A 115,343-nucleotide genomic window follows, 5' to 3' on the forward strand; every position below is an offset into this window, starting at 1 on the left:
GCCTGGCCGCGTGCCTCTTCCAGCCGATAGCCCATCAGATCGAGCATATTGTCGTTGGCATCCAGGATAATGCCGGTTGGCGAGAAGGTGATCATCGCCATTGAGCGATTCAGCGCCGTTAACAGGCTCTGATGCTCCTGGGCCTGAGTGATACGGCTGGTCACCTCGCTGGCGATCTTGATAATCTCCACCACCTGACCGTGCTTATTTAACACCGGGGTATAAGTTCCCTGCAGCCAGACCACTTCACCGCCCTTGCGAATACGCCTGATATTATCGGTAATGGCTTCGCCTCTATTTAACCTTTGCCAATGCCGCTGATAGGCCGGGCTGACGGCATAGTTTTGATCGCAGAAAATACGATGATGCTGACCAATGACTTCCTGGCGCTCAAACCCCATAGTTTGCAAGAACAGATCGTTGGCACGTAATACGGTGCCGTCGGGTTTAAATACGATCATCGCTACCGCATCTTCAATGGCGTCCAATTCGGCACGCCACGGGCTGCTGGACTGACGGAGGTTTAAAAACATCGGGTACATCCTTCTGGCAGATGGAGTTAACGGCAAGCACTCTCTATTTTTCTGCATTTCTTGCTCGCCAGTAAGCGCGCTATCGCCCTGAATATTGCGCACGACAATACTCCAGATTAACTGGATAAAAACGGTTATTAAGCTAGGTAATTATTGTTTTTTTTACTAATGAGCAGCGTGGGAATTTATTAACAATATTGAGGATAACGCAAGCCAGACAGAATGAAAGGAACGACAGAATAAATAATCGTTGCCGGCAAGATCGCCGGCAACGGTCTGGTAATTACTGCCAGCGTTCTGCCGCCCAGGCGGCTTGCTGCTCGGCATCAAGGAAGGTCCAGGCCACAAAGCGGCTAATCTTCTGCCCCTGTGCCATTTCGATGGTGCGCACCTCTGCGGCCCCGGCCTGCTTGAGCGCATAATAAATCGCAGGCAGCGTGGTGTTTTTAGAGATCAGCGAGGTGAACCACAGGCAGTTCTTGGCTTTGCCGACGCTCTCTTCCACCATCTTGCGAACAAAGGCCTCTTCGCCTCCTTCGCACCACAGTTCGTTGTTCTTGCCACCGAAGTTCTGCACCGGCTTTTCCGCCACTGCTCCTTTACCCAACTTATGCAACTTGAGGCGGGTGCTGGCGCGCGCTTCCTGCTCGGAACCGTGGAACGGCGGGTTACACAAGGTAGCATCGAAGCGCTCGGCAACGCCGATAATGCCGTTAAAGATACACTCCTGCTGCTTCTGCTGGCGCAGGCGCACGGTATTTTTTAACGTCGGATTCATTGCCACGATCATCTTGGCGGCCCCCAGCGAGACCGGATCAGTTTCCGAGCCGGTAAAGCGCCAGCCATATTCGCGCTGGCCGATGATAGGGTAAATACAGTTGGCCCCCACGCCGATATCCAGGATCGCCACGCCTTTACCCCGCGGGATCTCGCCGCCGTTGCTGGTCGCCAGCAGATCGGCCAGGTGATGCAGATAGTCAGCACGCCCTGGGATCGGTGGGCAGAGATAGTCGGCCGGGATATCCCAATGTTCGATGCCATAAAAGTGCATCAGCAAGGCACGGTTGAGCATTTTCACCGCGGCAGGATCGGCGAAATCCACCGAGATATCGCCCCAGGCGTTGGGCTTCACAAAGGGTTCCAATCCCGGACAGGTGGCGATCAAGGTAGGGAAATCATAGCGTGAGCGATGGCGATTGCGCGGATGCAGGCCGCTTTTCTGCTGCGGGAAACTTTTCTTTTTTTCCACCGTGACGGGCTCTCTGAAAGGGTTTTCTGGCGCGTAAGATAGCATAAAGCCCGGCGAGGCGCTTGCCGCTGAGGTGAAATGCGCCAAAATGGTAGGATTACGGGACCGGTGCAACGCCCCTCACCCCAAACCTCTCCCCAAGGAGAAGGGACCGATCGGGTTAACTTGAAGTTAGAGTGACTCACCTTAGATGAGGGGGGTGATCGATGAGACTACTTCTTTACTTCCAAACGAGCAGGGGCGATCAGCTCCCTCTCCCTGTGGGAGAGGAGACCGATCGGGTTGACTTGAAGTTAGAGTGACTCATCTTAGATGAGGGGGGTGATCGATGAGACTACTTCTTTACTTCCAAACGAGCAGGGGCGATCAGCTCCCTCTCCCTGTGGGAAAGGAGACCGATCGGGTTGACTTGAAGTTAGAGTGACTCATCTTAGATGAGGGGGGTGATCGATGAGACTACTTCTTTACTTCCAAACGAGCAGGGGCGATCAGCTCCCTCTCCCTGTGGGAGAGGGTTGGGGTGAGGGGACGAGCTGGCTGCGCTGTGCCCAGTACGCCAGCAGGTGCAGGCTGGCAGAATAGTAATCCTCATCCGGTGCCAAGCGATCTTTCAGCGGCCCCCGATCTCCCACCGTCAGATCCCTGACCGCCCTCATTCCCGGGCTTTGATTATACTCGGCGCGCTGGCCGCCAAGCACATCCAGCCAGGCTGGTGTCGCCCGGCGATCAAAGCCGCGCCAAAAGCTGGCAAAGGGGCTTAGTGACAGGCTGTCGGCCTTGTCCCAATAGAGATAGAGCGGAACCCGCACCGCATCAAAACCAAATCGCGGCGCCCAGTCGCTGGCCGGAGTCATTTGCCCATTGGCCTGTAGCGTGACCCAGTCGCTGGGTAGATGCTGTTTGCCAAAGCGCATTCTGCTGACCATGGTCATGCTATCGTCGATAAGCTTTTTCCACGCCGGCAAATGGCTTTCTTGGTAAAATGCGTGCCAGGCGGGAAAGACAAAATAGGAAGGATTAACGATCACCGAACCGTTCTGCCTGAAACCGCTAGCGCCAGGCAACATCACCCGATAACCGGCATAGTCGATGACGGTATGTTTGAGCAGAGCTTGCTGTATCTGCGCCGAGGAAGCCAGATAGGCAGGCACATTCCAGCGTTTCCCCGCCTTCAACAAGGCCCAGGCAATTAGGATATCGCCATCGGTGGCATTGTTTTTATCGGCTATCGGCACCGCCTTCCCCGGTTCATAGCGCCAGGAAAACAGGCCGATATCCTGGCGATACAAAGTGTTGTGGGTCCATCGCCAAAGATTGTCAAACGCAGGACGGTCGTCATTGTAGACCGCCAACAGCATGGCAAACCCTTGCCCTTCGGTATGGCTGACGTTGTTATTGCCGGTATCGGCAATCCGTCCGTCAGCTAACAGAAAACGCTGTTTGTATTGCGCCCAACCGCTGTCGGCAGCCTGAGCACCAAGGGACAACACCAACCCCAGCCAAAGCAGGAGTACGCGAAGCCTACCAAACCTGCTTTTCGCCATCATGTTTACCTGCGTTGCTCGTTTCTATAGCAAAAGACCAGGGTGTTATCCTTGGCCGGGCTGCGCCAGCGTAGGGAAACATGCGCCTCACCGCCCTGAGCCAGCAGCCAGGCGTCATAGGCCCCCTCGAGCACCGTGGCAAAAGAGAGTGCCCAGACGTCTTCGTTGGCCGGATCGGCACTGTGCGGGTAGGCATAATGGGTCAGGATCATCTGTTCGCCATTGGCCTCAATCTGCACCCTGCCCCAGTCAAACTGACGTAGTAAGGCATTGAGAGCATCCTCCAACTCTCCCACCGTTTCCGCCTCCGGCAATGGCAGCTTCTTCGCCAGGTTACTCCCCATCAAACGCAGAAAGTCGCGGCTGTCCGCATCATCAGCAGAAGCCAGAATGCCGGAGAACACCACTTCGATCAGATCCTGCCAACCCGCCTTAAACTGACGCTGGCGATAATAATCAAGCTCATACCCGGTAGTGTTAATATCTTGCATGGTTATTTTCCATCTAACAGATATTTAAAATAGAGCAAAGCCGTGCTCTCGGAATAGCTGCCGAAAGTGTCATAACCCAACTGCCCCCCAACCAACACGCTTGGCGTGACCTTATAAGTCCCCCCCGCCTTCAGGCTGTAGCCAATGCCACTCTTGTCCTCGCTGGCATATCTGGCCTCTTTGCCGTAACCCTGGCTGACCAGGCTTTCCAACTGAGACTGAAGAGCCGGATCGTTCGGGTAATACAGGCTTTCCTGATTGTTATAGGTCTGATAACCCACGTTGCCGCTCAGAATATAGGTGAAGTTATCCTGTTTTTTGGTGTACTCCACCGGCAGCGAGATGCTGAGATAATCCTGCGGGCTGAAGTAGCCCCCTTGACCGTAGCTGAAGTAACTGAGGTTTTTGTCAAAATCCATATAGTTGACGTTAACGCCCACCTTCAGCTCGCTATCATCATCCTTATAAGGGCGAATGTAGGCTCCCAGAATGCCGGTCACGCTATGGTTATCCGCCACGTTATCACCCACGTAGCTGTAATAACCCGCGCCACCGTAAGCTCCGAGCACGCCATCATCGTATCCAAGATTTACTCCGCCGCCGTTCTTGGTCACCGCCCCCCATTTCTTGCCGGTGATGGTATCTTCGGTCCCGACATAGGAGAGCAGGCTATCTTTTACCGCGCGACGTTCAAGCGTCATATCCAGCGTTGAGTGTTCGGTCAGCTTGGGTGACCATTTCACGCCACCCACTATCGAACTGATGCCGCTGCCCATTGGCGTACTGCCCACGTCCAGCTTATAGCTGTCACCGCTTAGTGCCAACGCCAGTTCTACCCCGGTATCTTGCTGCTGCCCCGGTGAGTCGGCATAGATATCGTTAGGGCCAAAGGTCTTCGGCTGTGTCACCAGGCCAGCCAGCGTCTGCCTTTCGTTATAGGCCTGATCCTGCGCCACCGTGGCAGCGGCACACTCTGGCGAAGTGGCGTCAATAGAACACAGGCTATCGCGGGTGGCATGCAGTTGCTGATAACGCAGATCGGCGGCCTGTGCGGCAGCAATCGAGGTCTGAGAGGCAACGACGGAGGCCTGAGTCGCAGCCTCGATAGCCCTGGCCTGTTGCAGCGCACCGGTACCAAAGCGGCTGTTGGCGCTGTCGGATGGTGTACCGGATTTCAGCATCACCGGTGTCACATCAACACTGAGTCTGCCATTATCGAACGGCATGCCTGACAGGGTGATTGGGCTTCTCACTTCCGTGATATTACTCAGGCCGTTTTCACCACTGCTGTTATCACGCAATGAAATATTCCCCTGAACCCAGGTGGCGGTCTTGTCCTGCACCTCGTCCATCAGCTTATCAATCTGCTGCAAGGTCGGGTTTTTCACTACCTCCGCAGGAGCGCGCGCGTAACCTGGGGCTGCAACTTGCCAAGGCAGCACCTCACCGTAAGCCGAGGAAGAGGTATTCACGCTCGACGATGCCGTGCTCTGCGCGGCAAACGGATTATCCGCCAGCCGCAAACCGCCAATCACTGCAGGCCCCCCGCCTGGCGCACCGCTTACGCCATTGACTCGGTTTTTCGCCTCACGCAGAAACACCATCGCCTGTGGATAGTTACCGTCCGCTTGAGCCACGCGCGCCGCCAGCAGCAACTGATCCGGCGTTTTAAGCGCAGGCAAGCCGCGCAGCAACTGTTTGGCTCGATCGACATCGCCATCGGACAATGCGACCCCGACGGCACCTTCGCGCGCCCCTTGGTTCAGGCTGTCACGGCTGAGCAGGTAGTTGTAAACCTGCCCGGCCTCTTTGTTCATATTGCCAGACTGATAGAGACGCCCCATCGCCAGCATGATATCGGTATTTTGCGGATCGTTTTGCAACGCGCCGATCAGCTTGTCATACGCGGCGCTATACTGCCCCTGCAAACGCAGTTTATCCGCCTCATTGATCACGCTGCCGTTGCGCAGTTGGCCAATCTCGCGGGTTGAACTGCGCGCCCGCAACGCCGGGTTATTCAGCCAGGCATCGGCTTCCTGGCTTAACCCGGCCTGATTGAGCACCGCTATCTGGGCCGCGTAATCCCCCGCATTGCCTTTGACTCCCAAACGCATGTTGTCACGCACCAGTTGGACCGCCGTTGAGGTATCCCCCACCGTCATCAAATCTTTTGCCAGCTCCCCAAGGGCCGCGGGTTCAGTCGGAGGCTTCTGCGCCAACTGCCGCAAGATGACCGCCGCGCTGGCCGTGTTACCCTGGCGAAGATAACTTTCTGCACTGGCCCGCTGCTGGTTGGCCGACGCAGTGGCCACCAGAGCCCGCATGCTGCTGTTCTGCCTCCCTTGCGGGATACGCGCCATCAGGGTGGAAACGTTCAGCCAGTCGTTACGTTCTGAAGCAAACAGCGCTGCCGCGTACAGGCTATCTGGCGAAGCACCAACCTGCATCAGCGGAGAGATCAAGGTTTGCGCCTGCAACTCTTGCCCCTGTTTGTTCAGGATGCGTGCCATATCCAGCCGTACCCAAACGTTCGAAGGCTGCTTTTCCAGCGCCTGTTGCAAGATCATCATCGCACGCTGCGGATCGCCATTCTGCATGGCGGCCTCGGCCTGCCTGCGCTGAGGATCAACATTCACCCCCGCCACCGCCTGCTGGACTTTAGGCCGTTGATCGGCTGGGATAGTTTGCAGTATCTGCGCAGCTTGCGGGCCTTTGTCACGCTGTTGCTGCAACAAATAATACAGCCCCAGCCTGGCATCATTATTCTGCGGATTTTGCGCCAGCAAGCCGCGATACATCTGCTCGGAGGCAGTGAAATCCCCTTTCTTACGAGCCAGATCGGCCCGGAACAGCGTCGCCGCGTTGCCTTTATCCCCTGTAGCACGGCTCAGGGGCGCACTGATCGCCAAGGCTTCATCCAATTGGCCTGCGTTGGCAGCCTGCTTGGCTTTGTCCAATGTCGCGTAAAACGCCGCTTCCTGAGCCAACGCCCCCCACTGCGCACTCTGTGGGCCGCCCTGTTTTGCCGCCTGGGTGAGGTAGTTTTCTGCCTGCGCGAAGTTTCCGCTGCGCATCGCCGTAAATCCCATCCCGGCCAGGGCATCCGCATCATTCGGGTTGCTGGCCAAGATAGCGGCAAACTGATCCTTGGCGCTGCCCAGATCCCCTTTATTCAGTTCGGAGAACCCAACGCCTTTGGCCGAGCCGGCAATATTCTGCTGATAATAGGCCGCCACGGCCTTGTCCGCCGGATGCCGTTGCTGATAGGCATCATACAGCGGCTTGTCAGCCGGTTGCGGTGCCAACCACAGCAGCGCCTGTTTCAACGCCTGATCGGCCTCATTATTGTTCGGAGCCATCGCCGCCAACATATCGATCCCCTCACGACGGGTCGATTCCTGATAGGTCAGCACCTTGCCCAGCACCACACGGGTTTGCGTGTCATTGGGTTGCATAGCCAGCCGCTGCTTGAGGCCATCAATCGCCTCCTGCCTGCCCGCAGGTGAACCTGCCAAAGTGAGGTAATACTCATTGGCAAGGTTATCGATCGGTGTCTTGCCGTTGAACACCGTCTGATAAGCCGCAGCCGCCTGGGCAAACTCCCCTTTCGCCGCCAACTGCCGGGCCTGCGCCAACAGACTTTTGGAGACCGACGGAGCCGCTTCGGTGCTGCTCAACGCCTGGAGGCGAGGATCATTGGGCGCGATAGCGCTCAGTTTTTTACGCCAGATTTCGGCCTTGGCCTTATCCCCGCTCTGCATGGCATACAGAGATAGCAGATACATCGCCTCGGCGTTGTTCTCGTCGATCAGCAGGACTTTCTGCAACGCCCCCTGGGCCAGTTCATCATGCGATTTGTCATGCCAGTAAGCCGCCTGTTGAAACAGGGCTTTCAGCGCGGGGTTATTGTCATCCGCCAACGCCGACACCGAAAAAATCGTCAGCCCAGCCAGAGAGACCCAATACAATTTCTTTTTCAGCAATAGGTTCATTGGCGGCTCCTGTCTAGCTTCTGGTCGAGACGTGTTTTAACTTTCATCTTCTGCATCTCTCCCCAGGCGTTTGGTGGCGTGCTTGCGTAGCAAAATATACAGCCCCAGCCCCAACACCACGGAAATCCCCAACACGGTCAGGGATAAAAGCACCACATGTTTACTGGCATACCAGATAAAGATCAGATACCAGGGCAGATCCCCACTCGGGAACTGTTCGCCAACCTGGAAACTGCGTACGCCGTTCTGATCGGTGATCACCGCCAGATCGCCACGCACTCCGGCGTTGATCTGGGCCAATTTCAGATCGCCATAGATCTTGTTCAGGTCATCGTCGGAAGAGGCGCTGGCCACCACCACCACCCGTTGCGGATCCCAACCGGAACGGAAACTGAAAAATCCACGCCAGTCCGTCAATGAGGAGAGATAACGATCGGCGTCGATGCCTTGGGTCCGCCAGTTACCTTTCAGGTAGGACTGCAGTTTTTCCAACGTAGACTGCGCCTTGACCGCCAACCCACCGCTATCGTTTAGCGTAAAAGGCACCTGTTGCAACAGCCGCTGATAGAAAGTGCTCTGAGCCAGTGAGGCGACCACCAGCACATCCTTGCCCTTGAAGTCGTCCAACTCGCTCTCATTGCCTCGTAGGCCAAAGCGGATATCCACATTGCCAATCGAGCTGCCGGTAGCCGCGCCTGAGCGAGCGGTCAGATTCAACAGCGCGCGGACTTCGTTGTCCGTGGGTTTTTCCGCCATTAACAGCACGGTTTGCGAGAAGTCCGCCAGCTTGGAGAATGGGAAGGAGGCCCCAACGAAATAAGAGAGGTTAGGCAACTCGGTGAAATGGTAGGTATCGCTCAGATCAATATACGAGTTGGGCCCGATATGGCTCTTGAGAGTGTTGCTATCCGTCGGATCGCAGGAGGCGCCGTTTTTCGGCACGATAGAGAAATAAAGCTCCAGCATGTTGTCGCCGTAAATCAGATACGGTGGCAGGGCCAAGGTATATTGTTCCTGGCGAATATCGCCGCCAAACTGGTGCCACAGCAACTCCAGCTGTCCGCGTTTGTTCACCGAAAGGTTACTCAGGAAAGTGCCATTCAGCGTGGCACTGAGCTGGGATTTATTCTCATCGATCCAGTTGTCGGTGGGGAAACGGTAGTTGATTTGCAGCGGGACGTTTCTGCCATCCCACATAAACAGGTCCGGGGCGGCACGGAAAGCAACGCGCACCGCGTCATGGTAAACGCCGGTGACGGTCAGTTCCTCATTACTGGCCACCAGCTTGTCAAAGCTGACCGGCTTGCTGGTATCGATCCAGCGCGGGGCGTCGTAGGGCTGGCGCAGCGGAATAGTCACCGGCTTCACCGCCAGCAACGCGGTTTTCTCCGGCAACGGCTGGCTGACCAGACGATAGGCTGCCTGGCGCATCTCGGTGGCGTTACGCCCCATCACCAGCAACAGCTTGTAAACCGGGTTCAGCGGATTATCAATCATCTGAATGGTCGGGCCATCGGCCTGTGGCAGAGTCAACTGGCCAATCTGCTCGCCGGGGCGCGCAAAGATAATGCCGTTCTGTTCGGGCAAGCTATCCTGCAATACCTGAAAGTTCAAGTTATTATGGCGCGTTACCTTCCCCAGATAAGAGCTGACGATAGCGGAGGCTACCACGTCTTCCGGCCGTTTTTCCTGGCCGAAGATCACGTCCACCAAGGTGGGTTGCATGGTCTGAGGATCAAAGAACGGATTGGGGAAACGGCCGAGGTTCGGGCTGATATTCAGCACCTGGTTTTCCAGATGTAACTGGCTGGTTGGCAGCACCTTGAGCCAATATTTATTGGCCGCCCCCTTTTCGCACAGCATGGCCGCATTGCTGCCATTGCCAATGCTGAAACTCAGGTTGTTGCGCGCTACGATCATGGCGGCCGGGATCGGTACCTGCAAACTGACCTTGCCTTCATGCAATTGGTTCAGCTTCTGGGTGCTCAAGGGTTGCCCATTGAGCATCAGTTGCAGCTCGGTATCGGTTCCTATCAGGGCCGGGGAAATGTCGAGATCCAGCACCAGATTGCCGTCCGTTACCACCCAGTCCGAGGGTAAGGTAAAGGTGAAGCCGGACTGCTGTTGCCAGTTGCTCAACGTCAATCCTGTGGTTTGCCCCATATCGCCCACGCTGAGCGTGGAAGCGAGCGACTGATTGAAGACGGTAACCGGTGGCGTAGCGATATCAAGCGGAGCAGTTTGCTCAACACTGCCCGGCACTGCACCCGCTGGTGGAGCATCTGTTGGACGCGGCAAGGTAGGAAAACCTGGCATCTCGACACCATCGCTGGCATGTGACGGCGCAGGCTGCGGATCGGCTGCAAGGGCAAGACCAGAAAGCCCCATCCCCAACATCAGGCCGCTGACCAGAGCAATGAGCGTAGATCTGCCTGTTGGCAACTTGGTTTTCACCCGGCTCATAGGGCTTGTTCCTTATCCCGCTTTAGTTCAGGCCGCTTCTGCTGCTTTTTGGCCCGACGATCGCGCCAGGAAAAATAGAAAAACTCGAAAATACAGCGCAGGACGCCCAACAACGAACGCAGTGGCCGATCCTGTGGGAAAGGTTTGGTCTGGATCCAGGCATCTGCCCGCGCCAATACTACCCGCACCAGCTCCCGTCGTTTCTCAATCGGCATCTCTTTGAACATTAACCGGGTCACCGACTTGTCGACATCGATCAACTCTACCGGGAAACAGACGGCCCCAGACTTGAGCGATATTTCCACCTCTTCGATCGGATCGTTGAGGAAGCGCTCGTCCGGCGTTTTCAATTTGACCCCACCCATCGAAAGATCCAGGGTTTCGGTACGCATCGCCGCGCCACTGGCAAAGTACAGCACTGCAGGCAAGGAGGCATCGATACGGATGGTTTTTCGCACCTGGCGAGTTTCCCGCGCTACGGCAATGGCGGCCAGCAGGATAATCATGCTGAAACTGGCCCAGGCAATATTAAGCCAAATAACCTGCGGGTTAGCACCATAGTGATCCGGCATCACCAGGCGGATCCCGCCCCAGGCAGTACCGATTAACAGCAAGGACACGGCGATAATATGCGGCCGGACAATATGGGAGTCGAAATAGTTAACATCCAGCAACGCGCCTTTATCCGTCACGTTAAACTTGCCGTGTTTTGGCGAGATCATCGTCAACAGGGTCGGTATCACCAGGTGGAAACACATCACCGTCTCATAGATTTCCCCCCAGAACGAATAGCGATAGCGTCCGTTGGCTCTGGAGTTGATATAGATCGACATCACCAGATGCGGTAACACATAAGCGAAAATCAGCCCGGCGGAGGAGGCGATGATATTGAGGTTGAACAGCAGATAAACCAGCGGTGCCACGCAGAATATCACCCTGGGTAAGCCGTACTGGAAATGCAGCATGGCGTTCAGATAGCATAAACGCTGCTGCCAGGTCAGGCCGCGCCCCAACAAGGGATTATCCACCCGGAAGATCTGCGTCATACCGCGCGCCCAGCGGGTACGTTGGATCACGTGCAGCCCCAAGCGTTCGGTGGCCAGCCCGGCTGCCAATGGCAACGCCAGGAATGCCGTGTTCCAGCCTCGACGCTGCATCTTCAAGGCGGTGTGGGCATCTTCGGTCACGGTTTCTACCGCAAAACCGCCCACCTCCTCCAGCGCCGAACGGCGGATCACGGCACAGGAGCCGCAGAAGAAGGTGGCGTTCCAGTTATCATTACCCTGTTGCACCGGCCCATAGAACAGTGCGCCTTCGTTAGGGACTTTGCTCGCCTCTGACAGGTTGCGTTCAAACGGATCCGGCGAATAGAAATAGTGCGGGGTCTGAATCAACGCCAGACGCTCATCCACCAGGAAGCTGCCGACCGTCGCCTGCAAGAAGGCGCGGGTTGCTACGTGATCGCAGTCAAACACGGTGATCAATTCACCCTGAGTCACTTTCATCGCGTTATTCAGATTGCCCGCTTTGGCATGGTGGTTATTGTTGCGGGTAATATAGCCTACACCCGCATCGGCACAGAATACGGCAAACTCATTACGTTTGCCGTCATCCAGCACGTAGATTTTCATCTTGTCTTTCGGGTAGTCAATGCACTGCGCCGCCAGTATGGTGTCGCGCACCACGTCCATACTTTCGTTGTAAGTAGGAATATAGACATCTACCGTTGGCCATAGCGACGTGTCGTCGGGCAGCGGTTCAATAGTGCGTTTTAATGACCAGGTAGTCTGAATATAACCAAACAGCAATATCACCAGGGCATACAGCTCGGTGATAAACAGGGCAATACCCAACACCGCCTCCAGGGTACTGTTGAAATGCAGGGTTTCTGTCGCGCGCCAGTAGATGTAACGTAATGACATCAGGGTCGACATCACAATCATTACCAGGGTAACTTTTTTGCTTTTACTCACCCCTAAAATAAACACGATCGCTATGCAGATCAGGCCAAAGATATACTGATTATCACTGCTCATGGGGGCAATGATAATCAACAGCATAAAAGGTAAGGCCAACAGCAGTAAGAAATAAAAGAGTATTTTATTCATAACTAACCAGACAATCCTTACGAAGAGCCATAAATAGACGTAGTATGATGATACGTACCATCTCCAACACTAAGCCCTAAAATTACTGCGACCTTTTTACTGATCTGCTCAATATCAAATGCAGCAGCCGACACCGGGCTAATATCCATGATCGCCCGTTGCGATGCGTTGGCCTCTGGGACACACTCATCGCGGTGAATGGTTCCTAGCAGTTTGTCTTGCAAACGCTGCTCAAAGAATTGCGTCACGTCCCTGCTCAACGTACGCCGCATGTCACTCTGGTTTACCACATAATACTCGCCAACTTCATTGCTGGCAGGCGCACTCATAAACTTATGCTGCTCAATAGTGGGTAATAAACTGAGCGATGCGGTATCGGCCAGCAATACCATAATGCGCATGTCCGCAGCGGCCTGCATGGCCTGCACTGCCGCATTGCGCCCCGGTGGCATATCGGCGATCACCACCATGCCTGGGATCTTCAGCACCGAACTCAGGCCACGTTGAATGAACATTGGCTCATTGAGCAGATTGTCATCGAACTGAAGGCGCTGCTCATCAGTGACGTCGCCGTAAGGTAAAACGAACAGGTTCGGCCCAACTTTAAGAATAAACTGACTCCAATCGGATAAAATTGCCGACTGGGCAACAAAACCTCGGTTATCGGCAATAGGCACGCCAAAATGCAGCCTTAACGCATTCTGCGTGTCGAAGTCGACAACCAACACCTTACTGCCGCTACGGGCCAATGCATAAGCCAGATTAGCAGTAACCGTGGTTTTCCCTACCCCTCCTTTCGGAGAACAAACACAGACTAACGGCATGAGGCAATAGACTCTAAAAGTGGTTTGAGTAATGTATTACGACCAGCGTCCATCACTTCACCGGCAGAGGACGTTTTCTTGCTGAACATCTGCTTAAAACGTTGGTTCTCTGGTTGCGGAGCGGACGGCGGAGCGCTTGCAGGGGAATGAAAAGGGTTACCCTGAGCAAGAACGTCACGCGGGCTTTCCGGCTGGGCGGTTTTAGTGAGTTTAGGCTCCACCGGCGGAGCAAAACGATCAAAATTATGAGGAATGTGGCCGGGCAAGGCGGTATTTTCTGTTATCACCGCCTTGGGTTGTGCAGGCGGTTCGAACCCTAAAGGTGCACTGGAAGAGAGATCCGTACTATTGATCGGCGTTGGCTGCGAGCTGCTGGCAGTAATACCACCATTGCCTGCTACCTGTTCAACAATAGACCAGCGTTGTGAGGCCGATGCCACATCTGCACGAGGAAATTCTTTATAATCAAGCCCTTTGAGATTGGTCTTATCTTTGAATCCTTGGACATCATCATATTTACTCATAATCCAGACCTATAAGCTTACACTTGGCACTGTATGAATACATACAAATCACGAATGTAAAATAACGTGATCTATAACCCAAATACACAATGGAAAACCGTCTATGTATTTTAAGCGCTTCTCTTCTTATGGTTTAGATAGAGTAGCTTACAAGTCCTTTTTTACAACCAAGACGGAGCAAACCTCCGCAATCGATGGAAAATCATGCAAGACCCCAAAGCTGATGGGCTGAGTGTAATCTACTTCTTTAAAGTTATACACTGAGTTTTAAACGCTTTTACCCCGTCTTATCACATAACCCACCAACTTATGCCATAATTTAAGTGGTTAGTAATATATAGTCTGGTAATTGAGATTTTTTTTACTAAAAATAACCAACACAACAGTGATAAATACTTGGGGCAAAGGTATTCGCCCCTGATAATAGAAGGTAATAAGGCAGACTATCGCAGCCTGATCAGCCCCTGCTCCAATGTCTCCACTTGGCCGGTAGCGACCAGGCAGCAGGCAACCTGCCGAGCGATCGGCTCGGGAATGGCGACCTCACCAGCCAGACAGCGTTCCGTCCATCGCGCCGTTGTTGCGGCGTCCTTGGCGGCAGGCACCTCAGCTAACGCATCCTGTTCTGGCCGTTCCAACAAAATCTGCTGCTGACCCCCGACGATATAGTGGATTTTTGGACAGCGTTGCGGATTGGCGTAAGCCTCCCCTTCGGTGCCATGCATCAATAATCCCCGCGCACCGATCTGGCAGAAAAATGAGGCAACACGCTCGACGTATTCCGGATGAGAAACGCTGGCGATGCGCAGCACGTCCTGCTCACCAAACGGCGTCGCCAATTTTGCCAGCGTGTGGGCGCTGTTACGCACGCCCATTCTCCAGCGCAAACCAAGCTGATTTTCCAACGCTGGCGCAAGCGCCGACACCGGGATAAACACCGCATTTCCGCCGTCCAAACGCCGTTGAGCGGCCTGAGGATCTTCAGACCACTGCACCCCAAGTTCACGGAAAATCTCTGCGCTGGTGACGCGCGTGCTGTCGTTCACTACGCCGTGAACTACTACCGGTAGCCCAACTTTGGCCAACAACAATGCCAGTAACGGCGTCAGGTTGGCCTGTTTACGAGCGCCGTTGTAACTGGGTAGCACCACCGGCATCGGGCGCCCCTTCGGGGGTTGCAGCCGCATGACCTGCTGTTGCATCGCCTGATAGAAGCCAAGCATCTCCTCCTCGGCTTCCCCCTTGATTCTCATGGCGATCAGGATGGCTCCCAACTCCAGAGGTGGCACGGCATCGGACAGCATCGCCTGATAGAGCTCAAAAGCCGTTTGCCGATCCAGATCGCGCGCATGGTTCTTGCCACGGCCTATTTCTTTGATAATTTTGCTGTAATCCATCGCTCGCTCCGCTGATTCGGTTTGCAATAAGCATACCTTATCCGCGACGGCGCTCAACCTCATCGGCAAGTTGCTGTTGGCAATCGTCACCGGCTCGCAGGCCGTCAATCACCCCGTCGATGTCGGCAGCGCTGCGGTTCTGGCTCATTTTCCATTTCCCTTCACGCCGGGTGACGGCGATTTCGATGCCGACAATGCCTTTGATATTGGCGGCAATATACTCCGCTGGCGCATCGTCAACACGCCAAGGTTGCGGCTGATTGCCTTCATGCACCGCCGTCAGTTCCGTTAGCAGTTGGCGCAGCCAGACGCTATCTTGCGTGACCGTTGGCGTCCCCCACAGGTGGACGGCAGCATAGTTCCAGGTCGGCACGGCTTTGCCGGTGCGCCGCTTGGTTTCATACCATCCCGGCGAGATATAGCCCTCAGCCCCCTGAAACACCACCAGGCATTCTTGCCCGGCTTGCAGCAACGACCAATGTGGGTTGCCTCGCGACAGATGCGCCCTGAGCGTCACCTGCCCTTGATCATCGGTATCAATAAGAAAGGGGATCGGATCTGCTACCAAACCCTGTGGCCCCTGGCTAACGATCAGCCCCAGAGGATTGGCGCGCACCAAGGCTATCTGGGCGTCTAAATCGTCTTCACGGAATGACTCTAGTTGATACATGGCTTAGGTTTTCCTTGTGGATTGGGGCTTGCTGGACATAGCGAGATTTACCCACCCTAGCGGAATAAGATAGTATCCATAAACATACAATGGAATGATGTATTCCCCATCAAACATGGAATGAAAAATGGAAATCTATCTCACTCTGGCCGCGATCGCCGTGGTGCTGATCTGGTCCGTGATGACTTATAACCGCTTTATCTCCCTGCGCCGTTTCAAAGACGAAGCCTGGAGCGGTATAGCGGTGCAGCTCAAACGCCGCCACGATCTGGCCCCCAACCTGTTGACCCTGGTGAAGCGCTACACTCTGCATGAGAAAGAGCTGTTTGAAACCCTCTCGCGCCAGCGCGGCGACCTGGTTGGCAACACCCCTCAGGTTGCCGAGAGTGAAAAAGAGTTTTCTGGTGCTTTGAGCCGCATTTTTGCGCTGGCAGAAGCCTACCCGGAACTGAAAGCCAACCAAAACTTCCTCTCCCTGCAACAATCTCTGGCAGAGATCGAAGAACAGTTGCAAATGGCACGCCGCTATTTCAACGGTACGGTGCGCGATTTCAATATTCTGGTGGAGTCGTTCCCCAGTTTAATCCTGGCCCGGCTGTTTAATTTTAAAGCGGATGCGTTCTTCGAACTCGAAGATCCTGAAGAAGCTAAAGTTCCACGGATGGACTAGCACGATGGCTGCAATATCAGGTTTGTTAGTGCGCGTATTATGGGTGTTATCGCTATTGATGACAGCAGCCGCGCCGGCTACGGCTGATGATATCGCCGTTGGGGCAGCCCCCGTTGCCGAGGCTCCCGACAGAGAGGCTGTGCCAGCAAGTGCTCCCCGTTGGGTACGTGCCTATGAGCATATTCTCTCATTTGATACCCATGCGCACTTTAACCCAGACGGCAGCATGGAAATGCGGGAAAACATCAAGGTGCTGTCTTTAGGGCAAGAGATACGCCGTGGGATTTTCCGCACCCTACCGCTCACCTGGAACCGCCAGGACGGCAAGATTTTCAGCGTCGATTATCAGATCAAAGAAGTATTGCGCGACGGCGTTGCCGAACCCTATAGCCTGGATAAAACATCAAAGACGCTGACAGTGCGTATTGGTAGTGCCGAGCACATCTTGCAACCGGCGATTTATAACTACCAGATCCGCTATCAGGTCAGTAACCACTTCAGCCGTTTCCCCGAGTGGGACGAACTCTACTGGAACGTCACGGGGAACGATTGGGCCTATCCAATCACCAAGGCCAGCTTCCAACTGGAGCTGCCGGACGCCAGTAATTATCTGGATAACGAAGGTAGAGACTCCCGGCTGCGTTCCATCGATGTCTATACCGGAACGCTGGGCGCAAAAGAGCACAACGCCAGCATACTTCCCGACGGAGGAGTGCAAACCACGCAACCGCTGGACCAAGGCGAAGGACTGACCGTTGTCTACACCTGGCCACGCGATATTCTGGCCGGTGCCGCTGCCCCGCAAGCATCTTCACCGTTGGTGCACCTGCTGTTACCCACGCTGGCAACCAGTGCGATCTGGATACCAGTGCTGCTGCTCGCGGTCTATTGTTTGTGGTGGTGGCGTAACAACGTGACCGCAATTGGCTTGAAGATGCCGCCGGTTGTGCCGCTATATACGATGCCTACCACCCTGTCGCCAGGCTATTTGCGGTTTATTACCCAGCGTAAGTACGACGACGTGGCTTTCAGCAGCGATTTGCTGGAGCTGGTCGCCAAACGTGGCGCAGCGATCACGCTTAAAGCGAGCAAATCCACAGGCCCGTGGTTTTCCAGGTTTCAATCGGCGGATGAACAATGGTTATCGTACCAACCAGATGACAATAACAAGCGCTTGACCACCAGCGATAAGCAGTTACTTGGCCTGCTGTTTAGCGGCAGTCGCAAAAATATCAACCTCGGCCTGGCCTATCAGCGACCAATGCAAAATGCTCGTAAATGGTTGGAAAAACGCAGTGAAGACCAGCGTGAGAAATTATTCAACAAATGGGGTAAACCGGTGCGCCGCGCAGTCTATATCATGCTGCTGATCCCGGTGATCTGCGGGGCGTTGTTTAATCTCGGCGCGGCAGTAATCACCATTCCTGCCCTGATTTTCCTGCTGTTCGGGATCTTGCTGCTCTCTTTACCGTTGAGATTTTTATTGAGCCCGAGAAAAACCTGGAATACTTTTGGGTTCATCCCCTTGGTTATTGCTCTTCTATTTGGCCCGTTAACCACCTTTGGCGGTGGCGCTTTCTTATTTGGCATGTTGCCCCTGACGCAGTTTCCAGCCGGGTATATTGGCGCGCTGCTGGCCGCCATTCTGCTATGCATGACTTTTGGCTGGATGATCCCGCGATACACCCAACGGGGGCTGAATGATTTGGCCACTGCGCAAGGGCTGAAACTGTATCTGGGTACGGCCGAGAGAAATCGCTATCAGGCACTTTACCCACCCGATCAATTGGTTGCCCATTTTGAAAGCCTGTTACCGGCGGCGCTAGCGCTCGGCGTGGGCAAGACCTGGGCCAATACCTTTGCCGAATACCTCAGTAAATCCGGGGCTATGTCGGAAGCCTTTGTCGACGCAGACTGGCAGCGCGTGAATCGCTTTAGTCGTTCCTGTACCGCATCGTCTATGGCGACACCCAGCAGCAGTTCAAGCTCCGGTTCAAGTTCATCAGGCTCCAGCTCCAGCGGTTCTGGATCGTCCGGCGGTGGCTCATCGGGTGGGGGTTCCGGCGGCGGCGGCGGTGGAGGCTGGTAAATAGTAACGCAGCGCCGGGCAAACCGGCGCAATAATGCGTTAACCGCCCCTGCCTAACTGCCGGTGGGTAAGGAGCAGCAGGACCAAAGCAACCAGCATCGCCAACAGGTTGTAGCCCATAGCACCAGCAAAGGCTCTGGCATAGTGCTGTGGCTCTGCTCCCCCGGCCAGCAGCGGAACAAAGAACATGCCGCTGGCCGCTATCCCCAGAGCACCGCCTACCTGCTGCACTGTAGACACCAAACCTGCTGCCATACCTGCCTGATGCTCCTTCGCCAGGCCAAGCACCCAATTAAGCAATGGCGTCATACTCAATGCCTGACCAAAACCCAAAATCATCAGGCCGGGTAACAGTTGTAACGGATGGCTGAACGCACGTCCCCATAGCACCTGCACCACCAGCAATATCATGCCACTGGCGTAGACCACCACCCCACCAGCCAACACAATATTCCCCCAGCGTTGCACCCAGCCCGGAGCCAAAAAGGAGGCCAGCATAAAGGCGGCGCTGGCCGGAGCGAACAGGCACCCCGCCTGGAACGGCGTCAGCCCTATTCCGGCCTGTAACAGTAGGGCAAAACAGAGGAAGAATGAGGATGCGGTGGAGTAAATCGCCAGCACAATTACCGTGCCGCGGGCAAAGTGACCTTGGCGAAATAGGGCCAGATCGAGCACCGCATCACCGGAGTGACGGGCAAGTTGCCGTTCCCAACGCACAAACCAAGCTGACAGCCCCACTGCCAGCACCATCATCGGCGCAATCCACCAAGGCCAGTGACGCGATGGGCCTTCCAGTAACGGGAACAGTAACAGCAGCAAACCGCCAGCGGCCAGCAGCAGACCTTTAGCATCGAGTCGCTGGGCCTGCGCCAGTCTGGACTCAGGAATGCGTCGCGCCGCCAACGCCGCCAGCACGCCAATCGGCAGGTTGATCAGAAAGATCATGCGCCAACTGCTGCCCAGAATATTGGCCTCGATAATCAAACCGCCCAACACCTGGCCACAAATCGCCGCCAACCCAAGCGTCATCCCCAAACGAGCAAAGGCTCGCCGCCGCTGCTCTTCGCCATATAGCACACGCAATAAGGCATAAATTTGCGGAAACAGCAGCGCTGCCGCTGCACCTTGCAAAAACCGGGCAACAATCAGGACCCACAGCGACCCCGCCAGACCGCAAAGCATCGAGGTCAACGCAAAAGCCAACATACCGTAGCTAAACATACGCCGCCGACCGAAACGATCCCCCAATCGCCCACCGGCAATCAGTAAAATACCAAAAGCCAGTTCATAACCGGCGATAATCAACCCAACCCCGGCAAAGCTGGCGTTGAACTGCTGCTGGATCACCGGCACCGCCACGTTAACCACAAACAAATCGAACATGGTGACGAACCCACCAAGTAGCAACACCGGCAGCCCTGGTAATCCAGCCTTACTGTCAGACAAACTCTGTTCCATAACGCCCCCTGATATCATGATGGCGGCAGTATGGAACATGCTTTAAAGTGTTACTATATAGCCAGTTATACTATTACTGAGAGTAACAGGACCCACGATGCCACCACGTACCCTTAACCGAACCCGCCAAGAGTTGGCAGACTTTCTGCGTATGAAGCGTGAAAAACTCTCCCCCCAGGCCGTTGGACTTCCGAGCGGTACGCGGCGGCGCACGCCAGGGCTAAGGCGTGAAGAAGTTGCCGCATTAGCTGGCGTAGGCCTGACTTGGTACACCTGGCTGGAACAGGGGCGGGAAATCAACGCTTCGGTAGAGTTTCTTGAGGATCTGGCGCGGGTTCTGAAGCTGGATGTGACCGAACGCTATCATCTGTTTTTACTGGCGCATCAGCGGCCACCGGTGGTAGCAGGCCATCAATGGTGCCAGGTTACTCCCTTGGTACGCCGCTTGCTGGACGATCTCACCCTACGCCCGGCCTATGTAATGAACCTGAGTTGGGATATTATCGCTTGGAACTCGGCGGCAGACCGCCTGTTTACTATCGCTGAGCGTCAGCCAGAACAGCGCAATATGCTGTGGATGTTGTTTGCCGATCCCGAACTCAATCAGCGGCTGATGGGATGGCTGGAGCAGGCCCCACAAATTCTGGCCAGCTTTCGCCGTGATTACGCCCGCGCCCCGCAAGATGCCACCATGTTGCAACGCATTCAGGCTCTGAGCGATGTGTCCCCCCAATTTCGCCAGCTGTGGCAACGGCACGATATTCATGGCCGCTGCCAGGGGCAACGCACTTTCCTGGTTGCAGGAGCAGGCGAAGTGACGTTTGAACACGCCTCGTTTATTGTCGATGAAGACAACCACCTGCGGTTGGTCATGTACAGTGCACAGCCTGATTGCCCAGCCAGTGCCGCCTTTGAGGCAATGCTCTGAAGCTTATTTCCGACTGTCGAAAATAAGCTTGCAAGCCAACCCGGCAAATACCCCTGCCAACAAATAATTCGGCCAACGAGCGCTGAATTGGCGGCCAGTAAAGCGGCTTTTTAAACGGTTTACCACCAGGATCACGGCACCGTTAATCACCAGACCAATAGCATTCAAGATAGTGGCCAGAATCAGCATCTGAGCCACCACGGAACCACTCTGCGGATTGATAAACTGCGGGAATAGCGCCAGCACAAACAGCGCCATTTTCGGATTGAGAATATTGGTCAACAAGCCCTGCTGAAAAATTCGCCTTACTGAAACGGCCTGTAACCCGGCGGAGGCCTGCAAACTACTGCCTGAACGCAGCGTTTTCCATGCCAGATACAGTAAATAGGCCGCCCCTAACAAACGTACTGCATCATAGGCCAGCGGCAGCGCGACAAACAGCTGTGAAAGGCCCAGCGCCGCCGCCAAGGCGTGGCAATAGGTTCCCAGCTGTATCCCGGCCAACGAAGCGAAGCCAGCACTTTTCCCCTGGCTTAGGCTTCGGGAAGCTATCAACAACATGTCCGGGCCAGGAGTCACCGTCAGTGCCAGACAGGCACCAGCGAATAACAACAACGTAGATATTTCCACCATAATTCACCTGAGCAACGGGGTTAAAGAGCAAGCCTCAATAGTAGTTAGAAAGTTGTTTTTTGCCAGAATACATTTGTTAGCGGGTACGGCGGCGAGCAAACGGATTCTTGCGCTTTTTCTCTTTCTTGGTGGCCTCTGCCGCAGATTTTAACGCCGCCTTATGGGCTTTGTCCGCTTCCGGCACCTCGCGCTGTTCGATCGGGAACACCGGTAGCGCTGCCAACAAACGTGAACCGTAGCTCTTGGTCAACAGGCGGCGGTCATAAATCACAATTTCACCGTGACACTCGTTGCTACGGATCAGACGACCTACCTGTTGGATCAGGTTAAACGACGCGCTTGGCAAACTCTGCACCTCAAACGGGTAACGATTGAGGGATTTAAGCCATTCGCCCTCGGTGAGGATCACCGGGCTGTCGATCGGCGGGAAGGCAATCTTGTGGATATGCACCTGGGTCAGCAGTTCACCTTTCAGATCCAAGCCTTCGGCAAATGACTGTAACCCAACCAACACGCTGGCAGTGCCCTTCTCTACCCGCTTACGGTGCTCTTCCACCAGCCGGTAACGCGGCTGATCGCCTTGCACCAGCAACATCAGACGCAGATCGGTGACATAGCTGAGGAAGGTCTGCATCGCACGGTGGCTGCTGAACAGGATCAGCATCCCTTTATGCTGACCGCTAGCCTGCTCGCCACGGAAAAAGCGCGCCATCTCTTCCAGATGCTCGGCCTCGTTGGCCATCGCCGGTTCAAAACGCATCTTGGGAATGACGATTTTACCCTGTTCGACGTGATTAAACGGCGAAGACAGCGTTTCGAAGCGATCGCCCGCCTTTTCGCTCAGCCCGCTCATCTCTTGCAGCCGTGAAAAGCTATTCAATGAACGTAACGTTGCCGAGGTGATCACCACGTGCGGCACCTTGCGCCACAGCAGTTTTTCCAACTGATCGCTGACGCGGATGCCCACGCAATGCAGGTAAAGATGGGTAACGTTATCGCGTAGCTCACGCGCAATCCATTTGGAGATCGGCGCATTGGAGGATTTGTCCATCGCCGCCAGCCGCCACAGCTTGCTCATCGCCTCCAGATAGCCCAGCGTGCGGCTCATCTGGATGATGGAACGATGAAGCCGTACAATATCGTGCTTGCCGGTCTGCTCTGTGAGATCGTTAAGAATAAATTCGGCCAGGCCGCGCAGGCCGTCGGTCAGTTTGAACAGACGCGCGCAGATCTCGACCATCTCCGCAGGCAGTTCGCCCATTTCGAAGCGATATTCGGCGTTGCCGCTGTCTGGCGGCAGATAGGCGTTAGCCTGGTGCTCAAAAATCTGGATCAGCTCACGCAATTCTTCACAGTGGTTTTTTAGCCGTTCGCTATTGGCCAACCCCGGCGGGTTCTTTGGCCGGTACTGCGTCATGCACTGTTCTACCTGGCGCACGATCATATCGAGCTGGAGGTTGGTTGACAGCGCGGTGATCTCACCGTCAATCTCCAGCGCATCTCGTGCCACTTCAGGTAGATGATGGCCTTCGTCCAGCACCAGCAGCAGCTCTTTCGGGTTCGGCAATACCGACTCGGTTTCCAGCGCCGCCATCACCAACGCATGGTTGGCTACCACCACATCGGCGGTTTCAATTTCTTTGCGGGCGATATAGAACGGGCATTCACGAATATAGTGGCAGTTGCGCCCCAGGCAGTTGGCCTTGTCGGTACTCAGCTTGCCCCATAAGGGGTCATCAATCGATAGCTGGTAGTGATCGCGCAGGCCATCCCATTCATGGCGCGCCAGGGCTTTCGCCAGCTTTTGGCACAGCGCCTGCTCTTCACCGCTGGACGGCGCTAGCTCGTCTTCGTCCAGGTACAGCATCAGATCGCCCTGCTCGACCACGTCGGTGCTCATCGCCGCCAGATTGCGCGGACAAACATAGCGCCCACGGCCAAACGCACCGGTGAATTTCAGATCGGGAATGATCTTTTTCAACAGCGGTAAATCTTTGCTGTAGATCTGATCCTGCAGCGCCACGTTGGCGGTACTGACCACCAGCGGTTTGCTTTCGGCACGGCCAACGGCAATACCCGGTATCAGGTACGAGAGCGTTTTACCCACGCCGGTGGGCGCTTCGATCGCCAGATGGCGAGGGTAATCTCCGGCCAGGGTCTTCGCCACTTCGGCAATCATCTGCCGCTGAGGGGCACGCGAAATAAAATCCGGTATTTGCTGCTGCAGGGCTTTGTACCACTGGCCGATCTGATCTTTAACTGCGGGGGAAAGCGCCATTCAACTCTTATCTAAACGAAATGATGGCGCTATTGTCCCACAGACCGCCCGCGGCGTCAGCCCGAGTTACGGTTGGCTTGCCAACATTGCGAAACACACCGCAATGCAAGCCCGCTCTTGCTTGCTACGGTGTCATCATAGCGATCGGCATCGCATCCTTCAGGCTGGTTAACCCATTTTGGCTTGTGCATTACCGTTGCCCCATAACACCAAAATAAACACGATTAATGTGTGTCTCTATTTTTCATAGAAAAAGACCGGAGCCAGAATGATACTCCCCTGCTCTTCCTCTATTTTCATGCCTAAAGTTATTATCGTGATCGACTATTCATACGTCTCATTGCACTTGTGCTATTGTCCTATCATCGCATGAGGAGTGAATAATGGATCTGGCTAATCTTTTTCGTGACGTGCAGTTAAGCAAAACAGAAGTTACCGTACTCCAATACATTCAAACCAATCCAGAGTTATGTCTTAGTCAGGGCATCCGCAACGTGGCTGAACAATGTTACAGCAATCCGTCATCACTGGTACGGCTGGCGAAAAAATTGAAATTCAGCGGTTGGCTAGAGTTGGTTTACTTTATTAAATTTAATATTACCCTGCCTAAGCTGGATGTTACCAATGACATCGACTTTATGAATATTCAACCACCAGAACGACTTGAGCCTTTATTACACCGCTTGCAAAATGAGCGAATACTGATCCATGGCAGTGGTTTTTCACAGCTGATTGCGCAATATATTTATAATAAATTCCTGGTGATTGGCATCAATGCCAGCCTGGCTTTGTGGCCAGACTATGAAATTCTTGAACAAAAAAATGCTGCCAAGTTTGATTCGATCTGGATCATCTCCAAATCTGGCCGTAGCTCCTCTGCACTGAGTTGGTTAAATGCGCTGAAAGACAAGGATACCGAACTTATCTGCTTCACCGGAGATTACCAAAGTCCATTGGCCCAAGCAGCCAATACTGCTTTCATCATTCATGATCCACAAAAATATGACGATGATATTTACTGGTCTAATCCTTTTTTCGGTTACTGTATTCTTGGCTTTGAGCACCTGCTTAAACTCTGGTTCCACCAAAAACAAATCCCGTAATAAGATTGATGACGACACTGCTGAATGGGTACCCTCTACACTACGGGCCGGTTGTGATGTCTCGGCGATCTGAATAGTCAAGGCGGGCAGTTTTCACCCGCCATAACCAGAGTTATTGCCAAGAAGTAAACTGCGGTCCGCTGAGATAAGCGGTGACCAGCTTATCGGCCAGTGACCATGAACCGACCAATGGATGCGCCATTAATGCCCGTACGGCAAGGGATCTGTCCTGCTTCAGAATGGCCTCAACGGCAAGGCGCTCATACTCTTTCACACAGGAAATCATATTCTTTTGCGCGGTGGGAACATGGATTGGTGTCACCGGCTTCAGCCCCTCTTTGCTCAAGTCACAGCTGATTTCAATCACGTCGTCGTCACGTAAAAAATCAAGCGTGCCATTATTGGTCAGCGATACGACGATCCGCTTGGTGGCATCGCTATTAACTGCCTCAAGAATATCCAGCGCCACACCGGCATAGCCACCACTGTCTGGTTGTTCAATAAACTGCTGGAGGGTTAATGGTTCCCTGGTGTTGAATTTTTCCTGCTGTGACTCATTTTGCATATAGCTGTTTTCACGGCGCAAATAGTGCTTCATCCAGATATCAAACGCCTGAACCGGCCTGGCTTTAACATCAATAGACTGGAGTTCCTCGCGCATTTCCCAGTTGATATGGGCAATTTGCTCACCACGTGTCTCGCCCGACGCCTGAATAGCTTGCAGAGCCTCTTCTTTATAGTAGTAATAATAGAGATATTCGTTCAGCAATTGCTTATCGCACAGGCGCACCAACTCCGGTGAGAAATACTGCATTGCCGTTTTGCTGTACAGTTCCGGCTTGTTGATCAGGATATCGGTGACGTCTTTGCCCTGCACGGTAAAGTGAGTGAACCATGAAAAATGGTTTAACCCATAACATTCCACCTGCAAATCGCTCTCTGCGCACCCCAGAATTGCCGGTAGCTCGCGGATCAACTCCGAGGGTGCATCGCAAATACCATACACGCGGCGTTTAAACCCAGATTTGATTATCGCTTCGGTCACCAGCCCTGACGGATTGGTAAAGTTGAAGAGGATCGCGTCGCTGGCAGCGTGCTCTTCAATTAACCGACAATAGTCAAGAATGGCGGGTATGGAACGCATCGCCATGGCAAACCCGCCTGCACCGGTGGTTTCCTGGCCCAGCGTATTATGGTCTAGCGCAATACGCTCATCACGAATACGGCTCCCATCACCGCCAACGCGTAGCGTGGTGATCACATAGTTAGCCCCCTGCAAAGCGGTTTTTGGTTCGGTCGATAGGCTAAAATCGATATCCGGACGGATGGTTTTAAAAATATAGCTGGCGATCTGGCCAAATAACGCCAAGTTTTCTTCTGAATTATCTAAAAAAACCACCTCTTTTAGTCCGATACGATGCGCATTATACGCCAATGATTTAGCAAGAAATGCCGAACGAACGCCACCACCACCCAAAACTGTCAATTTCATATAAACTCCCAATTAATTATCAGCCAGCCAGGTATCTACTTTTGATCGTACCTGCCCAACCTTGACACCATAAATAACCTGTATTTCATTTCGATTTCGTACCACCGCATTGGCTCCGGTGGATTTCAAGACATTATCATCAACCAGAGTGATGTCATGAATAACCACCCGAAGCCGGGTAAAACAGTTATCTACTGAAACAATATTATCCTTGCCACCCAACCCGTTAATAATATCGCCAGTTTGCTGTTCAGACGACGGTTTGTTTTTCTGTATTTTTTCCTGATAGTCTTTTTTGCTGTATAGCTTTACGTCATCATCATCTTCACGCCCTGGGGTTTTAAGATTCAATTTCACCACGATGGTACGGAAAACTACGTAATAAACAAAGAACTGACCAATGCCAATCAAGATATATATTGGCCAACGGGTTAACGATGCCGGTAAAGGCAGGTTATAAATAACGAATTCGATTAAACCAGAAGCCCCCCAGGGGCGTACGCTAAACATATCGCACAGTGCCTGTGAGGCGGCCGTCAACGTTGCATGGACCACCCATAATAATGGGGAGATAAACAGAAAGGTGAACTCAATGGGTTCAGTGATCCCGGTGAGAATAGAGGTGATAATCGCTGGCAACAGGATGGCTTTCGCCATTAATTTTTTCTCCGGCTTGGCGGTATGATAAAAGGCCAGCGCCGCACCGGACAAACCGAAGATCGTTGTCATACCTTGCTGCGAGAAGCGCAACCCCTCGTTCATCATCGGGGTTAGATCAGGGTGACGCATGTAAGCTAAAAAGATGGCTTGGGTACCGGATACCGTTTGCCCATCGACGGTTATCGTGCCGCCAATTTGCGTGAGCTGGAATGGCGACCAGACGAAATGGTGCAGACCGGTAGGGATCAGGAATTTTTCAAAGAATCCGTAAACAAATACCCCGGCAACCCCGGCATTTTTCATAAAACCGGTCAGGGTAGTAATGCCATGCGTCATAAATGGCCAGATCCAGGTAAAAGCGATGGCATAGACGATAACGACCGGAGTCATAACGATCAACGTCAGTTTTGCACCACCGTACATCGATAATGCACCGGGTAATTCGATTTGCGTAACCTTGTTATGAACCCATGCAATGGTACAACCCAAAATAATACCGAGGAATACCCCCATATCGACCACAACAAAGCCCAGCAGCTGCGTTTGCCCGGTGCCGTAATACTCACCATTGATTTTTTCTGCTACGCCGTGGGTGAACTCCAGCCAAGAGTGGTTAGCACCGAGAAACATGATAAAACACATGACGGAAACCAATGCGACTTCGGTTTTTTTATCTTTTGCCAAGCCATAGCTTATACCGACACAGAATAGTAACCCTAAATTACCAAATAGTGGCCAGAAGGTATCCCCCAGTAACACACCAAGGTGATGAAGAAAGCTGGTATCAGAAAAAATATTGGGATTGGTAAGCACTGAGCTTAATGCCAGAATTAAACCTATTACTGGCAAAAATAATACAGCGCCAATCATGGCTCTAGAGAACTTTTGCATATTCTCTAGAGTACGTTGCCGTAGTCCAGACATAGTCGTTCCTTTAGTGATAGGGTGTTTTATAATTATATCGAACTGACTTCCAGTACATTCGTTATAACAAGTGCGTCTGACAATTGGAACCTGTTGCAGCAAATAGGTACAGATAGCCACAAAATGAACACCTGTTTCATCGGGGCCGGGAGTCCGACGGGGTATATCAGGGAGAGGTGCGTGCCGTTAGAGAACCCATGCCAGTGGCCTGTACTACAGATGAAGACCATGCGACATGCCGCATACCCGGCTATGGTAGCGAGGAGACAGAAAACAGAAAAACGCCTATCTTGCGTTAATTTTCGTCATTCGATACAGATTTGAATGTTCTGTCATAAATACATCACACAACTGCGGTAAAAAATCTGCGCTGCGCTAACTCTGGCAGCAAAGTAAAACAGTGATACAACTGATGATAAGCGTCTTTCAATCGAATCGTATACCCGTCATCTTTCAAACTGCCGCGTTGTTACCGGCACTATCTCACCCCGGTTACTTACTATAAGTAAGCTCCTGGAGATGAAGATAGTTTGGCGCCTAGCCGCAGCTTGAAATCTATAGGGTATATTTAATAAGGGAACACCATGAAACCTAATCTTCTTGCCGTTATTGCGGCACTTTTCATTGCCCAGACCGCACAGGCAGCAGAGATCTACAATAAAGACGGCAACAAGCTTGATTTCTATGGTCGGGTAAAAGCACTGCACTATTTCTCTGACGATACTAGCAATGATGGCGATAAAACCTACGTGCGTATCGGCTTTAAAGGGGCTACCCAGATTAACGATATGCTGACCGGCTACGGCCAGTGGGAATATCAGATCGCCGCCAACCACAGCGAAGCGGATGGCACTAAAGACACCAAAACGCGTCTGGGTTTTGCTGGCCTGAAAGTGAAAAACTTTGGTTCATTCGACTATGGCCGTAACTACGGCGTTATCTACGACGTTGGCGCCTGGACGGATATGCTGCCGGAATTCGGCGATGATACCTATATCAAAACCGACAACTTTATGACCGGGCGTGCCAACGGCGTGGCTACCTACCGTAACAACGACTTCTTTGGCCTGGTCGACGGCCTGAAGTTTGCGTTGCAGTACCAGGGCAAGAACGAAAACGATGGCCGTGCTGGCAGCAAAGCTAACGGCGACGGCTTCGGTCTGTCTTCCAGCTACGAAATCATCGATGGCGTCAGCGTTACGGCCGCCTATGCCTCTTCTAACCGGACTACCGGCCAAAAACAGAGCAGCTATGGCAAGGGCGATAAAGCCGACGTGTGGGCAACCGGCCTGAAATACGACGCCAACAGCGTGTATCTGGCAGCCACCTATGCCGAAACCCATAACCTGACACCAATTTCCGGCACCGCGACCATTAATAATGCCTCTACCTCCGTAAGCGGGTTTGCCAATAAAACTCAGAACGTGGAAGTGGTTGCGCAATATCAGTTCGACTTTGGCCTACGCCCGTCACTGGCTTATGTCCAGTCTAAGGCTAAAGACATTGAAAATATTGGTGACACCGACCTGGTGAAATATATTGACGTGGGCACCTACTATTACTTCAACAAAAACATGTCCACCTATGTGGATTATAAAATCAACCAGCTCGACGACAACAACAAACTGGGTCTGAAAACCGACAACGTGGTTGCCGTAGCCCTGACCTACCAATTCTGATTTACGCTGTGACACATAACCACTACTGCAATTTATAGCTACGGCTATTTCTGAAGTGACTTCACCGGGCGAATTCGCCCGGTTTTTTCATCACGATCCTTGCGCTCGAACAACTCAAAAAACCCGGTAAAAACAGCTTAATACTTGCCTGATTGACCGATCGCAGCTAAATATAAAGGCCCCATCGCTGCCTTTGGAACCGTCATGCTTATCGATAGCCAGTTCGAGTTTCACACCGCCTTGCCCTACAGCAGCATGCAGTTGGCGCAAATACTCAGCCACTGCTTTGAGAACTATATTGTTCCCTTTGTGATCGACGGTGAAACCTTTAGCAGCCGCTTTGCCGCCGAAGACCTCAGCCTGAATCACAGCATTATCGTCACTCACCAGCAGCACCCGGTGGCGCTGGCCCTGATCGCACGCCGGGGCCAACATAGCCGTGTAGCGGCCTTATCTATCCGCCCGGAAATGCGTGGCAGAGGGCTAGGCAGGACGTTAATGCAGCGCATTATTGCGGATGCCCATACGCGAGGCGATCGCCAGCTTTCGCTGGAGGTGATCGCCGGTAATCAAGCAGCCCTGGCGCTGTATCAACAGGCGGGCTTAGCCATCACCCGCACGCTATTGGGATTTCACGCCCCGTTGGCAACCCCGGAACCCTCGGCAGCCTTGCAACAGATCGACCCGTTGGCACTTGCCCAGCGGATGACCGCCGACGGCCAATATGGCTTGCCGTGGTTGATCGCTCCAGAATCGCTGTACAAGCTGCCCGGCACCCCGTGCGCCTTCACTCTGGACCAGCAGGCTTTTGCTTTGGTGATACCGGGCGCACAGCAGTGTCATCTGCGCATGATTTATGTGCCGCCAGCGCTTCGCGGCCAAGGCCAGGCGCGCCGTCTGTTGCAAGCGCTGCAAGCACAGTTTGCCCCACTGGCGCTGTCGGCCAACGTGTTTGTTCCAGACGATGTCGCGCCCTTCTTCCAGCACCTTGGTTGGCGTGAAGATCCATTGCGTCAGTTTGAAATGACAATGGCGATGTGACGCTCTCCCCCTGAATAATTCAGGGGGAATATTGTGGGTCGCGGGTTACAGCAGTGTGCGTAGCAGAATAAACATCAGCATACTCAACACCACGACCGCCAGCGTATTGCGCAGGAAAACGGCCAGAACAATAGCGAACACGGCTCCCCATAGATAAGGGTTTTCGGGCAGTGCGCGCCACTCATCCCCGTTAAAGGCGATGATTGGTCCGCAGATGGCGGTCAGTACTGCAGGTACCGAGAAGCTCAACAAGGTCCTCATCCGTTGCGATAAGCGCACCGGCAGGCCCGGTGCCAGGAAACAGTAGCGGTTGAAGAAGACGATCACGCCCATCAACACAATGGTCAGCCAGATCATTCTTTCCCCCTGCTGCACAGCAGTCCAACCAGCATCGCCACCACGGTGGTAATAATCAAAGCGCCCGGCACCTGATAATGGTGCAAACCAATCGACAGCACCAATGATGTCAACACGCATGCCAGCACCGGCAGGTTGCGTACCAACGGCACAATGATGGCGATAAAAGTCGCGGCGATCGAGAAATCAAGCCCGTAGCTATCCAGATCAATGCTGCTGGCCGCCACTACGCCGAGCAAGGTGGCAAAGAACCAGCTCAAATAAAACGCCAGCCCTGCTCCCAGTGCATACCAACGGTTAAAGCGCGCCGGACCATGATCCCCCGTCAGGGCAAACAGCTCATCGGTCAGCAAAAACGCCAGCGCGACACGCCACCTCAGCGGTAGCGGAGCAATACATTCCCGCAGGCGCAGGCCGTAGAGGAAGTGCTGGGCGGTGACAAAAAAGGTGGAGATCAGGATCGCCAGCATACCCGCACCGGTCTTGATCATCCCCATCGCCACCAGTTGGGAGGCCCCGGCAAAAACAATCGCCGACATCCCCAGCCCCTCTGCCGCCGTCAGGCCACTCTGGATCGCCATTGACCCTGCCAGGATCCCCCAGGGCAATACCGCCAGGCACAGCGGCAGGATCGCCACCGCACCTTGCAGGGCCGGGCGAAGGCGCAACGTTGGCGGCTCCGTGAGTGTTGATTGGTAAGTCATTATTTTCTCCTTCGAACGAAGGAGTAGAATAGCGCAGGAAAGAGGGCGAGTATTGTATCCGCTTGCGTATTTATCTCAACGATTTGACGTAGTCACCGGGCGTCACGCCGATGGACTTGCGGAAATGACGGTGGAAATGGCTCTGATCGTGAAAACCGCAGGCCAGTGCTGTCTCCAACACGCCATTGCCCGCCTTTAACAGCTGGCGCCCTTTACGTAAACGCGCCTGGATCTGATAGGCATGGGGCGGCAAACCGGTCGTCTGTTGAAACTGACGCAGCAAATAATAAGGACTTAACCCGGCTTTCTCTGCCAATTCCAGCAGGGAGATATTGGCCTCGGGGAAATCATCCAGGAAGGCTTTGATCCGCGCTATCTGGCTTTGTGCCTTACTTTGCGTGGCAGGCTCTATGCGGCTTTTGCCGTGGCGCAGCATTAACCAGGTCAGCGCCGAAAACACCAATGTCTCTTTCACCAGGCGATTTTCGTTACTGCGCATCATGCCGAAGGCTAACCGCAATTGCCCGGCTAGCCCGGCATCCTGTACCACTGGATTTGGGAAGTAGGGCGTGGCCCCGGCGACGGTTTTCAGGTCGCGCGATAAGAACGCCAACAGCTCCGGTTTGGGGTACATGGCCTGATAGGACCAACCGTCTTCGCTGGCAGAGCTGCCGGTATGGATATCATCGGCGTTGACCAGGATCACACTGCCCAACGGCGCGACATGCTCGCCGCCAGTGCGGTAAAAACGCTGGGCACCCTCGTCAATCACGCCAACGCAGAACCCCTCGTGACTGTGGCGGGAGAAGGTCTGGCGGCGATAGGTGGCCTGCAACACTTCCAGCCCGCCGAGATCGTCGACGTGCATGAAATTAGCCTGTTCCTGACGCCCTTTCCTGCTCACGCTCTCTGCCATACCTACCTTCCACGCGGATCGAAACTCATTCTAGCACTCGGTGTGATCGGGCGTTTGTACAAAATTGCCCATATCCCCTCAGCTAAATAGCTTTACGTAATAGTGTGACAGGTAGGAAGCATGTAGAACACCGACACGCCGTGGAACCGTTCATAAAGACTCGTATTGCGCACCATGCGCTCAACGGTCCTCTAACCTGCCCGCTCCCCACCTGTTGCACACTTGAATGAGTATTAAACGGCTAAATGATAAAATTAAAATATTTATTTTAGGCCATTCAGTTAAATTTACGATTAACATTAACAACCTTATCGGTAGCCTAATAGCCTCTGAGATTACCCACGGGAATTAAAAACATATTACATTTTAAATTTACGACAATCATTACAAATAAAAAATACCACGCTTATTTTAAAAAAAACCATTGATATACGATTACGAATGAGTTAATAATGAATTGCATTTAAAGCAACACACTTAAAAAAACCTCATAAAAGGAGTTTCCTATGGAACTTATTGACTTATCGTTATTAGGTTATGTGTCTGGTGGCCGTGGTAATAATGGGGGCGATCGCACAGATAACGGCGGCAGAAACAACAAAGGCAAAGGGAATAATAGTTCCGGGAATAACTCTGGCGGTTTCTATGACAAGTATGGCAATGCCGACTGTATCAATGGCATGTTGGCCAACACGGGGAAAGGCGTTATTGGCGGGCCTGCGGGTATGGCTGCTGGCCTGGCTTATGGCGCTGCGACCGGCGGCTGTTTCAAAGATAGTGGACGAGGAGGTGGGAATGTCGGCACGGGCCCTGGCGGAAATAAAAGCTCAGGCAGTTGCAGTGGTAAAAATGGCAGCGGCGGTTGTAGCTGGTAAGAAAAAAGCATGAATAAACTCTATTGGATCGTCTCTGTCGTCATCGGGCTGATTTTATCCTCAATTTTTTTGTCCGGCGCCGGAATTGAAGCTAATCATTTCTACTCGGCCCCAGAGAGAATATCCAAATTTGTCGTCTCAATGGTTTTTTCAATTTACTTTATCATGGTACTCCATAAAGTTATTTGTGCCATCTTTAAAAAAACCAAATCCTAAAACCCTCCATCCATCGGCAACCGTATGGATGGAGATTAAACCCAATAACGGCGATGCATACTGTACCACTTAAGCCAGAAGCCGTTGCCAAGGAAAACATGAAAAAACCCTATTGGACGCTTTCCGTCATCATCGGCTTGGTTTTGTCTTCATTTTTTACGGCCGGTGCCGGGATCGGCGCTAACTCTCTCTACTCTGCACCCGCGGGAATATCCAAGCTTATCGTCTCGGTATTTTTTTCAATTGCCGTGATCATCGTTATACATAAGTTTCTTTGCGCCATCTTGAAAAAACCGCCATCCATGGATGGCGGCTGATTTATTTAGTTCGCTCACCGCTTCGTTATCAGGAAGTCGATGTGCTCGGAGAATGGCCAGACTCCTCGGCTGGCTGGCTAATGGCCGCACTGCGCCAGGCACTGTAGATCGCCAATAGCGGGGCCAAGGCGAACAGCAGGAACAGCCAATGGGCAGCGGAGGCCGCGCCCTCGATGCCACCCGGCGTGGTAAATCCGGCCAGGTTGGTGACCATCCCCGCCAACGCTGCGCCAAACGCCGTAGCGAACAGTTGCACCGTGGTAATGGAAGCCCCGGCGATATCTTTATCGGCCTGAGGAGCCACCTGCAAAATGCGCGTCAGCAAGTGCGGCCAACCAAAACCGATCCCGAAACCGACCAGCGTCAAAGCCAGCACGATCGGCGCCAGTGCCTGCCAGTGGCCATTTGAGGGAATAGGCATCAGCACCGCCAACCCCAGCAAACCAAGCAGCACCAAAATCGGCCCGCTGATGATCGCCAAACGGATCCCTACCCCACGCCAACCGGAGCTGAGGATTTCCGACAGGGTCCAACCGGCCGCCATAGTGGCCGCAATATAGCCGGAAATCAGCGGTGACTGACCATGCAGAGTTTGCAGGAAGTAAGGCACAAAGATCTCGCTGGTCATGCCGATCACCAACAGGGTTACCGTAGCGTACAGCGAAGCCAGCGCCGAACCACGACGCAGTGCCTGATGTGGCAGCAGGCGGGCGCGTGAATGTCCCTCGCGCCGGATTAACCCAATCAACAACAGCAACGCCAGCACGATGCCGCCCACGTTTAGCCAACCGCTATCTGCCAGGCTGCCAGCCGACACCACCAATACTGCTCCAGCCAGCAGCAGCAACTGTATCAGCGGTAACGGTGTTGGCCGCTGCTGTGGTTTACCTTTGGGCAGGATACGGAACGTAAAGGCGGCGTACAGCACCATGATCGGCAACAGAATACCGAACGCCCAGCGCCAGGCGTTCAACTCGGCAAAAATCCCGCCGACGGCAGGCCCCACCAACGTAGCAATCCCCCACATTGCTGAGATCAACGCCATGGCGCGTGGCCAAAGTTTCTGTTCAAACACCAGGTTAATCATCGCGTACGACAGTGCAAAGATCAGGCCACCACCAAACCCCTGTACCGTACGACCAATCAGCATCACCGGCATGGAAGGGGCCAGCGCACACAGCATCGCGCCCACGATGAAGAACAGCGACGCCACCAGATAGGCGCTACGTGCCCCGTAGCCACTCAGCAAACGAGCCGACAACGCCGAGCCTAATATCGAGGCCACCACAAACAGGGTGGTGTTCCAGGCATAGAGATCCAACCCACCGATGTCCTGCACCACCGAAGGCAAAATGGTGGTCGCTACCAGAATATTGATCGCATGCAAAGCAACGCCGAGCGACAGTGCGATGGCACTGGCGGCATTTTTGCCGGAAAAGAGATCGCTCCAACGGCTGTTATCATCGGTTATCACGGTTATCGTCCTGTTTTCAGAGGAATGGCATTGAGTTGATCTTGCTATTAGGCTAAATTTAACAAGCAATATCTTGGAATAATTAAGGGCGAGGCGCTGTAATATGTCAAGAATTAACTTGGAAAATGGCGAATGCACCGCACATTCGGTCAGTGACCGCTTGCTGAAGCTGTTGAAAACCCACGGTCCGCAGCAAGCCTCAGAAGCAGGAAAAGTACTCGGCACCACCGGTGAAGCGGCTCGTCAGCAATTCGTCAAGCTGGCAAAAGAAGGTCTGGTAGAAGCCAAAGCTGAAACACGCGGCGTTGGCCGCCCGGTACAGCTCTGGCAGTTGACCGCCGCAGGTAACGCCCATTTCCCCGACGCCCATGCCGAATTAACTGCCCAACTGTTGCGCACGGTACGTGACAAACTGGGGGAGCAGGCGATGGACCTGCTGATCGACAGCCGAGAGCAGGAGACCCGAATTAATTACCAAAAGGCGATGATCGGTGCAACCGATCTGCGTGAACGCGTCGCTCGTCTGGCGGCCATCCGTTGCCGTGAAGGGTATATGGCCGAGTGGAGCGAAGGGAAAGACGGCAAGTTTCTGCTGGTGGAAAATCACTGTCCCATTTGCAGCGCAGCGACGGTTTGCCAAGGATTTTGCCGCGCCGAGCTGAACGTATTTACCGAGGTGCTGCAAGCCAAGGTTGAGCGCAGCGAACATATTCTTACCGGTGCCCGCCGCTGCGCCTACGAGATCTCCCAATCATAATCTCTTGATTTAGGCCAGGTACTGGCGGCCTCCCCCAGTACCACGACACCACTCAACGGGCAAAAAAGCATTGCTTATCGGCCATGCCTTAAGGTTTACTGAGTGTCCTAACGATTTTTCACCCTACCGAATAATAACCCATGCTGAGCCAACAAAATCGTCATCTCCTGCCGTTAATCGGGGCGCTGTTTACGTTATATATTGTCTGGGGATCGACCTACTTCGCCATCCGAGTGGGGGTGGCAAGCTGGCCTCCCTTGATGATGGCGGGCATTCGTTTTCTGATTGCCGGTATCATCCTGTTCGTTTTCCTGTTGCTGCGGGGCCATGCCCTGCCCACCTTGAAACAGTGGGTCGCCGCTGGCACCATTGGCATTCTGTTGCTGGCCGTGGGTAACGGTCTGGTCACGGTAGCCGAGCATCAGGATGTGCCTTCCGGCATTGCCGCGGTGATGGTCGCTACGGTTCCGCTGTTCACCCTATGCTTCAGCATGTTTTGGGGGATCCGCAATACCAAACTGGAATGGACAGGCATCGCCCTTGGCCTGGTGGGCATTGTGTTGCTTAATACCGGCAATAACCTGGTAGGTAACCCGACCGGCGCGCTATTGATCCTGTTGGCCTCCGCCAGTTGGGCCTTTGGTTCGGTACTCGGCTCACGTATTTCGCTCCCTGCCGGGCCGATGGCCGGTGCCGCAGAAATGCTGGTGGCCGGCGTGGTGCTGACCATCGCCAGCCAACTGAGCGGTGAGCATTTGGATAAAATGCCCACCTTCAGCGGCTTTATGGCGCTCGGTTATCTGATTGTTTTTGGTTCAATGCTGGCGATCAGCGCCTATATGTTCCTGCTGAAAAACGTACGCCCGGCGGTAGCGACCAGCTATGCCTACGTCAATCCGGTGGTGGCAGTGCTGCTCGGTGTCGGTTTTGCTGGTGAATCCCTGGGCCCGCGCGAGTGGCTGGCGTTGGTGATTATCGTCTCGGCGGTGGTGCTGGTGACGCTAGGTAAATATCTGTTTGCCCGCCCGGCCAAGGTGCAACCGGCCGTGAAGTAAGGCATTTGTACCACACAAGGAAAGGGAAGCAGGCATTCTTCCCTTAGCCTGTCTGCTGGGGAATAAAAAACTGGTGTCACTATGTCACCAGCCCGGCCGTCAATGTGAGTGGTGAATTTGTGCCAAATCGTTTTCCGAAAGACCGGTCAACTTCATCACCATGGCACGTTCAAAGCCTTCAGCCAGCATAGAACTCGCTATTTCCAACACGGTTTCCCGCCCTTTTTCCATGCCTTGCTTTATCCCTTTCTCGAAACCTTTTTGCTCAAGATATTCTGCAATAGTCATCAATTCCTCCTCATGCCGCGGCGCGCGTCTGGCCAACTCACGGAGCAACGTCTCCGGTTCGGTTGCCTTCCCCACCAACAGCATATAGTTCACCAATGATATGAGTTGCTCTTTGGTAGTGTATCCGGCCAACAACAATGTGACCAGTTGTTCTAACAGCTCAACCAGGTCACGCTGGCGTACATGCTTTTGCAACAACTCAAGAATGGCCATGCGGCGGTGCTGCATGATTTCATCGTCCGGAATGACGGTAACGTCAACCAACGGAAAATGCCCCGCATAGAGCTGCCTGGCTAGTTCAGGCTCACTGAATTCCTCTAACCAACTCATTGAGTAGGGATAAGGCGCCACCTGGCCGTGATAAAAGAGCACAGGAATAACCAGAGGAAGCTGGTCGTGTCCTGCCTCAAGGTGGCGTTGCATTGCCGCAATGGCATAGCGTATTAAACGAAATGCCATATGTTTGTCGGGCGAGCTTTGATGTTCGATCAAAACGTACACATAACCATCCCCTCTCTCGGTTCGCAACGAGTAAAGTACGTCAGAGTAATGGGCACGCAGGTCGCTCTCGATAAAACTACCGGGTTCCAGCTTTAGCGTGTTCAGATCGCAATACTGCAGTAAGGCAGGCGGCACATGTAATTCCAGGAAATCACGGGCCGTGTCTGGATGGGTGAGGAACTGCTTAAATACCGCATCATGCGGGGTGGAGGTGGCTTTTTTCATGTCGATCATCCTTGGACTTAACATAAAAAAACCTACCATAGGCTGTCATCGGCGCACATTATCAACAAATGGGTTCTGAATCCGCCTCGCAAAACCTTTGAACATCAGTTGCGAACCCGATCCCGCCCAAGAAGACGAGAGGATCGGTGCAGCCCACATACCCCCAATTAAACGAGTGTTGTTTCACCCGGTGAAGGGGCTATAATTCCCGCTGTTCTGGACAACCTGCGAAATCATCATTATGCGGAAAAAAGCGTTCCTCATCGTCATCGCCTTATGCGCCTTCGGCTCTCTGAGCGGCGTCTTTCTGGCCGGGCTGAATATGTACACCCGTTCCACCACGCCACAAGAAGAGACCACAACCACCAACGATGCCGCAGCCGATAGCGCCCCAACGGCCACTATCCAAGCGAAATAACCTGCTTTATAACGCCGTAACGCCAGCGTTAGCCGCCAGCCTTTCAAGCTCGGCCACCCGCTGATAAGCGGCACGCGGCACCAGACTAAAATCGCCGATCAGCAGGCTTTCACTGGCCGTATGGTTGACCATGGCACTGGCCGCAGTGCGCAGGATTGCCAATTGTGAGTCTGGGGTTCCGGCCGCCGTGATCAACGGCAAGCCCGGTACCGCTGCGGTACGGCCAATAATCTTCAGCCCAGCAACGGCTTGTGGCCGTGCCCGTTTCAATAGGGCAAAACTGATACAGTCAATGGCCGCAATATCCGCCTGCCCCTCCAGGATCATCTCCAGTGATTGATAGTGGCTGCCAGAGGCGATCGCCTGGCGGAAAAAACGTCCTTCTCGCGCCAACGGGGCAATCAAGGCTCGCAGGCTGTTATACCCCGACTGTGAATCCCGGCTGTTATACGCCACCACGCGATCGCGAAAATCTTCCAGACGCTCAGCCGATTCATCCTCACGCACTACCAACCAACTGCTGTAGTTCGCTCCGCTGCAACCTTCCACGCGGTAATGGTAAGTGCCCACCAACTGTACCTGTGGTAGCACCGTCACCAATGGATAACCGCAGGTCTGGCTAAGTAGCAGATCCGGCCGCTGCCAGTGTTGCGGCAAATCCTGCGGCCAACTCAGCGTCTGGGGAACCTCCGCCATACCCAGTTGCCGCAGCTTATCGCGTAGCGCCTGCCAGAACGGTTCCACCTGTTGGTGGCTAACGCCGTACATCGCTAAAGAGACTATCGCCATGGAAGTTACCCCGCAGAAGATGAGACAGTCAGCCGTTGCTGACGCCAGGCGGTGAGGTAGCATACCCAGCGTTCGAACAGCATGTCGGTAATGATCGCCAACAACGCCACTACCACCGCTCCCTGGATCACATACGCAGTATTGAAGCCACTCAGGCCAATAATGATCGGCGTTCCCAGCGTTTTGGTGCCCACCGTCGAGGCTATCGCCGCCGTGCCGATATTGATAATCACCGAAGTACGGATCCCCGCGACGATCACCGGGGCCGCCAGCGGCAACTCAACGCGCCACAAAACTTGCCAGCGGTTCATCCCAACCCCTTGAGCTACTTCACGTGTCCCCGCCGGAACCGACTCTATCCCGGTCAAGGTGCCTTGCAGGATCGGTAATAACCCATACAGCACCAGCGCAATAATCGCTGGCTGCTCACTAAAGCCCATTACCGGTACCGCCACCGCCAATACCGCGACCGGTGGAAAAGTCTGCCCAACGGCAACCACGGTCTCCACCAATGAGCGAAACTCCCGCCCGGCACCGCGCGTCACCGCAATGCCAGCGGTTACGCCTATCATTACCGCAATCAGGCTCGATACGGCTACTAGCGATAAATGCGCAACAACCAGCGAGAAGAAGCTGTCCTGCTGATACACCGGCCTATCCAACTGTGGGAACCAAGCAGCAAACAGGCCGTGCAGATGGTTCATGCCGAAGACCAACGCCACTAGCAGAGTAAATGTCCACGGCAGCGGATCGCGCCACCAGCGCGTGATATTCATGATAGCGCCTTGTGTGTAATCAAATCGCTGAAATGCAAAACGCCAAGCGCTTGCCCCTGTTCGTCAACCACCGGCAAACGTTCGCTGCCTCGGGCAACAAACACCGACAGCGCCTCACGCAGACTCATCATGGCCTGAATGGGTTCCCCTTCCGCCTCGCCTGGCCGCACCCTTTCGGCTACCGTGCCCAACGCCAACAGTTTGATCCCCCGATCGCTGCGGCCAAAGAAGTCACGCACAAAATCATTCACCGGGTTGGTCAACAGCTCCAACGGAGTACCTTGCTGCACCACTCGCCCCTGATCGAGCAGCACGATCCGATCGGCCAGCCCCAGCGCCTCATCGATATCGTGTGTCACCAGAACGATGGTGCGGCCAGAAAGTTGATGAATGCGGGCAATCTCAGCCTGCAACGAGGCCCGGGTCACCGGATCGAGCGCACCAAAGGGTTCGTCCATCAGCAACACCTCAGGATCGGCGGCCAGCGCCCGTGCCACCCCAACCCGCTGTTGCTGTCCACCGGAAAGCTGATGCGGATAGCGGCGGCGGAACTGTTCCGGCTCCAGTTGCAGCAGCTCCATCAACTCAGTCACCCGATCGCGGATCCGTGCCCGTGGCCACTTCAGCAACTGCGGCACCGTGGCGATATTCTCTTCTACCGTCCAATGGGGAAACAGGCCGATCGACTGGATGGCGTAGCCCATTCGGCGGCGCAAATCCTGCGGCTTGAACTTATGGATCTCCTCACCGGCAAACCTGATCTTGCCTTTATCATGCTCGATCAGGCGGTTGATCATCTTCAACGTGGTGGACTTACCAGAACCGGAAGTGCCGATCAGCACGGTAAACTCCCCTTCCGCCATGCTCAACGAGAGATCGTCCACTGCCGGTTTCCCCTGAAAAATCTTGCTTACCCGGTCAAAGTTAATCATCTGGCAGTCACTTCCAACATTGAAATTATGAATTTAAACAGCGAATCGACGATCACTGCCATGGCGATCACCGGGATCACTCCGAGCAACACCAGATCCAGCGCACTGCTGAGTAATCCTTGAAACACGATTGCGCCAAAACCCCCAGCACCGATCAGCGCGGCCACCACCGCCATTCCCACGGTTTGCACCGCCAGGATCCGCACGCCGGTCAGGAACAGTGGCAATGCCAGTGGCAGCTGTACACCAAGGAATATCTGCCCGCGCGTCATTCCCATGCCGCTGGCGGACTCAATCACGCTGGCAGGCACGCTTTGCAAACCGGCGACCACGCTGCGCACCAATGGCAACAGAGCATAGAGCACCAATGCCACAATCGCCGGGGCCATGCCGATACCGCTGATGCCCAAGTTCGCCAGCCAAGGTAGCGCCGCCGCCAGCCCGGCCAACGGGGCAATCAACAGACCAAACAGCGCAATGGAAGGGATGGTCTGGATGATATTCAGCGTAGAGAAGATCGGGGCCTGCCAGCGGGTTGAACGAAAACACAGCACGCCCAACGGCACGCCAATCAGCAGAGCCGGTATCATGGTAGCCAGCAAGAGGGTCAAGTGCTGTAGTAACGCAGCGTCAAATACCTCTTGCCGGTTGTGGTACTCCTTCAGCAGGGAAAGCTGGTCCAGCTGATGGGTAAACAACAGCAGCACGGCAGGTAGCAGCACCAAGACGTTACCCAGAATGCGCCACAGGTGCGAGGGAGTGATCCGCGTCATGGCATCTGCGGCGATCAGGCCGCTCAATGCTGCCATTAGCGCACAGCCGCTGCTCCAGGAAGTGCGTGCCAACGGCGAGCCCTGCAATGCCAGTTGCTGAGCGGTATAGCCGCTCAACCAAAAGGTCATCGCCAATAGAACAGCGGCAACGCAAGCGGTCAGCCGCGCCCGATTGCGCGTGGGGGTCAACAGGCTGAGCACGGCTAACGCCAGTAATGGCAGCAGCAACCACAGCGCCGGGCCATGCAACAGTGAAATCAGAGAGATACTCTTGCCAGACAGCAGGCGATTAGGAGCATAACTGAGGAACGGCAGGCCAAAGGCCGCAAGCAGCAGCAAAATAAACAAGGTCAGTAATACGCGGTTTTTCAAGACAATAATCAAAATCACTCCCAGGGTCTAATCAGCCAGTTAAGCGCAGAATGCATAGCTACGCGTAAGCTGACGTCCCCTCACCCTAACCCTCTCCCACAGGGAGAGGGGACCGAACGTGCCACAAATGGGCTCCTGCACCTAACCCCCAATGCCGCATCCGTTCCATCTCCTGCGGGGAGGGGATTAAAGGTTCTAAAGATTGAATCCTGCCCTTAATGGCTGCTCCGTATCAGCTCCCTCTCTCTGTGGAAGAGGGGACTGAACGTGCCACAAGTGGGCTCCTGCACCTAACCTCAATGCCGCATCCGTTCCATCTCCTGCGGGGAGGGGATTAAACGTTCTAAAGATTGAATCCTGCCCTTAATGGCTGCTCCGTACCAGCTCCCTCTCCCTGTGGGAGAGGGTTGGGGTGAGGGGCAATATCAGATTCAGTCGTCGAATCAAGGTTACTTAATCAACCCTTTCTGTTTCAGATAATTGATCGCAACCTGTTTGGCATCCTGGCCTTCTACGGCAATCTGCGCATTCAGCTGCTGCAAGGTTGGGCCGTCGAGCGTAGCGAATACCGGCTTGAGCAGTTCGGCGATATTGGCGTGCTGCTGCAGCGTTGCTTCACGAATAATCGGAGCCGGGGCATAGATCGGCTGTACGCCCTGTGGGTCTTCCAACGTTTGCAGCCCCAGCGCAGCTACCGGGCCATCGGTTCCATACGCCATCGCCGCATTCACCCCAGAGGTTTGTTCCGCCGCTGCCTTGATGGTCACCGCCGTATCCCCGCCAGCCAGTGACAGCAACTGATCCTGATTAAGCTTGAAGCCATAAGCATTCTGGAAGGCCGGTAGCGCGTCCGGGCGTTCGATAAACTCCGCCGATGCCGCCAGTTTGAACTTACCGCCGTCGTTGATCCACTTGGCCAGGTCTGCCAGGGTTTTCAGATGGTTGGCCTGCGCCACGTCCTGGCGAACGGCGATCGTCCAGGTGTTGTTTGCCGGGGCGGCATCCAGCCAGACGATTTTGTTCTGGTCATAGTCGAGCTTTTTCACCTTCTCGAACCCGGCCTGAGCGTTTTTCCACGCCGGATCTTTTTCATCGGAGAAGAAGAAGGCACCGTTACCGGTGTATTCCGGGTAGATATCAATCTCGCCGGAGGTGATCGCACCACGCAGTACCTTGGTGGTGCCTAGCTGCAGTTTGTTGGTGGTTTTGATGCCGTTGGCTTCCAGCACCTGCACAATGATGTTGCCAAGCAACGAACCTTCGGTATCAATTTTAGAACCCACGCGTACCGTATCGGCCGCCTGTGCAACACCGCTGGCTCCCGCCAGAACGGTCAAAGCCAATGCCAAAAAACGTGCGCGTAATGGGGTAATAGCCATGCTTTATCCTCTTTGATGATGCCTTCCGGCTATTTCGCCAGATCGATTGGAAAATCCTGCGCGGTATGGGTCCAGCGTATCACATGCTGTTTCCCGACACTCTCCTGTTCAAACGGGTGTACTTCAACAGCAATTGGCGTTACGGCATGGTCGACAAACCAGTTGCCATAGCCCTGCACCACAAATCCCTGGCTGCGTTGCCGGTAGGCTTGTTGCTCTGCCAGATAGACTTTTCGCAGGCCATACCAAGGCAAACCGGGTAAATCATGATGCACTAAATGATAGTTCAAATTGAGAAACAGCAGCCGCCACGGCCAAGAGGCCTCATTAATAATAGAACGTGCCTGCGGAGCGTCCACCGCACGATGCTCATAAAACGAGCGGATTTTGGTCAACCCCAGCGCCGGGTAGCTCACCGCCAGCAGATAAAAGGCGGCAGAAATGCCCTGTGTTTGCAGCCAGGCGAGCAGAGCCATCAACAGAATGCCGTGTACCAGCCACATCACCAAGGTACGCAATTCCCCTGCCAATATGGCTTTCAGGGCATTCGCCAGCGTGGCGGCAATATCCCATGCAGGGCCAAGCGTGACTCGCCCAATCAGGGTGTTGCGCACCTTGGCCAACAGAGGCAGCAAAACAGGAAACCGTTGCCACTGCGCCCGGCTGAAATAGTAACTTTCCGGATCTTCGGCAGGTTGGGTCAGATGATCGTCACGGTGATGCTGAATATGGCTGTCGCGGTACAGCCCGTAGGGATACCACACCGCCAGGGGAAGCAGGCCGAACAGTTGGTTGAGCCGTGGCCAGCGGGTAGGATGGCCGTGGATCAGCTCATGCTGCAACGAGAGATACCAGGTAGTCGCCAGCGTCAGCAGCGGTGCGCCCAGCCAGGGGCCAAGCTGCTGCCAGTAATGCACCACACCGAACCAACTGCCGTAAACCAGCAGCATAATGCCCCAGGTCGGCAGCTCCAGCCGCCAGACCCATTGCCGGTTAAGCTGTTGGATCCAGGCACGTTGTTCGTCGTGCAGATAGTGGCTATGGGGTTTGGCTGAGGGCATTTTCCGGCTCGCTGAGGCTATTTTTCTCAGTATCAGCGAAGCGGATCGGCGCTCAAAATAACAAAAGTGGTAAAGCAAAGTTAAAAACCAGCATCATGACGTTTCGTTCATGGATGCCGCCCCTGGAAGGCAAGAACAGACCACGTGTTAGCCTGCCCTGCTAACCTTACAGAGTCATTCCCCCATCACGGCATAAGCTTGCAAGCGCTCACGCCACCAGAGGCTGGCCAAGCCGGTAGCACTTTCTCGCCAACCGAAGTAGGCAGTGTCGCTATCACGCTCTGCTTCCACGCTTTTCGCTACCAACTGGCCGGTTTTCAGATAAGGTTCTGCCAGATAATGAGGCAGATAGCCGCAGCCCAACCCGGCCAGCTGCGCCTGCAATTTGGCCTCAAAACTGAATACCGTCAGTTGATCCTGCTCATCCAGCACGTGCAGACTTTGCGGTGAACTCACCCGCGATGAGTCATGAACCACCACTGCGCGATGCTGGCGGATGGTGCTTTTCTGCAACGGTTCCGGCTGATCTGCCAACGGATGGTGCGGGGCGACGGCAAACACATACTCCAACTGCCCTAGCGGGCTAAAAGCATAGCCAGCGCGCGAAGGGGGCTCACAAATCGCACCGATAATAATATCGGCACAGCCGTGTATCAGCGCCTCCCAGGAGCCAGCCAGCACTTCATGGCTGAAACGCAGCCGGGTGTGGTGGTGATTACGGTAAAACTCATCAATCAGCGGTAACAGCCGGGCAAAAGGGAACGATGCATCCACTGCCAAAGTGAGATCGCTCTCCCAGCCACTTTCTACATAGCGCGCCTGCTGCTCCAGATCTTGCGCTGCACGCAGCAATATCCGTCCCTTTTCCAGCATCAGCTTGCCGGTAGCGGTAAATTTTGCCCGGTGGCCGGAGCGATCGAGCAGCGTGATCGCCAGATCGCTCTCCAGTTTCTGCACCATGTAGCTCAGGGCAGAAGGCGTTTTAAACAGCGCGGCGGCCGCTGCGGCAAATGATCCATGACGATCCAGTGCGTCCAGGATCAATAGCGCTTCCAGGTTTAGTCTCACCCCTTTCTCCCATTGATAAAAAAACTTAACAAGAAGGTAAAAATTCTACGCTATCTTTGAAAACGGCACCTACCTACCATTCATTCCATTGATACAGCGCATACGTCTTATTCACGGTAATACAATTGGAAGGTACATTATGTCGAAGTTTCAACTGCTTGATCCAAAAAATTCCGCACTCATCTTTATCGATCATCAACCGCAAATGGCTTTTGGCGTGGCCAATATCGATCGCCAACAGCTGAAAAACAACGTGGTAGCGCTGGCCAAAGCCGGAAAAATTTTTAATGTTCCCACTATTTTTACCTCGGTCGAAAGTGAAAGTTTCAGCGGCTATATCTGGCCGGAACTGCTGGCAGTGCATCCAGAACTCACCCCGATTGAACGTACCTCGATGAATTCCTGGGAAGATGCGGCATTCGTTAAAGCCGTGGAGGCCACCGGCCGTAAAAAACTGGTGATCTCCGCCCTGTGGACCGAGGTCTGCCTGACCTTTCCGGCATTGATGGCACTGGAAGCCGGGTATGAGGTTTACGTGGTCACAGACACCTCTGGCGGCACCTCGGTGGATGCCCATGAGCGCGCTATCGATCGCATGGTGCAGGCTGGAGCCATTCCGGTGACCTGGCAACAGGTGCTGCTCGAGTACCAACGCGATTGGGCACGCAAAGAAACCTACGATGCGGTGATGGATCTGGTACGTGAACACAGCGGTGCCTACGGGATGGGCGTTGACTATGCTTACACTCTGGTGCATCACGCCCCGGCTCGCAGCGGCAAGTAAAACCGCGCAGGGCTCACCTTGACTGACCGCATTACCCTCCCGGCCGCGCGCCGGGATTTTTCAGGAGCTGGATCCATGTCCCATCAGCAACACGTTACGCTGGTGATCACTCACCATCTGGCTCCCGGCCAGGAACCAGCCTATGAAGCCTGGTTAAAACGCATCATGCCCGATGCCGCCCAGTTTGACGGCCATCTAGGCGTTAACGTCATTCGCCCCTCCGGTGATCAGCTGGCTTATACGGTGCTGGTACGCTTCGATAATCTCGACAATTTATACCGCTGGATCCACTCGCCACAGCGACTGAAATATATCGAAGAAGTCACACCACTGCTGCAGGGGAGCGATCATATTGAGATCCGCCCCGGAGCCGAGTTTTGGTTCACACCTGCCAGCGCCAACGTGCGGCCACCGGCCAAGTGGAAACAGTTTTTAATCACCCTGCTGGTGATTTTCCCTTCGACCAATCTGGTGCCTTGGTTTTGGGGCAAGCTGCTGCCGGAACTGAGCGGCACACTGGCTGGGCATTTACTCAATGATGCCAGCGTTGTCGCCCTGGTGGTATTCCTGTGGATGCCGTTGGTTACCCGTCTGTTTCATCAATGGCTCACCCGCCATTAAAGGAAAACGTTATGAGTCACACCGCTTCATTGATCATCAGCAACGGTAAATTCCATACCGTCGATCGCGAAAATCCCACTGCTCAGGCCGTGGCGATCAAGGACGGTAAGTTTATGGCCGTCGGTAGTGAGAGCGACGTCATGCAACACGCCGGGCCGGAAACCCAGATCATCGACCTGCACGGCCATACGGCGGTGCCCGGCCTGAATGATTCACACCTGCACCTGATCCGGGGTGGTTTGAATTACAACCTGGAACTACGCTGGGAAGGCGTGCCTTCGCTGGCCGACGCCTTACGTATGCTCAAGGAACAGGCACTGCGTACTCCCAGCCCACAGTGGGTCAGAGTGGTCGGTGGTTGGACCGAGTTCCAGTTCGCCGAGCGCCGTATGCCTACGTTGGATGAAATCAACGCCGCCGCCCCAGACACGCCGGTATTTATTTTGCATCTGTACGATCGCGCCCTGCTTAACCGCGCTGCGCTGAAAGTGGTGGGCTACACCAAGGACACACCAAACCCGCCAGGGGGCGAAATCCAACGCGACGGCAACGGCAACCCAACCGGAATGTTGATCGCCAAGCCCAATGCCATGATCCTCTACGCCACCTTAGCCAAAGGGCCAAAGCTGCCGCTGGAACAGCAGGTGAACTCCACCCGCCAGTTTATGCGCGAACTCAACCGCCTGGGCCTGACCAGCGCGATTGACGCAGGCGGCGGTTTCCAGAACTATCCCGAGGACTATCAGGTCATCGCGGAACTGCACGAAAAACAACAGCTGACCCTGCGTATCGCCTACAACCTGTTTACCCAACGGCCAAAGCAGGAGTTGGAAGACTTCCAGCTGTGGACGGATATGCTCAAACCCGGCCAGGGAACGGACTTTTACCGCCATAACGGCGCGGGTGAAATGTTGGTGTTCTCGGCAGCCGACTTCGAGGACTTCCTGCAACCTCGCCCAGATTTGCCTGAAGGTACCGAGGATGAGCTGGAACGCGTGGTACGCCATCTGGTGGAACACCGCTGGCCGTTCCGTCTGCATGCCACTTACGATGAATCTATCAGCCGGATGCTGAACGTGTTTGAGAAGGTCAACCGCGAAATCCCCTTTGCTGGTCTGCACTGGATTTTTGACCATGCGGAAACCATTTCTGAGCGTAATATCGAGCGAGTGAAAGCCCTCGGTGGCGGCATTGCCGTACAGCACCGCATGGCGTTTCAAGGGGAATACTTTGCCGAACGCTATGGCATCGAAGCTACCAGGCAGACTCCACCGGTCGCCAAAATGTTGGCGGCAGAACTGCCGGTTGGACTAGGCACCGACGCCACCCGCGTCGCCAGTTACAACCCTTGGACAGCGCTGTACTGGCTGGTTTCTGGCCGTACGGTCGGCGGTATGGCAATGTATGACGATCAGGCTCGTTTGGATCGTGAAACGGCATTAATGCTTTGGACACAGGGCAGTGCCTGGTTCTCTACCGAACAAGGGAAAAAGGGCCAGATCAAGGTGGGACAGCTGGCGGATATGGCCGTGCTGTCACAGGATTATTTCAGCATTCCGGAGGAGCAGATCAAGGGAATTGAGTCGGTCATGACCGTGGTGGATGGCAAAGTTGTCTATGCTGCGGGCAGTTTCTCGCCGTTCTCTCCGCCGCCGTTACCGGTACTGCCTGAATGGTCACCGGTGGTCAATGTACCGGGGCATTATCGCTCAGCACCGCCCGCAACCACCAGCAAGGTAGGTGCATTAAGCCAGGCACACCAGTGTTGCGGTCCTTGTGGCGTTCATGCTCATCAGCATGATATTGCCCGCCGTTCCAGCATTCCCATCGCTAACGAGAATGCCTTCTGGGGCGCATTCGGCTGTTCTTGCTTTGCGTTTTAAGCGTCCAAGGGCCTTGCATGCTGCCAAATGGGCGCAGCATGCAAGGCCCTACGGGATAGCACCGTTAGCCGCCTCCACAAGTCACCAGAGTCAATCGCGGTTGATATCCAACCAGCGGCGCTGTTCGGCAGAGGCGGCAATCGCATCCAGTACACAGGATACCTTCCAGCCTTCCTCGAAATCAGGCCACATCCGATCGCCCGCGGCAATGCCATTGACCAGATCGCGGATCTCCACCGTTTTCTGATCGTTAAAGCCAATGCCATGCCCGGCGCTGATGCAAAACGCGGCGTAATCCGGGTGCTTTGGCCCTACCATGATGGTTTTGAAGCCCTGCCGCTCTGCCGGTTCATCATGGCGATACAGTTTCAGTTCGGCCATGCGTTCCTGAGTGAAACTCAAGGTGCCCTTGGTGCCGGTCACTACATAAGTCAGGCCCATTTTGCGCCCGCAGGCAATGCGTGAGGTTTCGAGGGTGCCCATCGCACCATTGGCAAAGCGCACCAGCGCGCTGGCCTGATCTTCGTTTTCGACTTGGCACATCTTGGCCGGGTTGTTCGGATCGGGCCGCTGTTTGATCAGGGTTTGCATATCGCCCGACACCGCGACGATATCCCCCACCAGATAATGCGCCATATTCACGATGTGTGCCGCCAGATCGCCCAACGCCCCAAGCCCGGCGCTGGCTTTGCGGCAGTGCCAGTCGATCGGCGTACGCGGGTCGGCCAGATAATCTTCATTATGCGTACCGTAAAAATGCACCACCTCGCCAATTTCACCGTTGGCAATGATTTCCCGCGCCAGCTGGCTGGTCGGGTTTTTCATATAGTTGAATCCCACCAGAGTTTTGACCCCTTTGGCCCGCGCGGCCTGCACCATCTCGGCGGCGTCTTGCGCATTCAGCGCCAGCGGCTTCTCGGAATAAACATGCTTGCCCTGTGCAATAGCCGCCAGGGCCATCTCTTTATGCAGGAAGTTTGGGGCACAGATATCCACCACGTCTATGGCGGGATCGGCCACCAGTTCGCGCCAGTCACCGGTTGAACGTACGAAGCCAAACTCCGCCGCACGCTGGGCTGCCAGCTCGGGTGTGACTTCCGCCAGCATCTCCAACACCAGCTCCCCTTTCAGCGGGAACACCGTGCTGGCCTGAGCATAAGCGATAGCATGACAGCGGCCAATATAGCCAGTACCGATCAATCCAACGCGCACCTGTTTCATCGTTTTCTCCCTTGCCTATTTTTGGAAAATAAAAATCATTATTTATTTATATGAAATTTAAATTTCATTAACAAGCCGATAATCAACTTTGCCCCGGATCCGTGACTGCCCTCATAAAATGCGGTGGATAAAGAACATGAGTAATCAAAATAGTGGGAAGGTACGGCTGGCATTAAGCTAAACCGCACTGCTATTATAAAACCGCGCGTGTGGCCTTGCTGCCACACTTTCGCCCCTTCAACAGAAGACATCTCATGCCGCCGAAAATCTTGCTCAGTGCCTGCCTGGCCGGTTTCAACGTACGTTATAACGCCTCCAGCAAAACCATTATCGATACCACCTTACAGCAGTGGCAAAAAGAGGGTCGATTGGTGGTGTGCTGCCCCGAATTGGCCGCCGGTTTCTCCACGCCGCGCCCACCGGCAGAGATTGCTGCCGCTGCCGATGGCGCTGAAGTAATAGCCAACCGGGCCAGAGTGCTCGACGCGCAAGGGAACGACGTCACCGACCAGTATCTGTTAGGTGCCCATCTGGCGCTGGATACCGCTCGTCTGCATGGTTGCCGCTTTGCCCTGCTGAGCGATCGCAGCCCTTCCTGCGGGAGTCAGACCATTTACAACGGCGCATTCAACGGCCAAACCCAACCCGGCAGCGGCGTCACTGCAGAGCTGCTGCGCCAACATGGCATCGAAGTATTTTCCGAGCACCAGCTCGACGTGTTGATCGAGCGTGTCCGGCTAGTCGAGTTGGGCCAGGCGATCCGCTAGCCGCTGACGCAGATGGGCAATGCCCTGCGGGTGCCGCACAAATTCATCCGCAGGCATCATTTGCCAGCACTGCCCTTCATTACCGAAACGGATCGCCGCAATCTGTGCCAAGGTGATTTCCCCCACCATAAACCAGGTGGGCGGCGAGCCAGGCGTGATCCCGGCGTAACGCTGCTGCCAGACAATTTGCCGTGCAGGCAATAGAATACCAAACTCCTCCTCGGTTTCCCGTTGCACACATTGCACCGGAGTTTCGTCCCCTTCACGTCCGCCGCCGGGCAAGTCCCAGCAGCCGGGCCAGGGGATCGCCGGGTTGTCATCACGCAGGTAAACCAGCACCTGGCCGCCGTACAGCAAGGCGATTTTCGCCCCGCCAAAGTCTTGGTCAATCATCTGCCCTGCCCCCTTTCAAACCGCAGCATACCAATATGCAAGATCGTTGAGGTATAGTGAAAACCTTCTTTGTCCTGACAGGCGAACAATAACCATGAACTCTGCTTTTTTAGTGACCGCGCAATGGCTTGAGCAACATATCAACGATGAAAATCTGACGCTGGTTGACGTGCGTATGGCACCTGTCGGTCAGGTGCCGAAGCAAGACATGTTGGCCGAATTTGAGCGGGGCCATATACCCGGTGCGGTGTATTTCGATATTGACGACGTCGCGGATAAAAATACGACGCTGCCGCATATGCTGCCCACGGCAGAAGCCTTTGCCGCTGCCGTAGGTAAACTGGGCATCAATGATCAACAGACTATTGTTTTCTATGATGGAGGCAATCAGTTCTCTGCCCCACGCGGTTGGTGGACGTTCCGTAATTTCGGCGCACAGCACGTATTCGTGCTCGATGAAGGTTTGCAGGGTTGGACATCGCGCGGTAACGCCTTGGAAACCGGCCCCGCACAGCCTACCCCCGCGACCTTCCGCGCGCACTTTAATGCCGAAGCGGTGGTGGATATGCAGCAGGTTGAACAGGCGATGAACGACCAGCGGCAAATCCTCGACGCCCGTGCCGCACCACGATTCTATGCCCAAGCCCCGGAACCGCGCCCAGGCCTGCACCGTGGCCATATTCCTGGCAGCATCAATATTCCGTATGGCGATTTGCTGGAGAACGGACGTTTCAAATCACTCGAGGCGCTGAAAAGAACCTTCGAAGAAAAAGGGGTCGATATCGACGCGCCCACCATCGTCAGCTGTGGCTCTGGCGTCACCGCCGCGGTGCTGGCCTTTGGCCTGCAATCACTGGGTGCCAAGCAGGTGAAGCTCTATGACGGTGCCTGGAGCGAATGGGGTGCACTGAGCGGCAAGCAGCCGATCGCCCAAGATGAGTCAACTAACCACTAACAAAGAGGCTATCGTGTTCACGATCCGTCAAGCGTTGCCCGCTGATTTAGCGACCGTGCGGGAAATAGGGATTGCCAGCTACCTCGCTCACTTTGCTGCACTCTGGCAAAACCAGCAGGAGTTGCAGGCGTTTCTGACCAAGGATTTTGCCGAACAAGCGTTGGAGCCTTCATTGCAAGACCGCGATACTTGCTGGCTGCTTGCCTATGAGGGAGAGACGCCGGTAGGCTTTGCCAAGCTTAATTTTGACAGCCTGCTGGCGGCAACCGCAACCACTGGGGCCGAGCTGCAAAAGATCTATTTCCTGCCGCAGTTTGCCGGACGCGGCTATGGGGAAAGGCTCTATGCCGAAGTACAGCGACGCGCCATTGAGAGACAGCAACCAATCCTCTGGCTGGACGTGCTGAAAAGCAACGTGGCTGGCCAACGCTTCTATCAACGGCAAGGCATGGCGATCGTGGGTGAGGACAGCTATACCAGCGTCAGCCAATCCGTGGCCATGTGGGTGATGGCGAAAAATCTATAGCCACTTGGCGTTATGGGTAAAGGAGATGGTCAGCCAGCGGTGCGGGCTATCTTCACCAATGGCGTCGGCTATCTGGTCACGGATTTTATCCAGCTTGTGGACGCCGCTGTGTTCCATCTCAGGCGGGATCACGATGTGGATCTCAATAAACAGCCCACGGCCAACGCGGGTGGCGTAATTGGAATAATCCAGGAAGCCATACTCCAGCGTCAGCTGCGCCATAATGGCTTCCACCTTGGCATCCAGGCTGTCCGGCGTCATCTGCAGCACTTCCTGAATAGCAGATTTTACCGTTTTGATCGGCACCGGGATCAAGACCAGCGTCAACAGTGCCAGCGCGACAGGGTCGGCATAGACGTTGAGGTATTCATAACGGGTTCCTTCCATTAGCCAGGAAAGAATAAAGGCCACCAATAACGCCGAACTGATACAGGCCGACATCAGCCAGCTTTTGTTATCCAGCGCGATCAGTTCCGATTTAACCTGCTTATTCAGCCGGCTTTGCTTAACGTAGAGGGTAAAGCAGAAAAGGCTGACGGTAACGGCATAGACAATCGCCCAGCCCAGCTCGAGTTCACGCCCTCCGTCGGCAATGCCTTTGACGGCGTTCACAAAGGCATACAGACACAGCAACGTCAGTAAACTGCCGTTAAATGCCAGCACCATTGGTTCGACATGCCAAAAACCATACTGAAAACGGCGGCTATGGGGTTGCCCCAGCAGGCGGGACACCAGCAGGGATAATGAACACATGCCTGCATCCAACGCCGAGAACATGCCGTCAAACACGATCGACATGGAACCGCAGACAATCCCAAACACGATCCCGGCACTGGCAATAAACAGCGTGCAGAATATCGACCTGCGCAGGATTTTTTGTTCTATTGCCGTGCTGGTTAACACCGGTGGCAACGTGGTGGGTGCTGTCGTCATAATTCCCTTATTTCAGTCGGAAAGTTCGGACATGTTCTACCGTCGGGCGGCATCGTACTGAGTATGATCGACAAATGCAGGGTGCACAAAAAAAAAGCGCCCTCGATGAGGACGCCTGATGTCGTGATACGCAGGATTAGGCGCCGCGTATGCGCTGGGTCAGCCCTTTCAGGAAGTAGCGCAGCATCTGATCGCCACATGGGCGGTAGTTTTTGGTGCCTTCTTTGCGGAACAGCGCGCTCAGCTCAGGCTTGGAGATACGGAATTCCACCGCGGTAAAAATCTGGTGCAGATCGACATCTTTCAGTTCAAACGCCACACGCAGCTTTTTCAGCACCAAGTTGTTGGTGATCGGCAGCTCAACCGCCGGTGCCGGGAATTTATCGTCTTTGCCACGCTTGAAGAACACCAGACCATTGAGGAAATGGGCCATCACTTCGTCGGGGCAGTTGGCAAAACCCGGCTCGCCTTCCTTGATCATGTAGGTCCCCATGGCTGCGACATCGACGTCAAAACCGTCCAGCTTGACGATCTCTACCATCTTCGCGTCATTAATAGCCAGCATGTAGCGCACGCTGCGCAGCACATCATTGTTAATCATGGAATAGCCTTTCGCTTGTCAATCAGGAGAGGCGTGCAGCGCTGCACACCTTGCATGGCGGCAGTATAGGGATCCGGCGGGGGTTTCTCAATGGAATTTCCACGGGCAAACCAGGGTTTACCCGCAGAGGTTAATGATTTTTCGGGTAAAGCGGAATGTCTTCGCCAACGATATATTTGTTACGCAGGATGGCGGAGATCTTGTCCATCAACATCACGATCACCACCAGGATCAAGGTGATAAACATCACCACGTCCCAGTTCCACAGCCGCATGTTCTCGGCATAGACCAGGCCGATCCCCCCTGCCCCGACAAAACCAAGCACCGCCGCCGAACGGGTATTGGACTCAATCTGGTACAGGCTCAGCGCCAGGAAGGTCGGGAAAGATTGGGTGAAAATGCCATAACGGTGTTTTTGCAATCCGTTAGCACCCACCGCCGTCAGCCCACGGCTGGGGGATTTATCCACCGCTTCGTGGCCTTCGGCATACAGTTTGCCAAGCAGGCCGATATCCTGCATCACGATGGCCAACACCCCCGCCAGCGGCCCCATGCCCACGGCACGTACGAAAATCAGGCCCCAGATGGCCATATCAATCCCCCGCAGAATATCCAGCAGGCGGCGTACCAGCGTCGCCACCGGCCGAAGCACTGGTGAGGACATCACATTACGCGCGGCAAAAAACGACAGCGGCAAGGCGATCAACGATGCCGTAATGGTGCCGGCAAACACGATCGCCAGGGTGATAAAGATCTGTTGGAAATAATAGCCAAACGGCCAGTTGGCAAAGTCATGCCAGACAAACATGCGCATAAAGTAGCGGCTAATCTGTTGGCAACCGTTGGCAAATTGCGGCCAGGAAATGCCAAACACCAGGAAGAAGAAGACGTAATACAACACAATCGCCACGGTAATCATGCCGAGAGTGCGCAGATAGCGCCCTTGGCGTGAGAAGATTTCCGGATTCTGCTGCTTGAGTTGCTGCAGGTTGGTGGCAGAGATCGGCTGAACGGACATTAGGCTTTCCCCTCGACAACGCGTTTACGTAATTCACCGGAGGCGTAATCCAGCAGCGAAACCACCACGATAATCAGCAGCAGCGTCATGCTGACCTGATCGTAACGGTCGAGTTTGATATTGGTCATCAGCTCCTGACCAATTCCGCCTGCACCTACCAGGCCGAGGATGGTCGACTGGCGGAAATTGATTTCCAGCCGCATAAAGCTGTAGGACAGGAAGATCGGTTTGACCTGAGGCCACAGGCCGAAACGCATACGCTGTAACGGCGTGGCCCCACAGGCGGCCAGCCCGCGCACCGGCTTGTTGGAGGCGGTTTCGATCGATTCATAGAACAGCTTGGTCAGGCTGCCGATGGTGTGCAGCGCCAGCGCCATAAAACCGGGAATGGCACCGATGCCAAACGCCATCACAAACATCACCGCCCAGGCCAGCTCCGGCATGGTGCGCAGGAACGCCACCAGCGTGCGGATGGCAAAGCGCAGCGTCGCCGGGCTGTGGGTGTTATTGGCCGCCAAAAAGGCCAGCCCGCCTGCCACCAGCACGGAAAGGATGGTCGCCGCCAGCGCCAGCTGTAAGGTTTCCCAAATCAGCGGTAACTGGATATGCAGCCGGTAGCCCCAATAGGCGAAGGAGCCTTCGGTATGGCCGTCGGCGAACAGCAGCGGCCAGTGCAGTACCGGGATGGTTTCTGCCAGATAGTCAAAGAAATGGGGGATCGACACCCAGACGGTATGCAGGTTGAACTCGGCGATATTGCCTGCGCCAAGATAAAGCACCACCAGCCCGAGCGACCAGAGCAAGGTTTCACGCTTTTGCTTACTGCGGATCCGTTGGTAGTAGTGTGCGAAGTCTGTATTCAAAATCGCTTCCAATATTTTGTGGCTGGATAAATAGGCCCCTCACCCCAACCCTCTCCCGCAGGGAGAGGGAGCCAGATCGGTACCATCATCAGGTACAGAGCTCGATCTTGGGCTCATAGCCTAAGGTTCAGACATGCCAATACCCCTCCAACAGAGAGAGGGAGCCAGATCGGTGCCGTCATCAGGTACAGAGCTCGGTCTATGGCCTACTCCCCCATGGTGAAGGCGCGGGTTCAGTGCTACTGTCAGTTACAAGGGTCAATTTATGACTCGGTCGGTCCCCTCTCCCTGTGGGAGAGGGTTAGGGTGAGGGGCCGGGAACCAAGCCGCCTTAGCGATCGCCCTTGGTCAGCTCACGCTTCATATCGATAATGGTCTGGTATTCCGCCAGCTTGACGTCGCCAATGTGCTGCTTGCCGCCCATCGCCTTGATAAAGCACTGATGGTTGTCGGTATCCAGCTTCTTGATGGCGGTAACCACCTTGGCTTTGAAATCCGCAGGCAGGGAGTTGCTCACCAGGATCGGGCCATTCGGGATCAGCGGCGACTGCCAGATAATGCGGATCTGCTTCATCAAATCTGGATGATCCATACGGATCATGCGGTTGAAGGCTCCGCTGGTATAGCCGGTGTTGTAATCACCAATCATCGAGGCCCAGGTGACCGCACCCTCAAACTGGCCGTTCAATACGCCGAGTACGTCCTGCTCATGACCACCAGAGAAGGTGACGCTGGAGAAGAAGTTGTTGTATTTGTTATCCGGCGTGCCGCCAAACTGCTTCTTGAACACCTGGTTTGGCACCAGGAAACCGGAGGTCGAATCCGGATCCGCAAAGCCGAAGGATTTGCCTTTCAGGTCTTCCAGCTTTTTGTAAGGGCTGTCGGCTTTCACCACCACCACCGAGTGATAGCCGCGCGACTGATCGGTATCATCCACCGCGATCCCCACCAGATCGACCGCCTTGGGATCCTTGATATACACCGAAGCAAATGACGAAGGCGACATGCTCAATACCAGATCGATCTTGCCCCCGAGCAGGCCCTGGATTACGCCAGAGTAGTCGGAAGAGTTACGCAGCTTGGTGTCTACGTTCAGCTCTTTATCGAGAAAATCTTTCACACACTGGTTATCGCCAATCTGTTGGGTAGCGTTCTGCCCCCCCAGGATCCCCAGGTTCAACTCTTTCGGCGCTTCCGCTGCACCTGCATTAAATACCATCATTACGCCGGCCATCATGGTGGTCAGTGTGAATACTTTTTTCATTGCGCATGCCCTGTGTGAAAAGGTAGAGGTGACGTTCAAGTGATTAATGGATCTGATTGGCTTCTTCGCCATACAGTTGCTGCAAAATACGTTCGTTAAGCTGCGACGGGTGGCCGTCGAAAATGATTTTGCCCTGGGCGATGCCAATCACCCGGGTGCAGTATTCCCTCACCAGTTCGACCGAGTGCAAGTTCACCATCACCGCGATATCGTTCTCGCTGACTTTCTGTAGCGCATCCATTATGCGGCGGGTGTTTTTCGGATCGAGCGAGGCAACCGGCTCATCGGCCAGCAGAATTTTGGGGTTTTGCATCAGCGCGCGGCAGATAGCGACGCGCTGCATTTGGCCGCCAGACAGGTTCTCTGCACGTTGCAGTGCATGCGGCAGCATATTCAACCATTGCAGCAGCTCGATGGCCCGCGCACGGTCAGCATCGTCGAATACTTTGAAGAAGGATTTCAGCGTCGAGGTGTGGCTGAGGCGGCCAAGCAGCACGTTGGTGATCACATCCAACCGGGGAACCAGGCAAAAATCCTGGAAGATCATGCCACAGCGGGCTCGCCACTGGCGCATCTGGCGGGCCGAGAGCTGCGCGATGTCCTGTGCAACTCCGTCGTCCTCAAAATGCAGCATTTCACCACAGCTGGAAGGAATGGTGCCGTTCAGCGTATGCAGCAGGGTTGATTTACCAGCCCCGGAGCGGCCGATCACCGCCACAAACTCCCCGGCGTGCAGATCAAAATTGATGTCGTCGAGGACGCGTTGCTGAGATTGATACGCCTTACCTAGCCCTTTTACCGCTAATACCTTGCGTAACGGGATCGGTTGCTGCCCTGGATAGTCGGTCGGTGCCAGTTTTAACAGTGCCTGCGCCATATGATTTCTCTGATTTCAGTGGCTAATCTTATGGGCACCTATTAACGAATAACTGTATGACACGCAGATGATGGTTTTATGGCCGGGAAATGACGTTCAACGCCATTTCCCGTGATTGGCAGGATTAAAATATGCGGATGGAGGTTTTATCGACGTTCCATTTCACTCAATGCCGCACGCATTCCGTGGTCAAGAATAGCTTGCAGATCGGTGGTCACGGCAGCGGTAAGCCCAGGAACGGCATTGAGATCTTGCCCCCAGTGCGCCTCATCGGCCAGCACGCTTTCTACCAGCGCCGCGAGCGTCAGGTCACGATGTTCCACTCCGGCCCACAACGTTGCAAACCTCGTCAGCCAATGAGCATCATCCTGTAACGCATAGCTACCCGCCTGCCGTTCGCCACGATAGAAGGCCAGCAACGCCGCCAAAGCAAAGGTCAGCCGTTTCGGCAGCGCGGCATTTTTCTGTTGGCCTGCCAGTAACTGCGGCAAAATACGCGTGCGGAATTTGGTCATGCCGTTCAGCGCAATCGACAGCAGCTGGTGCTGAATAAACGGGTTACGGAAACGGTTCTGTACCGCTTCGGCAAATGGCCGTAACTCTTCCTGCGGCAGATCGAGCACCGGCATAATCTCTTCGGCAATGGTACGTGCCACATAGCCGCCGATCTGCTCGTCGCTCATGGCCTCGCCCACGGTATTCAAACCAGCCAGGAACGCCACCGGCACCAGCGCCGTATGCGCCCCGTTGAGGATCGCTACCTTGCGTTCTTTATAAGGTTTGATGTCATCGACGATGTGGACGTTCAGATCCAACTTATCCAGATGCAGCTCTTTCGCCAGCCACTGCGGGCCCTGGATCACAAACAGATAGAAATGTTCCGCCGTGTCGAGGAAGCTATCTTGATACCCCAACTGCTGTTGCCACTGCTCTACTTCATCGCGTGGGTAGCCAGTGACGATACGATCGACCAGCGTTGAGCAGAAGGTGTTGCAATCGTTCAGCCAATCGGTGAACGCCTGCGGTAACTGCCACTGCTGCGCATAGCGCAACACGTACTCTTTCAGCGCTTCGCCGTTGTAATCGATCAGCTCGCACGGCAGCAGCACCCAGCCCTTGTCTGCAGCACCGTCAAAATGGCTGAAACGCTCAAACAGCAGCCGCGTCAGCTTGGCCGGGAAGCTGGCCGCCGGAGCGTCGGTGAACTTATCGTCCGGTAAATAACTGATCCCCGCTTCGGTGGTGTTGGAGAACACGAAGCGGATCGCCGGATCACGTGCCAAGGCCAGATAGCTGTCGTATTGGTGATAAACGTTGATTTCCCGGTTGACCGAACGGATCAGGCGTGGCTCGCAAACCGCTTCCCCCTGCTCATTCAGCCCACGGATAATTGTGGTATACAAGCCATCCTGAGTATTGAGCGAAGGCGGCTGCTGGCTGTCAATTGGCCGCACCACCACCACGCCGGCATTCAGCCCGGTATGCTGGTTTAGCAGGTCGATTTGCCAATCAACAAAGGCGCGCAAGAAATTACCTTCACCGAATTGGATAATGCGATCGGGATATTGCGCGCCAGGAAATTCACTACGATTAAGTTGTTTCATTATTGCTCCTTGCATCCGGTGATCCCCCAGGTCGTAAATTACACTCGGCAAGACCTGGGGAGTAATCAAGTTAGTTAAAATGAATCACGCCTTTAATCAGCTGTTTATTATTAATCACTTCTGCTTCATAAATATCTGCCAGCGTGGAAAATTCGAATTGATGGGAAAGCATCATCCCGGCAGTTATTTTTCCGGCGGCCATTAATCGCCCTACCTTGATAAAGTCTTCTTTGGTCGCATTGCGGCTCCCCATCATGGTGGTTTCCTTTTTATGGAATTCCGGATCGGAGAATTGCAGATCGCCCTTGAACAGGCCGACAAACGTAATGCTGCCACCATGGCGGATCAGGTTGACGCTATGGTTCATCGCATGCTGATTGCCGGTGGCATCAATGATTTTTGCCGCCAGCATGCCGGAGAATTGGGCTCTTAAGGCCGCGTCAAAACCGGCGTCCGATGGATCTAGCGTGATCAGCCCAAGCATTTTTTCTACATGGGCACGGCGCTCTGCGCTGGTATCGGCCACGATCACGGTTGCCCCGTCCGCCTTGGCGATAGCCGCAACCCCCAGACCAATCGGCCCTGCCCCTACCACCAATAGATGATCGCCCTGCTCGATGGCCGCTCGGCGTACGGCGTGGGCACTGATAGAGAATGGTTCAATCAGCGCCGCCGCTTGGGGCTCCACATCATCCACAGCCAGCAGGTTGCTCACCGGCACGCTTAAAAACTCGCTAAAACCGCCGTCTTGATGCACGCCAATCACCGAGATATTTTCACAGCAATTGGGCCTGCCGCTGGTGCATGCTCCACAGTGATGACAGGAGACATAAGGGATCACCGCCACACGTTGCCCGACGCGCAATTCACTCACCTGGCCACCGACGCTGACAATCTCGCCGCATATTTCATGCCCCAGCACCCGCGGGTAGCTGAAGAACGGTTGCTGACCAGACCAGGCGTGGATATCGGTCCCGCAAATGCCTACTGTCAGTATTTTTAGCACCGCTTCGTCCGGCGCAGGCTGCGGTACCGGCCTTTGTTGGTAAACCAGCCGGGTCGGCTCCAGACAAACTAGCGTATTCATTGTGGTCATGATCCCTCCTCCTGTGATGTGGCGCTGTTATCCCGCAAAAAGAACAGGCGTATTGTGCTGATGAGGAGAATTTGTGAGTCAGCACAAATTAAACCGGTTTAAATGGGTTTTAAATATTTAAAAAACACCTTAGCCCACAGAGGGATCTCATGAGCAGAACGCAAAACCTCCGCCAGAACGTGGTTAATCAGATGATCGACGGCATCATCAAGGGCCATATCCGCTCACCGCTGCCTTCCCAGGCGGGGCTGGCAGAAATGTATAACATCAGCCGCACCACGGTGCGTCACACGCTCACGCACCTGCATCAACGCGGGGTTCTGGAGAAGGTCAAGGATGATTATGTGATCCTGCGCATGCCGCTGGCAGAAGACGGCTTTGAATGCATGAGCCACTCGCTGGACGAGCAAGGTAAGCTGTTTGAGAAAGCGTTCTATCAGATGATTAACCAAAAGCAGCTGCGCGCGGGGGATTCATTCACCGAATTGCAGCTTTCACGCGCGGTTAACGTCAGCCCGGTAGTGGTGAGGGAATTCCTGCTGCGCTTCAGCCGCTTTGACCTTATTGACAACGTACGCCGCGGCCAATGGAGCATGAAAAAATTTGATCAGAACTATGCCGAGCAGTTGTTTGAACTCCGTCAAATGCTGGAAACCCACGCGCTATCACGCTTTATCAACCTGCCCGCACAGGATAGCCGCTGGTTGCAGGCCAAAGAGTTGTTGAACCGCCATCGCGAGTTGCGCGACACCATCAGCGACAATTATCGGCTGTTCTCTCAGCTGGATCGTGACTTCCACACCCTGATCCTGTCAGCAGCCAACAATCCGTTTTTCAATCAGTCGCTGGAAATCATTTCGGTGATTTTTCACTTCCATTATCAATGGGATGAAACCGACCTGAAGCAAAGAAATATTATTGCGATTGAAGAGCATATGGCCATTTTAAGCGCCCTGATCTGCCGCAGCGATCAGGAGGCCGCCCGTGAGCTTCACCGCCATCTTGATACTGCCAAACAGTCGATGATCCGTTCCATCAAACAGGATGCCTGCTGATTTTTATTGATAAAAAACCGAGTGAAACGGGATTTAAAACCGATTAAAAACAGCAAAATCGTAACCGCCGCACGGAACCGGTTAAAAAAAGCACCATGAAACATTTTCGCCGCCTAGGCTCACTGCCGAAAGACATACCGTTGTTAACACCGAACCAGGGCCATGCCCCGGCAGAATAACTATTATTAATACGGAATATAGAGGCGAGTGATGGAAAAGATAACCACCGTGAGCACTGGAAAAGAACCGGCGGACAGTTATTCAGATAGCATTAATCCCATACCCAAAGGCGGCATAGCAGAGCGCTCTGCAAAAATTAAAAAAATCCAGACTACGGCAATGATCCTGTTATTTTTTGCTGCCGTGATTAATTTTCTCGATCGCAGTTCGCTGTCCGTCGCCAACTCCACCATTCGTGAAGAAATGGGGTTGAGCGGTACCGAGATCGGCCTGCTACTTTCCGCCTTTTCACTGGCCTATGGGATTGCCCAATTACCCTGTGGACCGCTGCTGGATCGCAAAGGCCCGCGCATCATGCTCGGTCTGGGGATGTTTGTCTGGTCTGCGTTCCAGACGATGTCTGGCATGATCCACAACTTTACCCAGTTTATCTGGGTGCGTATCGGCCTGGGGATCGGCGAAGCCCCCATGAACCCTTGCGGCGTGAAAGTCATCAACGATTGGTTCAACATCAAAGATCGCGGTATGCCGATGGGGATCTTTAACTCGGCCTCCACCATCGGGTTAGCCATCAGTCCACCAATCCTCACCGCCATGATGCTGCTGTTAGGCTGGCGCGGGATGTTCATCACCATTGGTTTACTGGGCATTGCGTTATCCATTGGTTGGTACATGCTGTATCGCAACCGTGAAGACATCAAACTCACCGAGCAGGAGCAAAGCTATCTCAACGCCGGTAGCGTGAGCGCACGCCGTGAGCCGATGAACTTCAAGGAATGGCGATCGCTGTTCAAAAACCGCACCATGTGGGGGATGATGATCGGCTTTAGCGGCATCAACTACACCGCCTGGCTGTATCTGGCCTGGCTGCCGGGCTACCTGCAGACCACCTACCATCTGGATTTGAAAAGTACCGGTATGTTGGCGGCAATCCCGTTCCTGTTTGGTGCGGCGGGCATGCTGTCAAACGGCTTTGTCACCGACTTCCTGGTGCGCCGGGGCATGGCTCCGCTCAAGAGCCGTAAAATCTGTATCGTCGCAGGTATGCTGCTTTCCGCTGGTTTTACCTCCGTCGTGGCACAGGCCACCACCACCACCAGCGCGGTGGCATTAATCAGTATGGCGCTGTTCTGTATCCACTTTGCCGGTACTTCCTGCTGGGGGCTGATCCACGTGGCGGTCACGTCCCGTATGACCGCCTCGGTGGGCAGCATTCAAAACTTTGCCAGCTTTGTGTTCGCTTCGTTTGCCCCGGTGATCACCGGCTGGATCCTGGATACCACCAACTCATTCAGCCTGGCACTGACCATTTGTTCCTGCGTTACCCTGATCGGGGCGCTGTCCTACGTGTTTATCGTCAAACACCCGATCACCGACAGCGCGGCCTGATCGCCAGATTTTCCCTCTCCAACCGGAGAGGGATCCTCAATCCAGGGCAAAAAAATCCAGACCCAGCGCGGACTTGACCTGTGCCAAGGTGCCCTGAGTCACCTGATTGGCCCGCTGGCTGCCCTCTCTCAGGATACGCATCAGCTCGCCCTTATCGGCGCTGTACTCGGCCCGCCGGGTGCGGATAGGCTCCAGCAGGGTTTGCAGGCAATCCTCCAACAACCGTTTAATCTTCACGTCACCCAAGCCGCCCTGACGATAGTGATCCTTCAACTGTGCCACCAGCGCTGCGTCCTCGCAAAACGCGTCCAGATAGGTGAATACCATATTGCCTTCCACCTGGCCGGGATCGCTGACGTTCAGGTGGTTGGGATCGGTAAACATGCTCATCACCGCCTTATGCACTTCGTCGGCGCTGGCCCCCAGCATGATGGTATTGCCGCGTGATTTCGACATCTTGCCCTGCCCGTCCAGCCCCGGCAGCCGACCAACGCGGCTCAGCAACGGCTGGCACTCCACCAGCACCTCGCGATCGACGATGCGGTTAAAGCGCCGGACAATTTCGTTGGTTTGCTCCAGCATCGGTAACTGATCTTCCCCAACCGGCACATGAGTCGCCCCAAAAGCGGTGATATCCGCCGCCTGGCTGACCGGGTAAATCAGGAATCCGGCAGGCAGGCTACGTGAAAAGTCTTTCTCGATGATTTCGCTTTTCACCGTGGGGTTACGTTCCAGGCGGGCGACGGTGACCAGGTTGAGGTAATACATCGTCAGTTCTGCCAGCGCCGGAAGCGCCGATTGCAGACACAGCGTGGTCTTGGCAGGATCTATCCCCACCGCCAGATAATCGGCCACCACGTTTAGCACGTTGGCACTGATTTTTTGCGGATTGCTGCCGTTATCGGTCAGCCCTTGCAGGTCGGCCACCATTACCGTTTGCTGATGATGATGCTGTAGCTCAACGCGCTGGCGCAGTGAACCGACGTAATGACCCAAATGCAGTGAACCGGTGGCGCGATCGCCAGTCAGAATGGTGTAACTCATAGCCTTGCTCCTGGAAGTAAACAGACCGCCGGATCAACGCTATAAAAATGCCGCCAAAACCGGCGGCATTAAAAAAAGAGGGATGAATACCCGTGCCGCCCTTAGAAAAGGCGCCACCAGCTAAAACAAGATGTGAACTGCGGGAAGATATTCATTCGGCTACGTTACACCCCGCCCAGAACCGCGTCAAGGGCGACATCCGGCTCAGAAACTCACTTCGGCTGTCGGCACGGCACGGATCGCCACGCCAAAACTCTCGATACTCGACAAGGTCGCATTATGGTGAATACGGATTTGCAACCCGCTGGCATGGGGCTTGTCGTGGCTGGTATGTGCATCTGCCGCCAGCACCACCGGATAACCCAGGCCAGCAGCTCGACGGGTGGTGGTATCGACACAGTATTCCGTGGAATAGCCGCAGATCACCAGCTGTGTCACCCCTTCGGCAATCAGCAGTTTGCCGAGATTGGTACGTAAAAAGGAATCCGGCGTGGTTTTGTCTATTCGATGATCGCCGTTTTTCACCTGTAACGCAGCATGAATTTGCCACGCTTCGCTGCCGTGCGGTAGTTCCTCATGAGCCGTCTGATGCTGAATAAAAATTACCGGCGCACCAGCCTGCCGGGCACGTTCACTCAGTTGATTAATCCGCGTGAGAACCTGCTCGGCCTCTGCTGGCGGGGGATTAAACAAACCCTGCTGCACATCGATAACTAACAACGCTGACTTCATAGCTGGCTCCAAAAGCGATCGTAAAATAGACAGTGCTCGCACTCGTTAAACAAGAGGCTGACGTGGGCGGAAGATATGATCGACACCCTGCTCACGCATATTCTTCACCAAATCGTGGCCACCGTTGGGCGTGGCCTGCGCCAATTCCCGCTCGGTGGCGAACACCGGGCTGGCCCAGAAAATATTCACCGTATCACCGTATTGTTTAGGCAATACCAGGTGCTCACTGTAGGGATAAAATGACGAAGAGAGCACATAGCCTTCATAGCCCTGCGGAGCCACCGCCGACGCCAGCGTATGGCCTTCGCCAAACCAGGTGATGTTCGCCCAGGGCACATGGGCAAATCCAGCTAGCGCGCTGGCCATCTGCACCGCATTCTCTTCGGTCATATACTGCCCATCGATGGCTATCGCCATCTCCATCCGGCGGAATCTGGCAGCATCGTCGTTGAACAGAATCTCTACCCACGGCATCGGCCGAATGCTGACACCCATGGTCAGAAAATAGTAAACCCCGTCGCGCTCATGCTGGGTGATGGCCATCGGCGGCCATTTGCCCTGATCGATAGCGTAATACTTCACCGAAGGGCCAAAGTGTTGTTCGTATTGAGCCAGGTAATCACTCTGCATTTTTGGCCAAGGATTCCCCTCTTCCCGCTGCCAGCTACGCCAGAACTGCCGGGTATTTTCCGCCAGCGCATATTGCGTATTGGTGGATGCAGAGCCCAGCGGATAGGCCAATGGGTTCTCTTTGATGCAGCTTGCCGAATAGCAGACCGAGTGATCGATGTATAAACTCCAGCCGGGGATCACCGCTAGCAGTTGCCCGTGATACCACAGGGCAGCCCCGTCGTCGCTTTCCGTCCAGACAACCATCAGCCCTGCGGGATCCAATGGCGCTTCGCCTTCCAGATTACGGCAATACTCAGCCGCCAACATAGGGGGAAGGCCAGCTTCCATAGCGGCGCGATCTTCCTGCTGCGGAGCCGTAGCCAGGTTGCGCAGCCAGCAGGCACGCACCTGAAAACGTTCACTGTACTCTTCCGTTGGGTAGATATAAAAATAGGCGGCCCGGCTATCTTGCTGAACCACCGCGACCAGCGTTTGATTCTCGTTATTCACTTCAGCAAGTACGTTTGACTCGTTCATATCACCTCAAGGGGTTGCTGGCGCACAAATAGGCTGTACGCTAAAAATAGAATATTTCTCTGGGCCAGTGTAGAACGCATCATCAATCGGGATCACGGGCAATAGTCTCAAAAGTGGCTGCGCTGGCTAACATTGCGCTGATGCGTTCTTATTCATGCGCCGCATCGCCCGATGGTAGGAGCCATTGCGTACCGAAGCGCGCAGCACTCGTCCAACGCCGCCAACGCCAATACGCACGCACCGCCGCCGGGTCGCTCCTGGGGTGAATCCCAACTGTTGCTGCGCCCAGTCCGGCAACAGATCGATCCCTGCCTGCATCACCAATGCGCCGAACGGCCGCGCCAGCGTGCTGGGAGCCGGGGCCGCCAGCAGAATGCGCGCCACTTCCAGCGTGCGTTCATCGCAGACCAACTGCGGGCGCATCTGTTGCAGATAATCGTCAACCGCCGCACAGGATTTTGGGACATCGCGCGCGCCCAAGGCTTCCGCGACGCGAGCCGCTTCACGATAATAGGTATCCTGTTGAGCAAGGGACAGATGCGGATTGCGGTAACGCAGGTGCGAGGCCAGGAAACGGCTGCTTTCGGCGACATGGACCCAGGTGAGCAGATGCGGATCGCTGGCGGCATAAGGCTGGCCGTTATTGTCGGTGCCGTTGACCTGTAAATGGATGGCTTTGACTTTGGCGATCAGGCGTTGCGCCTCTGCACTGGGGCCAAACGTGGTGACGGAGATAAACTGGCTGGTACGACGCAGACGGCCCAGCATATCCTCACGAAAGTTGGAATGATCCCACACTCCTGCCAAGGCCAACGGGTGCAGCATCTGCAACAGCAGCGCACTGACGCCGCCGCAAAGCATGGAGGTGAAGTCACCATGCACTTGCCAAGTGACAGACTGCGGGCCAAACAGCCCCGGATCGCCAGCCGGATTTTCAAAATCAATCCCGCCGAGTGCCAGCCCGGTCAGGCTGAGCACCTGTTTCTCTATCGCTGCGCGTATCACTTCCATCCCCCTGTCCACGGCCTATGGCGCAGTTTATCATAGTGAGGGGCTGAGTCTGAGACTGCTCAACTCGCTATGTGGATAGCTAAAATGACAATAATGACAATAGAGTGAGAATTTCGATGATAACGATAAGAAAGCGTGTGGTTACGGATAACGGGCAGCTAGTAGAAATCTGGCAGCGCTCGGTGCGCGCCACCCATAACTTCCTGGCCGAAGAGGATATTACGCGGCTATATCCGCTGATCCTCAACGATTATCTCCCGGCGGTCAGCGTCTGGGTTGCCGAAGATGCTGCGGGACAGCTATGCGGTTTTATCGGCCTGGATGGCAACAAAGTGGAGATGCTGTTTATTGATGCCGATCGGCGTGGCGAAGGCATTGGCAAGGCCTTGCTGGCGGAGGTTGAGGCCATGCATCAGGAACTGCTGCTGGACGTCAACGAGCAGAATCCGCAGGCATTGGCATTTTATCAGCATTACGGTTTTGTGGTGACGGGCCGCAGCGAGCTGGATGGCCAAGGCAAGCCTTTCCCATTACTGCATATGAAGCTGACAGCGCGGTAAAAACGGGCCCCCTCCCATGATGAGAGAGGGGCTGTCTAACGGCAGATCAAACTTTGTTGCCCACCTGGCTCAAACGCGGCCACACCATCATGGTGGTATCCAGCAGCCGCAGCAGATCTTCACGGCTGGCCCCTTCTCGCGCCTGGGCTGACATGCCTTCAATCAGGCAAATAATGTATTTCGCCAACAACGCGGTATCGGTTCGCGCCAGCAACTCCCCTTGCTGCACCTTACGATCAAAGCAGGCTTTCAGACTGGTTTCCTGCGCAAAATGCTTGTTGCGCAGCATCTCGGCCAGATCGTTTGAAGAGGAGGACAAGGCGGCGTTGGCACAAACCATAAAACAGCCGCTAGGGTTTTCCGGATCGGTAAATACCTCTGCCGAGGTGCGCAAATAAGCCTCGACGATATCGGCTATCGGTAACTCCTGGGCCAGCAGGCGGTTGTAACATTCCACGTAGCGGCTCAGATAGCGCTCAACTGCGGCGCGAAACAGCCCCTCTTTGTTACCAAACTCCGCATACAACGTAGGCGCTTTAGCCCCGGTCGCTTCCACCAGATCGGCCAACGAAGTAGATTCATAGCCATGGCGCCAGAACAGCTCAAGCGCCTGCTCAACGGCCTGATCGCGATCAAACTGCTTCGGCCTGCCGCGTGATTTCTTCGCGCATGCGTCTTCATTATTGATACTCATAGACCCCTCACTTTCCCGGTGGCCCAACGCGGGCACAATCATTAAATTATCGATCGGTACAAAAAATAGTACGCCGCCGATGATAAGCGAGCAACTTTTAATTAGCGATCGGTAAGCAATGCGGCCAATGGCGCCCCTGCCGGGCAGAAAATGGCGTTCAATCCGGGCCGCATCTTGCTACAAGGTGGCGAAGAATTCGAACGAATTTTAATAATAAGCATTAAATAACAATACGTTAATTTAAATCCCCATCTTAACATTTCTTCCCCATCCGCCAGCAGCTTGAGCGGGATAGCACGAATTAATTAACGACCACTAAAAAAACATTTGCAATCGTTCGGGCAGAGGCCTAACATTAACTTATCGACCGTTAAGTAATTAAACGGGATAACGCAAAAACTTTTATTGCTCATGTAGAGATAGGAAACCATTATGAAAAACCTGAAAATGACCCTCGCCGCCATCGCACTAGCTTCTGTATCTTTCGGTAGCTTCGCCGCAGAATTGGTCAACAGCCAACCGGCCGATCTGCAACAATCAGGCGTGATCACCGTGAGTGGCGCTTCTGACCTGACATCGCTGGAAAATAAACTGGCGGCTAAAGCGGATGCAGCCGGTGCCAAATCCTTCCAGATCATCGCAACAACCGGCAGCAACAAACTGCACGGCACCGCGATTATCTATAACTGATCGTTAAACGGTTTTATGCAAAGAGGCGGCCCTGGTGCCGCCTTTTGCTTGTCAGCCAAACCAGCCCAATAGCCGGAACCACAGATAATCCAACGGGACCAACAGCCCAAAGGTTAACAGGGCCAGCAGCAGGCACAGTTTCAGTCCTTCACGCGGCGGAACTTTCCCCATCCCCATTGCCACCACAATCGGTGAGGCCTGATACGGCAGCAGCGGCGTGGCATAGCCAATCACCTGCGTCATCAATACCGTGGTTAGCGGCAAGCCACTCCCCTCTGACAGAACCTGTGCCAGCGGCGTGAACAGCGCGGGTACGCCATTGGCCGTCACGACAAAATTCAACAGCGTCGTAATACCGATCACCATGCCAAAAGCGGTAAATGGCCGATCCTGGGTTTGCGGTATGACGTTCAGCAACGCGCTGCCTAACCAGTCCCCCAATCCGGAATGGCTCACCAAAGCCGTCAACCCAAGGATCCCAGCCACATAGAGACAGGTGCGAATGTTGGCACCGGCAGCAAACTGCTCCCCCGTCAGGAAACCAATGCGCGGCAACAGGCAAACGCAGGCAGCAGCCAGCCCTACCCAAGCGGGAGCGATGCCGTGCCAGCTATCGGTGATCCACAACAGCACCGTGATCAGCAACAGCGCGATCAACCGCCATTCCGCCAAGCTAAGTGGACTCTGCTCGGTGGTTTTTTCCACCGGCTGTGGTTTGGCACGGAACAGCCAGCAGATGCATAACGTCAGTAACGCGCCTTTCGCCAGGCCCAGGATCGGTGCATGCAGCAGCAGGTAAGCCAAATAGGTAAAGTGAATACCATAGGCGCTTTCTGCCGCCCCGCTCATGACCAGATTAGGTACGTTGGCAGGCAGAATGCTGGCCGAAAGTTGGAAGGTGCCAAACCCCACCGCTAACGCCAGGCCGTAGCGGCCACGCGATCCTTCCGCCAACCCGGCACGTTCGGCCAATGCCATAATGATAGGCATCAGCAGGGTAATACGCCCCATATTCGACGGCATGACAAAGGCCAGCGCATAGCTGATGGCTACCACACCGCCCACCAGCCGTGGCCAGGAACCGGCCAGTAGCGGCAGAATGCGGTTGGCCAGCCGATCGGCCAGCCCCGTACAACGAATGGCCGTTCCCAGCACAAAGCCGCTCAATACCAGCCAGAATGCCGATGAGGCAAACCCGGAAAACACCACGGCCGTCGGCGCTAGCTTTAACACCATCACCGTAGCAAAAAACAGCAGCGCAACCAGATACTCCGGCAAACGCGACGTTGCCCATAAGGCGATCACCACAAAAGTCACCAGCGCGGAAACGCCCATCGGGTAATCCATCATCCCTACTCCCTGCTATAGTTAGTATTTTGTTATCAACTGGTTATATCTTCACATAACGGAAACGCCCGAACGGTGAAACGGCTCACAGTTCACGGGCGGCGGCCAAATCGGCCATACTCTCCCCGCGCCAAGAGGCTACTCTGCTTGCAGGCTAGCACCCGCTATTTTCCCTTTTGCCAAAAGTGGCCCATGCTTAGAGGGGCGAGCATTTGGCACACGTTTACTGACGAACCGGGGTACTGACTGATGACGAAAAAGACCACGCTGTTACAGTTTTTCCATTGGTACTACCCGGATGGCGGCAAGCTATGGCAAGAGGTGGCCGAACGTGCCCCCGCCCTGGCCGAGCTAGGCGTGACCGATCTATGGCTGCCACCGGCCTATAAAGGGGCTGCGGGTGGGTATTCGGTGGGGTATGACAGCTACGATCTGTTCGATCTGGGGGAGTTTGATCAAAAAGGCACCCGCGCTACCAAATATGGCGACAAAGAGGCGTTGACGCAGGCCGTTAATAGCTTGCGCGAGCACCAGATCCGGGTGATCTATGATGTGGTGTTCAACCACAAGATCGGCGCCGATGACAAAGAGCAGGTGCACGTCTATAAGGTTGATGAAGATAACCGTAACGATATCGCAGAGGTTGGCATCGACGCGCTGGCCTACACCCGCTTTACCTTCCCTGGTCGGCAAGGCACCTATTCCAAATTTATCTGGGACTACACCTGCTTTAGCGGCGTTGATTATATCGAGCAACCAGATGACAAAGGCATCTTCAAAATTGCCAATGACTACGGCGAAGAAGGTTGGAACGACCAGGTTGACGACGAAAACGGCAACTTTGACTATTTGATGGGCGCCAACGTGGAGTTCCGTAACCAAGCCGTCGTTGAGGAGCTAAAATACTGGGCTCGCTGGTTTATGGAAATCCTGCCTTGTGACGGGTTCCGGCTGGATGCCACCAAACATATCCCAGCCTGGTTCTTTAAAGACTGGGCAGATCACGTGCGCGATGCGGCACAGCGCGATCTGTTTATCGTGGCCGAATACTGGTCACACGATCTGGCGGCATTACAACAGTATTTAGCACTGGTCGATGGTAAGGTGATGCTGTTCGACGTACCGCTACAGCTGAAATTCCATCTGGCGTCAAAACAGGGCGATGGTTACGATATGTCGCAGCTGTTTACCGATACGCTGGTCGCCGTCGATCCTGCCCATGCGGTAACCCTGGTGGCAAACCATGACACTCAGCCGTTGCAATCGCTCGAAGCGCCGGTCGAACCCTGGTTCAAACCGCTGGCCTACGCCCTGATCCTGTTGCGTGAACAAGGCGTTCCTTGCCTGTTTTATCCGGATCTGTACGGTGCCAGTTATAGCGATCAAGGCGATGACGGCCAGGAATACCAGATTGAAATGCCGGTGATTGCCGAACTGGAGAAGCTGATCCAGGCGCGTCAACGTTTTGCCAACGGCGAACAGCACGACTATTTTGACGATCCCCACTGCATCGCCTTCAGCCGCAGTGGCACTGCCGAGCAACCGGGTTGCGTGGTGGTGATGACCAACGGGGCCGAAAGCAGTAAAACCGTCGCACTAGGCGAAAATTTTGCGCATAAATCCTGGCGTGACTTTCTCGGCAACCGCGAGGACGATATCATGACGGATGAGCACGGTAGCGCAGCCTTCCCGGTCAACGGCGGCAGCGTTAGTGTCTGGGTCATGGCCGAAGCAGAGTAAGGTCCTCCGGGGAGGCAATGTACCACCCCGGCGGCAAAACCCATTTTTGCCTTTTTGGTCTGATTTTTCATTAAGACCATAAGCAAATATTCACAGCGGAGCCTAAATAGGGTACAAGGCTGCATGAAAATTCCAAAACGACTCCAGCCATTGGTAGATGATGGTTTAATCGACGACGTCATCCGCCGTTTGAAAAGTGGCAAAGAAGCCGACGTATTTATCGTGCGTTGCGGTAAAGAGATCCGCTGCGCCAAAGTGTACAAAGAAGCCGATAAACGCAACTTCAAGCAGGCCGTGAACTACCAGGAAGGCCGCAAGGTGCGCAATAGCCGCGATGCACGCGCCATGAGTAAAGGCTCCAAATTTGGCCGCCAACAGCAGGAAGAGGCCTGGCAGAATACCGAAGTGGACGCACTATACCTGCTGGCCAAGGCCGGTGTGCGTGTGCCACAGCCGGATATCTGCCTGGACGGTGTATTGCTGATGGAGCTGATCACCGATGAAGAAGGTCTGGTAGCCCCACGCCTGAGTGACGTCACGTTAACGCCGGAACAGGCGTTGAACGATCACGCCTTGATGATGAACTATGCCGTGCGCATGCTCTGTGTTGGGCTGGTTCACGGCGATTTGTCAGAGTTCAACGTGCTGATGGATAAAGACGGGCCGGTGATAATCGATCTGCCGCAGGTGGTAGATGCCGCCGCCAACAACCACGCCAAAAGCATGTTTGAACGCGATATCAACAATATGACTCACTACTACGGCCAGTATGCGCCGCAGCTGCTGGGCAGCAAGTATGCCAAAGAGATTTGGGCGCTGTACCAGGAAGGCAACCTGACGCCGGAGACGGAGCTGACCGGTAAGTTTGTTGAAACCAGCAAGCGGGCCGACGTTGACTCGGTGCTGGAGGAGATCCAGGCGGCCAGCGATGAGCACCAGCGGCAACTGATGGCGCGTAACGAAGAAGAAGATTGATATTCAGCCTCCAAATTACCCCTCACCCTAACCCTCTCCCACAGGGAGAGGGGACCGTTCGAGCTCGATTTCAGTTGCAGAAATCTACCTGACCACCGCACTGAGTCAGCTCTCTTTTATTGATCACCCTACCCGACTAGGCACTGTACCTGCCCCTTTGCGGAAGTAATAGAGTGATCACCGTACCTGATTACGACACCATTCCAGCTCCCTCTCACTAAAGGAGAGGGTTGGGGTGAGGGGCACAGACAAACTGCGGGCTGGAATAACAACTCAAAGCCAACGCCTTACCTGATCGCAAAACACCCGATAGTCTTGCCCAAAGTTGTCTCGTAGGAATGCCTCTTCACGCGGGATCTGCACGCGATCCAGGTAGGCAAAAAACAGCCCCCACCATAACCAGACGCCGATCCCTCCCAGCAATAGCCCCCAAGCCGCCAACAGCAGGATCTGCCCCAGATACACCGGATTACGGCTGAAACGGAAAACTCCGTTAACCAACAACGCGCTGACCCGCTGAAATTTTTGTGGATGTAGCGTGGTACCCGCCCGGTGAAAAGCATAACTGGCACTAAACATGATCGCCACGGAAGCCACCGCCAATACGCCAGCGGCCAAGAGAATAAGCAGGCTATCTTGCCAGCCCCCCTCGGTTAGCCAGCAGGTTGCCGCCATCCCAGCAGCACAAACTGCCATCACCACCGGCGGCAAAACCAATCGTTGCAACCACGCTACCATTTTCCTGTTCCCTCTCGACCACACGATACTATTTGCGCTATAACAAGCTCTCCCTGTAACCACGCCAGAGAAGAGACGATGAGCCAATATGCCCCACAATTCTGGCGCGATGAACGCCTGCCGTTCGTTGAGGCCCGCGCCGTCGAAGATGGCCGCAAGCTCTGTTATGCGCTGCACAGCCATGAGTTTTTCTGTATTGGCACCATCACCGCCGGTACCAGCACCTATGTTAACGGCGACCAGCACCTCCAGGTCAAAACCGGTGACGTGGTGATCATCAACCCACAACAGGCTCACGGCTGTAACCCCATTGGCGACCAGCGTTGGGCCTATACCATGTTTTATATCGACCAGCACTGGTTGGCAACGCTTCAGCAGGACCCTACCGCGGGCTTTATTCCGTTCAAGCAGATTATCAGCCAGGATCAGGCGCTGTTTAGCGGCCTGAATCAGCTGTATGGGGTACTGACCGATCCGCTCTGTTGCCACCTGGAAAAACAGATCGCCCTGGTGGATTACTTCAGTAACCTGCCGCAGTTACTCGGCGAGTCTCCGGTTCCACAGCAGGATATGACCCCAAAGCTGGAAATGGCTGCGGCGTTTATCCGTACCCATTGCACCCAGTCACTGACGTTAGAGGCGATCTGCCAAGCATCCGGACTCTCCCCTTCTTACCTGATCCGCGCATTCAAGAAACGCTACGGCATGACGCCTCATGCCTATCTGGTCAATCAGCGCGTCCAGCACGGCCAGCGGCTACTGAAACAGGGCTTCTCCATTGCAGCTGCCGCCAACGAAAGCGGGTTTGCCGATCAGGCGCACTTTCAGCGCACCTTCAAACAGCTGCTGGCAGCCACCCCCGGCCAGTATCAGATCCCCTCTGCCAGCAAGTAACAGGCGCTGAACGCCAGCAGCAGCGCCATCAAACGGTTAAAGCGCCGCAGATTGTGCGCCCGCTGCAACAGGCCGCTAAGCATCGCCCCAGCGTAGGCCCAACAGGCTATCGACAGGTAGCAAATCACAAAATAGAGCCCGGCAAATTGCCACAGCAACCGCATCTCCCCATCACCGACAAAGGCCCCCATACTGGCAACAGAGGCTAACCAAGCCTTGGGGTTGAGCAATTGCAGCAAGGCACCATACCAATAAGAGGGGGTTTGTTGCCGATTGCCCTGGCTCAGTCTCCCGTCATCCGCTGCAAGCTGATAGGCCATATAGAGCAGAAAAGCCACGCCGCCCCAGAGAATAACGGTGGTCAGCCCCGGCCATAAGGTAAGCACTTCATGCATTCCCAAGCCAACCGACACCAGTAATAACGTAAAACCCAAGGTTGCGCCGGTCACATGCCGCAGACTGCTCGTAAAACCAAACTGCGCGCCACAGCTGAGTGCCACGATGTTTACCGGACCGGGAGTAATAGAGGAGGCCAACGCAAAAGCGGCCATAGAAAGATAAAGCGTCATAGTCAGCACCTGTAAAAGAGAGTTACAGGTACCAGCGTGCCGGGTTACAGCAGGAGTGTATTGAACAAAATTGCCTACAACTTCACTTTGATTTCCAGGGAAAGCGTTCAAACTCATCGGGCTTGGCGCAGGGAACGACTTCTCTTGGGCATCGGGTGCGGATTACGCGATCTCCTGGCAGTTTGTGGTAATATTGAGCGCAATATCATTCTGATCCTGTAGGTGCCCACATGGCATACATTCCAAAAAACTACGCGAGACTGGAAACCGGTTACCGCGAAAAAGCACTGAAAATTTTCCCGTGGGTCTGCGGGCGCTGTTCACGCGAATTTGTTTACTCCAACCTGCGTGAACTGACGGTGCATCACATCGATCATGACCACAGCAACAACCCGGAAGACGGTAGCAACTGGGAAATGCTGTGCCTGTACTGCCACGATCATGAACACTCAAAATACACCGAAGCCGATCAGTATGGTTCTACGGTGGTCGCCGGTGAAGATGCACAGAAAGACGTCGGGCTAGCCACACATAACCCCTTCGCCAATCTGAAAAACATGATGAAAAAGTAGCGTATCCCCCCAAGCGGGACCGCATCCGACATGCGGTTCCGTCAGACTCCTACCTTAATCACTTCACAAAATACCAACCTGTTAAGCTATTAACTTAGTTAAATCCAACGCCTATTTGAGTCCTTATTCTCAACTAATTACTTACCAAGTTAGTAAGTTGATAAGCAAGTAAACCAACAAGTTAAGACTTTCACTACTTGGCAAGCCGCTGCCAATGGGGCATATTGTCGTCATACGCACTTGTTAACTCATTTAATTACCAACCTAGCAAGCGCATTAACTTATTAAGTTAGTTGATTGATAAGTTATCTGCTTGGCAACTTGAGAGATGGCAACATGATTGTTTTGATTGGTTCGCAGAAAGGCGGTGTCGGCAAATCGACCATGGCGGTAAACATCGCCGGATATCTGATCCTGCAGCAGAAGAAAACGGCCATTATCGTCGATGCCGACGACCAGAAATCCATCATGACCTGGTTCAACGACCGTCAGAATGTTGAAGGGCTTCCACAGATCCCAGTGGTGGCCGCCTCAGGCAAGATCAAAGAAACCCTGCTGGAACTGAATCGTCACTACGATTATGTGATTGTCGATACCGCTGGCCGCGACAGCGCAGAATTACGCTCCGGGCTGCTGGCCGCCGATCTGTTTATCTCGCCGTTGCGCCCTTCGCAGATGGACCTGGATACCATCGGCTACCTGTCCGAGATGTTCTCCACCGCCCAGGAATACAATGAAAAGGTAAAAGGCCACATTGTGCTCAACCTGTGCCCAACCAACATCTTCATTAACGAAGCCAACGAAGCGGCCGAAGTGCTAAGTGAATACCCGGAACTGAAGTTGGTGAACAACCGCCTGTGCGATCGCAAAATTTATCGCGATGCCTGGGGCGAAGCGCTAACCGTGCATGAAGCGCACAATGAAAAAGCGCAGCACGAAATCGAAAGCCTGGTAACCGAGGTGATCCTGTGAAAAAACGTACGCCAACCCACCGCATGTCGGAAGATGAATTTATCAACAGCGCCACGTCGCATACATTGATTGTTCCAGCTCCTGCCGCAGTAGCCGAAAAGCCCCAGGGCCGTAAGCGCGTTTATAAAGCGCTGTCCGTCAGCCTGACGGATAACCACGTGGAGATGATCGACGAAGTGATCGGTCATGCGGCGCGTAACGGCATCGTGCGCATCACCCGTTCCGATGTGATCAAGTTGGCCATCGACACTTTGGCCGACAAGAGCGAGGCACAGTTGCTGACCCTGCTAAAGAAGATTTAGTAACCCAATAACTTGCCAGCTTAACAAGTTAACAAACAAGTGAGCTGGCAAGCTTAATAAACAAATTACCAAGCCGGTAAATTATTAAGCTAGCAACTTAATGTCATTGATATTCATGCCTTAATCCAGCGCCAACATGCCCATACGCTGCAAAATGCTCTGCCCTTGATCACTCTGAATAAAGGCCACCAACTGCTGCGCGGCGGCGCCCCCCTCATCCAGTAGACACAGCCCATAGGTCACTTTGAAGTCGAGCGCGGCAGGTAACATGCGCACTTTTACCTGTGGGCAGTTGGCTAGCGCATCGGCATAGCTGGCGTAACCCAGGAAGATATCTGCCTGACCTTCAGCAATCAGATATTCCGCTGCCAACCTGTCTGCCGGTATTGCCTTAGAATCTGGCCCCCTCACCAGCGCCACTGCCCTGCTACGCAATGCACTCCCCTGCCCCGGCAAGCACTGCTCCAGGCGCTCGAACAACTGTTGCGCATAGTCACCGGAAGGATCGGCTACCGGTGTCGAGGTGCCAACACGCCATTGTGGGTCGCACAGCAACGTCAGCAAATCCGGTTGCGTTAACTCCGGTATATTACGCACAGTGGCGCATAGGCGATTACGGGTAAACGGCTGCACCACCTGCGCAAAATCGAGGGCTACCAACCGCTGCGGATGTTCAAGATTGGCAGAGGCAAACACCTGCGGCCTTTCTCCTTGTTCAATCCGTTCCCGCAGCATCCCCGCCGGGCCAAAGGTGGCCTCGACCCGGTAACCGCTCTCCTGCTCAAACGCCGCCAATAGCGGAGTGAACGCCAGCCTCAGGCTTCCTGCGGCAAAAAGAGTAATGCTATTCACGGTTGCGCACCTGTTGGCTGTGGAAGATGGGCACTAACGTTTCCAGTTGGCTGCCTGCAAAGGGAACGGATACCCGTTCAATCGGCAAATGGAACAGCGGCGCAAGATTGTTTGCCGTCAGCACCTGCTGGCAACAGCCCAACTGATGGCGCCCTTCAGCCCCCAGCAAGAGTGCGCGGTCGGCCACGGCATAAGCATGATTAGGTTGGTGAGTCGAGAATATCACCGCCATCTGCCGTTCTCGTGCCAGTTGGTCGATCATGGTCAGCACCCGGTCCTGATGGTGTAAATCCAGTGCCGAGGTCGGCTCGTCGAGGATCAGCACTTCACAAGCCATCGCCAACGCCCGGGCTATCAGCACTAATTGGCGCTGGCCACCGGAAAGGCTGCCAAACTCGCGATCGGCAAATGCCAGCATATCCAGCGAATAAAGGGCCTGTTTGGCTAACTGATGATCCTCAGCCGAAGGCGAACGGAACAGCCCGACATGCCGAGCCCGGCCCATCAACACAATATCCAGCACCTTGTAGGCAAACGACGGCGTGAAATATTGCGGCACAAACCCTAATCCGCAATGGGCGACAACGCTCCCTTGCTGTAACGGCAAAGCGCCCAACAAGAGTTGCATCAAGGTGCTTTTGCCACGCCCGTTGGGGCCAAGCACTGCCAGCACTTCGCCGCGTTGCAGATGCAAATCGAGTTGTTGGAACAACTTGGGTTGACCTGGCCAGCCAAAGCTCAGGTTGCTGACCTGTAGCAGCGTTTCAGCCATTCCAGCCCCTTACCTGCGCACGCCGTAGCAGCAAGGCAAACAAAGGAGCGCCGATCAGAGCGGTGAGAATACCCAAAGGAATTTCACTGCTGCTTATGGTGCGCGCCAAATCGTCGATCAGCACCATATACAACGCCCCAAGGCACATCGCGGCAGGTAATAAACGCCGATGGTCCGGCCCCACCAGCAGGCGTGCCAAATGCGGGATCAGCAACCCTACCCAGCCAATGCTGCCGCTGACTGCCACCTGTGCAGCCACGATCGCCGCACACAGCGTCAGGATCAGCCAACGGGTGCGTTCAACGTTAATCCCTAACGCAGCCGCATCCTCATCCCCCAAAGAAAGCAGGTTAATACGCCAACGCAGTGCCAATAACAGGCCACCGGCCAGCAGTAGCGGCAGGAACAACATCAGCAACTTATGGCTATCCGCCGTGGCAAAGCTGCCAAGTAACCAGAATACGATGCTGGGCAGCTTCTCTTCGCTATCGGCCAGGTATTGCACCAGGCTGACGCAGGCAGAAAAGAAGCCACTAAGGATCACCCCAGCCAGCACCAAAGAAAGAATATTACGCCGGGCGATGGCGCTGGTGATGGCAAAAATCAGCAACAGCGCCAACATGCCAAAGACGAAGGCACTCAGCAACAGCATCAATACCGGCAGACCAAGCAGGATCGCCAAGGTGCCGCCAAAAGCGGCCCCAGAAGAGACGCCGATAATATGTGGATCGACCAACGGGTTACGAAAGACCCCTTGCAAGGCCGCCCCACACATCGCCAAGGCCGCACCCGCCCCCATCGCCAACAGCACGCGCGGCACACGCACGCCAAGGATCACCTGCCGTTCGATCGCCGTGATATCTGCATGCTGACCGATAACCGGCTCCAACAAAATCATCAGGCTATGGCCAGCCGTGACCGGATAGCGGCCAATACCCAGGGAGAGCAGTGCGCAGCAGGCCGTGAGCAGTAGCAACAACCCCAGCTTCATTTGCCGCTCTGGCAGCAAGTGGCACGGTAATAGCGTTGATAGTAAGCGTCTACATGCTGTTGCAGATCAACGTCGGTGAAACGCTGTGGGTAGAGCGTTTTTGCCATCCACAGTTCCCCAAGCGCCAATGCTTCCGGCATTGGGTAGCCCCAGGCTTTGGCATATTCTGGCATCAGGTAAACCCGTTGGTGTTTCACCGCGTCAATCGCCTGCCACTGTGGCGAAGTCAGGATCTGCTGCACCACGTCGGGATAACGCTCTTGCACAAAGATCACCGCCGGGTTCCACTTCAGCACGTCTTCGATCGAAACCTGCTTAAAGCCCTTAATGTCTTTGGCCGCTACGTTGACGGCACCGGCATGTTGCATCATCAGGCCGGTGTATTTACCCGAACCGTAAGTGGTGAGATTCGGGTTGGCCATATAGACCCGCACTCGTTGAGCTTCCGGGATGTCCTGCAGGCGCGCGGCTACCTGTGCGCGCTGGGCAAAAACATCTTTCACCATTGCATCTGCCTGGGCCTCACGACCCATCACCTTACCAATCAGGCGAATACCATCCTGCAAGCCAAGGTTATAAACCCGATCTTCATTTTCTAACACAGGGTTGATTTTCCCAGCCTGAGCCACAGGTTCACGGCGCAGCGAGATCGCCACCACCGGAATACCGGCACGTTCGATTTGGGCGATCATATCTGCCGGGGCATAGTTGGCCACAAACACTACCTGCGGGTGCAGAGCCAGCAGGCTTTCAATATTGACCGCCGTAAGATCGCCCGGCATCGGCATCTTGGCCAGGCTCGGAGCCAGCCGTAAATAGTTGGGCCCCAGCTGTTTCTGCCAACTGCTGAGCACGCCAACCACCTGCGGCATGGCGTCTAGCTGTACCAGCAAGTTTAATGTCTGATGTTGTAGCACCACGGCTCGGGTAATGTTGTCCGGCAGCGTCACGGTGCGGTTGAGTTGATCGGTGACCTGGCGATCCGCCAAAGCGGCGGATGAGAAGAGAATGGCAAGCAGTAATAGGCGTTTGAACATGGGAGTTTCCGGTGGATTATCGTTATATACAAAATGATATAGCGATGGCGAGAACTAAACAATCAACCGGATCAAACAAGGTGTGAAAAGAAAGAGAATGAGTTCGGTGATGCCTCTCATCCCAACAGAGGGCTGGGATGAGGGAACTTAACGTTCCACAAATTGAGTGTGGAACCTGAAACGCTAGCGGTTAACGGAGCGAGCTATGCGGGTATAGGTGTGGCGTACACCACGGATCGCCACGCTGTAGGCAAAGATATTCTCCGGCAACGCCAAGCCAAGATAGCCGGTATCGCCAATATGGTGCAGATCTGCTCCGGCCATTTTGCTCATCAGGGCAATCTGGCGAAGGGTTTGCACATCGGCCCCCTCCTGAGAAGTCCCGATGGCGGTCATCGCCAGCGCGCCCTGCTGCTGAGTAAACGCAATCAGCGCGGCGACCTTTTCCTGCGACATGCCAGGGATGGTGCCCGGAGCAGGCAGCAGAACGATGTCGGCCCCGTTTTCAATAAACAGCGCAATATCCTGTTCGGTGATCAACTGACTGCCGCTTTCACGCACAATCCCGGCACCGTGCATTTTGCCGGTCACCAGCACCAACTTATCGCCCACTTCATCACGAATGTGCTTCAGCGCCTCGGCAATCGCCTGGTTGCTGACGCCGTTATTCGGGTTACCGGTCAAGACCACCATGCGAGCGCCAAGCTCATACAATTTTCGGGCGTTTTCCGCCGTGGCTGCGCGCCCCGCCGTCATCTGCCAGAACTCATTATGCGTGGTGGCAAACGCCGGATCGACGGCTTCCAGATTGACCCCGATGACTCGCCCAGTCAGCCGTTGCAGTTCGCGTATGGCATCCTCAGGTGGCACATCGGCAGGCAGCCCGGCAATGTGCGGCTGATTGACATCAAACAGGTTCAGCAACAGGATGTCGGCCCCCTGGCTGGCGGCCAGTTCGGCATTGGTGACGTTATTGAGCAGCGGCTGAGTGACCGCGATGGTCTCACTGACCAGAATGCGCCCTTCGCTGGCACGGATGGCGTAGATCAGGTCGTCTTTGCTGATGTTGGCCAGATCGCTGGCGCTACAGTCCAGATATCTTTTCATGATGGGATCTCCGATGATGGGTACTCATAGAAAAGGGAGAGCAGATCTTTGAGCTGGTAAAGCCCCCCTCACCCTAACCCTCTCCCCCAGGAGAGGGAATTGAACGTGCCACAACGTAACTCTAGTATTTGACCTTGGCTCTAGGTATAACGTGCCAAAAACTGACTCCGGCACCTGACAGCAGCTCCATACCAGTTCCCTTTCCCCCAAGAGAGAGGATTGAACGTGCCACAACGTAACTCTAGTATTTAACCTTGGCTCTAGATAAAACATGCCAAAAACTGACTCCGGCACCTGACAGCAGCGCCATGCCAGCTCCCTCTCCCTATGGGAGAGGGTTGGGGTGAGGGGTCAGCAACAAAAGTGAACGCTCACAAACTCACTTCAAGGTAAAGCTCTGCTGTTGCAGGTTGTCCGAGTCCAAACCAACAAACACGTTAAATTTGCCCGGCTCCGCGCCCCATTTCAGGCTAGCGTTATAAAACTTCAGATCGTCCTCGGTGATCGGTAATTCCACCCGTTGTTCCTGCCCTGCACGCAACGTCACCTTCTTGAAGTTACGCAGCTCCTTGATCGGGCGGCTGACCGAGGCGGTCACATCCTGTACATACAGCTGTACCACGGTGGCACCGTTATATTTACCGGTGTTTTTCAGCATCACGCTGGCGGTAATTTTGCCGTCGCGCGCCATCTCGGGGCTGGAGAGTTTGAAATCGGACAGGGCAAACTGGCTATAACTCAGACCATAACCAAACGGATACAGCGGGCCATTTGGCGAATCAAAGTAGCGCGAAGTGTACTTGCCCGGGTTTTCCTTGCCGAACGGTCGGCCAGTGTTGAGATGGTTGTAGTAAATCGGGATCTGCCCCACCGAACGTGGGAAAGTCATTGGCAGCTTACCGGAAGGGTTGTAGTCACCAAACAGCACGTCGGCGATGGCGTTACCGCCTTCGGTGCCGCTGTACCAGGTTTCCAGCATCGCATCTGCCTGTTCACTTTCCCAGCTCAATGCCAACGGACGGCCATTCATCAGCACCAGAACCAGCGGTTTACCAGTGGCTTTCAACGCTGCGATCAGATCACGCTGGCTTTGTGGAATGGTGATGTCCGCCCGGCTAGAGGCTTCATGAGCCATTCCCTGCGCTTCCCCTACTACCGCCACTACCACGTCGGCCTGTTTGGCAATCTTTACCGCTTCATCAATCATCTGTTGTGGCGGGCGTGTATCAAAGGCGACCGCAGGTTCATACTCGTTCAGATAATCAACAATGCTCTTGTCCTGAGTGATATTGGCCCCTTTGGCGTACAGGATGCTGGCCTTATCGCCCACCGCATTCTGCAGACCTTCACGCACGGTGATCGACTGCTTCACCACGCCTGCCGCCGACCAGCTTCCCATGATATCGCGCTGGCTGTCGGCCATCGGCCCGATCAGCGCAATAGTGCCCTGCTTTTGTAATGGCAGCGTCTGCTTGTCATTTTTCAGCAGCACCATCGTTTTACGGGCAATCACGCGGGCTTCCGCACGGTGCAGACGGCTTTCGGCATTGGTATCCAGTGGATCGGAGCCTACCGGACCAAGGTGGTTATACGGATCTTTAAACAGGCCCATATCATATTTGGTGTTCAGCACGTCGCGGCAGGCACGGTCGATCTCGCTTTCAGAAACCAGGCCATCCTTCACCAAACCCGGCAAGTATTGGTCGTAATACTCGTCGCTCATGCTCATGTCGACCCCAGAGGTGATCGCCAAGCGCACCGCGTCACGCGCATCCGCGGCCACGCCATGCTTAATCAACTCTTTAATCGCACCGTGATCGCTGATGGTGATGCCTTTAAAACCCCACTGATCGCGTAGCAGATCTTTCAGCAGCCACGGATTGGCCGTTGCCGGTACGCCGTTGATCGAGTTAAGCGAAACCATCACACCACCGCTACCAGCATCTACCGCCGCCTTATATGGCGGCAGGTAATCCTGATGCATACGCAACGGGCTCATATCGACGGTGTTGTAGTCACGGCCCCCTTCAACTGCGCCATACAGGGCAAAATGCTTCACGCTGGCCATCACCGAACCCGGCTTGGACGGATCGCCATTCTGGTAGGCATCCACCATCACCTTGGCAATCTTCGATACCAGCCAGGTATCCTCACCGAATCCTTCAGAGACCCGGCCCCAACGCGGATCGCGGGTAATATCGACCATCGGTGAGAAGGTCATGTTCAGGCCATCATCGCTGGCTTCCTGCGCTGAAACACGTCCGCTTAGGGCGATAGCCTCCAGATCAAAGCTCGCCGCCAGCCCCAGGCTGATCGGGAATACGGTACGCTGGCCATGGACCACGTCATAAGCAAAAAACAGGGGGATTTTCAGGCGGCTGAGCTGCATGGCCTGATCCTGCATCACGCGGATATCCGGACGGGTCACGGTGTTAAAGATCGCCCCGATCTGGCCTTTGCTGATGCCGTCGCGAATGGCCTCTTTCGGGTTATCTGGGCCAACGCTGATCAGGCGCAACTGGCCGATTTTTTCTTCCAGCGTCATCTGCTTCATCAGGTTGGAGACAAAGGCATCACGCTCCTGAGCATAGATCCCTTGGGTCGCACTGCTTTCCTGCGCAAAAACCGGGCTGATAGCCAGGCCGGACAACATACTCACCACACAAAGCCATTTCATAATTTTATTCTCAGGCACGTCCCCGCCGGCAATGTCGGCCAGGAGGCATTAATAGATGTGAGCACGCAGTTTGCCATACTCTTTTTGTTTGCAGAATCAATTCGTCTGCGTTGTTGTTAGCAGATGATGCAGTCTGCTCCGGCTGGCTTGCGCCTCTGCCCCCAGCCACTCCACCAGCCGGGTTAAGGCCGCAGGCACCACCGCATGTTCGGGGTAAACCAGATAATAGGCGGCACCGCTGACCACGCTGATCGGGAACGGCGTAATAATGCGATTGGCCTGAATATCCTCCTCCAGCAGGCACAAATCGCCAATCGCGATACCGCAGCCCTGTAAAGCGGCGCTCATCGCCAGATCGAGCGTATCAAAATGCTGTGACTTGGCGGAGGGCAAAGCCGTCTGCCCCGCCGCTTTCAACCATAGCAACCAATCACGACGATCGCGCGTAGGGTGCAGCAAGGTTGTCTCCGCCAGATCGGCAGGTTCTGGTGGCCGAACCAGGTCAGGCAGATAGTTTGGCGTACAGACCGGCGTCAGGATCTCATCAAACAGGTGGTGCACCACCAGCCGTTTGCCCTGAGGTTTGCCAAACACCACCGCCGCATCAAAATGTTCGCTGCCAAAATCCAGCCCGTGCGACACCGACGCGGTCAGTTCGATATGCATCTCTGGCCGTTCATTCTGCAGGCGAATAATACGCGGTAATACCCAGCGCATCGCACAGGTTGGGCATTTGACGCGTAGCGTACCCGGCTGTTCCCCAGCCTTGGCCAGCGCTTGCGCCAATTGCTCTAACGCCAGCTGCACCGGCGCCAACAGCAGCGCCCCCTGTGGCGTTAGCGTCAGCCCACGCGCGCGGCGGCTAAACAGCGGGTAACCCAGCTGCTGTTCCAATCCCAGGATCTGGCGGCTGACCGCGCCCTGCGTTAGATGCAGTGCCTGGGCCGCATGGGTGAAATTGAGACGCTCAGCGACCACCACAAAGGTCTTCAGCACGTCGAGCGACGGCAGCGATGTTTGCATAATAAATCCCGATACCTGCATTTATTTTCACTGTCAGCCATGATCTGGCTGCATGGCAAGCATGACGAATTTTCTCTTGTTAGCCCATCCTAACTGATGCTTAATCATTCGACACTCGATTCTTTTGCCAGGAGCCCACCATGCACAGCGCCTGCTCGCAACGTTCGAAACTGCCGGACGTTGGCACTACCATTTTCACCGTGATTGGCCAACTGAGCGCCGAACATCAAGCCCTGAATCTGTCACAGGGCGCACCCAATTTTGCCTGTGATGTGCAACTGGTTGAGGGCGTCGCCCAAGCCATGCGTGCAGGTCATAACCAGTACGCCCCAATGAGCGGTGTAGCAGCATTACGTCATGCACTGGCGGAAAAAGTTGAGCGGCTGTATGGCGCCCGCTATGACGCCGACGACGAAATCACGGTGATCGCCAGCGCCAGCGAAGGGTTGTACTCCGCCATCAGCGCACTGGTGCATCCCGGCGATGAGGTGATCTATTTCGAACCCGCCTTCGACAGCTACGCCCCGATTGTGCGCCTGCAAGGGGCAACTCCGGTTGCCATCAAGCTTTCGCTGCAAGATTTAACCATCGATTGGAATGAGGTGGCGGCGGCAATCAACAGCAAAACGCGAATGATCATCGTCAACAGCCCGCATAACCCTACCGGCAGCGTTTTCGATGAACACGATATCGAGCGCCTGACCGCCCTGACCCGCAATACCGATATCGTCATTCTTTCCGATGAAGTGTATGAACACGTGGTCTTCGACGGCGGCATTCACCACAGCATGGCCTGCCATCCTGCTCTGGCAGAACGCAGCGTGATCGTCTCGTCGTTCGGCAAGACCTATCACGTCACCGGCTGGCGCGTGGGCTACTGCATGGCACCGGCAGCGCTGATGGATGAAATCCGCAAGGTGCACCAATTTATGGTGTTCTCTGCCGATACGCCGATGCAATATGCCTTTGCCGCCGCCCTGAATAATCCACAAAGCTACTTGGGGTTGGCGGAGTTCTATCAGCAAAAGCGCGATCTGCTGGCAGCCGCGTTGCAAAAGTCACGCTTTGAGTTACTGCCAAGCCGTGGCAGCTTCTTTATGCTGGCCCGCTTTAGCGGTTTCAGTAATGAAAGCGACAACGACTTTGCGGTGCGCTTGATCCGCGAAGCCAAGGTGGCCACCATCCCGCTGTCGGCGTTCTACAGCGACGGCACCGATACCGGCATTATCCGGCTGAGTTTCTCAAAAGATAATGACACCCTGCTGGAAGGCGCTCGCCGTCTGTGTCAGGTGTGATCCATTGATTTTTACCATGGGGAAGCAACAACAATGAAAAAAACACTGAAAACGCTGATCGCGGCGGGATGTTTACTGGCAGCCGGTTCCACACTAGCGGCTGAGAATAGCCTGCGTTTTGGGCTTGAAGCCCTGTATCCGCCTTTCGAATCCAAATCCGCCAGCGGCCAGCTGGAAGGGTTTGATATCGATCTGGGTAACGCCGTGTGCGCCGCCGCACAGGTCAAATGCAGCTGGGTAGAAACCTCGTTCGACAGTCTGATCCCGGCGCTCCAGGCCCGCAAATTTGACGTGATTAACTCGGCGATGAACGTCACCGAGCAGCGCAGACAGGCGATTGCGTTTACCGATTCGATCTACCAGGTGCCAAACCGCCTGATTGCCAAGGCCGACAGCGGCCTGAAACCCGATGCCAAATCGCTGGCGGGTAAACACGTCGGCGTATTGCAGGGCTCCATTCAAGAAAACTATGCCAAGGCACACTGGGCACCGGAAGGGGTCGATGTAGTGTCCTACCAGGATCAGAATCAGGTCTATCTTGATCTGACCGCTGGCCGCCTGGATGCCACCTTGATCATGGCGCCTGCCGGGCAGAGCGGTTTCCTGGCGCATCCAGATGGTAAAGGCTTTGCGTTTGTGGGCGAAGCGGTACAGGACGACAAGATCCTCGGCGAAGGCATCGCCTTCGGCCTGCGCAAAGACGACACCGCGACGCTGAAAAAGCTCAATGACGCCATCGCCAAGGTCAAGCAGCAGGGCACCATTGGCGAACTGTCCAAGAAGTACTTTGGCGATATCGATGTGACGGTGAAATAAACCGTTGTTCTCTGGCACTCTTCAACTCGGAGAGTGCCAGGAAAACGCCATTTACTTGCTGTCAAACATCGAACTATTCAGCCCGCGATCCTGCTGATGCCGCTCCAGCGCCAGCTCAATCAAAATGGTGATCAGTTGACTATAGCTCACCCCGCTGGCTCCCCACAGTTTTGGATACATGCTGATATTAGTGAAACCAGGCAACGTATTAATTTCGTTGATAATCACGCTATTGTCCGGCGTCAGGAACACGTCGACACGTGCCATACTCAAGCAATCCAGCGCCTTGAAGGCTTGCAACGCCACCTCGCGGATTTTATCGCTGACATCCTGATCGATCGCCGCCGGTACCACCACCTGCGCGCCTTGCTCATTAATGTATTTGGTGTCATAAGAGTAGAACTCATCGGTCAGGACAATTTCGCCACAGACGCTGGCCTGCGGATTATCATTGCCCAATACCGCGCATTCGATCTCACGGCCAACAATAGCCGACTCCACCAGCACTTTATGGTCGAAACTGAATGCCAACGCGATAGCCTGTTCGAACTCAGCCTGGTCATGCACCTTGCTGACACCAACAGAGGAACCCTGATTCGCCGGTTTAACAAACAGCGGTAGCCCCAGGCTTTCACTTAAGTGAGCAAAGCTGTAGTTGTTGCGGTTGGAACGCGTCAGCGTGACGAACGGAGCTACTGATAGCCCGGCATCTCGCAGCAGACGTTTGGTAACGTCTTTGTCCATGCTGACCGCCGAACCCAACACGCCCGCCCCCACGAACGGCATATTCGCCATGCGCAGCAACCCTTGCAGCGAACCATCCTCCCCCAAGGTGCCGTGGACGATTGGGAATACCACATCAAGCTGCCCCAACGCACCAGCACCATCGGCTTCAATCAGTTGCTGTTTCTCATACCCAGGGACCAACGCCACGTTTTTATTCGAGTGGTTCAGCGCGATCAACGCCGGGTTTTCCGCATTCAGCAGGAAGTTGGAGGCATCGTTAAGGTGCCATTGCCCCTGCTTATCAATGCCCAGCAGCGTGACGTCAAACTTCTCTTTGTCGATGGCATCCAGAATATTTTTTGCCGACTGCAGCGAAACCTCATGCTCCGCTGATTTGCCCCCAAAGATCACCCCAACACGTAGTTTAGTCACGCCCTAAATCCTTCTTTAAAATGTCATGGCAACAAAGCCGACGATCACAATAAACGCATTGTGCGACCCCGGCAATGACCATTAAGCCTAAAATACCTACGCCACAGAATGCCTAACCCACAGCATCCAAAACGTATACACTCCGTATATTGTTCACTGACGGAGTCGGCTATGGGGATTGTAAAAATCTCGGAGACGCTACATGACGATCTCAGGCTCGCCAGCCTGACCATGTCGCGTTCTATCAACGCACAGGCGGAACACTGGATCAGGATCGGCATGCTGACAGAGCTGAACCCGGAGCTGACCTATCCGCAACTGGTAAAGAAGATGATGAAAGATAACGCGCTGACGCTGAAGGAGATTGTTGGGTGAAAGATATTGTGATTAAAACGCCGCAGGAAATTGCCATCATGCGCCACTCCGGCGCGCTGCTGGCCAAGGTGTTTGCCATGCTCGATGAGGTGATCCGCGAAGGCATCACCACCATGGAGATCAATGACCGTACCGAAGCCTTTATCGTCAATGAGCTGAAATCACGCCCTGCCAGCAAGGGCCAGTATGATTTCCCCTACGTGCTCAATACCTCGATCGACGAAGTGATCTGCCACGGCATCCCATCGGCCAGCAAAATTCTGCGTTCCGGGATGATCGTCAATGTCGATATCACCCTGGAAAATAATGGCTTTATTGCCGACTCCAGCAAGATGTATTGCATCGGTCAAACCACCCCGATTGCCAAGCGCCTGGTCAACAATGTCTATGAGTCAATGTGGCAAGGCATCCGGGCAGTGAAACCCGGTGCTACGCTAGGTGACATCGGTCACGCCATACAGCAACATGCAGAACAGGCGGGTTACAGCGTAGTACGGGAGTATTGTGGGCACGGCATTGGCCGTGAAATGCACGAAGGCCCAGCGGTGCTACACTTCGGCCAGCCAGGCACCGGTACGGTGTTGCAGGAAGGGATGGTGTTTACCATCGAACCGATGATTAACCAGGGCGACCACCGCATCAAGCAGAAGAAAGATGGCTGGACCGTGGTCACCCGCGATAAAAAGCTTTCCGCCCAATGGGAGCACACCGTAGCGGTTACCGCTGACGGCGTGGAGATCCTGACGTTGCGAGCAGAAGAACGTGAGGCGGGATATCAGGAACGCTATTAAACATTAAACCCCGTTGCAGCCAGGCGGGGACATGGAGATGGGCATGACGCAGGCATTTATCACTCAGTTGAAGAATATCGTCGGCAACGCACAAGTGCTGACCGGCGAGCGTAGCACCGAACGTTATCGCAAAGGTTTCCGCTCCGGCGGTGGCAAGGCATTGGCCGTCGTGTTCCCTACCCGTTTGCTGCAACTGTGGCAGATCCTGCAAGCCTGCGTCGCCGCCGATAAGATTGTCATTATGCAGGCGGCCAACACCGGTTTGACCGAAGGCTCCACCCCAAGCGGCCAGGATTATGATCGTGAGATTGTCATTGTCAGCACCCTGCGGCTCGATCATATTCAGGTATTGGATAACGGCAAGCAGGTGGTAGGCTTCCCCGGCAGTACGCTCAATAAGCTGGAAAGGTTGTTGAAACCTTATGGCCGTGAACCGCACTCGGTAATCGGCTCTTCCTGTATCGGCGCTTCGGTGATCGGGGGGATATGCAACAACTCCGGGGGGGCGCTGGTCAAGCGCGGCCCGGCCTATACTGAAATGGCGTTGTACGCCAAGCTGGACACCGATGGCCAGTTACGGTTGGTCAATCATCTGGGGATTAACCTGGGCGACACGCCGGAAGAGATCCTCACGCGGTTGGAAAAGGGCGATTACCGGCCAACCGATGTTGAACATGGCGAACTGCGCGCTTCGGATAACGAATACGCCAGCCGTGTGCGCGATGTGGATGCCGATACCCCTTCCCGCTTTAATGCCGATAAACGCCGCCTGTTCGAGGCTTCCGGCTGTGCCGGGAAGCTGGCGGTATTTGCGGTACGTCTGGACACCTTCGCCAAAGAAGATAAAGAGCAGGTGTTCTATATCGGCACCAACGATACCGCGGTATTGACCGAGCTGCGCCGCCATATGCTGAGCCAGTTTGAAAATCTGCCGGTGGCCGGGGAATATATGCACCGCGATATTTTCGATATCGCCGAGGTGTATGGCAAAGACACCTTTATGATGATCGACAAGCTGGGCACCGATCAAATGCCGCGCTTCTTCACCCTGAAGGGCCGAGTGGATGCCACGCTGAACAAACTGCCGCTGTTACCGCATAACCTCACCGATAACCTGATGCAGAAGCTGAGCAAGCTGGCACCTAACCATCTGCCAACGCGCATGAAAGCGTATCGCCAACGCTTTGAACACCATCTGCTGCTGAAAATGGCCGGCCCAGGCGTGGAGGAAGCCCAGCAGTATCTGCAAAGCTATTTTGCCCAGGCCGACGGTGACTTTTTCGTCTGCACGCCTGAAGAAGGCAAGAAAGCGTTCCTGCACCGCTTTGCCGCAGCGGGCGCCGCCGTGCGCTATCACGCGGTGCATGCCGATCAGGTCGAGGATATTCTGGCGCTGGATATCGCCCTGCGCCGCAACGATACCGAGTGGTTTGAAACCCTGCCGCCGGAGATCGACAACCAACTGGTGCACAAGCTGTATTACGGCCACTTTATGTGCCACGTGTTCCATCAGGATTACGTGGTGAAAAAAGGCGCGGACAGCCATGCGCTGAAAGAACAGATGTTGGAGATCCTCAATCAGCGTGGTGCGGAGTATCCGGCCGAGCACAACGTTGGCCATCTGTATCATGCCAAACCGGATTTACAGGCCTTCTATCAGGATGCCGATCCTACCAACAGTTTTAATCCCGGCATTGGCAAAACCAGTAAGCAAAAACACTGGGGTAACAACATTCAGTAACATTTTATCTTACCCCCCTCACCAGCCCCCTCTCCCACAGGCAGAGGGGGCTGGTAGAGCTTGCCCTTTGGGACATCTCGGCACACTCGTATTAAGCCTCTGCATGCGCGGCACTGGCGCACGATCGCCCTTTATGCCCCTCCTTCGCAGCCCTGTCGACTAAACTTAACGTTCTGAATAAGGCGTCTGTCAGGCGTCAACATGAGCGACGAAAGGAGCACTTCATGCCATACCAGACAGTAAACCCCTTTAACAATCAGCTGATTAAAGAATATACCCCGCATAACGACGATCAGGTCGAACTGGCGCTAGCCCAGGCCGATGCGCTTTATCATTCCGACTGGGCCAAAGGCGAAATCATCCAGCGCCTACCCGTGTTGCATAAGCTGGCCGAGCTGATGGAGAGCAGGGTGGAGGAACTGGCGAACATTGCCAGCGTTGAGATGGGCAAGCTGATCGAGCAAAGCCGTGGTGAAGTGAAGCTGTGTGCCCAGATTGCCCGTTACTACGCCAACAATGCGCAAAAATTCCTGGCCCCGGTGAGCTATGAGTCCAGCCTGGGTGAGGCCTGGGTCGAGCATCATCCCATCGGGGTGTTGATGGCGGTCGAGCCTTGGAACTTCCCTTTTTACCAACTGATGCGCGTGCTCGCCCCTAACCTGGCAGCCGGGAATCCGGTAGTGGTCAAGCATGCCAGCATCGTGCCGCACTGCGCCGAAGCGTTCGAGAGGCTGGTGCATGAGGCCGGAGCGCCCAAAGGGGCCTATACCAACCTGTATATTTCCCAGGATCAGGTGGCCAGCATCATCGCCGATGATCGGGTGCAAGGCGTGGCGTTGACCGGTTCGGAAAAAGCGGGCAGCATCGTGGCGGCTCAGGCGGCCAAGAAGCTGAAAAAGGCCACGCTGGAATTGGGAGGTAACGACGTTTTCGTCGTGCTCGACGATTGCGATCTCGAGAGGGCCGCCAAAGTGGGCGCACAGGCGCGGCTCAACAATGCCGGGCAGGTCTGTACCGCCGCCAAGCGTTTTATCGTGCAGGAGAAAGTGGCGAAAGCCTTCCTGCAACAGCTCACCGAGCATTTCAAGAATGTGAAAATGGGCGATCCGCTGGATGAAACCACCACCTTAGGGCCGCTATCCTCCAAGTCTGCCTTGGAAGGGCTGACCGAGCAGGTCAATGAGGCGGTGAAGCAAGGGGCCAAACTGCACCTGGGCGGCAAGGCGTTACAGCACGAAGGTAACTTCTTTGAACCCACCATCCTCACGCATATCAGCCGCGATAACCCGGCTTATTTCACTGAGTTTTTCGGCCCGGTGGCGCAGGTCTATGTAGTGAGCGATGACGAAGAGATCGTCAAACTGGCCAACGACTCCCACTACGGGCTTGGTGGGGCCATTTTCAGCACCGATATTGAACGAGCCAAAAAGCTGGCCTCACGCATTGAAACCGGCATGGTATATATCAACTCCTTGACCGATACCGCACCTGAGCTGCCGTTTGGCGGTATTAAACGTTCCGGCTTTGGCCGCGAGCTGTCAGACCTGGGGATTAAAGAGTTTGTGAACCAGAAACTGGTGGTGGTTAGCCATAGCTAAGGTTTTATACTGGAGGGGCGCTAAGTGGGCGCAGCATGCTGTGCCCACTATAAAATCAATCGGTTAGTTTAGCCAACCCTGCGACGGCCATTTCAAGATAGGCGCGCGGACAACCGAGATTGATGCGGATAAAACCCTCCCCCTGCTCGCCAAATCCATAGCCCATCGAAGGCGCAATCTTGGCCTGTTGACGCATGGCCAGCTGCAGAGCTTCATCATCCACCCCCAGCGCACGGCAATCCAGCCAGGCCAGATAAGTGCCTTGTGCTGATATCATCCGGCACCAGGGAGCCGCCTGCTCCAACGCCTGTGCAAACCAGCGCCGGTTCTCGGCCAAATAAGCCAACAAAGCATCTAGCCACGGGCCACCCTGCTGGTAAGCCGCCGTCGCTGCCGTCATGGCAAGCGCGTTGAAAACGTCTAACCCGTGCGCATTGAGCCGTTCGACAAATTGCTCACGCAGCGCCGCATTCGGGATCAGGAAATTGGAGATGCGTAGCGAGGACAGACCAAAGGTTTTACTGGCAGAGGTTGCCACAATCACCCTATCGTGCCACTGCGACCCCAGGTGTAAAACCGAGGTAAAGCGCTCTTCCGGCAGGATCAAATCCGCCCAGATCTCATCAGAGATCACCGTCACCCCGTGTTGCTGGCACAGCGTCAGCAATTGCGTCAGTTCCTGCTGGTTCCAGCAGCGGCCGGTTGGGTTATGCGGATTGCACAACACCAGCAACGGCGGCTTCTCCCGCTGCAACAGCTCGGCCAACTGGGTAAAGTCAAAGTGATACTCCCCTTCCCGCTCCTGCAGTGGGTTCTCGAGTACCCGACGACCATTGAGGGTGATCACCTTCTTAAAGGAGCCGTAATAAGGCCCCTGCACCACGACGCCATCACCGGGTTGGCTGAGCATCTGGATCAGCAGCGCAATCCCCGGCACAACCCCTTCGATCGAGGTAAACCATTGCCGTTGCAACGGCAGTTGGTGGCGTTGGGCAAACCACTCAATAGCCGCCCGGTAGTAATCTTCATCACGTTCGCTATAGCCAAATACGCCATGTTCGACACGCGCATGCAAAGCCTGCTGCACTGCTGGCGGGCAAGGAAAGTCAAAGTCTGATACCCACATCGGCAACAGGTCGGTTTCATTCAATTGCAGATAATGCCCCATGAAATCCCATTTTACCGAGCTGGTATGGTGGCGATCGACCACCTGGTTGAAATCAGGCTGTTTCATTTGGCGTCTCCTGTTGTTGAGCCTCTGGCTTCACTCTGGCGATGCCAAAACCGGTAAAACCGTAAATCAAAGCGAAGAAGACCGCCGCGTAACACTGCACCGCCCAAGGCAGCAGATCCAGCGTGCTCACTCCCAACGTGGTCGCCATATAAACACCGGCCGCCGTCCAGGGAATGAGGGGCTCAATCACCGTACCGGCATCTTCGATGGTGCGTGACAGGTTGGTGTTGTCCAATCCCATGCGACGATAGGCGTCCTTATACAGCTCTGCCGGAATGAGCAGCGCCAGCTTGCCATCGCTGGTCGCTCCGGTGACCAGGATGGTAGTCCCTACCGTGGCGGCAATCAGTTGGCCGGTGGTACGTACCACTTTCAGCAACCGGTTGATAATCACCGTCAGTGCGCCGGTCAGCGTCAGCGCACCGGCAAATGAGAAGGCACACAGAACCAGCAGGATGGTGCTCATCATTGAGAACATGCCCCCCCGGTTAAGCAAGCGCGGAACATCGGCGATCACGCCGCTGATATCATGCCCGCGTTCAGCAAACATCGACAGGTTGAAGCCGTCCATCAGCGCGTTCAGGCCCTGTTTCAGGCTAAAGCCCTGCATCACCACGGCGAGGCCGATCGCCAGCACACAGGCAGCCAGCATGACCGGGATCACCGCCCGTTTGGTCACAGCGCCCCACAGCACCAGCACCGGCGGCAGGATCAGCAGCAGGTTGAAATGATACAGGCTTTCCAGCCCAACAATGATGTCAGTGACCCGCTGTGGCGTAGCAACCGTTCCCACCACGCTGCTATGACCGGCGATCAGGTAAACGGTGGCTGCCAGCACAAAGCTGGGCAGCGTGGTATACATCAGGTGTTTGATATGCGCATAGAGATCGGTTTCGGCCACGATAGCGGCAAAGTTGGTCGAATCCGACAGCGGAGAGATTTTATCGCCGAAATAGGCACCGGAAACCACCGCGCCCGCCGCCGCCGCCAACGGCACATCCAGCCCCGCCGCTACGCCCATCAGCGCAACACCAACTGTCCCCGCAGATCCCCATGAGGTGCCGGTACAGACGGAAATCACGCTGGTGAGGAAGAAGGCCGCAATCAGAATATATTGCGGGCTGATCACTTTCAGCCCCCAGTACACCATGTAAGGAATAGTGCCGCTGATCATCCAGGTACCAATCAGGCCGCCGACACAGATCAGGATCATGATCACCGGCATGGCCTTCGCCAGCTTGCTGACGATCGAGTTTATAATGTCATCCCAGCTGTAGCCCTGCCACAGTGCCAATCCGGCAGCAACGGCCGCCGAAAGCAGTAACAGCGGTTCAATACGTAATTCCCACACCCCATAGCCGACGATCAACAGCGTCAGCATGGCAACGATCGGCAGCAAAGCCAGCCAAAGGTTGAGCGTTTTCTTACCATCCATAGGTCACCCCGAGTTGTTATTGATGTGCCGCTAGCGTAGTGAATCCTGGTTTACCGGGGTGTGAGCTAGCGCCTCAAGCCATGTAACCGCTTTCATGACGGATAACTTTGTGATGCAGCTCTCAGAACAACCTCTGGACAAGCTATCCCTGCCAGCGAGTGACCGAGTCACGCAGCACCAGTTCAGCGCTAAACATGTTATTTTGCGGCGGCAACCCTTGCTGTTGCTGGCTCAACAGCGCCAGCTTGGCCGCCCGTTTGGCCATACGCTCGATGGGATAATGCATGGTGCTTAACGCGGGATACAGATAGCGCGCCAGCACCACATCATCAAAGCCGATAATCGACAGTTGCTGCGGCAAGGGGATTTGGCGCTGGTGCAAGGCTCGCATCATGCCGGCGGCCATCACGTCATTAAACGTCACTGCGGCCGTAAAGTGATGACGGCTGGAAAGTATCTGCTCTGCGGCCAATTCTCCCCCCTCTTCATCAAAGGGCACGCTGATCACCCATTCACCCGGAACGTCGATCCCCGCCTGTGCCATCGCATTGCGGTAGCCCTGTAAACGCAGCTTGCGATCGTCAATGGGTAAATCGGCGGTCACACAGGCAATGCGCCGATGCCCCTGTTGCAGCAAATGTTCGGTCGAGGCCTGAGCCGCACTGACGTTATCCAACCACACGCAGCGGTTGGCAATGGCAGGAAAGTAGCGATTGATGATCACCAAACCGGGGGAGTGAGCGGCATAGCGCAGCACATCGGCATCGCTCATACGGGTGATGTGAGCGACAATCGCCTCACAGCCCTGATTGATCAGAAAATCCAACCCGGCCTTTTCGCGCTCCGCCTGGTGCCCACCGCTGCACACCATAAGCTTCGCCCCTTCTTTGCGGGTTACCTCTTCCACCCCACGCGCCAAGCGCGAGAAAAAGGGATCGGCCAGATTGCCGGTCAGCAGCCCCAGCATGTTGCCACTACGTTTGGCTAACGCCAGCGCCGCCGCATTGCGGTGGTAATTGAACTCACGCATCGCTTTTTCGACACGCTCGCGGGTCACCGGCTCGACATAGGCGGTATTGTTAATCACCCGAGAGACCGTCGCAGCGGAAACCCCGGCTCGCTGCGCCACCTCTTTCATTGTCGCCATCAATTATTCCAGTCGGTATCATTTAATGAGTTGATAATAAGCAGGGGGGAGTAACAAATCCAGAGGGTCGAGTTCAGCTTATTTAAACAAAAGCCCCCCATACCACAGGGTATGAGGGGCAACGATCACGCTAACTTCAGAATAACCAGAAACCATACCCCCACAGCAAGACAGTCAGTCCAAGTAGCAATTCAAGTAACAGAATGCCGATCGCCAAGGTTGAGCTGGAGAAGATAAACCCCTCTTTGCGATCGATATTCAGGAAGTGTGGAATGCCGAGATACAGCAGATAGCCCGAATACGCCAGGCCGATAATGCCGACAAACAGACACAGCCAGACCAACGGGTACAGCGCCACTAATCCGCTGAGAAACATCGGGGTCGCAACATAGCCCGCAAAGACCATACACAGGTGCAGGCTTGGCCGGGATTCATAACGCCGCGCCATCCAGTGGATCACCTTGCCCATGATCGCCACGCCAGCCAGCATCAACAGATAAAACGCGACGGCGGTGTAGAAAGCAGTGAACATATCCAGGCGGATTGCCTGCCCTTGACCAGAGAGCCAGCCTAGCCGCGTGGTACCGATAAACGCGCTGACCACCGGTATCAATGCCATTAGCAGCACGTGGTGGGTATACAAGTGCGAGACGGATTCATTCTCGCTTTTGATCTGTTTGAATTCGGCGTTGGGATGCGCCAGCAGACCCCAGACATGATTGACCATGAGACACCTCCTCATTTCGCCGCCAACCGCGATCGGCGAACGGAAAACACACCACTGGCGGTTCAGACACCGCGCAAGGGTTGCGGCTATCAGGCTCTCGGCCCTGCATCAATTATAGTCTTTGGTTGAAAAAACGTACGCTGTCAGCGGCCTGTGGGTTACTCTGCACTATAATCAATATGTTGCGTTACTTGATGGAGGGAGACCATGACAACCAAGATCCGCACCCGCCAAAGCGGGATTAATAACGTGCAGGCCGGACAGAACGTGATGGTGATCGAACCCAGCAACCTGTATGGCTGCCAGTTGGGGGACGATGTGTTTGTCGGCCCGTTTGTCGAGATCCAGAAGAACGTCTGCGTGGGCGCGCGCAGCAAGATCCAGTCGCATAGCTTTATCTGTGAATACGTAACCTTGGGCGAAGATTGCTTTATTGGCCACGGCGTGATGTTTGCCAACGATCTGTTCAAAGGGGGCGCCCCTAACGCCGACCCGGCAAGCTGGGGGCACACGCGGCTCGGCAACCGGGTTTCTGTAGGTTCTGGTGCCACCATACTGGCCGTGGAAATCTGCGATGACGTGGTGATTGGTGCCGGTGCGGTAGTCAGCAAAAGCATTACCCGCAAAGGCATTTATGCGGGCAACCCCGCCAGGCTGCTAAGGGAGCTGGAATAATTGCATCAGGCGATCGGCATTGAAATTATCAGCGAACTCCCCTTTGGTTACCTGGAATACGGTGATTTTTCCTTTGCCGTCGCCTGTTATGCTCAACCCTGTTTTGATAAGCCGGTCGAGCAGTGGCCAACCCAGCCAGTGGTTCCTTTCAATAAAGTCTATCCGCTGGCCCCGTTCCTCAATGACGATGGGGAGACCTTCCTCGCTCGTTACCAAGGGGAAGCCGTGGGGCATATCACTCTCAGCAAAAACTGGAACGACTATACGCTGATCGAGGAGATTGCCGTTAGCCGCCCCGCTCGCCGCCAAGGCGTAGCCACAGCGCTATTGGATGCCGCACGTCATTGGGCACGAGAGCAGGACACCGCGGGGCTGATGCTGGAAACCCAAAACAATAATCTGACTGCCTGCCGCTGCTATCAGCGCTATGGCTTTGTGCTGGGTGGCATCGATCATTTACTCTATCGTGGGCAACCGGACATTGCCGATCATGAGATCGCACTGTTCTGGTATCTGCCGTTCAATAATGAAGTGGGCTATTGATTTACCGCTTTTTGGGTGATGCTGGGTTTACCTTGCGCACGCCATACTGGCCAGACCAATGATCGCTTGGGAGAGAGGGATGCGTGGCTTGGCCCTGATAATATTGAGTACGACGCTGATGGGTTGCAGCGGTAAACAACCGGCCAAAATCCCGGTAGAATCCCTACCGCAACAGGTGAAACCTCTGACAATGGCGACAGTAATGGACGATTACACAGTAAACAAACTGCAGGCAGCGCTGGCTCTGCATGCGGCGGTACCGGAAATCGATAAAGGGCGGGCCATCGAGCTGCTCTCGCAGACTTTCCTGGAAACCCCTTACCTAGCCAACCGGCTGATCGGTTCCGCCACCGCAGCGGAACAATTAGTGATCGATTTCCGTGGGGTAGATTGCTTTACCTATCTGGATTACGTGCAGGCGCTCAGAACCGCCACCAGCGAAAACGACTTCGTCGAAAATGTGATTCAGACGCGCTATATCAATGGTGATGTCAGTTTCCAGCAGCGCAAGCATTTCTTCACCGACTGGGCGCACACCCGCCAGATCCTTGCCGATGACGTCACCGCGCAGCTCAGCCCGCATGCCATCACCGTGGTCAAACAGCTCAACCGCAAAGCGGATGGCGAGCTCTATCTGCCTGGCATCGCGGTCACCGAGCGCAACATCACCTATATCCCTAGCGAATTTATTGATGAGCAGGTGATTAGCCAATTACAGACCGGCGACTATATCGGCATCTATACCAAGCTGGCAGGGCTGGACGTTACCCATACCGGCTTCTTTATCATGACCCAAAATGGGCCGGTGCTGCGCCATGCTTCCTCACGCCCGGAAAACCACAAAGTGATGGACTCGGCGTTTGCCAACTATGTACTGAATACGCCGGGTATCGTGGTGTTACGGCCACGCTGATCGCCGTGTTATGAGCTATAAGAAATTGTGCTTAACCAGGATTTGACTTGGCTACGGCCATAGGTTTAGCTGTTGGCACAACACTGACCGATCTTATTGTTTTTACAGGGAGTCACTCATGGCAATTGTTTGGCGCTGCACCGCCTTGGCCGCAGCATTAGCAGCAACGTTGTTATTACAAGGGTGCGATCAGAAGGCCGATCAAAACCATATCAAGGTTGGCGTCATTAACGGTGCCGAGCAGGACGTGGCGGAGGTCGCCAAACGGGTGGCCAAAGAGAAATATGGCCTGGACGTTGAGCTGATTGGTTTTAGCGGTTCGTTGCTACCCAATGATGCCACCGACAAAGGCGAACTGGATGCCAACGTATTCCAGCACCGCCCCTTCCTGGAACAGCAAAATAAAGATCACGGCTACAAACTGGTGGTGGTAGGCAACACCTTTGTGTTCCCAATGGCTGGCTATTCGAAAAAGATCAAATCGCTGTCAGAGTTGCAGGACGGCGCAGTAATTGCCATCCCGAACGATCCCACCAACCTGGGCCGCGCCCTGTTGCTGTTGAAAAAGGTTGGGCTGATCGAACTAAAGCAGGGTAAAGGCCTGCTGCCAACCTCGCTGGATATCAGTGCCAACCCGCACAACTACCAGATTATGGAGCTGGAGGGCGCGCAACTGCCCCAGGTATTGGACGATCCTAAAGTCGCGGTGGCGGTGATCAGCACCACCTATATCAACCAGATAGGCCTGACGCCGACCAAGGACGGGATTTTTATCGAGGATAAAGATTCGCCGTACACCAATATCGTGGTGGCACGCGAAGATAATAAAGATGCGCAGAACGTGCAGAATTTCGTGAAAGCCTACGAGTCCGATGAAGTCGCCAAAGCGGCAGAAAAGATCTTCAACGGCGGTGCCGTCAAAGGCTGGTAACTTCCCCCGCGATCGGTTGCAGGTGCCGGTTGTTGGTGCCTGCAATGCTTCACAAAAATTCCCCCCTCCCTGCTTGACCCTCACGTAACGTCAGGCTGTAGTATCTCAGCTCACACCAGGGAGATAATCAGCATGTTACTGAAAGTCGGCGAACTTGCCCGCCGTTCGGGAATAACCGTAAGAACCTTGCATCATTATCACAGCATTGGGCTGCTGCTCCCCTCTGCACGTTCTGATGCCGGATATCGCCTTTACAATCGGGAAGATATTACTCGCCTGCACCATATTCAAGCCTTGCGGCGAATGGGAGTCGCACTTGCAGAAATCGACTCGATTCTGGCGCACTCGGGGCTGGCGTTACCCGCGGTTATTGAACAGCAAATTGCCATGCTCGATCGGCAACTGACGCAGATAACCACGCTGCGCAGCCGCTTACAGCATATGCACACCCAATTGACCCAAGGCAGTGAACCCGAATTGAATGATTGGCTGATCACGTTGGAGATGATGACCATGTACGATAAATACTTTACCGCCGACGAACTGGCACAGCTGCCGTTCTATCAGGCCGACGAAGCGCGTAATCGTGAATGGCAGGAGATGGTGAGCACGGTGCAAGAACTGATGGACGGTGGGGCAAGCGCCGAAGATCCGCGTGCTCAGGCTATTGCGCGCCGCTGGATGTGCACGCTGGAGCGTGATACCGCAGGCAATCCGGCATTTCTGACCCGCCTCAACGCCATGCACGCCGATGAGCCTTCGATGCGCGAACAAACGGGGATCACACCGGCAATGACCGATTACATCACCCGTGCCTTTGCCGAAACCAAGCTGGCGATCTATCAAAAATACCTGTCTGATACCGAATATGCCTATGTCCGCACGCACTATTTTGATCGCATTCAGGAATGGCCAGCGCTGATTGCCCAATTCCAGCAAGCGATGCAGCAGGAGGTTGCGCCTGCATCGACACAGGCTAAACAGTTGGCGGCCCTTTGGCTGGAGCTATTCCAGTCCTATGCCAGTGACAATCCGGCCACCCAGATGAAGATCCGCCAGGCGATGGAGCAAGAGCCGACATTGACCGAGGGCACTTGGCTCACGCCGGCGCTGTTGGACTATCTACGCCAGTGCGTCACGCAACTGATGCGGCGGTAACCCGTGTCCCCTCACCCCAACCCTCTCCCACAGGGAGAGGGAGCTGGTCAGAGTACTTGGTTAACCCGCGATATTAATAAAATATATTAATATCAAATAACTATAGGACAACGGAACTGGTTTGTACCTTCGATGCATCTGCGTCGTTTCAGGAAGTAATGGAGAGTATCAACGGACTGGATCGGTCCCCTCTCCCTGTGGGAGAGGGTTAGGGTGAGGGCGAGGGGCAACACCTAACGCAATGACATACCTTTCTTCACCTAACACATTTCTCTGCATGAAAAATACCATCATTTTTTCTTATCCCCGCCAGACAAAAAGCCAATTTATCTTGTCGCCAGGCGCGGTGCATAATGCCTTGGTACTCTGATTTATCATCATAAAAGGGAGCACTATGTCACTTGCAACCCCACCGCTGGCAACGCTAAGCGTCTCCGATGCCAGCACTGAGGATATGGCGGCCATTCAACAGATTTATGCTCATCACGTGCTTTACGGGCCAGCCTCGTTCGAAGAAACGCCCCCAACGCTGGAAGAGATGCAACAGCGCCGCCATAACGTCTTGGCTGCGGGGTTACCATGGCTGGTGGCGAAGATGGAAGACCGCGTCGTGGGCTATTGCTATGCCACGCCGTATCGGCCGCGGCCTGCTTATCGCTACACCATCGAGAATTCTGTCTATGTCGCCGAAGGCCTGCAAGGGCACGGTATTGGCAAGACATTACTCGGCGCATTGATTGCTCGCTGTGAGCACGGCCCGTGGCGGCAAATGCTGACAACGATTGGCGATGCTGCTGGCAATGCAGGCTCCCTTGCCCTGCACCGCAAGCTGGGCTTCACCAGCATCGGCACCCTAAGCGGCGTCGGGTTTAAATTTGGCGGTTGGCTGGATACCCACATTATGCAGCGGCCACTGAATGGCGGCAGCCATACGCTGCCTTAGGCCCTTTCCGGGCAAGCTGCTGATTTTCATCTATAGTTAATCTTGTCGTGGCTTAGCGATCTCAGCGTGCATTCACGCATTCACTAAACATAAACAGTCGGGAGAGACGGATGAAAATTTTTCTGTGGATTATTGCGATTATCTTTATTGTTGGCCTACTGACCATTACCGGTGTGTTCAAACTGATCTTCTAGTTCTCACCACCATTGGGCGCTTCAATGCGCCCAATGGTGGTGAGAGAGTTGATTGAGAAGGGTCTGCCGTATCTTCTTTGCATCAAGCCTTAAAACGAGCCCGCACCGAACTAATCCCAGAGACCACCAGCATCACAACGCCACCAGCGATCAGGCCGAACACTGCATTCAGCAGCGTAGGGGTCAGCCCCCCCAGGATCGCACCTACGCCAGGTACCACCATAGAATAACTCGCCCAGTCGGTGAACAGATGATGCACAGGCGGTAGCCCGTGGGTCAAAATCCCGCCACCCACCATAAACATGGCCAGGGTACCCACCACCGACAGCGTTTTCATCAGATAAGGTGCCGCACTGACAATACCTCGCCCTAACGATTGCGCCAGCGCGCTACGCTTACGGGCCAGGTAGAACCCCAGATCGTCCAGCTTGACGATGCCCGCCACGATGCCGTACACCCCTACCGTCATCACAATGGCGATACCACACAGCACAATCACCTGCTGGCTAAAGGTGGCTCCGGCTACGGTCCCCAGCGTGATGGCAATAATCTCGGCGGAGAGTACAAAGTCGGTACGAATGGCGCCTTTAATTTTGCGCTGTTCATAGACTGCAACGTCCTCACTGGTATCCAGTTCCGCTTTTTCTTCTGCCTCTGCGCCCTTGCGGTGCATCAGACTGTGGTAAACCTTTTCAAACCCTTCATAGCAGAGGTAAGCCCCACCGATCATCAGCAGCGGCGTAATCGCCCAAGGGGCAAAAGCGCTGATCAGCAATGCCAGCGGTACCAGGATCGCCTTGTTGATAAACGAGCCCTTGGCCACCTTCCACACCACGGGGATTTCACGATCGGCCTTAACACCACTGACCTGTTGGGCGTTGAGCGCCAGATCGTCTCCCAGCACCCCGGCGGTCTTTTTGGCCGCCATTTTCGTCATCAGTGAAACATCATCCAGTAACGAAGCAATGTCATCGATCAGGGTTAATAAGCTACTGCCTGCCAAAATGCACTTTCCTTATCAAAGGGTGGGATAGCCATACCGGTTTAGCATAGCGGGTTGAAAACATGAAGAGGGAAAATCTTAATGATTTTACTGTAGCTGCGGGTTTAAGTCGTGAATTTTGCAGAATGGGAAAGTGATAGCCTGCCGCGACAGGCGGCAGGCTAATAAGTCACGTTTTATTCCGTGTCGTTCTTCGCCAGGGCGGCATCTTTCTGGCGGCGATAATCGCGCGCCGCCGCTGGGATCGGCGTTACTTTGCCGGTTTCAATCCAGGTGCGCAGACGGCTGGCGTCCGCAAAATGGGTATATTTGCCAAAGGCGTCCAACACCACCAGCGAAACGGAGCGGTTACCAATCACGGTACGCATCGCCAAGCAGTGTCCGGCCTGATTGGTAAAACCGGTTTTGGTCAGCTGGATATTCCATTTCGGGTTGTAGACCAGATGGTTGGTATTGCGAAACGGCAGCGTATAGTTGGGATCCTTGAAGGTCGCCATCCGTTCGGTAGTAGTGCTCAACTGGCCGATCAGCGGGTACTGCTTGGTTGCCAACATCAGCTTGGTCAGGTCACGCGCGGTAGACACGTTATGAATCGATAGCCCGGTCGGCTCAACGTAATGCGTATTGGTCATGCCTAGCGCTCTCGCCTTGGCATTCATCGCCTTGATAAAGGCGTTATAGCCCCCTGGATAATGATGCGCCAAGCTGGCCGCGGCCCGGTTTTCCGACGACATCAGCGCCAACAGCAACATATCCTTGCGGCTGATTTCGCTGTTCAAGCGCACCCGGGAGTAGACCCCTTTCATTTCTGGCGTCTGGCTGATATCAACCGACAGCATTTCGTCCAGCGGCAGGCGGGCATCCAGCGTCACCATCGCCGTCATCAGCTTGGTGATCGAGGCTATAGGGACCACTTCATCGGGGTTACGTGAATAAATCACCCGATGCGTTTGCATATCCAGCACCATGGCACTGCCAGAAGCCAGCTCAGGCTGGGTGGCCTGCACTGCGGCGGTTTTATTGCTGGCTAATGCACTCGGCACCAGTCCAGAACCGGCTTGCAACGCGAGCAGGGTTAGAACCAAAACACGGATTTTCACATGTATTACTCTGTAACGGAGGAGAGAACCGACTGCGTTGAATTATAAGTGAGGGATATAGAATTGCACTGTGATTGTGAGTAGCTATTTGTGACAAAATCTATCGGCGCAAAATTTATGCAACCCGCGAGCGTACTGGGTTGTACGCCCGCAAGGTAAAAGTTACAGCGCTGGCTGCCAGGCAGATTGCGGCAATAGGTACAATCCGGCAGCATGCTGCTCACCGGCCCCCACGATATGCCCGATACCGGCGGCCATCACGGCCAGGGTCACATCAAAGGCATTCAGGCTGTCGCCGTAGCCTGCCGTCAGGTTGAACATAGACCCGTTGGCCAGCAGATACAGCGTTTTGTCTGCCAGTTGGTAAGCATTCACAAACGGCATTGGCTCGCTGTGCGGCAGGGCTTGCAGGAAACCGACGTCGATCTCTTCCGCCACGTGTCCAACGTTGAGGATAAACACCCCATCCTTGGCCCGCTCCAGGTGCCGTGCAGACAGCACGTTCTTGGCTCCGGTGGCCGTGGCAATCACGTCCGCCTGCTCTACGGCAGTGGCTAAATCGACTACCGCCCAACCATCGTAGCGCGCTTGCAAAGCACGAGCCGGATCGATTTCCGCCACGATAACTTGCCCGCCATAAGCCTTGGCAGAAGCGGCTACGCCCTGGCCTACCAGCCCATAGCCAATCACCACCACACATTTTTCATGCAGCGTCAGATGCGTGGTCTGGAAGAAGGTATGCCAGGCGGTCAGCCCAACCATGTGGCGGTTATGCAGCCCTTCTTTTACCGGCAGGTCATCCCAGTTAAAGATCGGGTAACGTGGCGCAATGCCCCCCAAGCGGCTGATGCCTGAACCGGTCGCTTCCAGCCCAGCCTTGATCTGCGGGCCATTGGCAGATTGATGCAGGCGAGTGGTCAGATCGGCTCCCATCTCACACAGATGAGTCGGCCCCCAGGCCAGCGCGCGGTCGAACGATTCAGACCAGTCGGCATCGCTCATATCACGCCAGGCGTGCGCTTGGGCACCGTGACGCTCCAGCCAGGCCACTACGTCATCCTGTACCGTCGTCGGGTTACAGGTGGTGAGATAAATGGCCGCGCCCTTATCCAGCAGCCCAGCTACCAACGGGGCCATTTTCAGATCCAGGTGCATGTTGCACGCCAGGCGCACGCCGTGCAGATCCGGTAACGCCGCTACTGCCGCGCGGGTACGTGGCATATGGCGCATGGCCCACTTCAACTCACTGTCAAAATCCTGATACATCGGTTACTCCTCTACTACGCCACGCCGCCAGGGCATGGCAGAATGATCAATCTGCATCGCATGGCGGCTATTATCACTTATCTCACAGCAAAAAACCGAGGTGACTATCATGGCAGCAGCATGAGTGATGGTTTTTCCGATCGATCAGGGGGGAGGAACCTCCGAACGGATTGTTCAGCAGGTATAGGCCGCGATGACGCAACTCACGGCCCGGTATCAATGATAAGGCTAGAACAGGTAACGCACGCCTAAAGCAAACTCACTGGAAACCAAGCGTGCTTTCATTTGCTCATCTTTCAACCCACGGGCATTGGTGAAGTTATTGTAGCCACTTTCAATCTTGCCCATATCCACGTAACGGTAGCCCAAATCTAGATTGAGCCGTTCCATCGCCGCATAGCTGATCCCTGCGCCGATGGAGTAAGCCAGATTATTTTGCGTGCTTGCCGCGTATTGGCGCGAGGTATTACCCTGCCAGCCGTCGGATTTCACTTTGGCGATACCCAGGCCGACCGTGCCATAAAGCGAGAAGTCATACCCTAGCGCGTAGTCACGATAGGCATTGAGCATCAGGCGCTCAGCGTCCACTTTGTGGTGATTGTAGCTACTGGCAAAGGTGGTGGAGCCGCTGGTGTATTCGCTTTTCTTTTTGAACACATACTCCGCCTCACTGCGCCAGCCATTGCCAAATTGATAGCCTGCAGCGATAGCCCCGTTATAGAAATTATGTTTTTCGTCACCGCTGACAAAATCACCCACGCCTGGACGGCTGCTGGTATCCATATCTTCTGCTGATTGTCTGGCGTGCAATAGTTTTATTGCCCCGTAGTATCCCTCTAAATAATCATCGGCTAAAACATTACCGGAAACAACGGAGAGGGAAACCAGCAGTACCAGAGGTTTAATATTCATGCGATCCTCGCTTGAAAGGTTATTTATGATGAACAATGAAGGTTCAGCTAAAATAACCAGCGCGCAGCGGTGTCGCAATTCGGTTGAATACCTAAGGCTCTAGGTATTTTTACTTAACTCTTGCTGGAGAAAACAGCTCACCATAGACTTTCATTAACTTCACCGACGAATTGATCGCCAATTTGGCAAATAAATTGGCACGATGGGCCTCTACCGTGCGCGGTGAAAGCTCCAACTCCTGAGCAATTTCCTTGCTGGATTTTCCTTGCATAATCAACCCAGTGACCTCCAGCTCCCGTGCTGACAGCGCATTGAGCCTCTCTTGTAGTTCGGCTGTTGCTTGCCTCTGTTGTTGCAACATTCGCTGATGTTCCAATGCCCCAGCGACAGTTTCGATCAACAGATCGGCATCAATGGGCTTGGTCAAGAATTCAAAAGCCCCGTTTTTGAAGGCCCGCCGGCATAAATCAATATTCCCGTGGCCGGTCATGATGATAACGGGGATCTCCAGGCCCTGTTGTTGCCACTCTTCCAGTAGCGTGATGCCGCTTTTGCCCGGCATGCGGATATCCAGCAGCAAACAACCGCACAGCGCCTGCGGTTCTCCCATCCACTGTTGAAAATCCAGACCATTTTCATAAACCAGCGTTTGCCAGCCCATGGTTGCCAATAGTGAAGTTAGCGAACTACGGATGGCCCGATCGTCATCAATCAGATAAATAAACTGTTCCATCACTCCTCCTGAGTGTTTAACGGAAACCACAGGGTAAAACGCGCTCCCTGACCGGCCATATTTTCCACCGTAATAGTGCCGTTCAGGCGCTGAACCAGAGTTTCTGTCAGCGCCATGCCCAGCCCCAATCCCTCCTGGCGAGTCGTGAAGAAGGGAATAAAGACCTGTTGTAATGCTGGTTCAGAAAGCCCTGGCCCACCATCGGTAATCATCAGCTGGATCCCTTGATCCGAGTATTCAGCATCGATTGCCACCCAACCTGGCTTCGGCTGATTGGGCTGTTGTGCCTGAATGGCGTTGGTCACTATGTTATGGAAGATTTGTTCAACCCAGAGAGGATCGGCTTGCAGAGGGGGTAACGCATCGGGCATCCGGTTAACGATCCTGACCTTGCCCTTGTTGATCTCATCTTCCAGCAGCATAGTGACGCGCAACCAGACCTTATGCAGATCGACCTCTTGCAATACCACCTGCTCATGCGCCAATTTTTGCCGAAATTGCAGCAGCAACGTACTGATGCGTTTGATTTGTATCACAGCCGCATCAAGCAGCGGCATAGCTTTATCCTGCTGCTGTTGGCCTAACAGGCGCAGGGCGGCCTGGTTATAACTTAACACCGCAGTCAGCGGTTGGTTGAGTTCGTGAACCATGCTGGCCGTGATTTCCCCCATGGCGTTAAGCCGCGTCAATTGCGAGAAGTGTTCACGCAAAACGGCAATATTGCGTTGGCGTTTTTGAATACGGTATTGGGCGATAAAATAGACGACACCAGCCCAGAAAACCGGCAGCAGCAATAACAGCAACCAAGGCATACGTGCCCAATCAGGGTCGTTTCGAGCGGATAATTCAAAGGGCTGTAAGGTGTTGTTGATCCCCTTGTCCCATTGCCAATACGCCGGTTCAGCATGATCCCCCTGCTCAAATAAAGGCTTATTTTGCCAACTCAGGCCGATCTGCCGGAAATCATGACGCTGGGGAATGTCCGCAAATAACAGCGCAGGATCGATCAACAGCGCAAAATGTTGGTGTGCCAGCCAGTAAGTTCCCTCTCCCGTTGGCGTTAAAGTCGGGATTGGCTGTGCCTGTGGCATACGTTTCCATGCCACAATCTGCGGGAATTTTTGCTGGACGATGGCGGGATCGCTGGACACCGACAGTAAGGAAAGCACCGTCTCAAGCTGGGATAATTTAACCGTCACCTCACGATATAAAATACGATAGGTAACTGATTGCTCTTCATATTGCTGTTGCAAAGCATAAATTATCACCCCGCTCCCTGAAAACAGAGATAGCACCAACCAGAGAGCCACCTTGAGCATAATATCTCCATGTCATTGGCAGACGAGTTTATTAATAGCGGATTAAACACTATGCGAATGCAAGAATCTATAATTAACAGCAGGCCGTTTCAATTCACCTCCCGCTGCGGAAACAGGGTGTTATAATCCTATTTCATCGCAATGAAGGAACAACAATGACGGATTTGGCCCACTACATTACCCAATATGGCTACTGGGCGCTGCTGATTGGCTGCCTGCTCGAAGGGGAAACCATCACCCTGCTGGGAGGAATTGCGGCACACAACGGGTTGCTGCGCCTGCCGCTGGTGATTGCGGTGGTCGCCATTGGCGGCGCCTTGGGCGATCAGGTGCTCTATTTTGCCGGGCGCCATTTTGGTGGGCGGGTGCTTGCCCGTATCGAGAGCCAACAAGCCCGCATTGAACGCGCCCAAAAGCTGATTGCCAGCCACCCGATTTTATTTGTGATTGGCGTACGTTTTATGTACGGATTCCGGCTTATCGGCCCGGTGTTGATCGGTGCCAGTAAGCTGCCCCCCTCGCGCTTTATCCCGCTGAATATTCTAGGGGCTATCCTGTGGGCCACGCTATTTGTACTGCTCGGCTATTTTGGTGGCCAGGCCATCAGCAGTTTTGTCAGCGGTAGTGACAAAAAGCTGTATAGCCTGCTGTTCTGCGTGGTGACGATCGCCGTTATTCTGCTGCTTCGCTACTGGTGGCGGCGTCGTCATACACAATAAGACTATTTGTTGAGCATCAGCTTCAGGCCCAGTAAGGCCAGCACGCTGCCGCCCAGGCGATCGAACCAGGCTTTGAAACGAAGGTAGATGCGGCGCGGGCGCGGTGATGACAGCACAAACGCCACAAAGGCATACCACAGCAGATCGACGGCCAGAGCAATCAGCGGCAACACGATATACAGCACCATGGGGATCTTATGGCTAAGCAACGCCGCAAACACGCTGCCGAATACGATAGCGGTGTTCGGGTTGCCCAACTGGGTTAGCAGCCCGGTGGTGAATGCACGGCGAAAGCCTAGCTGCTGGCCGCCAACCGCTTCGATCATCAACGGCTGATTGGCTCCGCGCAGCATTTTGAATGCCAGATAGATCAGATAGGCCCCCCCCAGCATTTTCAGCGTGGTATACAGCCAAGGCAGCGCAAGCAGCAGCGATTGCAGCCCCAACAAGGCAATGAGTGCGAAGATAAAACAGCCGATCCCCATCCCCAATGCCACCGCCATCCCATCGCGCCGTGACGAAGCCACCGCCGTTCGCGCTACCAGAATAAAGCTTTGCCCTGGGCTCATCGCACCAAGTGTAATAGCCCCGGTAATGCTGAGTACCGATAATAACGTTTCGTTGATCATGCCCTTTCCCCTTGCCTGGTTCCGTTAATCAAATTAACGCGCTGGCCAAAATAAAAGCAATAGAAACGTAAGGATACGTGAGTAAAACTTCGGCGAGTGCGCAGCAATGTCCCCTCACCCCAACCCTCTCCCACAGGGAGAGGGAGCTAGCCCGGTACTGTTGTCAGGTACAGAAGCTAGTCTGTGGCATGGCTGATATTGAGGATAAATGCCGTTGTTAATTTGTGGCTCGATCGGTCCCCCTTCATACAGAGGTTAGCTTGTGGCATGGCTGATGTTGAGGATGAATACCGTTGTTAATTTGTGGCTCGATCGGTCCCCTCTCCCTGTGGGAGAGGGTTAGGGTGAGGGGCCAGTCATCAACGCCACCAACTCCCTGGCCGCCTTCTGTTGCGGCTGGTGCTTCAGCCAAATCAGGTGCACCGGCAGGCGCAGTTCGTTTTTGGTATTTTTAAATTTCAGGCGGATCAACCGGCCCTGTTCCAGCAATGGCGCAGTTAACGACAGCGGAAAGTTGCCCCACCCCAGCCCGGCTTCCACCATGCTTAGCGCCATCGGCAAACTGTCAGTACGCCAGAAGGATTCCGCTACTTGTGGGCGTTTATCGGCCATAGGCAAATCCCGGCTGGCCACCATGATCTGCCGCACGTTGACCAGTTCCTCCAGGAACAACTCGGCACCGCCAGCACCCAGGGCTGAATGCTGCGCCGCAATGGTTGCCACCAACGACTCGCTACCCACATAGTGAAAATGTTCCTGGCTGTTAACGTCCAGCCCGCCGAATGCCAGGCACAGGCTGACCCGCTGTTGATGAAGCATATGCAAAACATCATCCTGCGGGGCGGTCAATACCTCGATATCCAACAACGGGTAGCGTTCCGCCAGCGCTTTCACCGCCGCCAATAGACCGCTGCTGTTGATATCAGACGCCACACCAATCGACAGCCTGCTTTCCAGCCCCTGAGAAAGCTCAATGGCGTGGTTCTGCAGCTGCTTGAGCTGTTCGGCGATCAAGCGCGCGTGGGGAGCCAGTGCCAATGCTAGTGCGGTGGGCACCGGTTCGCGATGCGAGCGGTCAAACAACTGAAAGCCCAGCTCTGCTTCCATATTGGCGATCCCCATGCTGACCGCCGAAGGCACGCGCCGCAATGCCCTGGCTGCCGCCGAGAATGAGCCGCGATCCAACACGGCCAAAAACAGTTCGATATTGTCACTGGAAAAATTCATCGCCCCACCTGTCAGTAAAACTGACAGCTCCTGACTTTTTCTATCAATAGTATTGACGTTATCTTACGCATCGGGTTGCCGGACGTCATCAGGCACGAAAAATAAAGCAGGAGAAAGACATGCAAGGCGTGAAGCGCAAACTGGTCTATGTGACCGCTTATGAAGTTATCGGTATGGTCATTTCGGCCCTTGGTTTGGCACTACTGTCCGGCTCCGCCCCAAGCAGCACCGGGCCGTTGGCGGTGATCATCACCACCATTGCCGTTAGTTGGAACCTGATTTACAACTACTTGTACGAATTCTGGGAAAGCCGCCAGGCATCACGCAGCCGCACGCTGAAGCGCCGCATTCTGCACGCGGTGGGCTTCCAATTAACGCTGGTGGTTTACTTGATCCCGCTGATCGCCTGGTGGATGGAGATTTCCCTGGTACAGGCCTTGCTGCTGGATATGGCGCTGATCGTGATTATCCCCTGCTACACCTTTGTGTTTAACTGGGCCTTCGACAAAATATTCGGGCTGCCGACCTCCGCCCTGCCTGCCGCCGAATCGGCCTGAGTGAAACCCTCTCCTTCTGCCTGGATAAAATATCCGTTGGGCAGGGGGAGATCATATTGGCTAACCTATTCCCAAACAGTCAATAAGATAAAAAATCTTATAATTCAATAGCCACAATCACCTCTCACTTCCTCTCCAGACGCTCTCAAACCTATCCAACTGAATATTGCTTTTTTGGTATGAGCAGAAAGCAGGCAGGATAAATCGCCAATGGAACCGCAGTTTTTTTGCCTCGATTACACAGAACGGGTAGCATGCTTCGCCGTTATTTAACGACGTTGGTATCAACCATAAACTGCGGAATGTTGCCATGACCTCATTCCCATGATGCAAACAGACAGGAAACAGGACGAATAATGCACTCAGACAAAACGACTGCACATGACAAGCAGGCGGCGAGAAAACGTTGGTTGGACTCACATGAGTCCGGTTACCACAAAAGCATGGGTAAACGGCAGATACAGATGATCGCCATTGGTGGCTCAATCGGCACTGGCCTATTCCTTGGCACCGGCGCACGTTTACAGATGGCTGGCCCGGCATTGGCGCTGGTATATCTGGTGTGTGGCGTGTTTTCTTTTTTCATCCTACGCGCCTTGGGCGAGCTGGTATTACACCGCCCATCCAGCGGCAGTTTCGTGTCCTATGCTCGCGAATTTCTCGGTGAAAAGGCCTCCTACGTTGCAGGATGGATGTACTTTCTTAATTGGGCGATGACCGGCATAGTCGATATCACCGCCGTAGCGCTGTATATGCATTATTGGGGTACCTTCGCCGAGGTTCCCCAGTGGCTGTTTGCCCTGGGTGCGCTTGGGATTGTGGCTACCATGAATATGATCGGCGTGAAATGGTTCGCCGAAATGGAGTTCTGGTTTGCGCTGATCAAGGTCGCCGCCATCTCTCTGTTCCTGGTCGTGGGGGTCATCTTCCTTGGCGTCGGCACACCGGTAGCGGGTAATACAACCGGTATCCACCTGATCACCGATAACGGCGGCATGTTCCCACACGGTCTGTTGCCTGCTTTGGTATTGGTACAAGGGGTGATCTTCGCCTTTGCCGGTATCGAGCTGATAGGCACCGCCGCTGGCGAGTGTAAAGATCCGGAAAAAATGATGCCAAAAGCGATCAACAGCGTGATCTGGCGTATCGGTTTGTTCTATGTCGGCTCGGTGGTACTGCTGGTTCTGCTGTTACCCTGGAATGCCTATCAGGCTGGGCAAAGCCCGTTTGTCACCTTCTTTTCCAAGCTTGGCGTACCCTACATCGGTACCATCATGAATATCGTGGTGCTGACCGCCGCCCTTTCCAGCCTCAACTCTGGTCTGTACTCAACAGGCCGTATCCTGCGCTCACTTTCCATGGGGGGGTCAGCACCGAAGCTGATGGCTAAAATGAGCAGCCAGCAGGTACCTTACGCCGGTATTCTGGTGACCTGCGGTATCTATGTGATTGGCGTGGTGCTGAATTATCTGGTGCCATCGCAGGTGTTCGAGATCGTGCTGAATATCGCTTCACTGGGCATCATCTGCTCTTGGGCATTTATTATCGTTTGTCAGATGCAACTGCGTAAGGCGATCAAGGCAGGGAAAGCCAAACCGGTGGCGTTTAAAATGCCAGGAGCACCGGTCACCTCGTGGCTGACGCTGTTGTTCCTGTTAGCGGTGGTGATCATGATGGCCTTTGATTACCCGAACGGCACCTGGACTATTGCCACCATCCCAGT

Annotated in this window: 108 protein-coding genes (2 of these 108 running past the window's edge); 42 read left to right on the top strand and 66 right to left on the bottom strand. The window is 54.6% G+C overall.

What is annotated here, in order from left to right; all coding sequences use genetic code 11:
- From N6G83_RS22845 to N6G83_RS22895, 11 genes are all read right to left on the bottom strand, one after another.
- Positions 1 to 533 carry the start of a PAS domain-containing methyl-accepting chemotaxis protein gene (locus N6G83_RS22845; RefSeq protein WP_211135834.1) on the bottom strand. Its footprint begins 772 nt before the window's first position, so 533 of the gene's 1,305 nt are visible here — the first part of the coding sequence; it begins with the start codon at positions 531 to 533; its stop codon lies beyond the left edge, outside the window.
- Between the two features lie 283 nt (positions 534 to 816).
- Positions 817 to 1,782 carry a 23S rRNA (adenine(1618)-N(6))-methyltransferase RlmF gene (rlmF, locus tag N6G83_RS22850; protein ID WP_021805132.1) on the bottom strand — a complete coding sequence of 322 codons (966 nt, stop codon included), beginning with the start codon at positions 1,780 to 1,782 and terminating at the stop codon, positions 817 to 819.
- A gap of 488 nt (positions 1,783 to 2,270) precedes the next feature.
- The gene (locus N6G83_RS22855; RefSeq protein WP_211134478.1) at positions 2,271 to 3,329 is read right to left on the bottom strand and encodes a glycosyl hydrolase family 8; all 1,059 of its coding nucleotides are present in this window, start codon (positions 3,327 to 3,329) and stop codon (positions 2,271 to 2,273) included.
- A 2-nt stretch (positions 3,330 to 3,331) separates the two neighbouring features.
- Entirely contained in the window at positions 3,332 to 3,817 is a 486-nt protein-coding gene (gene bcsD / locus N6G83_RS22860) for a cellulose biosynthesis protein BcsD (protein WP_065686844.1), read from the bottom strand.
- A 2-nt stretch (positions 3,818 to 3,819) separates the two neighbouring features.
- Positions 3,820 to 7,809: a cellulose biosynthesis protein BcsC gene (locus N6G83_RS22865; protein WP_211134477.1), complete on the bottom strand. Its 3,990-nt coding sequence runs from the start codon at positions 7,807 to 7,809 to the stop codon at positions 3,820 to 3,822.
- Between the two features lie 36 nt (positions 7,810 to 7,845).
- Positions 7,846 to 10,272: a cellulose biosynthesis cyclic di-GMP-binding regulatory protein BcsB gene (bcsB, locus tag N6G83_RS22870; RefSeq protein WP_248006579.1), complete on the bottom strand. Its 2,427-nt coding sequence runs from the start codon at positions 10,270 to 10,272 to the stop codon at positions 7,846 to 7,848.
- Positions 10,269 to 12,380: a UDP-forming cellulose synthase catalytic subunit gene (bcsA, locus tag N6G83_RS22875; protein WP_211134476.1), complete on the bottom strand. Its 2,112-nt coding sequence runs from the start codon at positions 12,378 to 12,380 to the stop codon at positions 10,269 to 10,271. Before bcsA ends, bcsB begins: the two co-directional genes overlap by 4 nt.
- 17 nt (positions 12,381 to 12,397) lie before the next feature.
- A complete protein-coding gene (bcsQ, locus tag N6G83_RS22880) occupies positions 12,398 to 13,204 on the bottom strand; it encodes a cellulose biosynthesis protein BcsQ (protein ID WP_024527499.1) in 807 nt (268 codons plus the stop codon).
- Positions 13,195 to 13,728 (bottom strand): cellulose biosynthesis protein BcsO, encoded by a 534-nt coding sequence (locus tag N6G83_RS22885; protein ID WP_074028041.1) that lies wholly within the window; start codon positions 13,726 to 13,728, stop codon positions 13,195 to 13,197. Before N6G83_RS22885 ends, bcsQ begins: the two co-directional genes overlap by 10 nt.
- Positions 13,729 to 14,171: 443 nt before the next feature.
- Positions 14,172 to 15,125: a DNA-binding protein YbiB gene (ybiB, locus tag N6G83_RS22890; protein ID WP_199062005.1), complete on the bottom strand. Its 954-nt coding sequence runs from the start codon at positions 15,123 to 15,125 to the stop codon at positions 14,172 to 14,174.
- 37 nt (positions 15,126 to 15,162) lie between these two features.
- Positions 15,163 to 15,795 carry an FMN-binding negative transcriptional regulator gene (locus N6G83_RS22895; RefSeq protein ID WP_211134475.1) on the bottom strand — a complete coding sequence of 211 codons (633 nt, stop codon included), beginning with the start codon at positions 15,793 to 15,795 and terminating at the stop codon, positions 15,163 to 15,165.
- Positions 15,796 to 15,922: 127 nt separating this feature from the next.
- Between N6G83_RS22895 and N6G83_RS22900 the strand changes: the two genes are divergently transcribed.
- On the top strand, positions 15,923 to 16,465 hold the full coding sequence (locus tag N6G83_RS22900; protein WP_211134474.1) for a LemA family protein: 543 nt from the start codon (positions 15,923 to 15,925) through the stop codon (positions 16,463 to 16,465).
- A 4-nt stretch (positions 16,466 to 16,469) separates the two neighbouring features.
- The gene (locus N6G83_RS22905; RefSeq protein ID WP_211134473.1) at positions 16,470 to 18,554 is read left to right on the top strand and encodes a DUF2207 domain-containing protein; all 2,085 of its coding nucleotides are present in this window, start codon (positions 16,470 to 16,472) and stop codon (positions 18,552 to 18,554) included.
- A 39-nt stretch (positions 18,555 to 18,593) separates the two neighbouring features.
- Here N6G83_RS22905 and N6G83_RS22910 read toward each other — a convergent pair whose 3' ends face one another.
- Entirely contained in the window at positions 18,594 to 20,012 is a 1,419-nt protein-coding gene (locus tag N6G83_RS22910) for an MFS transporter (protein ID WP_211134472.1), read from the bottom strand.
- A gap of 97 nt (positions 20,013 to 20,109) precedes the next feature.
- On the opposite strand from N6G83_RS22910, the gene N6G83_RS22915 reads away from it, so the two are divergent.
- On the top strand, positions 20,110 to 20,940 hold the full coding sequence (locus tag N6G83_RS22915; RefSeq protein WP_074028035.1) for a helix-turn-helix transcriptional regulator: 831 nt from the start codon (positions 20,110 to 20,112) through the stop codon (positions 20,938 to 20,940).
- Positions 20,941 to 20,943: 3 nt separating this feature from the next.
- Here N6G83_RS22915 and N6G83_RS22920 read toward each other — a convergent pair whose 3' ends face one another.
- On the bottom strand, positions 20,944 to 21,573 hold the full coding sequence (locus N6G83_RS22920) for a LysE family translocator (protein WP_024527492.1): 630 nt from the start codon (positions 21,571 to 21,573) through the stop codon (positions 20,944 to 20,946).
- Positions 21,574 to 21,649: 76 nt separating this feature from the next.
- Positions 21,650 to 23,851 (bottom strand): ATP-dependent DNA helicase DinG, encoded by a 2,202-nt coding sequence (gene dinG / locus N6G83_RS22925; RefSeq protein ID WP_024527491.1) that lies wholly within the window; start codon positions 23,849 to 23,851, stop codon positions 21,650 to 21,652.
- A gap of 383 nt (positions 23,852 to 24,234) precedes the next feature.
- On the opposite strand from dinG, the gene N6G83_RS22930 reads away from it, so the two are divergent.
- Positions 24,235 to 24,954 (top strand): MurR/RpiR family transcriptional regulator, encoded by a 720-nt coding sequence (locus N6G83_RS22930; RefSeq protein ID WP_260524029.1) that lies wholly within the window; start codon positions 24,235 to 24,237, stop codon positions 24,952 to 24,954.
- A 112-nt stretch (positions 24,955 to 25,066) separates the two neighbouring features.
- On the opposite strand, the gene N6G83_RS22935 is transcribed toward N6G83_RS22930, so the two are convergent.
- Together N6G83_RS22935 and N6G83_RS22940 are read right to left on the bottom strand one after the other, a co-directional pair.
- Complete coding sequence (locus tag N6G83_RS22935) at positions 25,067 to 26,446, bottom strand: glycoside hydrolase (protein WP_074028032.1); 1,380 nt, start codon at positions 26,444 to 26,446, stop codon at positions 25,067 to 25,069.
- A 12-nt stretch (positions 26,447 to 26,458) separates the two neighbouring features.
- Positions 26,459 to 28,030, bottom strand: a complete 1,572-nt coding sequence (locus N6G83_RS22940) for a PTS transporter subunit EIIC (protein ID WP_211134471.1) — start codon at positions 28,028 to 28,030, stop codon at positions 26,459 to 26,461.
- Positions 28,031 to 28,614: 584 nt separating this feature from the next.
- Here N6G83_RS22940 and ompC point away from each other — a divergent pair.
- Both ompC and N6G83_RS22950 read left to right on the top strand, forming a co-directional pair.
- Complete coding sequence (gene ompC, locus N6G83_RS22945; RefSeq protein WP_074028030.1) at positions 28,615 to 29,709, top strand: porin OmpC; 1,095 nt, start codon at positions 28,615 to 28,617, stop codon at positions 29,707 to 29,709.
- A 204-nt stretch (positions 29,710 to 29,913) separates the two neighbouring features.
- The gene (locus N6G83_RS22950) at positions 29,914 to 30,750 is read left to right on the top strand and encodes a GNAT family N-acetyltransferase (protein WP_024527486.1); all 837 of its coding nucleotides are present in this window, start codon (positions 29,914 to 29,916) and stop codon (positions 30,748 to 30,750) included.
- A 45-nt stretch (positions 30,751 to 30,795) separates the two neighbouring features.
- On the opposite strand, the gene N6G83_RS22955 is transcribed toward N6G83_RS22950, so the two are convergent.
- The 3 genes from N6G83_RS22955 to N6G83_RS22965 form a co-directional block, all read right to left on the bottom strand.
- Positions 30,796 to 31,107 carry an AzlD domain-containing protein gene (locus N6G83_RS22955; RefSeq protein WP_021805142.1) on the bottom strand — a complete coding sequence of 104 codons (312 nt, stop codon included), beginning with the start codon at positions 31,105 to 31,107 and terminating at the stop codon, positions 30,796 to 30,798.
- Positions 31,104 to 31,811: an AzlC family ABC transporter permease gene (locus N6G83_RS22960; RefSeq protein ID WP_074028029.1), complete on the bottom strand. Its 708-nt coding sequence runs from the start codon at positions 31,809 to 31,811 to the stop codon at positions 31,104 to 31,106. Before N6G83_RS22960 ends, N6G83_RS22955 begins: the two co-directional genes overlap by 4 nt.
- 70 nt (positions 31,812 to 31,881) lie before the next feature.
- Positions 31,882 to 32,727, bottom strand: coding sequence for an AraC family transcriptional regulator (locus N6G83_RS22965; RefSeq protein ID WP_074028028.1), 846 nt, complete (start codon positions 32,725 to 32,727; stop codon positions 31,882 to 31,884).
- Positions 32,728 to 33,233: 506 nt separating this feature from the next.
- On the opposite strand from N6G83_RS22965, the gene N6G83_RS22970 reads away from it, so the two are divergent.
- Together N6G83_RS22970 and N6G83_RS22975 are read left to right on the top strand one after the other, a co-directional pair.
- The gene (locus tag N6G83_RS22970) at positions 33,234 to 33,602 is read left to right on the top strand and encodes a hypothetical protein (RefSeq protein WP_024527483.1); all 369 of its coding nucleotides are present in this window, start codon (positions 33,234 to 33,236) and stop codon (positions 33,600 to 33,602) included.
- A 314-nt stretch (positions 33,603 to 33,916) separates the two neighbouring features.
- On the top strand, positions 33,917 to 34,135 hold the full coding sequence (locus N6G83_RS22975; protein WP_211136948.1) for a hypothetical protein: 219 nt from the start codon (positions 33,917 to 33,919) through the stop codon (positions 34,133 to 34,135).
- A 28-nt stretch (positions 34,136 to 34,163) separates the two neighbouring features.
- Here N6G83_RS22975 and N6G83_RS22980 read toward each other — a convergent pair whose 3' ends face one another.
- On the bottom strand, positions 34,164 to 35,609 hold the full coding sequence (locus N6G83_RS22980; protein ID WP_260524030.1) for an MFS transporter: 1,446 nt from the start codon (positions 35,607 to 35,609) through the stop codon (positions 34,164 to 34,166).
- A 103-nt stretch (positions 35,610 to 35,712) separates the two neighbouring features.
- Here N6G83_RS22980 and N6G83_RS22985 point away from each other — a divergent pair, with 103 nt between their 5' ends.
- Positions 35,713 to 36,366, top strand: a complete 654-nt coding sequence (locus tag N6G83_RS22985) for a helix-turn-helix transcriptional regulator (protein WP_024527479.1) — start codon at positions 35,713 to 35,715, stop codon at positions 36,364 to 36,366.
- A 140-nt stretch (positions 36,367 to 36,506) separates the two neighbouring features.
- Complete coding sequence (gene yedA / locus N6G83_RS22990; protein ID WP_024527478.1) at positions 36,507 to 37,421, top strand: drug/metabolite exporter YedA; 915 nt, start codon at positions 36,507 to 36,509, stop codon at positions 37,419 to 37,421.
- A gap of 99 nt (positions 37,422 to 37,520) precedes the next feature.
- On the opposite strand, the gene N6G83_RS22995 is transcribed toward yedA, so the two are convergent.
- Positions 37,521 to 38,444: an Rpn family recombination-promoting nuclease/putative transposase gene (locus N6G83_RS22995; protein WP_409529720.1), complete on the bottom strand. Its 924-nt coding sequence runs from the start codon at positions 38,442 to 38,444 to the stop codon at positions 37,521 to 37,523.
- A 232-nt stretch (positions 38,445 to 38,676) separates the two neighbouring features.
- Between N6G83_RS22995 and N6G83_RS23000 the strand changes: the two genes are divergently transcribed.
- Positions 38,677 to 38,853 carry a hypothetical protein gene (locus tag N6G83_RS23000; RefSeq protein ID WP_173409588.1) on the top strand — a complete coding sequence of 59 codons (177 nt, stop codon included), beginning with the start codon at positions 38,677 to 38,679 and terminating at the stop codon, positions 38,851 to 38,853.
- Positions 38,854 to 38,859: 6 nt separating this feature from the next.
- Here the strand turns inward: N6G83_RS23000 and N6G83_RS23005 are convergent, their stop codons facing one another.
- The 7 genes from N6G83_RS23005 to N6G83_RS23035 form a co-directional block, all read right to left on the bottom strand.
- A complete protein-coding gene (locus N6G83_RS23005; RefSeq protein WP_248006593.1) occupies positions 38,860 to 39,642 on the bottom strand; it encodes a phosphate/phosphite/phosphonate ABC transporter substrate-binding protein in 783 nt (260 codons plus the stop codon).
- A gap of 5 nt (positions 39,643 to 39,647) precedes the next feature.
- On the bottom strand, positions 39,648 to 40,418 hold the full coding sequence (locus N6G83_RS23010; RefSeq protein WP_065686823.1) for an ABC transporter permease: 771 nt from the start codon (positions 40,416 to 40,418) through the stop codon (positions 39,648 to 39,650).
- Entirely contained in the window at positions 40,415 to 41,350 is a 936-nt protein-coding gene (locus N6G83_RS23015) for an ABC transporter ATP-binding protein (RefSeq protein WP_074028024.1), read from the bottom strand. The genes N6G83_RS23010 and N6G83_RS23015 overlap by 4 nt, the downstream gene beginning before the upstream one ends.
- Entirely contained in the window at positions 41,347 to 42,501 is a 1,155-nt protein-coding gene (locus tag N6G83_RS23020) for an ABC transporter permease (RefSeq protein WP_211134610.1), read from the bottom strand. Before N6G83_RS23020 ends, N6G83_RS23015 begins: the two co-directional genes overlap by 4 nt.
- Positions 42,502 to 42,944: 443 nt before the next feature.
- Positions 42,945 to 43,874, bottom strand: coding sequence for an ABC transporter substrate-binding protein (locus N6G83_RS23025; RefSeq protein WP_074028022.1), 930 nt, complete (start codon positions 43,872 to 43,874; stop codon positions 42,945 to 42,947).
- 29 nt (positions 43,875 to 43,903) lie between these two features.
- Entirely contained in the window at positions 43,904 to 44,935 is a 1,032-nt protein-coding gene (locus tag N6G83_RS23030; protein ID WP_199062027.1) for a fatty acid desaturase, read from the bottom strand.
- A gap of 174 nt (positions 44,936 to 45,109) precedes the next feature.
- Complete coding sequence (locus N6G83_RS23035) at positions 45,110 to 46,003, bottom strand: LysR substrate-binding domain-containing protein (protein ID WP_024527471.1); 894 nt, start codon at positions 46,001 to 46,003, stop codon at positions 45,110 to 45,112.
- A gap of 139 nt (positions 46,004 to 46,142) precedes the next feature.
- On the opposite strand from N6G83_RS23035, the gene N6G83_RS23040 reads away from it, so the two are divergent.
- The 3 genes from N6G83_RS23040 to N6G83_RS23050 all read left to right on the top strand — a co-directional run bounded on the left by N6G83_RS23040 (position 46,143) and on the right by N6G83_RS23050 (position 49,291).
- Positions 46,143 to 46,787 (top strand): hydrolase, encoded by a 645-nt coding sequence (locus N6G83_RS23040; protein ID WP_074028019.1) that lies wholly within the window; start codon positions 46,143 to 46,145, stop codon positions 46,785 to 46,787.
- A 75-nt stretch (positions 46,788 to 46,862) separates the two neighbouring features.
- Positions 46,863 to 47,408 carry an antibiotic biosynthesis monooxygenase gene (locus N6G83_RS23045; RefSeq protein WP_024527469.1) on the top strand — a complete coding sequence of 182 codons (546 nt, stop codon included), beginning with the start codon at positions 46,863 to 46,865 and terminating at the stop codon, positions 47,406 to 47,408.
- 11 nt (positions 47,409 to 47,419) lie between these two features.
- Positions 47,420 to 49,291, top strand: coding sequence for an amidohydrolase (locus N6G83_RS23050; RefSeq protein WP_211134608.1), 1,872 nt, complete (start codon positions 47,420 to 47,422; stop codon positions 49,289 to 49,291).
- Between the two features lie 90 nt (positions 49,292 to 49,381).
- On the opposite strand, the gene N6G83_RS23055 is transcribed toward N6G83_RS23050, so the two are convergent.
- Positions 49,382 to 50,512 carry a Gfo/Idh/MocA family protein gene (locus tag N6G83_RS23055; RefSeq protein WP_074028017.1) on the bottom strand — a complete coding sequence of 377 codons (1,131 nt, stop codon included), beginning with the start codon at positions 50,510 to 50,512 and terminating at the stop codon, positions 49,382 to 49,384.
- Positions 50,513 to 50,766: 254 nt separating this feature from the next.
- Between N6G83_RS23055 and N6G83_RS23060 the strand changes: the two genes are divergently transcribed.
- Positions 50,767 to 51,279, top strand: a complete 513-nt coding sequence (locus tag N6G83_RS23060) for a DUF523 domain-containing protein (protein ID WP_024527466.1) — start codon at positions 50,767 to 50,769, stop codon at positions 51,277 to 51,279.
- Here N6G83_RS23060 and N6G83_RS23065 read toward each other — a convergent pair.
- Positions 51,250 to 51,672: an NUDIX hydrolase gene (locus tag N6G83_RS23065; RefSeq protein WP_074028016.1), complete on the bottom strand. Its 423-nt coding sequence runs from the start codon at positions 51,670 to 51,672 to the stop codon at positions 51,250 to 51,252. The genes N6G83_RS23060 and N6G83_RS23065 overlap by 30 nt on opposite strands.
- Positions 51,673 to 51,766: 94 nt before the next feature.
- On the opposite strand from N6G83_RS23065, the gene sseA reads away from it, so the two are divergent.
- The gene (sseA, locus tag N6G83_RS23070; RefSeq protein WP_211134607.1) at positions 51,767 to 52,627 is read left to right on the top strand and encodes a 3-mercaptopyruvate sulfurtransferase; all 861 of its coding nucleotides are present in this window, start codon (positions 51,767 to 51,769) and stop codon (positions 52,625 to 52,627) included.
- Between the two features lie 13 nt (positions 52,628 to 52,640).
- Entirely contained in the window at positions 52,641 to 53,153 is a 513-nt protein-coding gene (locus tag N6G83_RS23075; protein WP_211134606.1) for a GNAT family N-acetyltransferase, read from the top strand.
- On the opposite strand, the gene N6G83_RS23080 is transcribed toward N6G83_RS23075, so the two are convergent.
- From N6G83_RS23080 to N6G83_RS23115, 8 genes are all read right to left on the bottom strand, one after another.
- Positions 53,148 to 54,086, bottom strand: a complete 939-nt coding sequence (locus N6G83_RS23080) for a cation diffusion facilitator family transporter (RefSeq protein WP_074028013.1) — start codon at positions 54,084 to 54,086, stop codon at positions 53,148 to 53,150. The genes N6G83_RS23075 and N6G83_RS23080 overlap by 6 nt on opposite strands.
- Positions 54,087 to 54,222: 136 nt before the next feature.
- Positions 54,223 to 54,687 (bottom strand): DUF1456 family protein, encoded by a 465-nt coding sequence (locus N6G83_RS23085; RefSeq protein ID WP_021180467.1) that lies wholly within the window; start codon positions 54,685 to 54,687, stop codon positions 54,223 to 54,225.
- 130 nt (positions 54,688 to 54,817) lie between these two features.
- Positions 54,818 to 55,705: a phosphonate ABC transporter, permease protein PhnE gene (gene phnE, locus N6G83_RS23090; protein WP_074028012.1), complete on the bottom strand. Its 888-nt coding sequence runs from the start codon at positions 55,703 to 55,705 to the stop codon at positions 54,818 to 54,820.
- The gene (gene phnE / locus N6G83_RS23095; protein WP_024527460.1) at positions 55,705 to 56,568 is read right to left on the bottom strand and encodes a phosphonate ABC transporter, permease protein PhnE; all 864 of its coding nucleotides are present in this window, start codon (positions 56,566 to 56,568) and stop codon (positions 55,705 to 55,707) included. Before phnE (N6G83_RS23095) ends, phnE (N6G83_RS23090) begins: the two co-directional genes overlap by 1 nt.
- A 331-nt stretch (positions 56,569 to 56,899) precedes the next feature.
- Complete coding sequence (gene phnD, locus N6G83_RS23100) at positions 56,900 to 57,832, bottom strand: phosphonate ABC transporter substrate-binding protein (RefSeq protein ID WP_024527459.1); 933 nt, start codon at positions 57,830 to 57,832, stop codon at positions 56,900 to 56,902.
- 43 nt (positions 57,833 to 57,875) lie between these two features.
- On the bottom strand, positions 57,876 to 58,709 hold the full coding sequence (phnC, locus tag N6G83_RS23105; RefSeq protein ID WP_021805168.1) for a phosphonate ABC transporter ATP-binding protein: 834 nt from the start codon (positions 58,707 to 58,709) through the stop codon (positions 57,876 to 57,878).
- Positions 58,710 to 58,855: 146 nt separating this feature from the next.
- The gene (locus tag N6G83_RS23110; protein ID WP_024527458.1) at positions 58,856 to 60,313 is read right to left on the bottom strand and encodes a tagaturonate reductase; all 1,458 of its coding nucleotides are present in this window, start codon (positions 60,311 to 60,313) and stop codon (positions 58,856 to 58,858) included.
- Between the two features lie 70 nt (positions 60,314 to 60,383).
- Complete coding sequence (locus N6G83_RS23115; RefSeq protein ID WP_024527457.1) at positions 60,384 to 61,409, bottom strand: zinc-binding alcohol dehydrogenase family protein; 1,026 nt, start codon at positions 61,407 to 61,409, stop codon at positions 60,384 to 60,386.
- Between the two features lie 149 nt (positions 61,410 to 61,558).
- Here N6G83_RS23115 and N6G83_RS23120 point away from each other — a divergent pair, with 149 nt between their 5' ends.
- Together N6G83_RS23120 and N6G83_RS23125 are read left to right on the top strand one after the other, a co-directional pair.
- Complete coding sequence (locus tag N6G83_RS23120) at positions 61,559 to 62,464, top strand: GntR family transcriptional regulator (RefSeq protein WP_021805171.1); 906 nt, start codon at positions 61,559 to 61,561, stop codon at positions 62,462 to 62,464.
- 210 nt (positions 62,465 to 62,674) lie between these two features.
- Positions 62,675 to 64,033 (top strand): MFS transporter, encoded by a 1,359-nt coding sequence (locus tag N6G83_RS23125; protein ID WP_024527456.1) that lies wholly within the window; start codon positions 62,675 to 62,677, stop codon positions 64,031 to 64,033.
- A 36-nt stretch (positions 64,034 to 64,069) separates the two neighbouring features.
- Here the strand turns inward: N6G83_RS23125 and trpS are convergent, their stop codons facing one another.
- From trpS to N6G83_RS23145, 4 genes are all read right to left on the bottom strand, one after another.
- The gene (gene trpS, locus N6G83_RS23130; protein ID WP_046808111.1) at positions 64,070 to 65,077 is read right to left on the bottom strand and encodes a tryptophan--tRNA ligase; all 1,008 of its coding nucleotides are present in this window, start codon (positions 65,075 to 65,077) and stop codon (positions 64,070 to 64,072) included.
- A gap of 204 nt (positions 65,078 to 65,281) precedes the next feature.
- A complete protein-coding gene (locus N6G83_RS23135; RefSeq protein WP_024527454.1) occupies positions 65,282 to 65,809 on the bottom strand; it encodes a cysteine hydrolase family protein in 528 nt (175 codons plus the stop codon).
- A 45-nt stretch (positions 65,810 to 65,854) separates the two neighbouring features.
- The gene (locus tag N6G83_RS23140; RefSeq protein WP_098928108.1) at positions 65,855 to 66,958 is read right to left on the bottom strand and encodes a suppressor of fused domain protein; all 1,104 of its coding nucleotides are present in this window, start codon (positions 66,956 to 66,958) and stop codon (positions 65,855 to 65,857) included.
- A 126-nt stretch (positions 66,959 to 67,084) separates the two neighbouring features.
- On the bottom strand, positions 67,085 to 67,969 hold the full coding sequence (locus N6G83_RS23145) for an oxygenase MpaB family protein (RefSeq protein ID WP_024527446.1): 885 nt from the start codon (positions 67,967 to 67,969) through the stop codon (positions 67,085 to 67,087).
- A 116-nt stretch (positions 67,970 to 68,085) separates the two neighbouring features.
- Between N6G83_RS23145 and N6G83_RS23150 the strand changes: the two genes are divergently transcribed.
- Positions 68,086 to 68,529, top strand: a complete 444-nt coding sequence (locus N6G83_RS23150; RefSeq protein WP_211134605.1) for an acetyltransferase — start codon at positions 68,086 to 68,088, stop codon at positions 68,527 to 68,529.
- A gap of 46 nt (positions 68,530 to 68,575) precedes the next feature.
- On the opposite strand, the gene N6G83_RS23155 is transcribed toward N6G83_RS23150, so the two are convergent.
- Entirely contained in the window at positions 68,576 to 69,223 is a 648-nt protein-coding gene (locus tag N6G83_RS23155; protein ID WP_024527444.1) for a TetR/AcrR family transcriptional regulator, read from the bottom strand.
- A 432-nt stretch (positions 69,224 to 69,655) separates the two neighbouring features.
- On the opposite strand from N6G83_RS23155, the gene bhsA reads away from it, so the two are divergent.
- Positions 69,656 to 69,913 carry a multiple stress resistance protein BhsA gene (gene bhsA / locus N6G83_RS23160; RefSeq protein ID WP_074028006.1) on the top strand — a complete coding sequence of 86 codons (258 nt, stop codon included), beginning with the start codon at positions 69,656 to 69,658 and terminating at the stop codon, positions 69,911 to 69,913.
- A 51-nt stretch (positions 69,914 to 69,964) separates the two neighbouring features.
- Here the strand turns inward: bhsA and N6G83_RS23165 are convergent, their stop codons facing one another.
- Complete coding sequence (locus N6G83_RS23165) at positions 69,965 to 71,263, bottom strand: SLC13 family permease (protein WP_211134604.1); 1,299 nt, start codon at positions 71,261 to 71,263, stop codon at positions 69,965 to 69,967.
- A gap of 246 nt (positions 71,264 to 71,509) precedes the next feature.
- On the opposite strand from N6G83_RS23165, the gene amyA reads away from it, so the two are divergent.
- Positions 71,510 to 73,000, top strand: coding sequence for an alpha-amylase (gene amyA / locus N6G83_RS23170; protein WP_211134603.1), 1,491 nt, complete (start codon positions 71,510 to 71,512; stop codon positions 72,998 to 73,000).
- Between the two features lie 123 nt (positions 73,001 to 73,123).
- Positions 73,124 to 73,975: a PA4780 family RIO1-like protein kinase gene (locus tag N6G83_RS23175; protein ID WP_021805181.1), complete on the top strand. Its 852-nt coding sequence runs from the start codon at positions 73,124 to 73,126 to the stop codon at positions 73,973 to 73,975.
- A 273-nt stretch (positions 73,976 to 74,248) separates the two neighbouring features.
- Here the strand turns inward: N6G83_RS23175 and N6G83_RS23180 are convergent, their stop codons facing one another.
- On the bottom strand, positions 74,249 to 74,713 hold the full coding sequence (locus tag N6G83_RS23180) for a methyltransferase family protein (RefSeq protein WP_178380873.1): 465 nt from the start codon (positions 74,711 to 74,713) through the stop codon (positions 74,249 to 74,251).
- A 78-nt stretch (positions 74,714 to 74,791) separates the two neighbouring features.
- Here N6G83_RS23180 and N6G83_RS23185 point away from each other — a divergent pair, with 78 nt between their 5' ends.
- A complete protein-coding gene (locus N6G83_RS23185; protein ID WP_211134602.1) occupies positions 74,792 to 75,607 on the top strand; it encodes an AraC family transcriptional regulator in 816 nt (271 codons plus the stop codon).
- On the opposite strand, the gene N6G83_RS23190 is transcribed toward N6G83_RS23185, so the two are convergent.
- Positions 75,583 to 76,176: a LysE family translocator gene (locus N6G83_RS23190; protein WP_260524031.1), complete on the bottom strand. Its 594-nt coding sequence runs from the start codon at positions 76,174 to 76,176 to the stop codon at positions 75,583 to 75,585. The genes N6G83_RS23185 and N6G83_RS23190 overlap by 25 nt on opposite strands.
- Positions 76,177 to 76,406: 230 nt before the next feature.
- Here N6G83_RS23190 and yajD point away from each other — a divergent pair, with 230 nt between their 5' ends.
- From yajD to N6G83_RS23205, 3 genes are all read left to right on the top strand, one after another.
- Complete coding sequence (gene yajD / locus N6G83_RS23195; RefSeq protein WP_021180444.1) at positions 76,407 to 76,748, top strand: HNH nuclease YajD; 342 nt, start codon at positions 76,407 to 76,409, stop codon at positions 76,746 to 76,748.
- 336 nt (positions 76,749 to 77,084) lie between these two features.
- The gene (locus tag N6G83_RS23200) at positions 77,085 to 77,720 is read left to right on the top strand and encodes a division plane positioning ATPase MipZ (protein WP_024485357.1); all 636 of its coding nucleotides are present in this window, start codon (positions 77,085 to 77,087) and stop codon (positions 77,718 to 77,720) included.
- Complete coding sequence (locus N6G83_RS23205) at positions 77,717 to 78,022, top strand: hypothetical protein (RefSeq protein ID WP_211134600.1); 306 nt, start codon at positions 77,717 to 77,719, stop codon at positions 78,020 to 78,022. Before N6G83_RS23200 ends, N6G83_RS23205 begins: the two co-directional genes overlap by 4 nt.
- 120 nt (positions 78,023 to 78,142) lie before the next feature.
- Here the strand turns inward: N6G83_RS23205 and modA are convergent, their stop codons facing one another.
- The 7 genes from modA to N6G83_RS23240 form a co-directional block, all read right to left on the bottom strand.
- Positions 78,143 to 78,874 (bottom strand): molybdate ABC transporter substrate-binding protein, encoded by a 732-nt coding sequence (modA, locus tag N6G83_RS23210; protein WP_211134599.1) that lies wholly within the window; start codon positions 78,872 to 78,874, stop codon positions 78,143 to 78,145.
- Positions 78,867 to 79,646 carry an ABC transporter ATP-binding protein gene (locus N6G83_RS23215; RefSeq protein ID WP_211134598.1) on the bottom strand — a complete coding sequence of 260 codons (780 nt, stop codon included), beginning with the start codon at positions 79,644 to 79,646 and terminating at the stop codon, positions 78,867 to 78,869. Before N6G83_RS23215 ends, modA begins: the two co-directional genes overlap by 8 nt.
- On the bottom strand, positions 79,639 to 80,637 hold the full coding sequence (locus tag N6G83_RS23220) for a FecCD family ABC transporter permease (RefSeq protein ID WP_211134597.1): 999 nt from the start codon (positions 80,635 to 80,637) through the stop codon (positions 79,639 to 79,641). Before N6G83_RS23220 ends, N6G83_RS23215 begins: the two co-directional genes overlap by 8 nt.
- Positions 80,634 to 81,674, bottom strand: a complete 1,041-nt coding sequence (locus N6G83_RS23225; RefSeq protein ID WP_211134596.1) for an ABC transporter substrate-binding protein — start codon at positions 81,672 to 81,674, stop codon at positions 80,634 to 80,636. Before N6G83_RS23225 ends, N6G83_RS23220 begins: the two co-directional genes overlap by 4 nt.
- A gap of 183 nt (positions 81,675 to 81,857) precedes the next feature.
- Entirely contained in the window at positions 81,858 to 82,781 is a 924-nt protein-coding gene (locus N6G83_RS23230) for a PEP phosphonomutase (protein ID WP_081375726.1), read from the bottom strand.
- 379 nt (positions 82,782 to 83,160) lie between these two features.
- Positions 83,161 to 85,458, bottom strand: coding sequence for a beta-glucosidase BglX (gene bglX, locus N6G83_RS23235; RefSeq protein ID WP_199062058.1), 2,298 nt, complete (start codon positions 85,456 to 85,458; stop codon positions 83,161 to 83,163).
- Between the two features lie 96 nt (positions 85,459 to 85,554).
- On the bottom strand, positions 85,555 to 86,481 hold the full coding sequence (locus N6G83_RS23240; protein ID WP_211134595.1) for a LysR substrate-binding domain-containing protein: 927 nt from the start codon (positions 86,479 to 86,481) through the stop codon (positions 85,555 to 85,557).
- Between the two features lie 140 nt (positions 86,482 to 86,621).
- Between N6G83_RS23240 and N6G83_RS23245 the strand changes: the two genes are divergently transcribed.
- Positions 86,622 to 87,776 carry a pyridoxal phosphate-dependent aminotransferase gene (locus N6G83_RS23245; protein WP_065686785.1) on the top strand — a complete coding sequence of 385 codons (1,155 nt, stop codon included), beginning with the start codon at positions 86,622 to 86,624 and terminating at the stop codon, positions 87,774 to 87,776.
- A 33-nt stretch (positions 87,777 to 87,809) separates the two neighbouring features.
- Positions 87,810 to 88,592, top strand: a complete 783-nt coding sequence (locus N6G83_RS23250) for an ABC transporter substrate-binding protein (RefSeq protein WP_065686784.1) — start codon at positions 87,810 to 87,812, stop codon at positions 88,590 to 88,592.
- Between the two features lie 51 nt (positions 88,593 to 88,643).
- Here N6G83_RS23250 and ddlA read toward each other — a convergent pair whose 3' ends face one another.
- On the bottom strand, positions 88,644 to 89,750 hold the full coding sequence (ddlA, locus tag N6G83_RS23255; RefSeq protein WP_211134594.1) for a D-alanine--D-alanine ligase: 1,107 nt from the start codon (positions 89,748 to 89,750) through the stop codon (positions 88,644 to 88,646).
- Positions 89,751 to 89,921: 171 nt separating this feature from the next.
- On the opposite strand from ddlA, the gene N6G83_RS23260 reads away from it, so the two are divergent.
- From N6G83_RS23260 to N6G83_RS23275, 4 genes are all read left to right on the top strand, one after another.
- A complete protein-coding gene (locus N6G83_RS23260; protein ID WP_211134593.1) occupies positions 89,922 to 90,125 on the top strand; it encodes a ParD-like family protein in 204 nt (67 codons plus the stop codon).
- A complete protein-coding gene (gene map, locus N6G83_RS23265) occupies positions 90,122 to 90,916 on the top strand; it encodes a type I methionyl aminopeptidase (protein WP_199063040.1) in 795 nt (264 codons plus the stop codon). The genes N6G83_RS23260 and map overlap by 4 nt, the downstream gene beginning before the upstream one ends.
- Before the next feature lie 43 nt (positions 90,917 to 90,959).
- A complete protein-coding gene (dld, locus tag N6G83_RS23270; protein WP_409529721.1) occupies positions 90,960 to 92,657 on the top strand; it encodes a D-lactate dehydrogenase in 1,698 nt (565 codons plus the stop codon).
- A gap of 224 nt (positions 92,658 to 92,881) precedes the next feature.
- On the top strand, positions 92,882 to 94,255 hold the full coding sequence (locus N6G83_RS23275) for an NAD-dependent succinate-semialdehyde dehydrogenase (RefSeq protein WP_211134591.1): 1,374 nt from the start codon (positions 92,882 to 92,884) through the stop codon (positions 94,253 to 94,255).
- Between the two features lie 55 nt (positions 94,256 to 94,310).
- Here N6G83_RS23275 and N6G83_RS23280 read toward each other — a convergent pair whose 3' ends face one another.
- From N6G83_RS23280 to N6G83_RS23295, 4 genes are all read right to left on the bottom strand, one after another.
- Entirely contained in the window at positions 94,311 to 95,489 is a 1,179-nt protein-coding gene (locus N6G83_RS23280) for a MalY/PatB family protein (RefSeq protein WP_211134590.1), read from the bottom strand.
- Positions 95,476 to 96,924, bottom strand: coding sequence for a Na+/H+ antiporter NhaC (gene nhaC / locus N6G83_RS23285; RefSeq protein ID WP_211134589.1), 1,449 nt, complete (start codon positions 96,922 to 96,924; stop codon positions 95,476 to 95,478). The genes N6G83_RS23280 and nhaC overlap by 14 nt, the downstream gene beginning before the upstream one ends.
- Positions 96,925 to 97,066: 142 nt before the next feature.
- Positions 97,067 to 98,071: a LacI family DNA-binding transcriptional regulator gene (locus N6G83_RS23290; protein ID WP_161711856.1), complete on the bottom strand. Its 1,005-nt coding sequence runs from the start codon at positions 98,069 to 98,071 to the stop codon at positions 97,067 to 97,069.
- A 136-nt stretch (positions 98,072 to 98,207) separates the two neighbouring features.
- Positions 98,208 to 98,798: a Yip1 family protein gene (locus N6G83_RS23295; RefSeq protein WP_024527420.1), complete on the bottom strand. Its 591-nt coding sequence runs from the start codon at positions 98,796 to 98,798 to the stop codon at positions 98,208 to 98,210.
- A gap of 207 nt (positions 98,799 to 99,005) precedes the next feature.
- Here N6G83_RS23295 and N6G83_RS23300 point away from each other — a divergent pair, with 207 nt between their 5' ends.
- The 6 genes from N6G83_RS23300 (at position 99,006) to N6G83_RS23325 (ending at position 103,961) form a co-directional block, all read left to right on the top strand.
- Positions 99,006 to 99,473 carry an acyltransferase gene (locus N6G83_RS23300; RefSeq protein WP_024527419.1) on the top strand — a complete coding sequence of 156 codons (468 nt, stop codon included), beginning with the start codon at positions 99,006 to 99,008 and terminating at the stop codon, positions 99,471 to 99,473.
- Positions 99,474 to 100,016 (top strand): GNAT family N-acetyltransferase, encoded by a 543-nt coding sequence (locus tag N6G83_RS23305; protein ID WP_065686770.1) that lies wholly within the window; start codon positions 99,474 to 99,476, stop codon positions 100,014 to 100,016. It begins immediately after the preceding gene.
- Positions 100,017 to 100,095: 79 nt separating this feature from the next.
- The gene (locus tag N6G83_RS23310) at positions 100,096 to 100,929 is read left to right on the top strand and encodes a DUF1460 domain-containing protein (RefSeq protein ID WP_211136493.1); all 834 of its coding nucleotides are present in this window, start codon (positions 100,096 to 100,098) and stop codon (positions 100,927 to 100,929) included.
- A gap of 118 nt (positions 100,930 to 101,047) precedes the next feature.
- A complete protein-coding gene (locus tag N6G83_RS23315) occupies positions 101,048 to 101,860 on the top strand; it encodes a MetQ/NlpA family lipoprotein (RefSeq protein ID WP_098928156.1) in 813 nt (270 codons plus the stop codon).
- A 132-nt stretch (positions 101,861 to 101,992) separates the two neighbouring features.
- Positions 101,993 to 103,018 (top strand): MerR family transcriptional regulator, encoded by a 1,026-nt coding sequence (locus N6G83_RS23320; protein WP_211136492.1) that lies wholly within the window; start codon positions 101,993 to 101,995, stop codon positions 103,016 to 103,018.
- A gap of 394 nt (positions 103,019 to 103,412) precedes the next feature.
- Positions 103,413 to 103,961 carry a GNAT family N-acetyltransferase gene (locus tag N6G83_RS23325; RefSeq protein ID WP_211136491.1) on the top strand — a complete coding sequence of 183 codons (549 nt, stop codon included), beginning with the start codon at positions 103,413 to 103,415 and terminating at the stop codon, positions 103,959 to 103,961.
- A gap of 276 nt (positions 103,962 to 104,237) precedes the next feature.
- Here N6G83_RS23325 and N6G83_RS23330 read toward each other — a convergent pair whose 3' ends face one another.
- From N6G83_RS23330 to N6G83_RS23355, 6 genes are all read right to left on the bottom strand, one after another.
- Positions 104,238 to 105,158 (bottom strand): DUF808 domain-containing protein, encoded by a 921-nt coding sequence (locus N6G83_RS23330; protein WP_065686766.1) that lies wholly within the window; start codon positions 105,156 to 105,158, stop codon positions 104,238 to 104,240.
- A gap of 176 nt (positions 105,159 to 105,334) precedes the next feature.
- Positions 105,335 to 106,264: a D-alanyl-D-alanine endopeptidase gene (pbpG, locus tag N6G83_RS23335; RefSeq protein ID WP_211136495.1), complete on the bottom strand. Its 930-nt coding sequence runs from the start codon at positions 106,262 to 106,264 to the stop codon at positions 105,335 to 105,337.
- Between the two features lie 156 nt (positions 106,265 to 106,420).
- The gene (locus tag N6G83_RS23340) at positions 106,421 to 107,524 is read right to left on the bottom strand and encodes an adenosylhomocysteinase (protein ID WP_024527411.1); all 1,104 of its coding nucleotides are present in this window, start codon (positions 107,522 to 107,524) and stop codon (positions 106,421 to 106,423) included.
- A 228-nt stretch (positions 107,525 to 107,752) separates the two neighbouring features.
- Positions 107,753 to 108,436 (bottom strand): outer membrane protein, encoded by a 684-nt coding sequence (locus tag N6G83_RS23345; protein WP_024527409.1) that lies wholly within the window; start codon positions 108,434 to 108,436, stop codon positions 107,753 to 107,755.
- A gap of 109 nt (positions 108,437 to 108,545) precedes the next feature.
- Positions 108,546 to 109,169 carry a response regulator transcription factor gene (locus tag N6G83_RS23350; protein ID WP_211136490.1) on the bottom strand — a complete coding sequence of 208 codons (624 nt, stop codon included), beginning with the start codon at positions 109,167 to 109,169 and terminating at the stop codon, positions 108,546 to 108,548.
- Positions 109,169 to 110,437: a sensor histidine kinase gene (locus N6G83_RS23355; protein ID WP_260524032.1), complete on the bottom strand. Its 1,269-nt coding sequence runs from the start codon at positions 110,435 to 110,437 to the stop codon at positions 109,169 to 109,171. The genes N6G83_RS23350 and N6G83_RS23355 overlap by 1 nt, the downstream gene beginning before the upstream one ends.
- A 206-nt stretch (positions 110,438 to 110,643) precedes the next feature.
- On the opposite strand from N6G83_RS23355, the gene N6G83_RS23360 reads away from it, so the two are divergent.
- A complete protein-coding gene (locus N6G83_RS23360; RefSeq protein ID WP_211136488.1) occupies positions 110,644 to 111,207 on the top strand; it encodes a DedA family protein in 564 nt (187 codons plus the stop codon).
- Positions 111,208 to 111,209: 2 nt separating this feature from the next.
- On the opposite strand, the gene N6G83_RS23365 is transcribed toward N6G83_RS23360, so the two are convergent.
- Both N6G83_RS23365 and N6G83_RS23370 read right to left on the bottom strand, forming a co-directional pair.
- The gene (locus N6G83_RS23365; protein WP_211136487.1) at positions 111,210 to 111,836 is read right to left on the bottom strand and encodes a LysE family translocator; all 627 of its coding nucleotides are present in this window, start codon (positions 111,834 to 111,836) and stop codon (positions 111,210 to 111,212) included.
- Between the two features lie 339 nt (positions 111,837 to 112,175).
- Positions 112,176 to 113,063, bottom strand: coding sequence for a LysR family transcriptional regulator (locus N6G83_RS23370; protein WP_065686761.1), 888 nt, complete (start codon positions 113,061 to 113,063; stop codon positions 112,176 to 112,178).
- A 119-nt stretch (positions 113,064 to 113,182) separates the two neighbouring features.
- Here N6G83_RS23370 and N6G83_RS23375 point away from each other — a divergent pair, with 119 nt between their 5' ends.
- Positions 113,183 to 113,620 (top strand): PACE efflux transporter, encoded by a 438-nt coding sequence (locus N6G83_RS23375; protein ID WP_024527404.1) that lies wholly within the window; start codon positions 113,183 to 113,185, stop codon positions 113,618 to 113,620.
- Between the two features lie 356 nt (positions 113,621 to 113,976).
- Positions 113,977 to 115,343, top strand: partial view of an L-asparagine permease gene (gene ansP, locus N6G83_RS23380; RefSeq protein WP_024527403.1) — the 5' portion only. The gene runs 100 nt beyond the window's last position; the window shows 1,367 of its 1,467 coding nt (coding positions 1-1,367); its start codon is at positions 113,977 to 113,979; its stop codon lies off the right edge, out of view.

It is taken from the genome of Serratia sp. PL7, from assembly GCF_945957435.1.

What these genes read in the sequence shown, in the direction of transcription:
- N6G83_RS23315 (WP_098928156.1), top strand. Translation starts at nt 101,048, where the DNA reads ATGGCAATTGTTTGGCGCTGCACCGCCTTGGCCGCAGCATTAGCAGCA.
- N6G83_RS22960 (WP_074028029.1), bottom strand. Translation starts at nt 31,811, where the DNA reads ATGACTTACCAATCAACACTCACGGAGCCGCCAACGTTGCGCCTTCGC.
- N6G83_RS23025 (WP_074028022.1), bottom strand. Translation starts at nt 43,874, where the DNA reads ATGGCTATTACCCCATTACGCGCACGTTTTTTGGCATTGGCTTTGACC.
- N6G83_RS23280 (WP_211134590.1), bottom strand. Translation starts at nt 95,489, where the DNA reads ATGAAACAGCCTGATTTCAACCAGGTGGTCGATCGCCACCATACCAGC.
- N6G83_RS23200 (WP_024485357.1), top strand. Translation starts at nt 77,085, where the DNA reads ATGATTGTTTTGATTGGTTCGCAGAAAGGCGGTGTCGGCAAATCGACC.
- amyA (WP_211134603.1), top strand. Translation starts at nt 71,510, where the DNA reads ATGACGAAAAAGACCACGCTGTTACAGTTTTTCCATTGGTACTACCCG.
- N6G83_RS23230 (WP_081375726.1), bottom strand. Translation starts at nt 82,781, where the DNA reads ATGAAAAGATATCTGGACTGTAGCGCCAGCGATCTGGCCAACATCAGC.
- bglX (WP_199062058.1), bottom strand. Translation starts at nt 85,458, where the DNA reads ATGAAATGGCTTTGTGTGGTGAGTATGTTGTCCGGCCTGGCTATCAGC.
- N6G83_RS23300 (WP_024527419.1), top strand. Translation starts at nt 99,006, where the DNA reads ATGACAACCAAGATCCGCACCCGCCAAAGCGGGATTAATAACGTGCAG.
- N6G83_RS22910 (WP_211134472.1), bottom strand. Translation starts at nt 20,012, where the DNA reads ATGGAACAGAGTTTGTCTGACAGTAAGGCTGGATTACCAGGGCTGCCG.
- bcsB (WP_248006579.1), bottom strand. Translation starts at nt 10,272, where the DNA reads ATGAGCCGGGTGAAAACCAAGTTGCCAACAGGCAGATCTACGCTCATT.
- N6G83_RS22940 (WP_211134471.1), bottom strand. Translation starts at nt 28,030, where the DNA reads ATGTCTGGACTACGGCAACGTACTCTAGAGAATATGCAAAAGTTCTCT.
- N6G83_RS23260 (WP_211134593.1), top strand. Translation starts at nt 89,922, where the DNA reads ATGGGGATTGTAAAAATCTCGGAGACGCTACATGACGATCTCAGGCTC.
- bcsQ (WP_024527499.1), bottom strand. Translation starts at nt 13,204, where the DNA reads ATGCCGTTAGTCTGTGTTTGTTCTCCGAAAGGAGGGGTAGGGAAAACC.
- phnE (WP_074028012.1), bottom strand. Translation starts at nt 55,705, where the DNA reads ATGTCCGTTCAGCCGATCTCTGCCACCAACCTGCAGCAACTCAAGCAG.
- N6G83_RS23190 (WP_260524031.1), bottom strand. Translation starts at nt 76,176, where the DNA reads ATGACGCTTTATCTTTCTATGGCCGCTTTTGCGTTGGCCTCCTCTATT.
- dld (WP_409529721.1), top strand. Translation starts at nt 90,960, where the DNA reads ATGACGCAGGCATTTATCACTCAGTTGAAGAATATCGTCGGCAACGCA.
- N6G83_RS23155 (WP_024527444.1), bottom strand. Translation starts at nt 69,223, where the DNA reads ATGAGTATCAATAATGAAGACGCATGCGCGAAGAAATCACGCGGCAGG.
- yajD (WP_021180444.1), top strand. Translation starts at nt 76,407, where the DNA reads ATGGCATACATTCCAAAAAACTACGCGAGACTGGAAACCGGTTACCGC.
- N6G83_RS23215 (WP_211134598.1), bottom strand. Translation starts at nt 79,646, where the DNA reads ATGGCTGAAACGCTGCTACAGGTCAGCAACCTGAGCTTTGGCTGGCCA.
- N6G83_RS23120 (WP_021805171.1), top strand. Translation starts at nt 61,559, where the DNA reads ATGAGCAGAACGCAAAACCTCCGCCAGAACGTGGTTAATCAGATGATC.
- N6G83_RS23015 (WP_074028024.1), bottom strand. Translation starts at nt 41,350, where the DNA reads ATGATTAACTTTGACCGGGTAAGCAAGATTTTTCAGGGGAAACCGGCA.
- N6G83_RS23145 (WP_024527446.1), bottom strand. Translation starts at nt 67,969, where the DNA reads ATGGAAGTGATACGCGCAGCGATAGAGAAACAGGTGCTCAGCCTGACC.
- N6G83_RS22955 (WP_021805142.1), bottom strand. Translation starts at nt 31,107, where the DNA reads ATGATCTGGCTGACCATTGTGTTGATGGGCGTGATCGTCTTCTTCAAC.
- yedA (WP_024527478.1), top strand. Translation starts at nt 36,507, where the DNA reads ATGCTGAGCCAACAAAATCGTCATCTCCTGCCGTTAATCGGGGCGCTG.
- N6G83_RS23360 (WP_211136488.1), top strand. Translation starts at nt 110,644, where the DNA reads ATGACGGATTTGGCCCACTACATTACCCAATATGGCTACTGGGCGCTG.
- bhsA (WP_074028006.1), top strand. Translation starts at nt 69,656, where the DNA reads ATGAAAAACCTGAAAATGACCCTCGCCGCCATCGCACTAGCTTCTGTA.
- N6G83_RS23005 (WP_248006593.1), bottom strand. Translation starts at nt 39,642, where the DNA reads ATGGCGATAGTCTCTTTAGCGATGTACGGCGTTAGCCACCAACAGGTG.
- N6G83_RS23245 (WP_065686785.1), top strand. Translation starts at nt 86,622, where the DNA reads ATGCACAGCGCCTGCTCGCAACGTTCGAAACTGCCGGACGTTGGCACT.
- dinG (WP_024527491.1), bottom strand. Translation starts at nt 23,851, where the DNA reads ATGGCGCTTTCCCCCGCAGTTAAAGATCAGATCGGCCAGTGGTACAAA.
- N6G83_RS22985 (WP_024527479.1), top strand. Translation starts at nt 35,713, where the DNA reads ATGTCAAGAATTAACTTGGAAAATGGCGAATGCACCGCACATTCGGTC.
- N6G83_RS23275 (WP_211134591.1), top strand. Translation starts at nt 92,882, where the DNA reads ATGCCATACCAGACAGTAAACCCCTTTAACAATCAGCTGATTAAAGAA.
- N6G83_RS22995 (WP_409529720.1), bottom strand. Translation starts at nt 38,444, where the DNA reads ATGATCGACATGAAAAAAGCCACCTCCACCCCGCATGATGCGGTATTT.
- N6G83_RS22885 (WP_074028041.1), bottom strand. Translation starts at nt 13,728, where the DNA reads ATGAGTAAATATGATGATGTCCAAGGATTCAAAGATAAGACCAATCTC.
- N6G83_RS23295 (WP_024527420.1), bottom strand. Translation starts at nt 98,798, where the DNA reads ATGGTCAATCATGTCTGGGGTCTGCTGGCGCATCCCAACGCCGAATTC.
- N6G83_RS23150 (WP_211134605.1), top strand. Translation starts at nt 68,086, where the DNA reads ATGATAACGATAAGAAAGCGTGTGGTTACGGATAACGGGCAGCTAGTA.
- N6G83_RS22970 (WP_024527483.1), top strand. Translation starts at nt 33,234, where the DNA reads ATGGAACTTATTGACTTATCGTTATTAGGTTATGTGTCTGGTGGCCGT.
- N6G83_RS23240 (WP_211134595.1), bottom strand. Translation starts at nt 86,481, where the DNA reads ATGCAAACATCGCTGCCGTCGCTCGACGTGCTGAAGACCTTTGTGGTG.
- N6G83_RS23140 (WP_098928108.1), bottom strand. Translation starts at nt 66,958, where the DNA reads ATGAACGAGTCAAACGTACTTGCTGAAGTGAATAACGAGAATCAAACG.
- N6G83_RS23065 (WP_074028016.1), bottom strand. Translation starts at nt 51,672, where the DNA reads ATGATTGACCAAGACTTTGGCGGGGCGAAAATCGCCTTGCTGTACGGC.
- N6G83_RS23175 (WP_021805181.1), top strand. Translation starts at nt 73,124, where the DNA reads ATGAAAATTCCAAAACGACTCCAGCCATTGGTAGATGATGGTTTAATC.
- N6G83_RS23375 (WP_024527404.1), top strand. Translation starts at nt 113,183, where the DNA reads ATGCAAGGCGTGAAGCGCAAACTGGTCTATGTGACCGCTTATGAAGTT.
- N6G83_RS23290 (WP_161711856.1), bottom strand. Translation starts at nt 98,071, where the DNA reads ATGGCGACAATGAAAGAGGTGGCGCAGCGAGCCGGGGTTTCCGCTGCG.
- bcsD (WP_065686844.1), bottom strand. Translation starts at nt 3,817, where the DNA reads ATGCAAGATATTAACACTACCGGGTATGAGCTTGATTATTATCGCCAG.
- N6G83_RS23220 (WP_211134597.1), bottom strand. Translation starts at nt 80,637, where the DNA reads ATGAAGCTGGGGTTGTTGCTACTGCTCACGGCCTGCTGCGCACTGCTC.
- N6G83_RS22920 (WP_024527492.1), bottom strand. Translation starts at nt 21,573, where the DNA reads ATGGTGGAAATATCTACGTTGTTGTTATTCGCTGGTGCCTGTCTGGCA.
- N6G83_RS23010 (WP_065686823.1), bottom strand. Translation starts at nt 40,418, where the DNA reads ATGAATATCACGCGCTGGTGGCGCGATCCGCTGCCGTGGACATTTACT.
- N6G83_RS23125 (WP_024527456.1), top strand. Translation starts at nt 62,675, where the DNA reads ATGGAAAAGATAACCACCGTGAGCACTGGAAAAGAACCGGCGGACAGT.
- bcsA (WP_211134476.1), bottom strand. Translation starts at nt 12,380, where the DNA reads ATGAATAAAATACTCTTTTATTTCTTACTGCTGTTGGCCTTACCTTTT.
- N6G83_RS23250 (WP_065686784.1), top strand. Translation starts at nt 87,810, where the DNA reads ATGAAAAAAACACTGAAAACGCTGATCGCGGCGGGATGTTTACTGGCA.
- N6G83_RS23345 (WP_024527409.1), bottom strand. Translation starts at nt 108,436, where the DNA reads ATGAATATTAAACCTCTGGTACTGCTGGTTTCCCTCTCCGTTGTTTCC.
- N6G83_RS23000 (WP_173409588.1), top strand. Translation starts at nt 38,677, where the DNA reads ATGCGGAAAAAAGCGTTCCTCATCGTCATCGCCTTATGCGCCTTCGGC.
- phnD (WP_024527459.1), bottom strand. Translation starts at nt 57,832, where the DNA reads ATGAAAAAAGTATTCACACTGACCACCATGATGGCCGGCGTAATGATG.
- N6G83_RS23180 (WP_178380873.1), bottom strand. Translation starts at nt 74,713, where the DNA reads ATGGTAGCGTGGTTGCAACGATTGGTTTTGCCGCCGGTGGTGATGGCA.
- ybiB (WP_199062005.1), bottom strand. Translation starts at nt 15,125, where the DNA reads ATGGATTACAGCAAAATTATCAAAGAAATAGGCCGTGGCAAGAACCAT.
- N6G83_RS22865 (WP_211134477.1), bottom strand. Translation starts at nt 7,809, where the DNA reads ATGAACCTATTGCTGAAAAAGAAATTGTATTGGGTCTCTCTGGCTGGG.
- N6G83_RS23320 (WP_211136492.1), top strand. Translation starts at nt 101,993, where the DNA reads ATGTTACTGAAAGTCGGCGAACTTGCCCGCCGTTCGGGAATAACCGTA.
- N6G83_RS22965 (WP_074028028.1), bottom strand. Translation starts at nt 32,727, where the DNA reads ATGGCAGAGAGCGTGAGCAGGAAAGGGCGTCAGGAACAGGCTAATTTC.
- N6G83_RS23030 (WP_199062027.1), bottom strand. Translation starts at nt 44,935, where the DNA reads ATGCCCTCAGCCAAACCCCATAGCCACTATCTGCACGACGAACAACGT.
- N6G83_RS23340 (WP_024527411.1), bottom strand. Translation starts at nt 107,524, where the DNA reads ATGTATCAGGATTTTGACAGTGAGTTGAAGTGGGCCATGCGCCATATG.
- N6G83_RS23085 (WP_021180467.1), bottom strand. Translation starts at nt 54,687, where the DNA reads ATGATTAACAATGATGTGCTGCGCAGCGTGCGCTACATGCTGGCTATT.
- N6G83_RS23135 (WP_024527454.1), bottom strand. Translation starts at nt 65,809, where the DNA reads ATGAAGTCAGCGTTGTTAGTTATCGATGTGCAGCAGGGTTTGTTTAAT.
- N6G83_RS22855 (WP_211134478.1), bottom strand. Translation starts at nt 3,329, where the DNA reads ATGATGGCGAAAAGCAGGTTTGGTAGGCTTCGCGTACTCCTGCTTTGG.
- N6G83_RS23325 (WP_211136491.1), top strand. Translation starts at nt 103,413, where the DNA reads ATGTCACTTGCAACCCCACCGCTGGCAACGCTAAGCGTCTCCGATGCC.
- N6G83_RS23080 (WP_074028013.1), bottom strand. Translation starts at nt 54,086, where the DNA reads ATGACGACAGCACCCACCACGTTGCCACCGGTGTTAACCAGCACGGCA.
- N6G83_RS23040 (WP_074028019.1), top strand. Translation starts at nt 46,143, where the DNA reads ATGTCGAAGTTTCAACTGCTTGATCCAAAAAATTCCGCACTCATCTTT.
- N6G83_RS23350 (WP_211136490.1), bottom strand. Translation starts at nt 109,169, where the DNA reads ATGGAACAGTTTATTTATCTGATTGATGACGATCGGGCCATCCGTAGT.
- N6G83_RS23045 (WP_024527469.1), top strand. Translation starts at nt 46,863, where the DNA reads ATGTCCCATCAGCAACACGTTACGCTGGTGATCACTCACCATCTGGCT.
- N6G83_RS22950 (WP_024527486.1), top strand. Translation starts at nt 29,914, where the DNA reads ATGCTTATCGATAGCCAGTTCGAGTTTCACACCGCCTTGCCCTACAGC.
- N6G83_RS22900 (WP_211134474.1), top strand. Translation starts at nt 15,923, where the DNA reads ATGGAAATCTATCTCACTCTGGCCGCGATCGCCGTGGTGCTGATCTGG.
- trpS (WP_046808111.1), bottom strand. Translation starts at nt 65,077, where the DNA reads ATGAGTTACACCATTCTGACTGGCGATCGCGCCACCGGTTCACTGCAT.
- phnC (WP_021805168.1), bottom strand. Translation starts at nt 58,709, where the DNA reads ATGGCGCAGGCACTGTTAAAACTGGCACCGACCGACTATCCAGGGCAG.
- ompC (WP_074028030.1), top strand. Translation starts at nt 28,615, where the DNA reads ATGAAACCTAATCTTCTTGCCGTTATTGCGGCACTTTTCATTGCCCAG.
- N6G83_RS22915 (WP_074028035.1), top strand. Translation starts at nt 20,110, where the DNA reads ATGCCACCACGTACCCTTAACCGAACCCGCCAAGAGTTGGCAGACTTT.
- N6G83_RS22935 (WP_074028032.1), bottom strand. Translation starts at nt 26,446, where the DNA reads ATGAAATTGACAGTTTTGGGTGGTGGTGGCGTTCGTTCGGCATTTCTT.
- N6G83_RS23185 (WP_211134602.1), top strand. Translation starts at nt 74,792, where the DNA reads ATGAGCCAATATGCCCCACAATTCTGGCGCGATGAACGCCTGCCGTTC.
- N6G83_RS23310 (WP_211136493.1), top strand. Translation starts at nt 100,096, where the DNA reads ATGCGTGGCTTGGCCCTGATAATATTGAGTACGACGCTGATGGGTTGC.
- N6G83_RS23365 (WP_211136487.1), bottom strand. Translation starts at nt 111,836, where the DNA reads ATGATCAACGAAACGTTATTATCGGTACTCAGCATTACCGGGGCTATT.
- N6G83_RS22905 (WP_211134473.1), top strand. Translation starts at nt 16,470, where the DNA reads ATGGCTGCAATATCAGGTTTGTTAGTGCGCGTATTATGGGTGTTATCG.
- N6G83_RS23050 (WP_211134608.1), top strand. Translation starts at nt 47,420, where the DNA reads ATGAGTCACACCGCTTCATTGATCATCAGCAACGGTAAATTCCATACC.
- N6G83_RS23110 (WP_024527458.1), bottom strand. Translation starts at nt 60,313, where the DNA reads ATGAAACAACTTAATCGTAGTGAATTTCCTGGCGCGCAATATCCCGAT.
- N6G83_RS22895 (WP_211134475.1), bottom strand. Translation starts at nt 15,795, where the DNA reads ATGTATCAACTAGAGTCATTCCGTGAAGACGATTTAGACGCCCAGATA.
- N6G83_RS23225 (WP_211134596.1), bottom strand. Translation starts at nt 81,674, where the DNA reads ATGTTCAAACGCCTATTACTGCTTGCCATTCTCTTCTCATCCGCCGCT.
- N6G83_RS23055 (WP_074028017.1), bottom strand. Translation starts at nt 50,512, where the DNA reads ATGAAACAGGTGCGCGTTGGATTGATCGGTACTGGCTATATTGGCCGC.
- N6G83_RS23060 (WP_024527466.1), top strand. Translation starts at nt 50,767, where the DNA reads ATGCCGCCGAAAATCTTGCTCAGTGCCTGCCTGGCCGGTTTCAACGTA.
- N6G83_RS23370 (WP_065686761.1), bottom strand. Translation starts at nt 113,063, where the DNA reads ATGAATTTTTCCAGTGACAATATCGAACTGTTTTTGGCCGTGTTGGAT.
- sseA (WP_211134607.1), top strand. Translation starts at nt 51,767, where the DNA reads ATGAACTCTGCTTTTTTAGTGACCGCGCAATGGCTTGAGCAACATATC.
- N6G83_RS23115 (WP_024527457.1), bottom strand. Translation starts at nt 61,409, where the DNA reads ATGACCACAATGAATACGCTAGTTTGTCTGGAGCCGACCCGGCTGGTT.
- nhaC (WP_211134589.1), bottom strand. Translation starts at nt 96,924, where the DNA reads ATGGATGGTAAGAAAACGCTCAACCTTTGGCTGGCTTTGCTGCCGATC.
- N6G83_RS22930 (WP_260524029.1), top strand. Translation starts at nt 24,235, where the DNA reads ATGGATCTGGCTAATCTTTTTCGTGACGTGCAGTTAAGCAAAACAGAA.
- N6G83_RS23165 (WP_211134604.1), bottom strand. Translation starts at nt 71,263, where the DNA reads ATGATGGATTACCCGATGGGCGTTTCCGCGCTGGTGACTTTTGTGGTG.
- N6G83_RS22975 (WP_211136948.1), top strand. Translation starts at nt 33,917, where the DNA reads ATGAAAAAACCCTATTGGACGCTTTCCGTCATCATCGGCTTGGTTTTG.